Genomic DNA, 115,343 nt, shown 5'->3' on the forward strand with positions numbered 1-115,343 from the left:
TTCATAGAGGCCCGCAGGCAGCAATACCGACTGCAACAAGGCCGGATATAGAGCCGCAGCCCATCCTGTCTGTCTGAACACAAGAAAACTGTTGCAAACGGGACGCGTTCATATAGCGGCGCATGAACTCGGCGGCCTCAAGGGTCATCGTCTTGTAGAGGGTTCGCCCCTTCGCACGGTAGTCCTTCCAGCGGAACGTCACGCCGCGCTCATCGAACGCGAGCAGGCGCTGGCTGGAGATCGCCACGCGGTGTGTATAGCGAGAGAGATACGCGAGTACCGCTTCGGGGCCCGCGAAGGGACGCTTGGCATAGACGACCCATTCGCAGACGCGCAGCGGCGCAAGCCACCGCGCAAAGTCAGCCGGGTCGGCGAGTCCGGCATATTCACCGAAGAACTGCAACCGGCCATACCGGTGTGCCTCCGTCAGCGCTTCGAGGAAGCGTCTGCGGAACAGGCGTGAGAGCACACGCACCGGCAGGAAGAAGCCAGGGCGGCAGGCAATCCACCGCTCGCCATCAGGCGACAGGCCGCCACCGGGAACGATGCCGTGCACGTGGGGATGATGCGTGAGCGCCGAGCCCCAGGTATGCAGCACGAGCGTGGCACCGATCTGCGCACCGAGGTGCCGGGGATCCGCGGCGATCGTGCGCAGTGTCTCGGCGGCGATGTCGAACAGCAGTCCGTAGATGACCTGCTTGTTGTACCAGGCGATGGCGCCGACCGGTGCGGGTAGCGTGAACACGACGTGGAAGTATTCGACGGGCAGCAGGTCGGTCTGGCGTGCCTCGAGCCAGCGGCGTGCGGCACTGCCCTGGCACCGGGGGCAATGGCGGTTGCGGCACGAGTTGTACGCGATCTCGGTGCGCGCGCAGCCGGAACAGCGCAACACGTGTCCCCCCAGCGCCGCGGTGCGGCACTGTTCGATGGCCGACATGACCTTCAGCTGCCCCAGGCTCAGCGACACCGTACGCCGCCATGACGGGCCCTGGGCGCGGAAGATGTCCGCGACCTCCAGCATGGGGTACTGCGCCGCGTCACTCGGAGGACAGACGCTCCAGTGGACTGATGACCTCGCGCAGGAGGTCGGTGGCGACCTGCACGTAAAGCGCGGTGGTCTCGAGCTGCCGGTGGCCCAGCAGCACCTGGATCACGCGGATGTCCACCTTCTGTTCGAGCAGGTGTGTCGCGAAACTGTGACGCAGCGTATGCGGGGTAACGCGCTTGCCGATCTGCGCGGCCTCGGCGGCGGCGTGAACCGCGCGGTTCAGCTGCCGCGCGGTGAGCGGGTCGACGGGATCCATGCCGGGAAACAGCCACCCGCCATCAAGCATGGTGCCCTGGGCACGGGCGACCCGCCACCACAGCCGCAGGCGTTCGAGCAGGACCGGTGAGAGCATCACGTAGCGGTCCTTGCGGCCCTTGCCCTGCTCGATGCGCAGCGTCATGCGCTGGCTGTCAATGTCGCTGACCTTCAGCGCCACCACCTCGCTCGCGCGCAGGCCGGCGCCATAGGCGACTGACAGCGCGGTCTGGTGCTTCAGGTTGCCGGCTGCCGCGATCAGCCGCCGCACCTCTTCGGGGCTGAGGACTACCGGGAGCTTGCGGGGTACACGAACCGGCTGCATCCGCGCCATCAGCTCAGGCTGGCCGAGTGTAACGTCGAAAAAGAACTTCAGCCCGCTGATCGCGGCGTTCAGCGAGACTGGGGATGTGCCGTGATCGACCAGATGCAACTGGTAGTTCCGCAGGTCCTCGACGGTGGCGGTATCGGGTGAACGTCCGAGAAACCTGGCGAACTGGCGTACGGCGCGCAGATAGGCGGTCTGGGTCTTGGGGGCGAACTTGCGCATGCGCAAGTCGTCAACCATGCGCCGGCGCAGGGGGCTGACGCCCGGATCGGAGGTGGTCATGATGGGGCTCCTGCTGGAGAACGAGGCGGATTGCCTCAGTCACCAACATAAGCACCGGCGCCACTGCCCCGTCATTCGCTGCCAGAGGCGGGAACGGAGCCCCATACCGCGCGAGCGGTTTAGTCCGGTCGGCCATAGGAGACGGTCGGAGATCGGAGCGGTGCGTCGGCTGCAGGTTGGTTTGCTGCCGCTCGAGACCGGCGTCGGCGAATGACACTTCTCACGTCAATGAACGAGTCTTCGCGACCCACTGCTGCCACTCGAACTCCGCCCTCCGTAATGGCCGCTTGCCAAGCTATATCGTATCGGTGATTCACATAAGCCTTGCCTCTCCAGTCCAGGTGCGAGGTGGCGCTCGCATGCTCATTACCCCCGAAATCCGTCATGTACTAACTCGACTGAGCGGCAAACGGGCATCCTGACGTGGCGATGGGTGAGGAGAGAGATATGGCCAGAATCGAAGCGAAGTTAGCGAAAATGGGATTGGCGCTACCGCAGCCGCTACAAATGCCGGCGAATGTACGTATCTCGTTGCCATTTGAATGGGTGCGTGTCAGAGGCAAAAAGCATTTGTCTCGGGTCACGTGCCGCTGAACCCGGACGGGACCATTGCGCAACCGGTCGGCAAGTTTGGCGCAGAGGTATCGCCGGACGAAGGCTTACCGAGCACGAGACCGACCCAAGCCAACGGCTTCATTTCCATAACGCGCAGCGAGACTCAGCTTTGCTGCCGAACGCCTGTTCACCAGGAATCGTTTCGATGATCTTGCAGTAGTCCCACGGCTGCTCCGATTCGTCCGGCGTCTTCACCTCCATCAGATACATATTGTGAATCATGCTGCCATCTTCACGGATATATCCTTGCGCATACACGTCGTCGATCTTTTGTTTCTTTAGCTGCGACATGACCGCGGCTGGTTCGGTCGAGCCGACAGTCCGCACTGCCTTCAGATAGGTCATCGTTGCGGAATAGTCGGCGGCCTGCAGGCTCGACGGCATCTTGTTCATTTTCGCGAAATAGCGCTGCGACCACTTGCGTGTTTGTGCATTCTTGTTCCAATACCAACTATCCGTCAGCACGAGATGTTGCGCCGTCGCGAGACCCAGACTGTTGATATCGTTGATGAAGATAAGCAGCGCGGCCAGCGTCATCGTTTTCGTTACGCCGAACTGGTTCGCGGCCTTGATTGCATTGACGGCGTCGCCGCCAGCGTTCGCGAGTCCAAGGACCTGTGCTTTCGATTGTTGTGCCTGAAGAAGGAACGAAGAAAAGTCCGACGCGGAGAGCGGATGATGGACAGATCCCAGCACTTGGCCGCCATTCGCCTTCACGACATCAGAGGCGTTCTTCTCAAGCGCCTTGCCGAACGCATAGTCGGCGGTTAGGAAATACCATGTTTTTCCGCCTCTTTTAAGCACTGATGAAGCGGTTCCCTTTGCAAGGGCCATCGTGTCGTACGCATAGTGGACCGTATAAGGCGTGCATTGCTCATTGGTCAGCGTATCTGCGCCGGCTCCTACGTTGATGTAGGGAATCTTCTTTTCTCCGGCAATCTGATTGGTGGAAAGCGCGGTTGCAGAATTCGTCCCGCCGATAATCACATTGACATTCTCGCGGTCGATCCATTCCCGCGCGACCGATGCTGCTATATCGGCCTTGTTCTGATGGTCCGCATAGAGCACCTTGATCGGCTTGCCGTTGACCTGGCCTCCGAAATCCGCAATGGCCATTCGAATTGCCTCGAGGCCGCCCTGCCCGTCACCTTCGGAATACAGTCCGGAAAAATCCGTGATGAATGCGATGGTCACTGCATCGCCAGTGGCGCGCGCGTCGCTGTACATCACCATTGCGCTGACAGTCGTCGCGACCCCCAGCAGGCGAAGCATAGGTGATCTCATGTACATCGCTACCTCCACGTACTTCCACGTGCCTCTACCTGCGCGCGGTTTCTGCTTCGCGTCCCGCGCCCGCGAAGAAAAGCACCTGAACGAGATTCGAAGCCCGTCGAACCTGCACATCGCGGCTATTTTCGATGCTAGTCCGGACTGCGCAAAATGCCAGGTAAAGATGCGATGTAGTGAATATTCGACCGCTCGCGCAAACATGCGATGAAACGCGGCGACGGCCGCGCCGAATGTGCGGCGGTGATGAGGAAATGGTAGCGTACGCCTGCTTCTGTGCCGGCCGGAAGCTCGCCTCCGACAGCCGACGGCTGCAAGATTGTCCGTCGGACGTGGGCGCCCACGAGTCTGGCAGGGCTGAGTCGTGTGTCGCTCTCACGACGGGCTGAGCGCCTGCACTGAGCATTCAACCTTTGCTGGCGTCTTGTTTGCTGCTGATAGCGGCCGTGCATGTCGCTGTCTGTCTGTGGCGGGTTGGGGTCAGCCACGGCCGGCTGCACCAAATGGCGGTGCGGTGGCGGTCCCTTTGACAGGCTCCTTTTCGATTATTCCGCCGCAGGTTTTGACCCGGCGCCTTCCATTGCGCGCTCGTCGGCAAGGGGACAGGGCTCAACTTCGAGCGCCGACGCCAGCAGGTGGTCGCTGAACTGCTCGCGCAGCTTCAGTTTGTGCAGCTTTCCAACGGCCGTATGCGGCAATTCGGTGACGAAGATAACGTCATCGGGCATCCACCACTTCGCGACCTTGCCCTCGTAGAACGCGAGCAGTTCGTCGCGCGTGACCTCCGCGTCCTTGCGTTTGACGACGACGAGCAGCGGCCGCTGCAGCCACTTCGGATGGGCGCAGGCGATGCAGGCTGCCTCTGCGACGCCCGGATGCGCGATCGCGATGTTCTCGATTTCGATCGAACTGATCCACTCGCCTCCCGACTTGATCACATCCTTGCTGCGGTCGGTGATCCGCATAAAACCGTCCCGGTCGATCGTGGCCACGTCGCCGGTCGGAAACCAGCCGTCGACGAGCGGCGAGTCATCCTTCTGGAAATACCGCTTGATCACCCACGGACCGCGCGTGTGCAGTTCGCCGAACGCGATGCCGTCCCACGGCAGGTCGCGCCCATCGTCGCCGACGATCTTCATGTCCACGCCGTAGATCACGTGCCCCTGCTTTTCGCGCAGCCTGCGCTGCTCTTCCGGCGGCCGCTGTGATTGTTCCCAGTTGAGTTTTGCGAGCGTGCCGAGCGGTGACATCTCGGTCATGCCCCATCCGTGAATGGCTTCGACGCCGTATTCCTCGAAGGTGCGCAGCATCGCCGGCGGGCACGCGGACCCGCCGATCACCGCGCGTTGCAGTGACGACAACCGCACGCCCGCTTCCTTCATGTAGTTGAGCAGGCCAAGCCAGACGGTTGGCACGCCGGCGGAATACGTGACGCGCTCCGCCTGCATCAGCTCGAAAAGGGATTTACCGTCGAGATCTTTGCCCGGAAGGACGAGTTTCGCGCCCGTGAGCGGCGCGGCATGCGGAATGCCCCATGCGTTCGCATGAAACATCGGCACGACAGGCAACGCCGAGTCGTGCGCCGATAGACACATCGCATCCGGCAGCGCACCGGCGTACGCGTGCAGCACCGTTGAGCGATGCGAATACAGCGCGCCCTTTGGATTGCCCGTCGTGCCCGAGGTGTAACAAAGGTACGATGCCTGGCGCTCGTCGAGGAGCGGCCAGTCGAATGCGCCGTCGTGCGGCTTGAGAAACGTCTCATAGCTGATGAGCGGTATGGGCGTCTGCACCGCAGGCAGATGCGCGTCATCGGCAAGCGCGATCCACCTACACACCTTGGGACAGAGAGGCGCAAGGTATTCAATCAGCTGCGAGAACGTCGTATCGAACAGCACGTAGCTGTCATCGGCGTCGTTGATGATCCATGCGATCTGCTCGGGGAAGAGCCGGGGGTTGATGGTATGACACACGGCCCCGAAGCCCGTCGTGCCGTAATAGGCTTCCAGATGGCGGTAACCGTTCCATGCCAGCGTGCCGATCCGTTCGCCCGGCTGCACATCCAGCGCGATAAGCGCCTGCGCCAGTTGCTTCGCGCGCTTTTCGCAGTCGCGATACGTGTAGCGATGTACGTCGCCTTCGATGCGCTTTGACACGATCTCGGTAGTGCCGAAGTGCCGTGACGCATGGGCCAGCAGTGAGGAAACCGTCAGCGGCACGTCCATCATCTGTCCGAGCAGCGGTGTCGTCATAGCCGAGTCTCCCTGCTATTGCCGCGAGCCCGGAATCGCGTAAGAGTGCTAGAAATATCGGACACGGCACCCGCCCGGTAGCCAAGCCTTCCGGTTATTCAACATAGTTGAGGCCTGCGAGTGTTGCAAATAGATAAGATGGATATTGCTAATGTCTCGCGTCTGTAGCACCCGCAATCCGCACGCTGAGACTAGCCATGCGCATGTCAGACGGTAGCCGGCCCAATAGTTGCCGCTCGGGTAGCTTAGAAAGCAGCCATTCGAATGCCTCGTCTACTTCCTGAACGTGCCAGATGCCCTTCACTTGTTCTCTTCCGCATTCCACGTGTGCGCGATCGTGCGCCACTTGCCGTCCGTGCTCCTCGTCATCACCTTTAGCAATACGCCTTTGTATTGCGGCTTCTTGCCATCCTTCCCCTGCACGGCAGTCCAGTCGGCCGTTTCGTACATCACGTTGCCGACCTGGCTCGCGCGCACCACGTCGATCGCGTGATCGTGAACGCCGGCATCGAAGTGGCTCTTGAAGAGCTTTTCTATTTCGTCGCGCCCTTGAACGAACTTGCCGTTAGCCGGCGATACGATCGCCTTTTCGTCGTATAGCGCGGCGAGCCCGTGAGCGTCGCCTTTGTTGAAGTACGATTTCCATGTTGCATTCGCATCCGCGACGAGCTTGTTCTGGGCAAGCGCGGGATGCATAGTGAAGAGCGCTAGCAGCGCAAAAAGTCCGCATGTGCCGAAGTGCTTCAAGGTGTTGTTAATCGCTTGCCTCCAGTAGTGAACGTCGGCGAGCGGCATGAGTGCTCGTTGTGCGGCACTCACGTTCACGCTTAACTCACTTCGGCCTCTCGCAGGTGCGTGGAGTATATGGATGGGCGTGTCGTAATCAATTAACGGAGATCATTGCTAATGCTATTGACCAAACGTTAGCAAACCGGATTGACCCGTAACTGCAATAAGCTACGCCGGTGAACTCGTCACGCTCATAGTGAATGTTTCTGTTTCAGGCGGTCCGCTGACTCACTGCTCACGCGGTCGATTGTGTTACATCGACCGGTTGAATCCGCAGTTACATATTGGCGCAGCCGTCCATTAGTCGACAGCTTCGCTGGCTTTGGTCGTTTGGCGAACCGTTCCGCCTTCCACTGCGCGACCGAAGCACGATACGCGAGGCATCCACCACGTGTCGCCGCATTGCGCGTGAGCTCTCGTGAAACGGTTGTTGGACTGCGTCCGATACCTTCAGCGTTGTCTGGCCGGCGACAAGGGAGCAATCGGGTGGGCAAATATGTGGCCAGAGCACAAGCTGATCAAATGGCGGTGTCCCCTTTCGCACGCTGGTGCCACCACACTCCGTCAAAGCACCGCAACAAGGAGCTGTGGGCGGAGTTCCAGGACCTGTCGGTGACAGCTTTAGAAGGGCGGCGTGAAACTAGAAAGTTCACTTGGCTGGTAGCATGGGACAGCTATCATGCAGTCACAGAGCGCATCCTGGTGCGCTCGAAGATTCACACGCGATGCCGGTGCAGGGGTTCATACAGTTAAGGCCGTCCGCCGAACTTCTGGCGCTCGCGGTTGCTGCCATACTCCTCCCGCGTCGCGGTCCCGCACCTTTCTGGCAGCTGGTTCGACCCTTCCACAGCGGGACCGCGACAAAGCCAAACGGTCTTTCGCGCCCTCCTGCCCGTGATGAGGGCGCTTCATTGGGAACGAGCGCGAACATGAGTTCAACTCTTCAGATCGTAAAGCCGGCCCCGGAAGATTCGGTAGTCGTGGCACGGACGAAAGACCTGGAGGACGAAAACGTCCAGGCGGCTCACCTCGACGGAATTGATCTGGTTGTTATCAGGCACGCCCAAGGCGTCTGCATTTACCAGGGCCGGTGTCCGCACGAGGGTACCCTGTTGTCAGAGGGCGCATTAAAGGACGACGTACTTACTTGCAGGGGGCACGGTTGGCAATTCGCCTGTCCATCGGGACAGAGGCGCGGTATCAGCACTTCAGACCTGAAGCGATTCGAAGCAATTATCGAAAACGGGGAAATAAAGGTTGATCGAAATGAAGTGCTTGCATGGAAGGCGCAACAATCCTCCTGCGCGGCTGCTGTCGAGCAGGCCGCCCGCCCATCACCGGTTCGTAGCGTTAAGCAGCTTCCGGGACCGAAGGGTGTTCCGCTCCTTGGCAACCTTCTGGACTTCAGGACCCGCCAGTTGCATTTGCTGCTCGAGAACTGGTGTAGAGAGTTCGGCAGCATGTACACCTACACGCTAATGGGTCGGAGATTCGTTGCGATTGCAGATCCGGTTCTCGTCAATCAGGTCCTCCACGACCGGCCCGGCACCTATCGCCGCTGGGACGTAATCCAGCGCGTCGCGCATGAAATGGGTGTTGACGGCGTGTTTTCGGCAGAGGGCGATACCTGGAGGAGACAGCGACAACTCGTCGTCAAGGCACTTGACCCGATTCACCTTCGCGCATTCTTTCCATCGCTGCGCATGATGACCTCGCGGCTACTTAGTCGATGGGAGACAGTCGCGCGTAATCGTCAATCCGTAAACATTCGCCAGGAGCTCATGCGCTACACAGTGGACGTGGCGACGAATCTTGCGTTCGGCTATGACATGGACACCCTCCAGAGTGATGGCGAAATCATCCAGCAGCACCTCGCAGTGATGTTTCCAATGATTCAGCGACGGATAATTGCCCCGTTCCCCTATTGGCACTACTTCAAACTGGCACCGGACAGGCAGCTTGACCGGGCTCTGGTGGCCGTGCGGGCTCTGACACAGGTTCTCATCACCCGCAATCGCGCCCGATTGATGCAAGACGCGATCACTGACGCGCCTCCTTCGAACCTCCTTGAGGCGTTGCTCACGGCGCAAGAAGAAGGAGAGGCACCGCTAACCGACGAAGAAGTGATGGCAAACGTTTTCACGATACTGCTGGCCGGCGAGGACACGACCGCCAATACGATCGCCTGGATCGCGTATCTCATGTGCACTCACCCCGAAGTCCAGAACAAAATGCAAGCTGAGGTCGATTCTGTCATCGGGGAGGGCGCAATACTCGAAGACGCGGATGCACTTGATGATCTCGTGTATCTTGACGCGGTAGCCAAAGAGACCATGCGTCTGAAGCCGGTTTCGCCGGTTACCAGTTTCGAGCCGAATTTCGATGTCCAGTTAAATGGCATCGCAATTCCCAAGGGTACGGTGCTGACGCTCTTGACGCGACAGCCCGCGCTGCAACCAGGTAGCGTTTCCCCAATGCGAACATTTGACCCTGACCGTTGGCTCGGCGCGTCCGGGGCGACGAGCAGCCATCAGGTAGGTTTCGTTCCATTCGGCTCAGGACCCCGGTTGTGTCCGGGTCGCAAGCTCGCCCTGATGGAAGTTAAATCGGCGCTCGCAATGATGTGCCGCAATTTCAACATATCCCAGGCAACTGACCGAACCGCCGCTGTGGATGAGATATTTGAGTTCACGATGTTCCCGGAAGGCCTCTTTGTGAGGCTGGAACAACGTCACTGACTGGCCTCAGGCAAACAGCGTTGATCCGGGACAGCGAACTCAACCTCACGACGCCAGATCTTGCAGGTCGGGTCCGCTCCGATCAGTGATTCATTGTCGCGAACTGAACGATCAGTACCCCGCTCGACGTCCCTCACCCCCCGAACGAAATGGAAGGTGAGATTATCCAGGCATCGAAATCGAACCGCACGTCGATCCGGCGAACCTCGGTGCTTCCACTGCTGATTTCAGTCTCGCTTATGTCGCGGTTTCCACGTTCCTGGCTTCTGAGCGCCGGCAGCTCGCCAACAATCAAAAGAAAAGGGGCCGAATTCGGTTGACTTTTATCGGCCATCACCGACCAAGTATCCAGGAGTAGGATGTGATCTGTGAGAAACGGCCGTCTAAGGAAATGAAGGGCGCGGAGCTGTCGGAATGAAAAAAATCGCATTTTTATGGAAGGTGGTCAGGGACGATTTGCGCGTGCTCTTATATGCGCTGCGGCAACCCGACCGTCCAAGATGGCTGATGCCCGCGACCGCTCTGGTGGCTCTGTACGCGGTCGATCCTTTCAATGTTGCTGTTCCATTCGTCGGGATTGTGGACGACGGTGTGCTAGTTCCGCTGGCATTGCATTTGATGGTCCGTTGTCTGCCAATCCAGTTGCGACGGCTACGCCGCCTATGATGAAATCAACATGATGCAGCGTTCACGTCGGCAAGGTGCCTGAACACGAACGGCATGCGGGCCGTGTTTCTCAGCTGCCGGCAAGCCGCTTCCTCAATCGCGACGCCCTGTGTCCACATCTTCACGGCCTTGCCGCTTGCCACTTCCATTAGTTGATAATCGACCAGGCTCATGTCCCTGTCCCTTCGTCAGCTTCGCTCATCGGCACGGGCGTCAGTTCGTGGCGTATGACCTTAGCGTAAGCCGGTTTTTCCGTTTCGACAACCGGTCCATCACGAGCGTCTTTATCAAGCCCCATGTCAATTATCCACCTCAAGCGACCTGTGCCATCGGATCAAACAACTTGTCTTGCCTGCCGAAAACGGATCTACGCTGCCCACTGATCAGCGTTGCCCCTCAGATGCCTCAGGACGTGCACGCCATGCTCGCGGCGTCATCCCAAACCGTTCGACGAACCAGGGGGTGAATGACGCCTGCCTCGAGAACCCCAGCAGTTCCGCCACGCGCCCGATCGAATGGCGGGTGTGCGCCAGGTGCTGCACCACATGGTCATGCCTCACCTCATCGAGCAGGCTTAAGTAGTCGAGCCCCTCCGCCTGGAGCTGCCGCTGCAAGGTACGGCGGCTCTTGTGCAGCGCCTCGGCGACATCCGATACGGATGCCTGCCCGAGCGGCAGGAGGAACGTGAGGACCTTGCGGACTTCCAGCGCGACTGACTCAGGCACCGCGTCGTCGAACGGCTTCACCAGGTTTTCGGCGTAACGCGCCAGTTCTCCGTCGGCCGTGGGATTCGGTAAATCCAGCAATGCCGCCTTACAGAAGATCCCTTTGATCTCGCTGTCGAAGTTGACCGGGCAGCCAAAGAAGCTGACGTGCGGGCCCGTATCTGCGGGGGCCGCGTGCGTAAAGTTCACACTGTGGGGTTCCCACTGTGGACCGAGCAGCGCCGCGCTAATGTGCGCCAGCACCGCGAGGCCCAACTCAGTGGCCTGCCGGGTTTGTCGTGGCGCATCTAAAATCACCTCCGCACGGATCGCGACCATCTCGCCCTCGAATTCGAGGTAGATACCGAGCGCGTCGTTGAGCACATGGCGGTAATGCACCGCGGTAAGCAAGGCATCGCGAAGCGTGCGGCGATTCGCAAGCAAAAGGCCGACCGCGCCGACATCCTGCGCCTGCCGGCCCCCCGCCATCTCCAGGGCGAACGTCGGGCAGCCAGCACGCTCTGCCGAGATTTCGAGGAGCCTGCACCCCGCCGCCGCTGACATCTGATGTTCGGGATGGACGAGCACGTCCGCGTCGAGGCCCACTTCGCGCAAAAGCGCAAGCGGGCTCAGCCCATGCCTGCGGGCGACCTGAAAATAACCGTGCAGCATGGTTGCGCGAATCACTGGTTCCATCGCTGGTCCGTTTTCTCTAGCTGTGCATGCCGGTCTCAATCAGAGTTAGTCAAGAGCGATACTGACTGGGGAAATATTCCAGATCCGCTCGCAATATTCGCCGACCGCGCGATCGGACGAAAATTTTCCCGAGCGCGCCGTGTTGAGGATCGACATCCGCGTCCAACGTCCCAGATCCTGCCAGGCGACGCTTACGCGCTCCTGGCACGCCACATAGCCAGCGTAGTCGGCCAACACCAAAAACGGATCGAAGTTGCGCAGGTTATCCACGAGCGGGCGGAACACCTCCCTGTCGCCGCGCGAAAAGTATCCTGACGAGATCAGATCTAGCGCCTCGCGCAACTCCGCGTTGCCTTCAACATGAACTTCAGGGCGATAGCCCTCGCGCTTGATACGCGTCACCTCTTCAGCGGGGAAGCCGAAAAGGAAGAAGTTTTCCTCGCCGACCTCCTCACGGATCTCGACATTCGCACCATCCAATGTTCCGATCGTGATTGCGCCATTCATCATGAACTTCATGTTACCCGTACCGGATGCTTCCTTGCCGGCCAATGAAATCTGTTCTGACAGATCAGCAGCGGGATAGATGAAACGTGCATTTTTCACGTTGAAGTTCGGAAAGAACACGACCTTGAGCCGCCCGTCCATCGCCGGGTCGTTGTTGACGACTTCGGCCAGACCTGTCATCAGCCGGATCATCAGCTTGGCCATTGTGTAGCTCGGCGCCGCCTTCCCGCCGAAGATGAAGCAACGCGGCACGACGTCCAACTCCCGGTTGCGGCGTAGACGCTGATACAGCGTAATGATGTAAAGCATATTCAGGTGCTGCCGCTTGTATTCATGGATACGCTTCACCTGGATGTCGAACAGCGCGCCGGGATCTACAACGATGCCCGTGACGTGCCGTATACGCTGCGCGAGATCCGCTTTATTGCATCGCCTGACATGACGCCAGCCGTCTTGGAAGGCCGCATCGTCAGCATGTGCCTCGAGTGTGCGAAGTCGCGCCAGGTCGGTGACCCACCCCTCACCCACCGTCTTGTCGAGCAGGTGCGCGAGGCGCGGATTATCGAGCAGCAGGAACCGGCGCGGCGTAACGCCGTTAGTGACGTTGTCGAACCGCTCGGGCCACAGTTCGGCGAAATCGCGCAGCACTGTCTGTTTCAGGAGCGTTGAATGCAGCGTAGCCACACCGTTAATCGCGCGACTGCCGACTGTCGCCAGATGCGCCATGCGGATCTTCTTCTCCCCGGTTTCGTCGATCAACGACATTCGCGCGATACGCGCCTCGTCACCGGGATAATGTTGCCGAACCTCATCGAGAAATCGCCTGTTGATCTCGAAAATGATCTCGAGCGGGCGCGGCAACAGGTTGCGAAAGAGCGGCAAACCCCATGTCTCTAACGCCTCGGGCAGCAGCGTATGATTGGTGTAGGCAAACGTGCGCCAAGTGATGTTCCACGCCTGCTCCCAGGGCAGGCGTCGCTCGTCCACAAGCAGACGCATCAGTTCGGCGACCGCGATCGACGGATGAGTATCGTTCAACTGCACGGTGAACATTTCCGCGAAGCGTTCGACCGGCTCGCGCCTGCGATCGAGCAGACGCAGCATGTCCTGCAGCGAGCACGAAACGAAAAAATATTGCTGTGCAAGACGCAGGCGCTTGCCGGCGTCGGGTTCGTCGTTGGGATAAAGCACCTTGGACAGGGTTTCGGAATTCACCTTTTCCTGCACGGCCTGGTAATAGTCGCCAGCATTGAAGTCGTGCAGGTCGAAGGACTCGACAGCCTCACTTTTCCAAAGCCGCAACGCGTTGCACGTGTTGACCCGGTATCCGAGCATGGGCATATCGCAGGCCACGCCCTTCACCTGGTTCGCCGGTATCCAGCGCACGCGAAAGCCGCCCTGCGCCTCGAACTCATATTCTGTATGGCCGCCGAAAGAGACATAGAAGCTCACGTCGGCGCGCACGAACTCCCATGGATTGCCGCGCTGAAGCCACTTGTCGGTCACTTCCGCCTGCCATCCGTCACAGATCTCCTGTTTGAAGATTCCAAACTCGTATCGAATGCCATATCCGATAGCCGGAATTTCGAGCGTCGCGAGCGAATCCAGATAACAGGCGGCCAGCCGCCCAAGCCCCCCATTGCCGAGCCCGGGTTCTTCCTCGAGCGCCAACAGCGTGTCAAGGTCCTGCCCGAGTGCCTGCATGGCGGCACGCGTGTTGGCTTCGATCCCGAGGTTGACGAGGTTATTGCCGAGTTGCGGTCCAATCAGGAACTCGGCGGATAGATAACAGGCGACCCGTAGTTCCCGTGCGGTGTAGCCCTCGACGGTTGCAGCCCAGCGCCCCAACATGCGGTCACGCACGGTGTGTGCAAGCGCCATATACCAATCATGCGCGGTGGCTAGTGCAGGATGGCGGCCCTGCAGGCAGATGAGGTTCTCGACGACGCCGTGCCGCAGCGCGTCGACATCCAGCCCGCTGCGCGCGTCACCCGCTCTCTCTTTTATGCCGAATCCTTCGTGGGTGCCCATGTTGCTTCTCCCGCGAGTTGTGACCGATTGGCGATGTGCGAATCTGCATTAGCCGCACGGCCACCTCAATGCGCGCCCCGTTCAGCTGATGCAGGGGTCCGATCATGCGGACGACGTTCCGACCTGAAAGCGGTACGGCGGTCGCGAGCGAAAGCACCAGATGCACGGACGAGCCACCTGTGACGATCAGGTCAAGTTCGCCGGTTTGAGTTCCGACCTTCACTTCTGCAGCGGCAACGGGACCCAACCGCCTTTGGCGATCGCCGCAAATCCAGAGGGAAGCTAAGCGCCGTGACGCACTGCGGTACGGCACGACATCCACTCATCCGCATCCACAGTATTCTACGTTCCGGCACGGGGTATCTGCACTCGTGATCGCGAGCGTGGCGTGAGTCGATGCAAAACAAGGGAGGCCTCTCTCCGTCGGCCCGCTGCAAGCAAGTGAAGTCGCTGCGCCGGAAAGCTCCCGCTTTTTGCCTCGGCCGCTCAGCGACAGCAGGTAGTTCTGCCGGCCTTTTCTCAGGCAGTTTGCGGCGAAGCCAGAGTCCAACGCCGGGAGGACGATGACTGTTGTGCTTGCGATGCGGAAACGATGAAAGGCTGCCGCCGTGGCGATATGTTTCGCACTGCAGGCGATCGATGCCGCGCCCGTGCGACCCATCGTCGCCGGAATGGCTCCGTTGAACCCCAGCGGTTCAAGGTCAAGCTCTTCAACAACCGCCTCAATAATCCTGACAGGTTTGTTCTCGGCAACGAAACCGGAGCAGCGAACGCTGCAACTTGCTGTGTGAGACGAGACAACGGCGACCTCGCTGGAGGTTCACTCGGATTCGCCATGGCGCATTGCGACGCAGAACATCACCAGGCCAAAAGACTGCAATACAGCCATGCCAAGAGCCATGTAGAGAGTGCTGCCGAGCAGCATGGGAACCAGTAGGGCCGAGGACAAGAAGTTGCCGAACTGCTGGACGGTGACGTAGCAGCTTGACGCCAGACCGCGTCGCTCCGGAAAGCAATCCAGCGCGAGAATCTGAAGGAAGGGCTGGGTCATCATCATGCCCATACCGAAGACCGGCAGCGCCACCAGTGCCCACGGCATCGGTGAAGCGTGCATCGCGTTGACCCTGATGTTGATCACGCCGGCCAAGACCATCACCAGATGGCCAAGCAGCACGTTCCGCGCTGCATTGCCATCCCCAGCGGCACGGTGAGCGACTGCGGCACCGGCGATCAGGCCCGCCACGATCGGGATGAACAGGTAGCCGAACGATTGCTCTCCAAGGCCAAGATGCTTCACGACGAAGCTCGGCGCGGCGAGGATGTAAAGGTAGATCCCAAGATTGACAGCCGCGTTGGCGAGCGCGAGCGCAACGAAACGCGGCTTCCCGAGCAATGTGCCGTACGCGCGCGCAAGCGATACGGGATGCAGCGGATGCCGACACGCCGCCGGCAAGGTCTCCGGGACGAGAAACCAGCTGATTACGACGAGCAATGCCGAAAGGAACGCGAGGAAGAGAAAAATGCTGCGCCAACCCGTCCACAGCAACAGCCATCCGCCACAAACGGGCGCGATTGCGGGAGCGAGCGCGAAGATCATCGCGACCAGCGCCATGATTTTCTGCGCGTCAATTCCATCGAAAACATCACGCACCATCGCCCGGCCAACGATGACGCCGGCCCCGGCGCTGATGCCCTGCAGTGCACGACCGGCGTAGAGCAGCGGGATGCTCGGGGCAGCCGCGCACATCAGCGATCCAACGGCGAACAGCACATTGCCGGCGAGAATGATCCGGCGGCGACCAATTGCGTCAGAGATGGCTCCATGCCACGGCACCATCAGCGCGAAAGGCAGCAGGTAGGCTGACAACGACTGCTGGATCTGTGCCGGCGTGGCATGCAGCGTCTGAGCCATGATGGAAAATGCCGGCAGATACGTGGCGATCGCGAACTGTCCAAGCATCGACAGTCCAGCCACGAGCACGACGATCGTCGGGGTGCGGAGCCTTTGCGGTTCAACCTCTGTTGCAGTTTGCATGCTCGACATTCACAAACTCCAGTTCGCAGCCGTCGCGGGCCTGGCACCGCCCAGGTCATTGCGGTCCGCCTTGTTCGGCCCGTCGCCTGTGAGGCATGCCTGGATGAATGCGGTATGAAGCCGCTTCCAGTCGGCCACCGTCAGGTGGTGCTCGAAGACATTCAACGCGGCGCCCGCGAGCTTGTCTGCCGCAAGCGCGGGAGCAATGTCCAGCGTCGCGCTCGGCGCCCCCGCTATCTGCGTTTTCCTGATGGACAACTCGCCGTTTTGCGTTCCATTCGGACGGGATCGAAACGTATGCACGCGCGTATCCGTTTGTCGACTTCAATTCGCAACGGCAAGCGCCATGGCACTGGCCAACGCCACTGGCGAATAAACGCCCGACAGCGAGTATCGCGTGTTGAACACGAAATGCGGCACACCGCTCACCTGCGCGTCGCCGTGCGACGTTCGCTGGCCGTTGAGGTCCGCCACATGCTTCGACGCCGCCAGGTTTGCCGTCAGACTCGTGTACTCGAGGCCGCATTCGTGCCCAAGACGCGCGAGGACCTCGGTGTCGCCAATGTTCTCGCCTTCCATGAAGTAGGCGGTGAGAATCCGGTCGATCAATTCCGTGATCTGCACGCCGGTTCCGCGACTCGCCGCATAGGTCACAAGTGCGTGCGCGGCAGCGGTGTTCGGCATCACCTCGATGCGGTCGAATGCGAACTTGATGCCCGCATCATCGCCTGCCCGTTGCACCTGCGCACGCCTCGCCGCAACGGCCTCCGCACTTCCAAGGCGATCGCGATAGAACGCCTGGTACGGCAAACCCTCGACAGGCACGCCGGGTAGCAACTGGTGAGAACGCCACTGCACCGATACGCGCACATCGGGGCGCGAGCTTTCGAAACGCGAAACGGCCACATCCAGATTGCGCTTGCCGATCAGACACCAGGGGCAAACGAAGTCGAAGAACGTTTCGATCTTGAGGACGGATCGCTCGCCCCTTACACTGCAGGCTTGCGCATTCATGTTTTGGTCAGACGACGTCATCGAGGGGTATCCTCGCGATCGGCCCTGGCCAGCAGGCTGGTCCGTGTGAAATACAAAATCATTTCGTATGGTTTCCCAAACTCGTTAGTACCGCGCATCTCTGATAAAGCCGGAGCGGTCCATCTGCATACGCGGTGCTCAGGAAGTCCCGGCTCATCGAATAACTCAGCGGAGCGCGGCGCTCGCATCTCGGCAGAAGCGCGCGTGCCAGGACATGTGATGGTTCGTCGTTGCAAGAACGGGCCACACGAGCGCCGGTGAAAATCCCGCTCGAAACATCGGCGATTCGTTGACACGTACGATACGGCAATCCCGCGATGCGCTTTGATGAACAGGCGCCATGGTTTTAGGTTTTCGCGCCAACCGGCGTTAACCCCGATCGGTATCAAAGGGCTGGCCGTGCTCCTCGTGCCGAAATATGGCGCGAGGGGGCAGTCAAAGGCTCACAACCAGCCGGCGGCAGAGCACCACCATTGCCGGCAAACGTTGCGTATGGCCTGGCCGCTATCCCGTCTGAAGTCGGCAATCATCTTGACGTCCTGGTGCCAGCCCTCCAGCGAATTGCCCTTGATGTCTCGACCGTGCGACTGCCGGTCAAGGGTGGTGTGCGCCAATGCACACGGACACGTTCACCCTCGGACCTGCTACTGCCCTGGCGGGCGGATTGAAACCGTGTTTTTCACGGAACTGACTCCGGCGACTCCCTTGGCAACCTCGCCAGCCCTATCGATCATCGTAGCGTCTGGCACGGTACCCGCGAGCGTGACCGCGCCATTGTTCGCCCGCACATTGATGTTGCTGATATTCAGGTTCTTCGTCCTGGACAGAGCGCGGCGGACCTCCCTGGCGAGCGCTCGATTGGCCTGCTTTGCCGACTTGGCGCTCGATGCCGCCGTGCCGGCGTCGCTTGCCTGTGCGAAGACATTTGCGGTCGCCGCTAGTGCGAGCACACCGGCCGCAGCGACAAGAAGCTTTTTCCCTAGCATAGTTCTCTCCTGTTGACGCCAAATGGGTTGGCGCACAACGGCGGCCAACCGATCAGCGTCCTGACCGACGCTTCCTCTATCGAGGCCAGAATGTCAGTGCGCCGGTTCCATCTCCCGACGCGGCACTCAAAGATTCGTTGCGGCCGAGCGGCTTGCCGCTTGCCGCTTGCCAGCACATCGCACGCGTATCCTGGCGTTACTCACTCTCACCCGGTTGCCGCATTTGATCACCTGCCGGAGCTTCGCCGCACTGGCCAATCTCACGCCTGCTCTCACCGACGAACAGCTGACGCGGACGACCGATCTTCTGCTCAGGATCAGCGATCATTTCGTTCCACTGCGCGATCCAGCCGACCGTACGCGCCATCGCGAAGATACACGTGAACATCGACGTCGGAATGCCCAGCGCGCGCTGCACGATACCCGAGTAGAAGTCGACGTTCGGGTACAGCTTGCGCGACACGAAGTATTCGTCTTCGAGCGCGATCTTTTCGAGTTCCATCGCGAGCTTGAACAGCGGGTCGTCGTGCAGGCCCAACTCTTCGAGCACTTCGTGGCAGGTTTCGCGCATCAGCTTCGCGCGCGGGTCGTAGTTCTTGTACACGCGGTGGCCGAAGCCCATCAGCTTCACGCCCGAGTTCTTGTCCTTCACCTGCTTGATGAACTCGGGAATGTTGTCGACGGAGCCGATTTCTTCCAGCATGTTCAGCGCGGCTTCGTTCGCGCCGCCGTGCGCCGGGCCCCACAGGCATGCGATACCCGCCGCGATACACGCGAACGGATTCGCACCCGACGAACCGGCGAGACGCACGGTCGACGTCGACGCGTTCTGCTCGTGGTCCGCGTGCAGGATCAGGATGCGGTCGAGCGCGCGCACCAGCACGTCGTTGACCACGTACTCTTCGCACGGATTCGAGAACATCATGCGCATGAAGTTTGCGCTGTACGACAGGTCGTTCTTCGGATATACGAACGGCTGGCCGATGCTGTACTTGTACGCCATTGCGACCAGCGTGGGCAGCTTGGCGATCATGCGGATCGCCGACACTTCGCGGTGACGCGGGTTATTGATGTCGAGCGAGTCGTGATAGAACGCTGACAGCGCGCCGACTGCGGCAACCAGAATCGCCATCGGGTGCGCATCGCGACGGAAGCCGCGGAAGAAGAACTGCATCTGCTCGTGCACCATCGTGTGCTTCGTGACGGTGCCGACGAATTCGGTCTTCTGCTTTTCGTTCGGCAGTTCGCCGTTCAGCAGCAGATAGCAGGTTTCGAGGAAGTCGGCGTTCTGCGCGAGGTTGTCGATCGCGTAGCCGCGGTAGAGCAATTCGCCCTTGTCGCCGTCGATGTAGGTGATCGCCGAATTGCACGCCGCCGTCGACATGAAGCCCGGGTCGTACGTGAATTTGCCGGTCTGGCCGTACAGTTTGCGAATGTCGATTACATCCGGGCCAATCGTGCCCTTGTAAATCGGCATTTCGACGCTCGGCGAATTGTCGCTGAACGATAGCGTGGCTTTGATCGTTGACTGCTTCATGTTTGCGAACTCCATAAGAATGCTGAAAAGCCGTCAATTCATGACTGCGTCTACGCCCGGCGGCACCGGGTCGTTCAGGTCGCTGACGAGACGCAAGCGCCGTTCTGGAGGCGACGAGTCGTACTGGAACACACCGCGACCCGCTTTTCGACCGAGCCGTCCAGCACAAACCAGTTCTCTCAGAAGCGGACATGCGCGGTACTTCGGATCGCCGATATCGCTGTGAAGGACATCCATCACCGAAAGACACACGTCGAGCCCGACGAGATCTGCGAGCGCAAGCGGACCGATCGGATGGTTGGCACCGAGTCGCATTCCGGCATCGATCTCGTCCGCGGTCGCGACGCCCTCCGCGAGTACGAAAAAGGCTTCGTTGATCATCGGAACGAGAATTCGATTGACGGCGAAACCCGGCGAATTTTTGACTCGAACCGCAGTCTTGCCGAGGCGTCGCGTAAGCTCGACGACGGATTCGGCGGCGGCTGCGCTGCTTTGCAAACCGCGGATGATCTCGACGAGCTGCATGGTCGGCACGGGATTGAAGAAGTGCATCCCGACGAGCCGTGAGGGATCCTCCAGCGACGCGGCCAGCGTCGTTATCGAAATCGAAGAAGTGTTCGTGGCGATAACAGCCTTGTCGTTGGCCAGCGATTCGATCCGCTTCAGAATGCCGAGCTTGATTTCGACATTCTCCGTGACTGCCTCGATCACCACATCGCTGTTCGCGAGCCGCTCATAGTCGGTCGATGTCTGGATGCGCGCGAGAGCGGCTTCTCGCGCTGCGTGGTCGAGCTTCTCGTTCCTGAACAGCCGCTCCAGGCCCGCTTTGATTGCAGCCAGGCCTTTTTCCAGCGCGACCTCGGTTACGTCGATGAGCACGACATCCAGGCCCGCAACGGCGGCCACCTGCGCGATACCGCTGCCCATCGTCCCCGCACCGATCACGCTTATCGTTTCGATTGACATATTGTTCCCCTGCGATCGACTTGCCTAAGCGCGCCGAAGGTTCTCGAATATCGCGGCAATCCCCTGCCCTCCTCCAATACACATGGTCACGAGCGCATAGCGGCCATTGACCCGTTCGAGCTCGTGGAGGGCTTTCACTGTGATCAGCGCACCTGTGGCGCCGATCGGATGGCCGAGCGAGATGCCCGAACCATTGGGATTAACCTTCTGCGGATCCAGTTCGAGCATCCGCGTCACCGCACATGCCTGTGCCGCGAACGCTTCGTTCGACTCGATCACGTCGATATCCGACGCGCGCAAGCCCGCACGCTTCAACGCAGCGAGCGTCGCGGGCACGGGACCGATGCCCATGTACTGTGGATCCACTCCCGCGTGCGCGTATGAAACGAGGCGCGCGAGCGGCCTGAGACCGCGCTTGCTGGCGGTTTGGGCGTCCATCATCAGAAGCGCTGCTGCCGCGTCGTTGATCCCCGAGGCATTGCCTGCCGTCACGGTCCCGCCTTCTTTCATAAACGCGGGGCGCAAGCCTGCAAGTTCGTCAGGCCCAAGGTCGGCTCGCACGTGCTCGTCAGTATTGAATACCGTGGTTTGCCCTTTCACGGTTTTCTTCAACCCGGCGATCTGATCCGCGAAACGTCCCTCCGCGATGGCCCGCGCCGCGCGCCGATGCGACTCCAGCGCGAGCTCATCCTGCTGCTCGCGGGTGATGCCGTACTTGCGCGCGACATTCTCGGCGGTGATGCCCATGTGAATCGAATGAAACGGGTCGTGCAACGCACCGAGCATCATGTCGACGAGGCGGCTGTCACCCATCCGCGCGCCAAAACGAGCGTCTGTCGCGAGGTAAGGCGCGCGACTCATATTCTCCGCACCACCACCGAGCGTGACATCGGCGTCACCGAGCAGAATCGCCTGCGCAGCGCAAATGACCGCTTCCAGTCCCGAGCCGCACAGACGGTTCACCGTCATCGCCGGCGTCTCCTCGGAGACGCCGGCATCCATGGCCGCGACACGGGCCAGATAGAGATCCCGCGGCTCGGTCGCGACCACGTTGCCGAACACCACACGACCAACGTCCTGGCCTTGTACGCCTGTACGTGCCAGCACCTCGCGGGCGACGAATGCGCCGAGCGCGGTGGGAGGCTGATCCCTAAGACTACCGCCAAACTTACCTATCGCGGTGCGCACACTGCCGACAACCACCACTTCCCTTTGCATGACCGACTCCTGAGATAAGAACTGTTCAGCGCGCGTCAACCACGGTCTCGTCGAGAATGCCGCTGAAGTTCGAGCCGGGCTATCGCGTTGCGATGCACTTCGTCCGGGCCGTCCGCCAGCCGAAGCGTGCGCTGGTTCGCCCACGCATAGGCCAGCGGGAAATCGTCCGATACCCCCGCGGCGCCGTGCAACTGGATCGCCCAGTCCAAGACCTTCAGCGCCACGTTCGGCGCGACGACCTTGATCATCGCGATCTCGGCTCTTGCCGCCTTGTTGCCGACCGTGTCCATCAGCCACGCCGCTTTCAGCGTCAACAGGCGAGCCATTTCGATCTCACAACGCGCTTCGGCGATGCGCTGCTGCGTCACGCCTTGTTCGGCCAGCGGCTTGCCGAAAGCCACTCGGCTGAGACTGCGCTCGCACATCAGTTCGAGCGCACGTTCGGCGGCGCCGATGCTGCGCATGCAGTGGTGAATGCGGCCCGGCCCGAGCCGGCCTTGTGCAATCTCGAAGCCGCGGCCCTCGCCCAGCAGCAGATTCGCCACGGGCACGCGCACATCCTTCAGTTCGACTTCCATATGGCCGTGAGGCGCATCGTCGTATCCGAACACGGGCAGATAGCGCTTGACCGTAATACCGGGCGCATCGGCCGGCACCACGATCATCGACTGTTGCTGATGACGCTCCGCGTCCGGATCGGTCTTGCCCATCACGATGTAGACCTTGCAACGCGGGTCTCCGGCGCCCGACGACCACCACTTGGTCCCGTTGACCACATAGTGATCGCCGTCACGCTCGATGCGGCAGCAGATGTTCGTCGCATCCGACGAAGCGACCGCCGGCTCCGTCATCAGAAACGCGGACCGGATCTCGCCGCGCAACAGCGGTTCCAGCCAGCGGTCCTTCAATGCCTCGCTGGCATAGCGCTCGAACGTTTCCATATTCCCGGTGTCCGGTGCGGAGCAGTTGAACACTTCCGGCGACCAGGGCACACGTCCCATGATTTCGCACAGCGGCGCGTATTCGAGGTTCGAAAGACCTTCCGGCGCGCGTGGCGAGCGCGGCAGGAACAGATTCCAAAGTCCGGCCTTGCGTGCGAGCGGCTTCAGTTCCTCGATAATGCGCGTCGGAATCCACGCGTTGCCGGCTTGCCGATTGGCCTGAATTTCGGCCTGGTACCGGTGCTCGTTCGGATAGATATGAGTCTCGAAGAAATCGAGCAGCTTCGACTGCAGCTCTCTAACCTTCGGTGTGTAATCGAATTGCATCGTGTCTCCTTTCTTTCGCCTGCCGCGTCAAGACCGTGCACCGATCCGGTCGCGACGATGTAGCGGCGACTCCTTTCACTAGATGGTCAGCCCGCCGTCCACGACCAGGCATTCCCCGTTGGTGTAACTCGCGGCGTCGGACACCAGGTACAGCACTGCGCCGGCAAGCTCGCGCGGCTCAGCGTGGCGACGAAGCGGGATCTTTTTCATCCACTCTTCGTAGATCGACGGGGTCTCGAACAGCGCGCTCGCGAACTTTGTCCGTGTCAGGCCGGGGAGCAGCGCATTCACGCGAATCCCGAATGGGCCGCACTCCTTGGCGAACGCCCTCGTCATGTTGACGACCGCCGCCTTGCTGATCGAATAGATGCCCTGCATGTCGCCCGGCTGCAGCGCATTCACCGAAGCGGTGTTGACGATGGCGCCGCCGCCGTGCTCGCGCATCAATCGGCCGGCTTCCACGGACATGAAGAAATAGCCGCGAATGTTCACTTCCACCGTCTTGTCGTATGCCGAGAGATCCGTATCGAGGATGTGCCCGAAATACGGGTTGGCCGCCGCATTGTTCACGAGTATGTCGAGGCGCCCATGGTGCGTGCGAATGTAGTCGAACGTTCTTGCGATGTCCTCCATTCGGCCCACGTGGCAGGCCAGCGCTTCGGCGTTGCCACCCTCGCGGCGGATCTTCTCCGCGACGGCCAGACACTCTTCCAGCTTGCGGCTCGACACGATCACGTGCGCGCCCTGCTCCGCCAGCAACCGGGCGATTTCTTCACCGATGCCTCGGCTGGCCCCCGTGACGAGCGCGATTTTTCCGCTCAGATCGAAAAGTTTGGTGCTCATGCTGCTCCGTACTCCTGTCGATAATTCATGTTCGTTGGGGCGTCACCCTTTTCCGCAGTGCGCTCCTCCGCAGCCTGTCAGCTTTGCTCTTCCAGCGCGCTCACCGCCATCTGCGCCAGCTGCTCCACCATTTCGCCGACTTCACCCGCGTTGGCATGCGATGCATTGCCATCCATCGCACGTTTCTTGACGCCTTGCGCGATGGCGGCAAGGCGGAAGAAGCTGACCGCCAGATAGAACGACCACCCGTAGATGCCGGGTATGCCGCGCAATTCGCAGTAGCGCGCGACGATCGCCTTCTCGTCCGGAATACCCAGAGCAGCCCGGTTCATTCCTTGAAGGCCCGCGACCGGCCCATCCGCGGGAAGTCGCAGACACATGCAGAAGTAAGCGAGGTCGGCAAGCGGATTGCCCAGCGTCGATAGTTCCCAATCGAGCATGGCCTTGATCCGGCACTCCTGCGAATCGAAGATCAGATTGTCGACGCGGAAATCGCCGTGCACGAGCGAGCGCGTTCCGTCGTCGGCGGGGCAATGAAGCGGCAGCCACGCGATCAGCTTCTCCATCGCGTCGATACGGCTCGTCTCCGAGGCCCGGTACTGCCTCGTCCACAGATTGATCTGACGCTCGAAGTAATTGCCGGCGCGGCCATAGTCGGACAGACCGACCGTATCGACGTCCACGTCGTGCAAGGTCGCCATCGCGCGCACGATCGCGTCGTAATACTCGCCTCGCTGGTCACGGGCAATTTCCGGAAACGCGGGATTCCAGAAAATGCGTCCTTCCTCGAAGCTCATCACGTAGAACATCGTGCCGATCACATCGCGATCCGTGCACAGGTGATATGCGCGCGCGACCGGCACGTCCGTTTTCGTCAATGCCTCGAGCACGCGGAATTCGCGATCCACCGCATGCGCCGACTTCAGCAGCGGGCCGCCCGGCTGGCGGCGCAACACATAGTTTCCGCTGGCCGCCTTCAGCAGGAAGGTCGGATTCGACTGACCGCCCGCGAACTTTTGCGCACTGACCGGCCCGTTGAACCCTTCGATCGTCCGCTCGAGATAGGGGCCAAGTGTTCCCACATCTATTTGCATGGCGTCGTTAGTCATCATTTCACCCTGTTCTCAATTAACCAAAAGTCTGGAAGCGGCGCCGGTCTGCGCGATCGAGGTGCGGATCGCTGTTGAAGCTGGCGAGGTGAAACGCATCCCGATTGAAGAAGAACCGGCAAAAGCTGCTGTTGCGGATCTGCAGATTCAGCGCAATCGCGGCGTCGGTCGGCGCCTGCAGCGCCTGTTGCGCGATGGCCGCCATCACGCCGCCCGAGGTCACCACCAGCACCCGCTCAGCCGGGCTCTGCTGGATCGACTGCCTCGCCGCTTCGACGCGATGCTGAAACTCCCGCCATGTCTCCGGAATCGGACCGCGGATCAAATCCTTCGACCATAGTTGCAGCACCCGCTTCAGGCTCCGGTAGAACTCTTGCCGGGAAGCACCGCGCCACGCCTTCAAATCCTGATGTGAGTCATCCAGTCCGTCGAACAGCGCCTGAAAGTTGTACTCGTTCAAGCCGGTATGCTGCTCGACCGGCCCGAACGAACGACCCATGCCGCGACAGATTGCGTCGAGTGTCTGTCTGTGGCGGCGCATGCCGCCCGTCATCACGCGGTCGAAGTTCAGACCGAGCTGCGCGAAGTATTCGCCGAGCCAAACGCCCTGACGCTCGCCGACCTCCGAGAGCACGTCGTAGTCACTCGCGCCAAAGGATGCCTGGCCGTGACGCACGAGATAAAGTTCTGCCATGAGTTTTCCTCGTCCGATCCGTCACGCCGCGGCCTTGACCATGTCCTCGATCACCTTCTTCGCATCGCCAAAGACCATCATGGTCTTGTCCATGTAGAAGAGATCGTTGTCGAGCCCGGCGTAGCCCGCCGCCATCGAGCGCTTGTTGACGATCACCGTGCGCGCCTTGTACGCCTCGATGATCGGCATGCCGGCAATCGGCGACTTTGGATCGTTCTTTGCTGCCGGATTCACCACGTCGTTCGCGCCGAGCACGAGCACCACGTCGACCTGGCCGAATTCGCCATTGATGTCCTCCATCTCATGGACCATGTCGTATGGCACTTCGGCTTCGGCGAGCAGCACGTTCATATGGCCCGGCATGCGGCCCGCCACCGGGTGAATCGCGTACTTCACCTCGATGCCCTTCTCGACCAGCTTGTCGGTCAGTTCCTTCAGCGCATGCTGCGCGCGCGCCACGGCCAGCCCGTAGCCCGGCACGATCACCACCGATTCCGCATTGCCGAGCATGAACGACGCGTCATCGGCCGAACCGGATTTCACCGGACGCTGCTCCGTCGCGCCGCCCGCCGCCGAGCCCGGTTCGGCGCCGAAGCCGCCGAGGATCACGTTGAAGAACGAGCGGTTCATCGCGCGGCACATGATGTACGACAGAATCGCACCGGAAGAGCCCACCAGCGAGCCCGCGATGATCAGCATCGCGTTGTTCAGCGAAAAACCAATTCCCGCCGCCGCCCAGCCCGAATATGAGTTCAGCATCGACACCACGACCGGCATATCCGCGCCTCCGATCGGAATGATGATCAGCACACCCAGCGCAAACGCGATGGCTGTCATGACGATGAACGGCAGCCACGACTGCGTGAGGAAAAACATCACGCCGAAGCCGATCATCGCCAGCGCGAGCACGAGATTGATCAGGTGCTGGCCCGGATAGACGACGGGTGCGCCTTGAAACAGGCGGAATTTGTATTTGCCCGACAGCTTGCCGAACGCAATCACCGAACCCGAGAACGTGATCGCGCCGACGAACGTGCCGATGAACAATTCGATCCGGTTGCCGTAGGGGATGAAGCCCGCATGCGGCGCGTCCTGGACACCAAGTCCGAATGCCGCGGGTTCCGACACCACCGCGTACGCGATGCACACGGCGGCCACGCCGATCAGCGAGTGCATCGCGGCGACGAGCTCCGGCATCTTCGTCATCTCCACCCGCGCGGCGACGAACGCACCGACCGCGCCGCCGATGACTAACGCGGCAAACAGAAGCGCCAGTCCCAACGCAAGGTTGGAGCCCAGCGATGCAGCCTGTTTCGCGATCAGCGCGACGGTCGTCAAAATGGCGATCGTCATTCCAGCCATACCGAATGCATTGCCGGCGCGTGCGCTTTTCGGGTTGGAGAGTCCCTTCAACGCCTGAATGAAGCAGACTGACGCGAGCAGATAAAAGAGCGTGACGACGTTCGCGCTCACGAAATCAAAGGACGTCATACGGCCTCCTTGCCGCCAGTGGCCAGTTTCTTGGGTTCCTTCTTCTTGAACATTTCCAGCATTCGCCGCGTGACGAGAAAGCCGCCGAAAACGTTCACCGCGGCGAGCGCGACGGCAACCGTGCCGAAGAACTTGCCCGCGCCGCCGAGCGTGAGGCCCGCGGCAATCATCGCCCCGACGATCACGATCGCGGAGATCGCATTCGTGACTGCCATCAGCGGCGTATGCAGCGCGGGCGTCACGTTCCAGACGACGTGGTAGCCGACATAAAGCGCCAGCACGAAGATGATCAGGTTGATCACCGTGTGATTGATAACTTCCATTGCGCTCCCCTCATCCGTTGCGCTTGACCACGCCTTCGTGCGTGAGCAGGGTTGCCGCGACGATGTCGTCCGCGAGATCGATATTGAGCGTGCCGTCCTTCGTGACGATCAGCTTCAGGAAGTCGACCAGGTTCCTCGCATAGAGCGAAGACGCATCGGTCGGCACCATCGCCGCCAGGTTCGTGTAGCCGACGATCTTCACGCCGTTCTCCGTGACGACGACCTTGTCGGTCTCGGTCAGCGGACAGTTGCCGCCTCGATGTCCGTCGATGGTTGGCCCGCGTCCCGCGGCAAGATCGACGATGACGGAGCCCGTCTTCATCGCCTGAACCGTTTCGACGGAGATCAAGGTCGGCGCGTCGCGCCCGGGAATCAGCGCCGTCGTGATCACGATGTCGGCCTGTTTCGCCTTTTCGTGCACGAGCGCCGCCTGGCGTTGCAGCCAGCTCGCCGGCATCGGCCGCGCATAGCCGCCAGTACCTGCGGCAGCCTCGCGTTCTTCGTCGGTCTCGTAGGGCACGTTGAGGAACTTCGCGCCGAGCGATTCGATCTGCTCTTTCACCGCGGGACGTACGTCCGACGCTTCAATGACCGCGCCGAGGCGCTTGGCCGTCGCAATCGCCTGAAGTCCCGCGACGCCTGCACCGAGCACCAGCACCCGCGCGGCTTTCACCGTACCCGCGGCGGTCATCAGCATCGGCATGAAGCGCGGATAGTGCTCCGCCGCGACGAGGACCGCCTTGTAGCCCGCGATGTTCGCCTGCGACGACAGCACGTCGAGGCTTTGCGCGCGCGTCGTGCGGGGCGCGGCTTCGAGCGCGAACGCAGTCAGTCCCGCGTCGGCAAGACGGCGGGCGTTGTCGGTATTGAACGGGTCGAGCATGCCCGCCAGCACCGAACCGCGCTTCATCAGCGACAGTTCCGATTCAGTCGGCGATGCGACTTTCAGCACGATTTGCGCGCCGAAGGCCGCCGCCGCATCCCCGATCTGCGCGCCCGCCTTGCGGTAAGCGTCGTCCGTGTAGTGCGCGCATTCACCGGCACCCGACTCGACGGTCACGCTGCGTCCTTGCGACACGAGCATCTTGACCGTCTCAGGCGTTGCCGCGACGAGCGATTTTTGACCCCGCGACTCGGCGGGCACTCCAATCTGCATTTCAGACCTCACCTTGCGCTTACCTGCGCCGATAGTCTCTTTGGTTCACCTGACGATGCGGTCTTCGCGCGCCGGAGCTGCACGCGAGAGGCCGCACGTCTCATCATTCGACGTCCGAAATAAATTGATGTCGAAAGCGCATTCGTTCCACATCGGCTCCTGTCAGACCGGCACTTCGCCCTCGAGCGTGATGCGGTTGAGCACGCGTTCAGCCTCGCCGTAGTCGTGCACCGCGTAGTGCATGGTGCAGCGGTTGTCCCACATGACGACGTCGCCTTCCTGCCACATGTGGCGGTACACGTTGTCCGGCGTGGTCGAGTGTTCGTACAGGAAGTCGAGCAGCGGGCGGCTTTCGGCGACGGTCATCCCTTCGATCTGCTGGGCGGTCTCACGGTGGCCGACGTAGAGAGCCTTGCGGCGCGTCTCCGGATGCGTGCGCACGATCGGGTGGACCGCCTCGGGAATCTTGTCGATTCCTCGCATTCTGGCCAGTCGCAGCCCCGTGAACCGCGCACGCAAACCCTCGAGCATGCGTTGCATGGTCGGAGACAGGCGCTCATACGAAAGGTATTGATTGCACCACATCGTGTCGCCGCCGTGCGGTACCACGACTGCCGACAGGATCGAGATCTTCGGCGGCACCGGCGTATAGATGGAATCGGAGTGCCACGCCTCGGTCGACGCCGTTTCCTTCGGAATCTTGGTTACCTGAATGAGTCCCGGGAAACCCGGCACGCTCGGATCGAGCGGATTGTTTTGCGCAGGCTTGCCCCAGAGTTTGGCGAACTCGACGTGAGCCGACGGCTGCAGCCGCTGGCCGCGAAACACCAGCACACCATAGTCGAGAAACGCGCGATGCAGCACTTCGAAGTTCGTCACGTCGACTGGTTCGTTGAGGTTGATGCCTTCGACGCGCGCGCCCACCGATCCGGTGAGCGGAGTGATCTGGATACCCATGAATATCTCCTGTTCCTCTGCTTGAGGTCTAGTCTGTGGTAAGGACAATCTTGCCGATATGTTGATCGAGCAGCATGTAGGCATGTGCTTCGCCGATCGCATCCATTGCGAAAGTGCGATCGATCGGCAGTCCGATGCGGCCCGCTGCGAGATGGGGCAGCAGGTCGCGCGCGCAAGCCTCGATGCACTGCAGCCGCTCCTCTTCGGTACGAGTGCGGAACGTCACGCCAATCAGCTTCAAACGCTTGAGCCAGAGCTGGCTCAGATCGATCTGAGCGGTGGCCGAGCCGAGTCGGGCGATGTTGACGAGCCGACCCTTGACCGCGAGACTTTGCATGTTCGCCTCGAAGACCGGTCCGCCCACGGTGTCGATGATCAGATCGACCCCTCGCTTGTCGGTGGCGGCCATCACCACATCGAGCTGTGATTGGTGCGATGAGTCGATGCCTACGTCGACGCCGAATTCGGCCAGCCGATCGAGCTTCGCGGCCGAGCGGGATTGGGCCATCACGGGCTTGGCACCCCATACGGACGCGATCTGAATCGCCGCCATCGCAACGCCGCCCGAGGCGCCGTTGATCAGCACCGACTCGCCTGCGCGCAGCTGCCCATTGGTGATCACGGCGTCGTGAGCGGTGATGAACACGTTCGGGAAAGCCGCCGCTTCGATCCAGGAAAGCCCTTCCGGCACCGCCATCAGGGCCCGGGGATCAGAGAGCACGTACTCGGCCTGGCAACCCTTGCCATGACCCATCACGCGGTCGCCCTCGCGCCAGCCGTTGACGCCCTCTCCGACTGCCGCCACTTCGCCGGCAAATTCGACGCCCGTGGTGATCGTATTGCCCGAGCGCAGGTCGCGAGCCTGATTGATCTCGCCACGATTCAGGCCAGCCGCGCGCACTCTGACCAGAACCTGTCCCGCGCCAACGACCGGGACCGGGATGTCTTGCACCTCCACGATGCCGCCCGACGGGGCCGGTATTACACGCACTGCTTTCATCGACGTCGTCTCCTTTGAAGAACTCGTTCTGTCTGGTCTGCTTTGCGACCCGCTAGCGCTTTTTTCCGACGAATATTCGCGCCTCGTTGACGCAGTCGTCGGATTGCTTTCGTTGAGTCAAAGATAGTCGCGCCCCCTTCGAGTGTCAACAACTTATATATAGGACCATGGAAAATACCTATATAGGACTTCGCGAACTCGACCTATTCTGTTTCCACGGATTCGCGCAATTTCAAACGCGATTCGCTGGATCCACCGGTCCTACGCTAGTTCATAGATCTATATAGGAGTTTAACCAATGCCTCGCGCCATCGTGCTTCATGCCACCGACAACGTGGCAACACTGCTGGACCCCGGACAGGAAGGGGAAACCTGCGTCCTGCAGGGAGAAGTAACCGGTCAGGTGACCCTGACGCAGGACGTCCCCTTTGGCCACAAAGTCTGCATCGCACCGACTACGGAAGGCGCCAAGGTACTCAAGTACGGCCAGGTCATCGGTACTGCTCGCCGCGCGCTCCGGGTTGGCGAGCACACCCATGTTCATAACGTCGATTCCACCCGCGCTCGCGGTGATCTGAAAACGAGGTAACTACGTGATGAAAACATTCCTTGGCTATCGACGCGAAAACGGCACCGTTGGCGTGCGCAACTGGGTCGCGGTGATTTCCGTCATGGATAACTGCAACCCCGTTACGCGCACGATCAGTGAGGCGGTCGAAGGCACGATCCCGGTCACGACGCTGTTCGTGCGCGGGCAGTTCGGCGCGGATCTCGATTTCGCCTATGAATCGCTGGCCGGTCTCGGGCGCAACCCGAATATCGCGAGCGTCCTGCTGGTGGGACTGGAAGAATCGTCCACAGAAGAAGTGGCGTCCCGCATCCGCGCCACCGGGAAAGCGGTCGAAACGGTGCATCTGCAGCCGAACGGCACCATCGCCTGCATTGCGGAAGGCACACGCAAGGCGATGCGCCTTTCGATTGCCGCATCGCGCTTGCGCCGCGAGCCGTGTCCTGTTTCCGAACTGGTCGTGGGCGTCGAGTGCGGTGGGTCCGATACGACTTCCGGACTGAGCTGCAACCCGACGATCGGCCGGATGGCCGACCAGATCATCGCCGAGGGCGGCACGGTCATCATTTCGGAGACCTCGGAGTTCATCGGCGCCGAGCATCTGTTCGCTGCACGGGCCATCGACGAAACGGTCAAGGCGGCCTTCGTCACCGCGGTGCGCAACATGGAGCAAGGCGCGATCGACCGGGGCGTCGATATGCGCGAATCGCAGCCCTCGCCCGACAACAAGAAAGGCGGCTTGACCACGGTCGAGGAAAAGGCGCTCGGCGCGATGGCGAAGGCAGGCTCGAGTCCCCTCGTCGGCGTGCTGCGATACGGCGAAGCTCCTCGCCGCAAGGGTCTGCACTTCATGGATGCACCTGCGGCGGCGGTCGAAAACCTCACAGCGCTTGCCGCAGGAGGCTGTCAGCTTACGTTTTTCGGCACCGGCGTCGGCAATCCGATCGGCAACATGGTTGCACCAACGGTGAAGGTGTGCGGAAACATCAATACCGTGAGAACGATGCGCGACAACATCGATTTCGATGCGAGCGGCGTGCTCGAACAGGCCATGAAGATTTCCGATATCGGTGACCGGCTGTACGAATACGCGCTGGACGTCGCGTCTGGCACCTGCCTCGCGAGCGAAGTGCTCGATGTCCGCGAAACAGCGGTCAGCCGTTTCGAACGCAGCCTCTGAAGCAAGATGACAAAACTGTCCATGGTGTCGGATGCCATCATCCGCGATATCGAATCGGGGTCATTGCGCGAGGGTGATCGCCTTCCTTCCGAAGGCGAGCTGGCGGCACGGCACCATGTAAGCGTCGGCACGATCCAGAAGGCGCTCACCCAGCTCTCGCACTCCGGGCTGATCACGCGCGAGCAGGGCCGCGGCACCTTCGTGTCGGGCACGCGCGTGGCTCCCGCGGACGTTCGCTACCTGCGCTTTCGCGGCGCGGACGGCAACGATCTGCCTTGCTATGTCCACGCGCGCTCCGTCAAGCGCACGACACGCAAGGGGCCGTGGTCGGAGTTTCTGGGCGGCGACGGCTTCGTGCGAATCGAGCGCATGATCAACGTCGGAGGGCGGTTCGACCTCTACAGCGAATTCTGGCTGCGAGAGGAAGACTTCGCGGAGCTGGGTGGCCTCGACCGCTCCGCACTCGAGAAAAACCTCCGCGAACTCGTGGGTCAACGGCTTTCGCTGCCCACCTTGCGCGTGGATCAGTGGATCCGGTTTGGCGAACTGCCCGCGGCCGTCGCTCAGGAACTGATGATCGCAACCGGCCAGGCAGGCTTAATCAAGGAATTGCGCGGCTACACGCTGCGCAATCGGCCGCTCTACTACCAGTCCGTCTATGCCGGGCCGTTTCAGGAGCGTCTTGTCATCGAGCGGGAGAACGGGCAATGAGCACGCATTGGTCACCTGACACCATCGGGCAATGGACCGCGCGGATTTTCGAAACGTGCGGCGTACCACGGGATCACGCCGCGGAAGCTGCGTCGATCCTCGTTCGCAGCGAGCTAAGGGGCTACAAGACGCATGGCATGACGCGTCTTTCGTCCTACGTGAACCGGCTGAAGAACAGGGAGTTCAATCCGAAGCCCACGATGTCGCATCGGGCTTTCCCGGGCGGCATCGTGCTGAACGCCGACGGCGCAATGGGACAGATTGCCGGCCCGCACGCCGTGCGCCTTGCGCTCGAAGCGCTGAACACGAGCGCCTCCGTGCTCGTCGTGATGCAGTCGTGCGGCCATCTCGGGGCTCTCGGCATCCACACGCTGCTGGCCGCCGAAGCAGGCGCCTTCAGCGTGATGGGGCAGCACACGCCGCCGGCGCTCGCGCTCGAAGGCTTTCGCGGCCCGGCGATCGGACACAACCCGATCGCCTTTGGCTGCCCTTTGCCAGGACAAGCGCCGATCGTCTTCGACGTGGCCTGCAGCGTGGCGGCGCGCGGCCACATTCTGCTCGCCGCCCGCGAGGGCAAGTCCATTCCCGAAGGCTGGGCGCTCGACTCACAAGGCCGGCCCACCACGGATCCGCAGTGCGCGCTCGAAGGCTCCCTGATGCCGATGAGCGGGCATAAGGGCATGGGCATCGCCATGATGGTGGAGTGTCTGGCGGGCGCCCTCGCCGCTACCGCGGGCTCACTCAGCGCGCCACGCGGCGAGGCGATGCAGGACGCATTCCTCTGGCTCGTGCGTCCCGAATCCTATACGGGACGTGAGGCCTTCGACGAGTACATGCGCCAGTGGACACAGACCTACGTGACAGCAGGTGTTGACGCACGGCTGCCGGGTGCGCGTGGCGATGTGCTCGAGCGCGAAGCCCGCGAACACGGCATGACGCTGCCCGCAGCAATCGCCGACGAACTGGCCGCACTTGGCGAGCAGCTTGGCGTGCGCTTTCCCGCGCAACCGCCCTGCCCCTGACAACATCAATTGACGAGTAAAGCAATGAATGCCCCACTCTCAGAAGCAAACCGTGAGGCCATGCAGGCCGTCACGCTCGACGACAAGTACGCGCTGGATTCCGGGCGTGCCTTCATGAGCGGCGTCCAGGCACTCGTGCGCCTGCCGCTCGTGCAGCGCGCACGCGATGCGCAAGGCGGCCACAATACCGCCGCGTTCATCTCCGGCTACCGGGGCTCACCGCTCGGCACGTATGACCAGGCGCTGTGGCAGGCGAAGAAGCACCTTGCTAACAACCATGTCGTGTTCAAACCTGGCGTCAACGAAGAACTCGGCGTCACGGCGGTTTGGGGTTCGCAGCAGCTCGAGTTCGATCCGGCGAGCAAGAAGTACGATGGCGTGTTCGGCATCTGGTACGGCAAGGGTCCCGGTGTCGACCGCAGCGGCGACGCCCTCAAACACGCGAACCTCGCGGGCACCGCGCCCCTCGGTGGCGTGATCGCGCTGGCCGGGGACGACCACGTCTCGAAGAGCAGCACGCTCGCGCATCAGAGTGACCACACGTTCATCGCTGCCGGACTGCCGGTGTTCTTTCCCGCGAACGTGCAGGACATCCTGGACCTCGGTGTGCATGCCTTCGCGATGAGCCGCTTCAGCGGCTTGTGGGCAGGCATGAAGACCGTGCAGGAAGTGGTCGAGTCCGGCTCATCGGTGCTGACCGCTGTCGACCGGGTGAGCATCCTCCTGCCCGAAGACTTCGCGGTGCCGCAAGACGGCCTGCAGATCCGCTGGCCGGACGCCCCGCTCACGCAGGAAGCCCGGATGATGGAGTACAAGTGGCCGGCCGCGCTCGCCTATATCCGTGCGAACCGGCTCAACCACAATGTCATCGAAGGTCCGCACGATCGCCTCGGCATCATCGCGAGCGGCAAGGCCTACAACGACACGCGCCAGGCGCTAATCGACCTTGGACTCACCGACGCACTGTGCCGCGAGCTCGGCATCCGGCTGCACAAGGTCAGCGTGGTATGGCCGCTCGAACCTCAGGGCGTACGCGAGTTCGCGCGCGGCCTGCGTGAAATCCTCGTGGTCGAGGAAAAGCGCTCGCTGATCGAACAGCAGTTGAAGGACGAGCTTTATCACTGCAACCCGGACACGCGGCCGATCGTGCTCGGCAAGTACGGTCGTGCCGACGGTGAAGACACCGGCGGCGAATGGAGCCACGGCAGGCCGGGCGACGACTGGCTGCTGCGCGCGAAGGCCGATCTCACGCCCGCGATGGTCGCCAGGGCGATCTCTGGGCGTCTGAAGAAGCTCGGCGTGCCAGCGGACGTGGTCGCCCGCATGGACCAGCGCCTCGCGCAGATCGACGCGGCCGAACGTACCGCCGCCGAAGGCGCGAGCGGCGGCGCGGACCGCCTGCCATGGTTCTGCCCCGGCTGCCCGCACAACACCAGCACCCGAGTTCCGGAGGGATCGCTCGCCACCGCCGGGATCGGCTGTCATGGCATGGCGATCTGGATGGACCGCTCGACCACGTCCTGGTCGCAGATGGGCGGCGAAGGCGTGTCCTGGATGGGACAGGCGCCGTTCAGCAAGCGCGCCCACGTGTTCGCCAATCTGGGCGACGGCACGTATAACCACTCAGGCCTGCTCGCCATCCGCCAGTCGGTCAATGCCGGGGTCAACATCACCTACAAGATCCTGTTCAATAGCGCCGTGGCGATGACGGGCGGCCAACCCGTCGACGGTCAGCTCGACGTGCCGGGCATGACCCGCGAGCTTGCCGCCGAGGGCGTGAAGCGCACCGTAGTGGTAACCGATGAGCCCGAGAAGTACGCGGGCGTGACCGATCTCGCGCCCGGCGTCACGGTACGCCATCGTGACGCACTCGATGACGTGCAGCGCGAGCTGCGCGAGCTAGAGGGCGCCACCGCGATCATCTACGACCAGGTCTGCGCCACCAAGAAGCGTCGCGAACGCAAGCGCGGAACGATGCCGGATCCGGAAAAGCGCGTGGTCATCAACGAGCTCGTGTGCGAAGGCTGCGGTGATTGCTCGGTCGAAAGCAACTGCGTCGCCGTTCAACCGCTCGAGACCGAGTTCGGCCGCAAACGCCAGATCAATCAGAACACGTGCAACAAGGACTTCTCCTGCGTGAAGGGTTTCTGCCCGAGCTTCGTCACGGTCGAAGGCGGCCAGCTCAAGAAGCCCGCGGCAGCGCGCAGCGCGAAGCTTTCCGATATGCCGGCCCTGCCCGAGCCGACGCTGCCCGACGCTGCCATCGCGCGGCGCATCCTGGTGGCCGGCGTCGGCGGTACGGGCATCGTCACGATCGGCCAGGTGCTCGGCATGGCCGCACACCTCGAAGGCAAGTACGTGACCACCCAGGATGCGACCGGCATGGCGCAGATGGGCGGCGCCACCTGGAGCCACATCCAGATCGCAAGTGACGACAACACCCTGCACGCGACCCGGGTCGATACCGCTTCGGCCGATCTCGTGCTGGCTTGCGACACGGTGGTGGGCGCGAACAAATTCACCTTGTCCACCATGCATCCGGGGCGCACTTATGTGGTGCTCAATAGCCACGTGACGCCGACCGCGGCTTTCGTGCGCAATCCTGACTGGCAAGCCGGTACCGACCAGTCCATCGCGGCGATCCTGCAAGGCGCAGGCCCCGGCCAAGTGGGCGTTTTCGACGCCGAGCGCATGGCCACACAACTGCTCGGCCAGTCGATCTACTCGAACCTGATGCTGCTGGGCTACGCGTGGCAGAAGGGCCGCGTGCCGCTCACGCGGGCCGCGCTGATGCGTGCGATCGAACTCAATGGCGTGCAGATCGAGAGCAACAAGGCTGCCTTCGAGTGGGGCCGGCATTGCGCCCACAACCTCAACAGGGTGCCGGTGCGCTCCGCTGACTCCCAGGTGATCCAGTTCGCGAAGAAGCCGTCGCTCGCCGAGTTCATCGAAAAGCGATCGGCGTTTCTGGTTGGCTATCAGAGCCAGGCTTATGCCGCTCGTTACGATGCGTTCATCGCAACAGTGCAGGAGGCCGAGTGCCGCTTTGGCAGCGATCGGCTCACCAGAACCGTCGCGCGTTACCTGTTCAAACTGATGGCGTACAAGGACGAGTACGAGGTGGCGCGCCTGCATACCGACGCGGCATTCACGAGCAAGGTCGCGGAGATGTTCGAGGGCGACTACAAGCTCGTGCACCACCTCGCACCGCCGCTCCTGTCGAAGCGCAATGCGAAGGGCGAGCATGTCAAGCGAGCCTTCGGACCTTGGGTTCGTAGCGCGTTCCGCGGCCTGGCAGCGTTCAGGAGCATGCGCGGAACCGCCCTCGACCCGTTCGGATACACCGCCGAGCGTCGCACCGAACGTGCGCTGATCGCGGAATACCGCGCCTGGATCGAGGAACTTTTGCAGACGCTTTCGGAGGACAACCTCGAGCTGGCGCTCGAGATCGCGGCCCTTCCCGAGATCATCCGCGGTTACGGCCACGTCAAAGCCCGCAACCTCGATGCCGCACGGGTTCGCTGGGCAGGCTTGATGCGCCAATGGCGCGATGGCGAACGCGCTCCGCAACGAACGTCTGTGGCGCTCGAACAAAGCGCAAATTGAGTGAAGCAACCTGCCGCGGCCTGATGCGCTCATCAGGCCGCGGCCAGCCGGCACGCGGCTTCGCCGGTCCCGTCAGCCATCACACAGATGCCGGCTGACGCCTGACAAAAATCCTGGAGACACCATGCCTCATCATCGTTCCGTCATCAGCACGTCTTCGCCGTCGATGACTTCAGCCGTCTCATCCAGCAAACCGTTGTCGAAACCGTGGGCTATTGGTGCCATCACGGTTGGCAGCGGTCTCGAACTCTACGACTCGGTCGTCTACAACTTCTTTGCCACGCTGATCGGTCCACAATATTTTCCACTGACCGACCCTCTCGGCCAGTTACTGTTCTCTTTTGCCGCCTTCGGCGTCGGCTATCTGATGCGACCGATTGGCGGATTGGTGATCGGCGCCTACGCCGACCGCGTCGGCCGCAAGCCTGCCGTGGTGCTCACCCTGTGGCTGATGGCGTTGAGCGCCACGATGCTCGTGCTGGCACCAACCTACGCCCAGATCGGTCTGGCCGCGCCGGTCATCATGACGATCGCACGTCTGCTTCAGGGTTTCGCGATTGGCGGCGAGATGGGACCGGCTAGCGCGATGTTGCTCGAATACGCCGACGATAAGTCACGCGGGTTCTATACGAGCTGGCAGCCCTTCAGTCAGGGTCTCGCGGCGATCTTCGCGGCCCTCGTTGCTCTTTCATTGACCAACTTTCTGCCGCAGTCCGCGCTGTCATCGTGGGGTTGGCGCATTTCGTTCGTAATCGGCATTCTGGTGATTCCGCTCAGCGTGATGATCCGCTCCCGTCTGGACGAGACGCTGGTTCCCACCAAGTGGGGCGAAAGCGACGCGATCTCCCACGGCCGCCTGCTGAAGGAGCACCGGCGGGAGCTCGTTGCCAGTGTGCTGCTGATGATTGGACTGGCATCGGCCGTGCATATCGTTGTTTTCTATCTCCCCAATTACGGCGCGATCCAGCTTCACCTTCCGCTTTCGCAATCGATCTGGGCAGGCTTCGTGGGCTCGGTGGCGCTTACCCTGCTCTCACCGTTCGCCGGCTGGCTCAGCGATCGCATCGGGCGCCGCAAGGTCGTGTGGTGGTCACGCGTCGCGATGCTGGCCATGATCTATCCGGCGTTTTATGCGCTCAATAACCTGCATTCTCTGACTTGCCTGCTGATCGTCGCCGGCTTCCTCGCCGTACCGATGGCCATGACCTCCGCCTCGACCCTGGTGCTGGTCAGCGAGGTGCTGCCGCAGCGGCTGCGTGCGACGGGATTGTCGGTCAGCTACTACGTTGCAGTCGTGATCTTTGGGAGCTTCTCGCAATTCTTCTCGACCTTGCTGATCCATTTGACAAAGGATCCCAACGCCCCCGCTTACTATGTGATCGGCTGCGGTTTGATATCGCTCGTCGGTCTCGCGATGGTTCACGAAACGAAGGGACGTCGGCTGGCATAGTTTTCGAAAGGCTGGTGCATGTCTGCTTTAGTGCGCTCCCAACAAGCAGCGGGAGCGCACTGCAAGGCCATCTCTGTCGCTGGAGAACATGAGCCGTGCATTTCCATCAAACGAATGTGACGCCGCACCATACCGCCAGTGGCGAATCTATCCAGGAACCCGCCGCAACCCTACGTGCGTACGATATGCCAACGGCCGGTTGCGGTGTTCAAGTCTCCGTCTGCGATCGCCAGATGCCGTTGGTGTAACCGCAGCCCGCCAGCGCATTGATCAGGCATTACCGGTAAGCCGGTTTGTCTCGCGAGCATGACGACCGTGAGCGACGTGAACGGTGTCAGTTCGGAAAATTCGAGTTGCACGGCGTTTCTGGAGCAACGGTCGGATTACCTGCTAACCAAACGACAGAATGCGGAAACGCCACGGTGCGACGCATAGAATCGCGCAGTACGGCTAGCGGCGGGTGCAATTCACATGCGTGGTCGACGCGCGGAACAGCTGGCCGTCGAACTGGTCGGCCCACCCAAGGAAGAACTCAAACATTTCCGCGGCTATCCCAGCTTTGCTAGCAGCTATCGCAAATCGGCTCGCGAGTCGAGGTCGCTTCGGAGCGAGCGGCCCGTTGTCCTTCCTCACTCTGGCGGCAACAGGATTGGGGGGCGCGCCACATGCGTCTTCCCATACGCTTCCTTTTGCGCTTCATGTGCGAAGATTCACGCTGCTGCGCATCGGCGGCGCCACCGGCCCGATAGCCGACGGACTTTTCCCCGTTGCTGGATCGCATAGCTGGAACTCGTCGACGGCGGCCTGCACGAGTCCGCCGTCTGAATACGATCCGATCTCCTCGTGCCGTGCAACAAATTCAGCAAGAGGTTCGAACGGACTTTCTACCGTTGACTGCTGCATTGGTTCGCTCCGATCAGATCTGGTTTGAGTCTCTCGCTCACAGGCTGCGATGTCGCCGGCTGTTGCTATCGAAAGCTGACGCGGCGCGCTCTAGCGTCAGAAGGTACCCAAGGGCTTGCGCGCGCTGCGGGCGTCCGGCGGAGTCGCGCGGGACGATGCATCCGCGTGTTTCCCTTGAACGGGTGCTACCCCGGGAGATTTGCCCAATCCGGTCAAGGTCGGGGAAGCGGGAAATCTGGTTAGCGTGGGGCAGAAAGAATGCGAGCAGAACGGGTGCCGCGGTTGCACTGTGAGCCGAATGTGATCGGCGGAAGATAAAATTTGAATTCGCGCAAAGGGAAAAACGCCCTTCGAGAACGACTTTCTCTGAGGTACAGCTGCATCAATACGCAGTGCCGGCGTCTGTCGCAGCGATGCGACGCCGATCGTCAATCGCACATCGAAGTGTGGCGGAATGCCCGCGAAGCGCCTAAGAGATGGGCCTGCCTTAGCCCGGTCTCCAGTTTCCAACCCTTGCTTCGCGAGCCACAGTTGAATCAGCTCAGCGATCTGGGTGGGGTTTCGGAAGTGACGCTCTCAATGATGCAATGCGCAAACGCATCGCCGTGCGTTACGACGTAACAGCCCCGATGCGGCCGCTGGAATCCTGGTAACGTCCCGCCTACGATTCCGGTCAACGACGGAAGTCCATCCTGCTTCGACATGCAGATGAAAATGCGACGCCACACCAGACGATGACTCGGTGAATTCCGAACTTGTCCATCAATATGCCGATGGTGGACTACCCACAGCCATGCTGAGCAGCGTAGCCGAGAGGAAAGCGACTTTTCCGTACAGCCCCATCCGCACTCTGCCGCGAGTGGTCGAGCGAAGATGCGAGGTGCCGCGCAAAATGCCCGCAACCCCGCTTATTCCGGTGCCGACCACTGTCGAAACATACCTCTGCGGCCCAAGGAGTCGGATACCCTGCCGAGCCATCCTGTCACCCCTTCGCAATGAGCGTCCATTACATAAATATGTTGCGATTCGACTGCTCTCACATTGCGCGGGGTACGGCTTGCGAAGGTGATCACGCGATACGCGAGCCACGCCGTGCCGCCGATTCGGTTCTCCTTGTTACAGGTCCGCCGGTTCGCACACCCATGCGCTGATCCGCGCGGCGGGTACACTCACGTAGTCCGCCGGACGGCGCCCAAGCCCAGCGCCTCAAAACATGTGGCGAATGCCGATTTCCGCTCCGAACTGATTGGCGCCAGGCGCAGGCGCGGCAGGCACCGTGCTCGCCGCGGAGACTGAATAGATGCCGCCCTTCCCGTTGTTCTTCATGTAGGAGAGCACGCTGTACACCGCAGTGCGTTTGCTGAAGTTGTAGTTGACGCGCACCGTGCCGAGCGTGCCGTCGGCGTCGAACGCAGCGTTGTCGATCCGCGAGATCTGCGCTTCGAAAGTCCAGGCGTGAAAGGGGTAGGTCGCACCAAGATATTCAAGGTCGGTAGTGGCCGATCTCACGTCCCCCTGAATGCGCCGGTGCAGCCAGCCCGCGCCCAGTTGCACGGGCCCGACGAACAGCTTTGCGGCAATCTGGTATCGGCGATCAGTATCGGCCGACTTGGTGAAAGCGATGCCAGGCAAGCCCGGAACTACCGTTACGGGTGCCGCACCGGCTCCGCCGCGCTGTTCGTCGTAGGTAGTCGCGATGCCCCATGCGTTGCCGTCATACTTGAGCATGGCGGACACAGCGCGACAGGCAAGAAAATCATTGCCGCTCTGGCCTGGGCAATTGCCTGCCGGCGACGAATCACGACCGAACGAATAGCTCGCGCCTACGGTCAAGCCGGCGAACGTGCCGAGATACACTACGTCGCTATCGAAACGTGCCGCCAGCAGGTAAGGATCGAACGAAGCCAGACCGCCCATCGCGCCTGCGCCAAGGATGTTCGAATCATACATTCCCCAAGCCGTCATGCTGTACTGGCGCCCGAAGGAGACTTGCCCCCAAGGTCCAGCCAGTCCGGTGTAAGCCTGCCGGCCGAACAACCGACCGCCCTGCTGCAACGACCCATTCGACATCGAAAAACCACTCTCTAACGTGAAAATGGCCCTTAACCCGTTGCCCAGGTCCTCCGTACCTTTGATGCCCCAGCGCGAAGGCGTGTCGCCACCGCCAATCACTGGCATTCGCACAACGGTTCCTCCCGTTGGCGTCGCATGCGTGATGTATTCAATTCCGGTATCGACGATCCCGTACAACGTGACCGAGTTTTGAGCAAACACCGGTACTGATGTCATCGCGCAAGCCGCAAGGGCGGCTATCTCCTTCTTCTTCATTTGATCTCCTTTTCTGTGGAAGGCAATTCACCTTTCACCAATTCACGACTGTTCACCGCGCGCCAAGGCAAGGTGTACGGAAGCGGATCCATACATCGACAATCCTTTCGCACGCGTCCTTAGTACGTCGAAGCGTATGATCCGTATTTATTGATTTTCTTGCGGCTCAACCATGCCCAGCGATAGCTGGGACCGCCGTGTCGATGGCTTTTTTCCATCGAATACGGCCGCGCAATCAGTGCGTCAGCGGATGTTTTCTGCCTTGCGACGAATGACCGACAGCAACTCGAGCGCTCGATCCGCTGCAGCCTTGGCCCCCGGCCGGTTTCCGCGCACGTATGGCGGACGCAAATCCTCGATTTCGGAGAGCGCCTTGACCATCTCTCCGTCGGCGACGCATAGACGTCGGTACTCGTTCACCGTCAGTAGATAAGTGTGGAATACGTCGATGCCTGGACCCGTTGCACCTGTTCCGTGCAGGGCTGCGTTCAGCCAATGCGTGCCTGCGAGCATCGCCCCCTCGATCTTCATTTCGCAGTCGTCGTCGGCGCACTTTTTCAGGGATTGCTCGATGCGCCGTGCAGCTTCGAGATGTTTCTCAATGTCCATGTGCGTCTCCTTGCAGGCGCTCGTTCAAAAGCCGCTGGCACCGCGCAAGCGCTGCGTCGCATTCGGCGACGATGGCTGCCGTCGGTATCAGGCCTTCGCGCACGCACGGATCGCGGTATCGTTCTACGGTCTCCATCAGGTGCATCATCGATTCGATGTCTTCTGGTACCGCAGCCTCGATTACCGGGCGACCTACATGAAGGATGTCGCCGAGCGGTCGGAATTCGGTCGTCAGCGAGCCGTCGGCGTGGGGCACGAGATAAACCCCCGGCTGCGTCGGATGGATGTCGTCGCACGCGGTAATTCCTGCGCAATGGAGCGCGGCATTGACCGCATGGGTACCTGCGGTCATGCCGGCCCAAAACCAAAGTTCGAAGTCGACGAGCGGGTCGAAGCGATTGCGCAGCAACTCCAGTCTCGCGATCTTCTCCAGGTGGGACTTCACATTCATTTGATCAAAACCTCATTCCGCGTGGCCCAACACATTGCGTCCCCATGTCTGCAAGATAAGGCGCGTCGCACACGCGAGTCAACTCTTCTATATAGGAGTTAAGGGAAACTCCTATATAGAACATGTTGGTTAGACAGTATTTCCTCTTGATTTAAGTGGAATTAAGCATTACATTCATGTATAGGATTTGCGCCCGGTTTCCAAGCCTAGGGTTCTTGACGATAAGGTGACCTCGGGGCGCTCTACTCCGGACGACGGTTGACCTGCTTTCCGCGAAGGGCAGACATCACTAACCTTGTCGCACCGAAAGTCTCAGGGGGACAGCCACCCCGAGCGATGCACAGGTTCCGTGCTTCGGCGCAAGCGGTCACCGGCCCTTCGGCAAAGTGATGCGTCCACGCTGCAGCGTGTGGCAATATCAACTCGTTGTGGCAAAGGAACTACATCGGCTAGACCGGCGTCCTGATAAGGCGCGTGAGGAGTTGGATGTTCCACTGGCACGTCCCGCCGTCAGGGAGATCGTTCAGGCTGATTTCAACGCAGTGTTTGGGAAAAAAATGACAAAACTATCCATGGTGTCGGAGTCGATCATCCGGCACATCGAAACCGGGGGCCTTCGCGAGGGCGACCGGCTCCCCTCGGAGGGGGAACTGGCGGCCCAGCATGGCGTGAGCGTAGGCACCGTTCAGAAGGCGCTCATGCAACTCGTGCATTCCGGGCTCATCACGCGCGAACAGGGACGCGGAACATTCGTGTCGGGCGCGCGCGTGGCACCCGCAGACGTTCGCTATCTGCGCTTTCGCGATGCGGACGGCAATGACTTGCCCTCCTATGTTCATCCGCGCTCAGTCAAACGCCTTAAGCGCAAAGGCCCTTGGTCCGACTTCCTGGGAGGCGAAGGGTACGTCCGCATCGATCGTGTCATCAGCGTGGCTGGCCGGTTCGATCTATATACCGAATTCTGGATGCGCGATGAAGATTTCTCGGAACTGGGCGGGCTCGATCGCGCAGCACTTGAACGAAACTTGCGAGAACTCGTCGCCCAGCGTCTGTCATTGCCGACGCAGCACGTTGACCAGTGGATCCGGTTTGACACGCTGCCTGACGTTGTCGCGAAAGAGTTGAAGATTGCAGGCGGCGAGCCAGGGTTCATCATGGAATTGCGCGGATATACGCTGCGTAACCGTCCGCTCTACTTTCAGACAGTTTATTCTGGACCGTTCTCCGACCGGCTGGTTGTTATGCGCGAAAGCGGCCAATGAGCCCGCGCTGTTTTGGTGCGAGTTCGGCTGAACCTACGGTGTTGCCATTGAGCGTCTCGGAAATGAAGCTCGCAATGAAAACGCACGGAGTCGTCGAATGACTGCTTCATGACCGGCAATTTCTGCAGCGCGGCCATAATCTGGTTGGCGGCGCGCCGCCCTTCAGAGATCCGAGTCTAGCCATACGTTTGTGTTCGACCTGTCAGATGGTCGTGTGATCGACAGCTGCTGTCGTGCCAACAGCGCCTGAACCGTGCTTGCCCCCCGACTGCGAGGCAATTGACACGGACGATCGGGTGTTTTATGGAGACCGAATGCAGGAGTCCCTGCATTACTTGCGCAATTAAACGCCGGTTAGAGACGTGCCCCGACAGGACCGAGTCACGGGTCTGACGTCAGCAAAGCATGACCACAGCGGCCATTGGCAAATGTTGCGCCAGCGGCAGCTATGGCCGAAGACCGGCCCCACGTCGCGGTGTCGGCAAGTTCCCGATCCCTTCGCTAAGCGAGGCCGGCGGCCGCGCGGCCGTGGGAGCGGAAGGCTACATGACTGCCATCAGTCCGAGGACCACGGGCGCATTTTGGCCAGCACACACCCACGATCGTGAATAACCGGACGGCCCCAGTCGTCGGTCGCCCACTCCAGGCACAGCAGTCAACCCCATCGCTTTGTAGCGAGAGGTGGCCTACGGGGCCGCGCCCGTAGGACCGCACCTGCATGCCCGGTCAACCCGAGGCATGGCATGCGCCGGCTCCCAGCTTCCCGCCCTTGACCCGCGACCGTAGCCGATAGCGGACACGTATCAAGGGGCGATGGACCGTGTTGCCCGCACCCCTCCCTCGCCTTTTTCCTTGACACACGCCCGCTGTCGGCTCCTCCAGTCGCACTGGCGGGAACCCGGGAGCCAGGCGGTAGCAACTCCAACCCCGAGTTCCACCGGGAAGTGTCCAGCCGCAATAGCAAGACACCTCCCCTCGCCCGGTTCAGGTCCTCAACCTTGACTGTGGAGATTGCCATGCAACTCGCTTCCTCTTTCCATTACGGCTCCCCGATGCTGCGCGCTGAGTCGCCTCTCTCAGACGACCAGATTCGCCGGGTTGCTCCCTCCATCTTCGCGCACGGCAAGCACGAAAGCCGTTCCGAACGCTACACCTACATTCCCACCATCGACGTCCTGCGCGGCCTGCGCAACGAAGGGTTTCAGCCGTTCATGATCTGCCAGACCCGCGTACGCGATCAGGGCAAGCGCGAATTCACCAAACACATGCTGCGGCTTCGCCACGCCGACCAGATCTCCGGCGAGGAAGCCGACGAAATGGTGCTGCTGAACTCGCACGACGGCACCAGCAGTTACCAGATGCTGGCGGGCACATTCCGGTTTGTCTGCCAGAACGGCATGGTCGCGGGCGAGAACATCGCCGACATCCGCGTCCCACACAAAGGCAACGTCATCCAGAACGTGATCAATGGCGCATTCGACGTGCTCGACGGCTTCGACCTGATCCGCGAGCAGAAGGACGGCATGCGCAACGTCGAGCTGAACCGCGACGAGCAGCATGCATTCGCCCGCTCCGCCCTTGCGCTGCGCTACGACCCCACCGACGCCGAGGCACCGCCCCCCGTCACTGAAAGCCAGCTACTGGTGCCCCCGCCGTTTCGAGGATCGCCGCGACGACCTCTGGACCGTATTCAACCGCGTGCAGGAAAACCTCACGAACGGCGGGCTGCACGGACGCTCGCACAGCGGACGCGCCATGTCGACTCGCCCCATCACTGGCATCGACCAGAACGTGAAGCTCAACCGCGCGCGTCCACGTGTTTTTTGTTCCCAAATACCAGCGAGCTAGCTTGAACTGCGCTCGCTGCGCCAACCGACGAGCGTATGCGCCAGCCTGCTGCGTCTTCGCCCGCCGCCTTTTGATCAATGTTATCTAACCGCCGTGAAACAGCGCTGGACGCCGCCGCGATTTCCCAGTCCGCCGCATTTTTCGAGCAAGTGCGAGAGCACTAAATCGTGAACCCTCCTGCAACACGATGAGCTGCGCCAATCTCACGATGGGACTTTCAGATAACTCGTGAAAGGCCCTTTATAAGTCGCGATACCATCAACTGTTCGGCCAACAACCGCAGCTTTCGGAACACTGATCTTGATGCACATTAACTGCTCGGATCGCTTCTGGTCCTGAGCACGCAACTTGTCAAGAAGTAGCTGATCACATCCATTTGGAAGAGCGACCTTAACCTGATTGATGTCGACTGGCTGGGTTTGGGAAAGCCACAAAACATCTCCCACACGGTCTATCACTTTCCCAGTTGCCGCCGTGGCCACCGTCGCATGACGGTCTTTCAGTGCATCCTTGTGTTTCGCCTCTGCGACTGTATCTGAACGTTTTACCAGCAGTTCAAGCATTACAGTTGAACCCAGTCGCTCAAGTATGTTGACATCCCGCAAGCGAAACGGTCGACGCGTGGCGGTTTCCGAAACCCAGCATATTAACCACCATTTTTGGCAACATCAGCGCGTTTCGACCTTGTAGCGGGAGGAACACAATAACCACGGCAAATGTCGCGAGAGCTAGCCATGAGCGCGCCTTCCAGCCTGAAGCTGCAAACGCCGCCCAGTTCAGCATGATTACGAGGCTTCCACCAACGAAAGCCACGTAAACTTGGGTCGCCTCGGTGAAGCATCGATTATCACCAGGAAAATGATCACACCAATCATTGAGACAAAGCAAAACACAGCGGTGGCAATGAGTTTCGCTATGACTAACCTAGCGGTTTCATTTCTGACGAGCAACCTCCGCGTCTCTCCTGCGAGGTTCGCCTCACGACGCTTGCGCGTTGCCAAGCCAAGAGCAATTGTGATTACTGCCGCAGCGATGCCTACCGAAACAGCGGTGGTCAAAACGGCGTCGCCAGAGAGCAGACTTTGACACTGCGCCATCATAAGGGCTACAAACGCGGATGACCTTGGCACAATCTGATGCTGGACAGCGGATCCACCCGGTGTCGCTGGAATGATGACCAAGCCAGCCCAATATGCGATCAAGAGCACTGCGAGAAATGCAACTGCGCCTCCCAGCGCGCCACAGAGGAGATATTTCAACACTCGACGGCCCCTTCGCCAGTCGAGTAGCACTAGTGCAACAGATGACCAGAGCGCTACCTTGTATGCGACGCCAGCGACACCTGGGGTTGTCGGAGCAAACCGCATATCGAAAGGCTTGAATAAAAATCCAGCCCACAGGATGACATCCAGGAGCGTCACGCCAATGATAAATTTTCCCCGGAAGAGATATGTCGCATTCTTATCAAAGTCATCCTTATCGTTCGAATAGAACTCCGTGATCGCTTTTCGAGTCGAGAGCCCGGCAAAGAGCAGATATCCGATGATCGCTAGCGAGAAAAACTTACCAACTAGAAACGACGAGATCAAAGCGCCGGTCATATCCGCTAGTGTGAAGTCCGGAACATCGCCCGCACTTAGATCGTAGACACCCATTAGCGGACCCGGTGTCAAGTGAGCAAACAACACCCTCGACTGCGTGTGCAGCCGATTTCGATTGCACTGACCGAATGCAGTAGCCGAGCGCACCCGTTTCTTCGATTCATGGCTGCGACGGATCGCGCCAGACACCCATCAGGTTCAAGCGATCGGCGTACATCGATTGCCTGTCGCCCTGGTGGCTCTGCCACCCCAGAAGAACGTTGGTGCCGCAACGCGTCCATTGGGTTCGCACAATAGTCGTGATTGCCGGACGTCCGGCACCAATCCAGGGCTGGCTCGCGTTGCAGGCGATCCGCGTTACTGCACATCGGGGACGGCGGCACGGCATCCCATTCAATTGGGTGGCTTTTCGCCAGTCAACGATCAGGGCTTGCCGGTCGCCGTCGTAACGCTTATGTGAAGCAGCGGGTCACATCAAATGGCTTTCGCTCCTTCAGCATGTGGAAGCACGCACGGGCGAGCTTGTGGGCCAGTGCCTTGCGGGCGATCACTGAATTCGTTTTGGCTTTCTTGCACTCGTAGAACTGCCTGGCTTCGGTGCTAAAGTGCATCGCGAAGTTGGCCGCCTCGATGAATGCCCAGCACAGGTATGGATTTCCATTCCTGGTATTGCCCTCGCTTTTTTTCTTGCCGTTGCTCATGCGCTGGCTGTCCACGCACCGCGCATAGGAGGCGAAGTTGCCAGCGCTGGCGAAGCGTTCGATGGTCCCGGTTTCCAGCACGATCACGGTGGCAAGCGTCTGGCCAATGCCAGGTACCGTGGTCAGGAGGGTGTAGTCCGGACGTGGCGCGACCTTTTCGTGAAGACGCTTTTCCACGATGGCGATCTGTGCGGAGAGCGTCGCGATGACCGCGACGTTCGCTCGGACCGCGAGCGCCACGTCGTCTGGGAGATGCAGCTGGTCGACAGTGGTCTGGTCCAGTTGCTTGACCTGATTGCTCGTGATTCGCGTACCGGACTGACGCGCCGTAATGTTCTCAACGGCGAGAATGTGGCTGGTGCGGCTGCGCACCAGTTGCATGCGTTTGCGGGCCAGGTCGCGCACCTCACGGTGCTTCGCCGGCAGAATGGTGCCGGTAGGCAGGATGCCCAGGCGCAGCAGGTGGGCCAGATAGCGCGCGTCGGTCTCGTCACCGCTGTGCTTGAGCCCGTCGTATTTCTTGATCGCGGTGGTGTTGGCCAGATGGACCACGTAGCCGGCCGTCTGCAGGCCGTCTACAAGCCAGTACCAGTTGAACGTGGATTCGACCACGACGCCGGCCAGCCCGGTTCGCCACGGAGCAAGGAACGCCAGGATCCTCGCCAGGTCGTTCGGCAGGCGTTTTTCGGCGACCACGCGGTCCGTTTCGTCGATCACGCTCACCACGCTATTGTTCGAATGCAGGTCAATGCCGCTATAGTTCATGATGACCTCCTTCCGGTTAAAGCTGTTTCGGCAAACTCACTTTAACCTCGTCGCCCGGCAGGGCGGCGGGAGGAGGTCCGCTAGATGATTTTCAAATATAGGCAGGGCACCAACAACGAGGATGGAGGTAGCGAACAATCCCCTGTTCTCTTTAACCAGCTCGAATTTTGTTTTGAAGTCGAGATTTTCAGATTTTATTCGATAGCTTTATATTCAATTGCGTAATTTGATAAACTTTTGGACTACAAATGGTGTTGCAGTTCGAGGGTCAAACAACACTCGATTTCTGCCGGCGGGCCCTGCATGCGCTCTGGCAGGAGCCGGACCGCGCCCTGCGGCGGCGATCTGCGGCAACGATCGAATTGCGATGGGCGTTTTGCGGGAGGCAGAAGAACTCGATATCGCGATTCCTGAGCAGCTTTCGGACACCGGCTCCGACGGTCTCGCGATCGCGCGCGAAGCGCGGCCGCCCCTGACGACGGTGCACGTGGACACGCGCGAGATCGGCACGCTCGCCCGAAGCATCTGCTCCATGCGCTGGACGGGCGAGCGACGCAACATGCGCTCTTCGAAGGAACTCAATTCAAACGATGATCTCGCATGACTCGTCGTCGCCAACGTCGGCACGATCGCCGGTGAGCCGCCTCACATCGAACTCGAGTTCGACGGCCTCACCGTGAGTGGTGGCTTGCGCATAGTACCGGTTCGGTGCGGGAAAGACGCCCGTCTTCACTTCTATCAGGAATGGCCCCTCGTGTTGCATCGCTTCGCTGAGGGCTCCTTCCAACTCGTCAAGGTGCTCGACATTGCGCGCCGCTACACCGAGTGAGGACGCAAAAGCCGTCCAGTCATGACTGGGCAGCCGGGTGAACTGTTCCGAAATCGAACCATTGCCGACCGCGTCGATATGGATTGCGCCATGTGCGGCGTTATTCAAAACGACATAAATCACCTTGACGCGATATCGGGCTGCGGTCTGAATTTCTATTCCATGCATCATCATGCAACCGTCACCGGTCACGACAACGCACGGCCGTTCTGGTGCAGCAAGCTTGACGCCGATTCCAGCGGCAATAGCCCACCCCATCGGCGCGAGAGAGCTCGACGAAAAATAGTTGCCCATTCCCGACGACAGCCAATAGTGAGCCATGAATATTCGATGAGCACCGGAGTCCACGACGACATTGCTGTCCTTCGGCAGCAGCCGGCACAGACGCTTCACCACGTCCCCAGGATAGAGCCGTTGATCGCTATCTGAAACCTGCCCCCCGGCTTGCTCGAATTGATAATCGTACAGGGCAGTCGTGTTGAGGTCGGCCACCCATGCCTTTCTTTTTTCCCGCACCTGCCGGAACCCGGCGCCCGTTTCCACCTTCTTTTCGGCCAGCAAGCGGAAGGACGCGCCAATTCCCGAAAAAATCGTTCCTTGAGCGATGTGGCCAGTAGCGGGCGGATCGAAGCTGTCGTCGAAGACGATCACCTCTTTGCCCGCGAGCAACTTTCTGCTCCAGTTCATGCTGTCGCGTTGATTCAGGTCGCTGCCGAACACGATCAGGGCGTCGAGTTCGTCGGTGTTGATCGCGCGAACCGCCCTGGAGTGGCTGGCGAATCCATAGACGCCGAGCGCGAGGGGGTGCTCCTCAGGAAACGCCCCCTTTCCTGAAAGCGTCGTCGCAACAGGTATATGGAATTTTTCGGCTACCTCGAGAAGTGCCTGTGCCGTTCGCGCATCGTTGCCACGGCTTCCGATTAGAAACGCGACCCTCTTCGACCCGAGCAGGTACTGGTCGCACAAGGCATCCAACGCTGCGCGGTTGGCGGGAACTTCGCGTGCGTTGAATTCGCTTTGGTAGTACGGTGTGCGCGCGGCCTCCTGACTACCCGGAACATCCTGTTGCTGTACATCGACAGGAATGCTGACAAATGATCGCGCCCGACGCATCCAGTTCAGCCCGTCCGTCGCGCGGCGCATTTCGGCCTGAATGTTGCCCTTGTTCTTGAGATCAACGACATCTTCCATCAGGCCCCTCACCACGGCACTTTCGAAGATGCCGCCCTGAGTACCGTCCTGGAACGCGCCTTTGCCTTCCGCGCCCGACGAGACGCCCCCGGCGATATAAAGCACTGGGATCCGGTCTGCCTGGGCGGCTGCCATTCCGGGCACGAAATTCATGGTGCCCGGCCCGGAAATGCCCACACAGACGCCGAATTTCCGGCTCGCCCGCGCATAACCGTCTGCCATGAAAGCGCTGCCTGTTTCATGGGCGCCGACGATCGCGCGGATCGTTGGCGATTCGTCAATGGCCTTGAGCAGCGGGTAGATCAGCTTCCCGGGGACCAGAAAGACATGATCTATTTTTGCTACCTCCAACGACTTCACGACCGTTTTCGATACATTGAGAGACGCGTGCGATCCCATAGTTTTTGTCACGATCCGAACAGAACCCGTTAGTCGAATCTCGCCGTTTCTCATCCGGTCGTCACCTGCAGCAGCTTGCATGGACTAAGTGACGAAGCCTGCGTCAACCGGCATGGAGACGGCAAGACGGCCTTTAGTGCGCTGCACACCGACTGCAGTCGCATCTCGCGTTGCTTCTTCGAACCCGCGTCATCGGCGAGCCCGTGTCTCCATCCATGTCGCTTCCTCCCCGGCGACCTCACGGCTCGCATGCGCCGGTCCAGTCGCCGAAGGCAATGGCTCGAGGGGTTGCCACTCGTGCGCAGCGTTTAGCTCGCTGCGTCAGCCCGCTTCGCCCCTAGTCGTTTTTCCTGCACGTTCGCCCGCGAAAGAACGAACGACTTTCACTGCCTACGCGGTGATAACAGCCGAGGACGCTGAATGTCTCGGCGGCATCCGCTGTGGATCCTTGCGTGGCGTCATCGCTTGCGATGCACTTACCTGCCCGCTGGCGACCTTGAAGAAAGAGACCGCGTCCCGGAGGCTTTCTGCCTGCTGCGCCATGTTCTGTGCTGCGGCCGAAGCTTCTTCCACGAGCGCAGCGTTCTGCTGGGTGACCTGGTCCATCTGGTTAACTGCCTGATTCACCTGCTCGATACCGCTGCTCTGCTCGCTCGATGCCGACGAAATCTCGCCCACGATGTCCGTCACGCGCTTTACCGACGTGACGATCTCCTTGATCGCTCCACCAGCTTCTTCGACGAGCATCGAGCCAGCCTCCACCCGGCCGACCGAGGCGGAGATCAACTCCTTGATTTCCTTTGCAGCGGTAGCGCTGCGCTGCGCGAGCGTGCGGACTTCACCGGCGACCACAGCGAAGCCACGTCCCTGTTCACCAGCGCGAGCCGCCTCGACCGCAGCGTTCAGCGCCAGGATGTTGGTCTGGAAGGCGATGCCCTCGATCGCACCAATAATCTCGGACATCCTGGTCGAACTGGCGGTGATGTCGCGCATGGTCTCGACTACCCGCCCGACAATTTCGCCGCCCCGCTGTGCAACGTTCGAGGCGGTGCCCGCGAGCGTTGCGGCCTGCTTCGCATTGTCCGTGTTGTGACGGACCGTTGCGGTCAGCTCTTCCATGCTCGATGCCGTTTCTTCAAGAGAGGCCGCCTGCTGCTCCGTGCGGCTCGACAGATCCTGATTACCTTGCGCGAGCTGCGCACTTGCTGCGGCCACACCTTCGGCGTTCTCGCGCACGTCCGAGACGACCCGCATCAGGGCATCGCACATTGCCTTCAGCGATGCCATCAGGCTGCTAGTGTCGCCGGGACGCAGATCGATCCTGACATTCAGGTCACCGGCAGCGACGCTTCTGGCGAGCGCCGCGGCCGTCGCCGGTTCAGTTCCCAACTGACGCGTCACGCTACGCATCATCCAGACTCCAATTCCCAGGCCGATCAAAACGGACATCGCCACCAGAACAAACATCAGATTGCGGCTTTCACCGTATACCGCGTCGTTGGCCTCGGCGGTTTTTTGCGCATCGCCCTGTTTGAGAATCACGAGGTTGCCCATCAGGACCAGGGTCCTGAAGCCCTTATGGTGGTACTCGCCCAAAAGGTAATCAGTCAGCCCGTCCCGGTCCTGTGGCCCGGCTGCATTGATCCTGGCTTTGAATTCGTTGAACGCCTGGATGTAGTCCTGCCAGCCCTGGTCGAGTTCGGTGAAGGTGGCCTTGCCCTTCTCCGTGTAGACGAGGGGTTCGGCCTGGTTAAGGTGATCGCGTGCCGACGCGAGGGCTTTTTCAGCCTGACCCATCGAGGTAGTCCGCTGCTCGGGCGTGGGAGCGAGGATGGCATTGCGCAGGTATGTACCGACTCTCAGGACGTCGGCGTTTGCCTGCTGAATGAGGTTGAGCCCGACGAGATCCTGCCGATAGGTTTTGTCTGCGTTTGCACTGATTTGCGACATATTGCGCAGGCCAATTGCACTGACGATGGCACTGATGGTCGAGACCAGCACAAAGGCGGTGATCAGTTTGGCGCCGAGTTTCATATTGCTGAAATTCATAATTCGCTTTCTCAGGACAACAATGGAACCGCAAGTGCGCCCCGAGTTGCGAACAGATGCATCTCATCCCTACTTGCGATTGACGTCTGACAAAGCAGCGCCGGTCTGGACGACCGGGACCCTGCCAGAACCTCACATAAGGGTTAACGGCAGTGCCGCAGCATTCTTCAGATCAATTGTTCAAGCCGAGAATTTCTTTAAGTTTTCTTTCGCGATGAAAGGAAGTCGGCAAAGGAATTCCACCGGGCTTGATCCAAAGAACCGATGGCAGGAGTGCGGCGTCTGACGCAAGGGACAAAGCATCAAGCGCGCGATCGGTCCGGCAATGGGTGACTGTTACGACGATGTTGCGAAGTCACTGACAACGTTGTTCCAACCGGACGCGGCCAGGTAATCGCACTTCTCATTTTCATCAAGCCGTTTAAAGCCATCTTTAAAAATCTAGATTAATAGTGAAATTCAAAATTCCTCATCAATCTATACCTGCCTGCCCGCAAAGCCTTGCCGCGATTGGCTCAACATTCTCCATCACGAATTTCTCCCGGTAAGCGCGGATACCCCCACTCGCGTTGCTCACCTTGAGTTTCATCATCCGTCGCGCTACATTGCCGCTCGCAGAATTCCGCACGGACTCCTGCGCACTCTGTAACTCGTACGTAAGGAAGCTCCGATGGGGCAACAGGCGGAAGGCAACGACGACACTCCCTGCAGCCCGGCCGGCCGCGACGCGTTCGCGCCGGTCGCAAGGGCCGCCGCGTTGCTGGTCGCAGCGCTCGCCACGCTGAGCGCCGTGGACTTCCTGCCCGTAGACCTGCGCTGGTGCGCGCCGCTCGCCAGCGCATGGTGCAACGTGCTCGTCGTCGCGATCGGCGTGCTGCTCGCCGATCGTGCACGCCGCCATCCGCCGCAGGGCTCGGCGGCCGGCCTGCTCAAGAACTGGCTGCGCAGCGCATTCAGCCACAAGCAGGAGGCGCAGCAAGTCGACAATCCGTGGCCGGCGATCTCCGCCGCGATCGACTGGCGGCCGTGGGCCGTCACCGCCGGCGGTGCGTTCTCCGTCGCGCTTGCCGCGCTCGCGTGGCAGCCGCCGTCACCCGCGATGCTGGTTCGCGCAATGGCTGCGCCCGAACCCACGCTCGCGGCCGGTGCGGCCTGCATCGTCCTCGCCTTTCTTACACTGGTCGCCGAACGCCATCATGCGGCGGCCGCCAGCGGTTCGGCGGTATCCGCGTCGCTCACCCGGGTGTTGCGTGTCGCGCTCGTCACCGCGCTCGGGGGTGCGCTGGCCGCCGGATGGTTCGCATTCCGGCACCTCACGGCCGACTGGCTCTTGCAGGCGGTCGCGCTGCTCAATGCAGCCGTCGCCGCCGAACTGGCTCTGCGCGGCGTGCTGTCGTGGTTTGCAGTGCCGTGCGGCGCCGTCGTGCCGACCAGCGCGATCGCCGGGCTGCTGAGCCGGCGCCCGTCGCCGTTCGCGTCGCTCGGCGCCGAACTGCGCCATCGGTACGGCGTCGATCTGCGGCAGAGCTGGGGCTGGCGGAGCTTCGTGCGGCTGCTGCCGGGCGCGCTGGCCGCCACCGTTGCGTGCGCGTGGCTCCTCACCGCCGTCGTCGTGCTGAACCCGGGGCAGCGCGCGGTATATGAACGGTTCGGCGCGCCGGTCGCGGTCTGGCAGCCGGGCCTGCACGTCGGTTTGCCCTGGCCGTTCGGGCGCGCACGCATCGTCGACAACGGCGCGGTGCACCAGGTCGCGATCGCGGGCAGCGCGAATGACGGTAGCGCCGATACGACGTCCGAGCCAGCCGATGGGCCGACGCCCGAACGCCTCGACCGTCTGTGGGATGTGCCGCATCCGTGGGAAACCACCCAGGTAATCGCCGGCGCGAACGGCGACCGCCAGAACTTCCAGATCGTCAACGCCGACGTCCGGGTCGACTACCGGCTCGGGCTGACCGATGCCGACGCGCGCTCGGCGCTCTATCGCACGATCGACCCGGAAAGCACGGTGCGCACGAGCGCCAATCGCGAACTCGTGCACTACCTCGCGTCGCATACGCTCGAATCGCTGCTGGAAACCAATCAGGCCGCGATGGCCGATCAGTTGAAGCGCGCGATCCAGCAGCAGCTCGACCGGCTGCAAAGCGGCGTCGACGTGATCGCGGTCGTGATCGAGAGCGTGCATCCGCCGACCGGTGCGGCCGCCGCTTTCCACGACGTGCAGGCCGCGCAGATTCGCGCGCAGGGCAGCGTCGCGCAGGCACGCGGCTTCGCGGCCGGCTTGCTCGGCAACGCGCAGCAGCAGGGCCTCGAACGGGTCGCGCACGCCGAAGCGCAGGCCGTCGATATGGTGTCGTCGGCGCACGTGCAGCAGATCGATTTCGACGCCGATCTGGTCGCGTACCGGCTCGGCGGCCCCGCGTTTCCGTTCGAGTATTACCTCGACCGGCTGCAACGCGGCCTGCGCAACCCGCGCATGACGATCATCGACGACCGGCTTGCCGACGGCTCGCGGGCGACCGTCGATCTTCGCAATACTCCTGCCGGCGATCTGGCCGGCATCCATTGACATGTCGCGGCGATATCCGCACGGGCGGCGCAACACGGCGGCAGGCCGTGCCGCCGCCCCGCACGCGGACGACGCTGCACCCGGGGCGACATCGTGAGTCTGTTTCATTCGCACGCGCATGATCATGCGCACCACGGCCATGGCCACGACCACCAGCACGTGCATCACGGCGCACCGCAGCCGCCCGGCGCGTTCCGCCTGCGCGTCGCCGTCGCGCTGCTGTGCGTGCTGGTCGCGCTCGCGGTTGCGAGCTTCGTACAGGTGCGCGCCGGCGAGGCATCGGTCGTCACACGCTTCGGGCGGCCCGTGCGCGTGCTGCTCGAACCCGGGCTCGAGTGGCGCCTGCCTGCGCCGATCGATGCGGTGACGCCCGTCGACCTGCGCCTGCACACCACGTCGAGCGGCCTGCAGGACGTCGGCACCCGCGACGGGCTACGCATCATCGTGGAGGCGTACGTCGCGTGGCGCGTGCCAGCCGATGCGCGCGACATCGGGCGCTTCATGCGCGCAGTCGGCAACGAGCCGGACGAAGCGGCGCGGCAGATCCGCTCGCTCGTCGGCTCCGCGCTGCAAACGACGTCCGCCGGATACGATCTGGCGTCGCTCGTGAACACCGATCCGGCCCAGGTGAAGATCGGTGAATTCGAAGATGCACTGCGCCGGCAGATCGACGCGCAGCTTTATGCGGCTTACGGGGTGCGCGTTGCCCAGGTCGGACTCGAACGGCTCACGCTGCCGGCCGCCACGCTTGCCGCGACGGTCGACCGGATGAGCGCCGAACGCGAGACCGTCGCCGCGCAGCGTACCGCGGACGGCAATCGCGAGGCCGCGCAGATCCGCTCGGACGCCGAGCGCGACGCGCGCATCGCGCTGGCCGATGCGAACGTGAAAGCCGCCGGCATCGAAGCGCAGTCGCGCAAGGACGCGGCCGACATCTACGGCAAGAGCTATGCGGGCAACCCGCACCTGTACACGATGCTGCGTTCGCTCGACACGCTGAACGCGGTGGTCGGCACTAATACGAACCTGATCCTGCGCACCGACGCCGCGCCGTTCCGCGTGCTCGTGCAGGGCCCGACCGACGGGTCGGGGCAGGCGCCGCCGGCACCCAAAGCGCACGAGGCCGCGCGATGAGCGAGCCGTCCGCACCGCCGCTCGGGCCGGGCGCGCAGGCCGTGCGCCTGTCGTTCTGGTTCATCGCCGCGCTCGCGGTGCTCGCCGCAGGCACATGGGCCGGCTCAAACATCCGGCGGATTCCGGCGGACAGCCGCGCGGTCGTAATGCGTTTCGGCGCGCTCGTGCGCACCCAGGACGCCGGGCTCGTGATCGCGTGGCCGCAGCCGTTCGAATCGGTCCTGCTCGTGCCGGGCGCCGCGCGCGTGCTCGAGCAGCGGATCCGCTCGCTCGACCGCGATCCGCGGGCGCTCGCGCCATCCGCGCAGGGTGTCGCGCGATTGCCCGACGCGTTGGCTGGTTCAGGCTACGTGCTGACCGGCGACGGCGGCGCGGTCGCGTTGAGCGCGGTGCTCTATTACCGGGTCAGCGATCCGTACGCGTATGTGCTGCAGCAGGACCGTCTCGATGCGGCGCTCGAGCGGATCGTGTCCGCGTCGGCCGTCGAGGTCGCGGCGACCCGCGATCTCGACGCGATCCTGGTCGCACGGCCCGAGCAACTGGCCGCCGACCGGCAGATGGCCGCGCGTCGCGAACGGTTGCGCGGCGATCTCGCCGACGCGATCGCGCGGCACCTGCGCGCACTCGACGCGGCGCACGCGGGGCTCGGCGTCGAAGTTGCGCGCGTCGACGTGCAGCCCGCGTTTCCCGGCGCGGCGGCCGACGCGTTCAACGCGGTGCTGACGTCGCTGCAGGTCGCCGAGCGCACCATCGCCGAAGCACGCACCGCCGCCGAACAGCGGCGCCAGGACGCGCAGCAGGATGCCGACCGGATCGTGCAGGACGCGCAGGCCCACGCGGCCGAACGCGTCGCGACCGCGCAGACCGACACGCTTGAAATCCGGCAACTCGCTGCAACGCTCCGCGAGAAGGGCGATCCGGGGCTGCTGGCACGGCTGTATCGCGATCGCGTGCAGCGGGTGCTGTCGAAAGCCGGGCGCGTGACGACGATCGATCCGCACGACACCTCGAACCTGATCCTGCCAGGAAACGCCCGATGAATTCGCTCGCCGAACCGGCCACGCAGCCGGACGCCGCTCCCGCAGGTACGGCGGCCTACGCGCTGTCCTCCGACGAGCGCCGCACGATCACGGGGCAGATCGCGCTGGCGCTGCTCGCGGGCGGCCTGCTCGTGCTGTCGTTCGCGTGGCGCATGCGGTCGGGGGGCGGAGAAACGCTCGCGCGACTCCTCGCCGCGCTCGCATCGCTGATCGTCGCGGGGCCGGTGTTCGCGAGTGCGTGGCACAGCCTGCGTGCGCCGAGCCTGCACGGCGTGACCGATCGCCTGATCGCGCTCGCGATGCTGGCCGCGTGGGCGATCGGCGACATGACGACGGCCGCGCTGCTGCCGATCGTGATGACGTTCGGCCATGCGCTCGAAGAGCGCAGCGTGCTGGGCTCGCAGAAAGCCATCCGCGCGCTCGGCCGGCTGACGGCCGGCCGTGTGCGCCGCATCGGCGCCGACGGCAGCGTGGTCGAAGTCGCGTACGACGCGTTGCGCGCGGGCGACCGCATTGAAGTGGTGGCCGGCGCCCGCATTCCGGTCGACGGCATCGTGGTGGCAGGCACGTCGAGCGTCGACAACGGGCCGATCACCGGCGAATCCGTGCCGCACGACATCGATGCGGGCAGCGCCGTTTATGGCGGCGCACTGAATCTCGACGGTGTGCTGCGCATCGAAGTCACGCACACCGGCAAGGATTCGACGCTCGGCAAGATCATCGCGCTGATGCAGCATGCGGAGCAGGCGAAACCGCCCGTCACGCAGGTGCTCGAGCGGCATATGGGCGCGTATCTCGCGCTCGTCCTGCTGATCGCGGCGATCGTCTGGTTCACGTCCGCGAATGCATCGGCGATGCTCGCGGTCATCGTGGCCGCGTGCCCGTGCGCGCTGGTGCTCGCCGCGCCGTCCACGGCCATTGCCGGGATCGCGGTCGGCGCGCGGCACGGCATCCTGCTTCGCAATGCCGCGTTCCTCGACAAGATCGCCGACGTCGATTCGCTCGTGATCGACAAGACGGGCACGCTCACCCGCGGGGAATTGCAGGTCCGGCAGGTGTGGCTGCAGCCCGGTGTCGACGCCGCGCAGGCGCGTGCGCTGGCCGCGCGGCTCGGCGAAAGCAGCGCGCATCCGGCGAGCCGCGCGCTCGTCCGTGATGCCGCCGCGTCCGGCCTCACGGGCGCCGCTGTTGCGCCGTTCGAACGCACGCGGGAATTGCGCGGGCTCGGCGTCGTCGCCGACACGCCGGCCGGCACGGCGGTACTCGGCCGGCCCACGCTGCTGGCCGACCATGCCGGTGACTTGCCGCCGGCCCCTGACGGTTTCGACGGGCCGCTCGTCGGACTCGTGCTCGGCGGGCGGCTGCTCGCGTGGTTCGGTTTTGCCGACACACTGCGGCCCGACGCGCGCGAAGCGCTCGCCGAGCTGCGGACGCTGGGCCTCGCGCGGCAGACGCTGCTGACGGGCGACCTCGAGCGCGTCGCTGGCAAAGTCGCGGCCGAGACGGGTATCGAGACGGTGGTCGCACAGGCGCTGCCGCACGACAAGCTCGATTACGTGATGCGCGAGATCGGCGCGGGCCTGCATCCGCTCGTCGTCGGCGACGGGCTGAACGACGTGCTGGCGATCAAGGCCGGCTCGACGAGCATCGCGATGGGCGAGCGCGGCGTCGACATTGCGATCGCGTCGGCCGACATCGTGCTGCTGGGCGACGATCTGCGGCGGATTCCGACCTGCATCCGCCTTGGCCGGCAATGCCGGCGCACGGCGACGACCAATGCGGCGATCGGCCTCGCGTGGACGCTCGCGGTGATCGCGCTCGCCGCGACCGGCATGCTCGGCGCAGTGTGGGCCGCGATCCTGCACAACGTCGGCACGTTCATCGTGATCGCCAACGCGGGCCGTCTGCTGCGGATCGACGACTCCCCTAGCTCGGCGTTCGCTCCTTAGCTTCTGTCCAGGACCGACCTCGTAAGGCAGGCTTAAGACCGCACGACGGTCCGGCAAGCACGCTCTGCTATCGAATACCGGCAGCAACTGGTCGCGATAAAGGCGCTGGTTCACGGTAGCGAGCGCACGGCGCAAGAACGTCTCGACGATATTGACAAGCTGCTTGAGGACCTCGTAGACAGGCCACCGGCAAGTCACGCCGCCAGCGTACGTGAAACGCTCACCGACGATCACCACCGCTATGATCCCGCAACTGGACCCGGCGCACATTTCAGCGGCAATGCGCTTCCTTGAAATGCCCGGTCGGCTGCCGCGTGCCAATGACCGCGTGGTTGAATTCCAGCGCACGCATCCGACTACGGAACGCTGGGGTAACGGACGGCAGGCATCGAGCGACTCCATGAGTCTGGATACGTCACCGTATCTGTTTTATGCGCGGGTCGATCCGCGACGTCGCACCGACTCGGTAGGCATGTACACGCACGTACTGGATCAGCACGGCATTGTCTGTAACCAGCCCATCGTGCTGAACGAACGCCAGGCTGGCGTGGCGATCGAGGGCGTGATCCGTCACAACGAGAACCGTGACGACGGTGGCCTCTGGACGCGATATACGATGAAATCGAACGTCTGAAGGCTGGAATTCGAGCCAGGATCGAACACCCGTTTCGCGTCATCAAAAGGCACTTCGGTTATGCGAAGACCCGCTACCGTGGCTTGATGAAAAATACCCCCCAGATCACCGCATTGTTTGCTTTGAGCAACTTGTGGATGGCGCGCAGAGCCCTGCGAAAATCCTGAAATCGCTTCGGCGTTGCCACCCGTTTCGTCGACACAGCCGTGGAGCGGCGGTAATACGAGGGGAACTTCGCCTCCGAAATTGGATCAATGGTCGGGCTGCGACGAATGCGAAAGATCGTCGCGCCGAAAACGACTTCTGCAGACGTTCCTTAACGCCTGTAAATCGTGGACTTCTAACACGGCACATCTGCACCTATTCGATCTTCTTCAACTCTTCGGCAGCCTCGCCCGGTTGGAGTGGCCTGAACCCTGCCTTCCTCATTTCAGGCGATCCGATGATATCCTGCGCATCCTTGGAAAGCAGGAATTCACAATAGGCCTTGAGCCACGGTTCCAACGGCTTGCCGGGGACGCGATTGATATTGATTCCGATCGCCGAGGCCATCGGGTGCAGCGGACCTTTCACTGTCCCATCCGACAGCGTGCCCTTATCGTCGATCACCATAGGTACAAACTTGATCTTTGGGCCGAGGTCACGAAGCCGTTTCCACGTTAGCACGCCAGTCATGGGAGCCTCGTTGTTCCAATAGTCCATCAGGACCACGCCGAAAGCGTCCTGTGCGACCGAGTCGATCGCGCTTTCTTCGGTAGGCATCCACTCCACGCGATTGGTAAACGGCCGTCCACCAAACTTATCGCGCATCTCATCGATCATCGCGAGAATCGCGTCGGTATCCCGAGCCACATAAGGATGAATCGGTACCGGCCCCCAGTCCCCCTGCACGCCGAGTTGTGACCAATGGGTAATGTCGCCTCCCTTACCTCCCGTGGTAAAGATCGCCGCGGCCTGTTCCAGCGTGATCTGCTTGATCGGATTACTCGCGTTCACCCAGATCCCGGTTGACAGCTTGTTGTGTGGATTGCTGTCGTAGCCAATCTTGAGGTAGGTCGGTTCATAGCCGAACCGCTGCACGAACTGGTCTACTTCCGGGCGACGATTTCCGCGGCCGATAGGTCCGAATGCTGACTTCTCGGACGTTAGCCCTTCCACCGCATCGTGGCCCGATGCAATGACCGCAGAAGCGAACAGTCCGGCCAGTCCGTATCTCGACGTTTGCGCAACCGGTTGCTCGCTATTCGCGTTTGCCACCTTGTCACAATGTCGACGCATGTTGCGCTTTGCCATGCCGAAGCGCGTCCGCGCATTGCGGAGCTAAAACCACCGGATTTATCAACCGCCATCCCCGTCCCTCCGGTTCCTGCGCTTCACGCCAGCGCAACCAACTGCGGCCGGGTTTCCTGCGTGATACGCGGTGCGGCCCGTTACGCTCTCCTTCGCGTATGCCTTGTGCGCCTTCTTCCCGCTCTTTCTTCGCCGGTTTTGCAGGCGTTGCATGGCGACCTCCACTCCCTTCGGCTTTCTTATGTACGAAAGCGACTCGCGGCCGACCGGAGTGTCTGCGCCTGATCCGAAAGCGAAAGTGCTGCAGCCGTGGTCTCTCCAACCAGCGCTGCATTCTGCTGCGTCGTTTCGTCCGGTTGCGCAGCAACGATACGTCGCCTAGTCGAGCTATCGAATCAGCGCTTTGCTGTTGAATATGTGCAAGCGCGAGATCGAAATCGAACCATTCGTTCGACGTACTGATCAGGGCATCGGGTCTGTCTATCAACAATCGCCAATGCGGCCACCACAGGAAATCTTCGTAGCAAATTGAAAATGCGGCGCGTCGGCCAGCGATCTCCAGGTACGACTGCATGATGCTACCGCGACTCGCGCTCACGCTGGCCCAAGGACGCCATAGCCCTGCTGGCACGGGCTGCCGACTATCGAAGCGACCTCGCCCGTAGCCGACTACGACCGCACTGTCGGTGTAGCGAAAGAACGGCCTACGATCTTTCCGCGCGGCAAACGACGAGTGCGACACCGGCAGGTCGGCCCCAAAGATCAGCGTACTTCTCGACGCGGCTAGTTGCTGCAAATAGTCCTGCCACCAGTAGCGCATTGCAGGCCGCCACACACCCGCCAACTCTTCCGGCAGCCCAACCACCTTCGCGCCAGCCTCGAATCGCCGCTGGGCAGCCTGCTTCGTCGCTGCGAAACGTGCGTAGAGCGCTTCGTAGTTCCCTTGATCAAGTCTTCCAAGAGAGTAGGCGCGTCGGATGGCGGCATCAAGATTGGCGCATGACTTCGGCCACCAATCCATGCATCGACCATGTTCGCCCACTCCTGCAACATATGCCTCCGTTGGATCGCGTACTCTGCCTTGTTATAGACCGCCCGGACGCCGCGCTGCTCGTGTGCAAGACATTTCTCAATCCAGTCGGAATTGAAACCCGCTTCGTGCAATAACGTCGAAGCGGTGCGACGCAGATCGTGCACGCCGAAATGCTTTAACGGCAGTCCCGCCTTTGCCTTCTTCACAGTGACGTCGATGACGCGATTCAACGTCGTACTCGACATAGGCTTGTCCAGATCGTACCGTGACGGCAAGAGATAGAGCGAACCTCCCGCACAGGTTTTCAACGCAACAAAGAAGTCAAAGGACTGCTGAGACAGATAGATGTTGTGCGGGCGCCGGGCTTTCATACGGGCGGCCGGCACTGTCCATCGTGCGGCACCGAAATCGACCTCATCCGATACCGCGTTCAATAGCTCACTTTTTCGCACCAGCGTCAAAAGTACGAGACGCAGCGCGAGCCGAATCGTGGGAAGCGTGCTGACGCGCTCGAGTTGTTCGAAGAAATCCGGATTTCCTGCGGAGCGAGCGAGCGTTCGCGTGCAGCAAAAATCGCGATGGACGCCGCACTGACGCCATCGCGATATCAGCCTTGCCGAAGCACGCGAACGGTGCATCGAGGCAAGCAGCAGTTGCGGGAGGCGAAGACCTTCGGTGATTTTGCAGCGAAGTGGCTCGAGGAATACCGGATGGAAGAGAGCACCCGGGCGATGCGCCAGAGCGTCCTGAACCGCGATGTGCTGCCGCACAGTCGATAGATGGCGAATCTAAAAACGAGCAAAAGCCGCGCACAGCGCGGCTTTTGCCGGGTTTTCCGATAGTCGCCGATAGGAGGCGACTAACGTCAAATCATTCCCACTCGATCGTCGCAGGCGGCTTGCCCGAGATGTCATAGACAACCCGGTTGATCCCGCGCACTTCGTTGATGATCCGGTTCGACACATGCCCGAGCAGTTCATGCGGCAGATGCGCCCAATGCGCGGTCATGAAGTCGAGCGTTTGCACCGCGCGCAGCGCGACGACGTACTCGTAGGTGCGGCCATCGCCCATCACGCCGACGCTCTTCACCGGCAGGAACACCGCGAACGCCTGGCTCGTCAGGTCGTACCACGACTTGCCGGTTTCCTTGTCGATCGTGTTGCGCAGCGTCTCGATGAAAATCGCGTCCGCGCGGCGCAGCAGGTCCGCGAAATCGCGCTTCACTTCGCCGAGAATCCGCACGCCCAGACCCGGGCCCGGGAACGGATGGCGATACACCATCGAGTGCGGCAGACCGAGCTTCACGCCAAGCTCGCGCACTTCGTCCTTGAACAGCTCGCGCAGCGGTTCGAGCAGCTTCAGGTTCAGCGTCTCCGGCAGACCACCGACGTTATGGTGGCTCTTGATGGTCTGCGCGGCCTTCTTGCCCTTGCCCGCCGATTCGATCACGTCCGGATAGATCGTGCCTTGCGCCAGCCACTTCGCGTCGGTCAGTTTGCCGGCTTCGGCCTGGAACACTTCGACGAACTCCGCGCCGATGATCTTGCGCTTCGCTTCCGGATCGGTCACGCCGGCGAGCTTGCCGAGGAATGCTTCGCTCGCGTCGACGTGAATCACCTTCACGCCGAGGTGATCGGCGAACAGCGCCATCACCTGCTCGGCTTCGTTCAGACGCAGCAGGCCATGATCGACGAACACGCAGGTCAGCTGATCGCCGATCGCGCGATGCAGCAGCGCCGCCGCCACCGACGAATCCACGCCGCCCGACAACCCCAGAATGACGTGCTCGTTGCCGACCTGCTCGCGAATCTTCGCGACGGCTTCGTCGATGTAGTGGCCCATTTCCCAATCGGCCTTCGCGCCGCAGATCTGCAGCACGAAGCGCTCGAGCATCGCGCGGCCCTGCACCGTGTGGGTGACTTCCGGATGCCATTGCAGGCCGTAGAAGCGGCGCTGTTCGTCGGCCATCGCGGCGATCGGGCAGGATTCCGTCGATGCCATCAGCGCGAAGCCCGGCGGCATTTCCAGCACCTTGTCGCCGTGGCTCATCCACACCTTCAGCATGCCGTGGCCTTCGGACGTGGTGAAGTCGCTGATGCCTTCGAGCAGGCTCGTATGGTTGCGCGCGCGCACTTCGGCGTAGCCGAATTCGCGCAGATGGCCGATGTCGACCTTGCCGCCGAGCTGCTGCGCCATCGCCTGCATGCCGTAGCAGATGCCGAGCACCGGCACGCCGAGTTCGAATACGGCTTGCGGCACGCGCGGCGTGTCTTCCTCGGTGACCGAGCTCGGGCCGCCAGACAGAATCACGCCCTTCGGCGCGAAGTCGCGGATGAACGACGCGTCGACGTCGTATGGATGGATTTCCGAATACACGTTGGCTTCGCGAACGCGACGTGCAATCAGTTGGGTGACTTGCGAACCGAAGTCGAGAATCAGGATCTTGTCATGCATGGCAGCGGACGGAATCAGAAGTGAGCGGATACGGAATGCCGCGCACGAGGCGCGGCGATGAATTCAAAGCGGTCCACGCGGCGACGGTCTCGGCACGGCGCGGACAGCAAACATTACGATGAAGCACAAAGGCGCGACCAACGGCGGAACTTGCCGCCTGCGATGCGCGCGAACGAAACCCGGTAGCTTCGGCAAACGGCCTGGCGCGCGGCGCTTCAGCCATGAAACGGCGGGCGCGGTGCGCCGGGCACGTCGTTGCTGGAGTCGCGCGCGGCGCGTTCGGATTCGCTCAGGCCAGGCTCGCTTGCAGCCGGACCAAGCGGCGCGGCAGTGGCAACGGGAGCCGCGCCAGCCGGATTGACGGGTCGCGTGACCGGCACGACGGGCTCTGGCACCGGCTCCGCCTGATAGATCGGAAAGCCCGCTGAGACACGTGGCTCGCGCTTCTGTACGGCATCCTTTTCGGCTTCTTTCGCGGCACGCTTATCAGCCCGGCTGTCGGCCTTGCTCAAGGAGGAATTGACCACGCCCCCCTTCTCCCGCCGCCGCACCACTCCCGACAGTCGCACGCCGCCAAGCCCGATCACCACCAGCGCGACACCGGCCAGGACCGCCACCATCTGCCCGAAGCCAGTCAGCGACGGCGTATGCAGCCCCAGCAGCCAGACCAGCATCAGCACGCCGATCAGCCAGTGCACATGACCGACGACCTTCGCGACCGTCGAAGTCAGCGCCCCGTCGAACGACGCATGCAGCGCGAGCCACGCGAGCCCGATGAGCGCGACGCCGAACGCCTGGCCGACCAGCATCGGCTCCGTTGGCACCAGTTGCAGCGCGTCGTACAGCGAGGTCCACGGCGTCAGCACGAACAGCAGGCCGAACGCCAGCAGCACCAACGCATCGAGGACCAGTACAACGCGCAGCAGTGGCTTCATGGGCGTTTAGTCCACGTGGTAGTTGGGCGCTTCCTTGGTGATTTGCACGTCATGCACATGCGACTCGCGCAGGCCCGCGCCGGTGATTTGCACGAACTCGGCCTTCTCGTTCATTTCGGCGATGGTGCGGCAACCGCAGTAGCCCATGCTCGCGCGCACGCCGCCGATCAGCTGGAACAGGATCGCGTTGACCGAACCCTTGTACGCGACGCGGCCTTCGATGCCTTCCGGCACCAGCTTGTCGATGTTCGCTGAGTTGTCCTGGAAGTAGCGGTCCGCCGCGCCGTCCTTCATCGCGCCGACCGAGCCCATGCCGCGGTACGACTTGTACTGGCGGCCCTGGAACAGGAATACTTCGCCCGGCGACTCTTCGGTGCCGGCGAACATGCTGCCCATCATGACCGCGCTCGCGCCAGCCGCTAGCGCTTTGCTGACGTCGCCCGAGAAGCGCACGCCGCCGTCGGCGATGACCGGCACGCCGGTGCCGTTCAGCGCTTCGGAAACGTTGGAGATCGCGGTGACCTGCGGAACGCCGACGCCGGCGACGATCCGCGTCGTGCAGATCGAGCCTGGGCCGATACCGACCTTGACGCCGTCCGCGCCGTATTCGACGAGCGCCTTGGCAGCCGCGGCGGTTGCGATGTTGCCGCCGATCACCTCGACGTGCGGGAAGTTCTGCTTGACCCACTTGACGCGCTCGAGCACGCCCTTGCTGTGACCATGCGCGGTATCGACGACGATCACGTCGACACCGGCCTGCACGAGCAGTTCGACGCGCTCTTCGTTGTCCGCGCCGACGCCGACCGCCGCGCCCGCGCGCAGCTTGCCGTGCTCGTCCTTGCACGCGTCCGGATGTTCGGTCTGCTTGGTGATGTCCTTGACGGTCATCAGGCCGCGCAGCTCGAACGAGTCGTTGACGACCAGCACGCGCTCGAGGCGGTGGCTGTGCATCAGCGCCTTCGCTTCGGCGAGCGGCGTGCCTTCCTTGACGGTGACGAGGCGTTCGCGCGGCGTCATGATGTTGCGCACCGGCTCGTCCAGACGCTCTTCAAAGCGCAGGTCGCGGTTCGTCACGATACCGACGAGCTGCGCACCCTCGACGACCGGGAAGCCCGAAATGCCATGCTGGCGCGACAGCGCGATCACGTCGCGCACTTTCATTTGCGGCGGCACGGTGATCGGGTCGCGCACGACGCCCGACTCGAAACGCTTGACCTTGGCGACTTCACGCGCCTGCTCGGCCGGCGTGAGGTTCTTGTGGACGATGCCGACGCCGCCCATTTGCGCCATGGCGATTGCCAGACGTGCTTCGGTGACCGTGTCCATCGCGGCGGACACGAGCGGCATGTTCAGGGAGATGTTGCGGGTCAGCCGGGTCTTGAGGCTGGTGTCGCGCGGCAGAACATCGGAGAAGGCCGGGACGAGGAGCACGTCATCGAACGTGAGTGCTGTTTGGATCAGACGCATGGCAAATCCTATAGGCGCAAAAGCGAATTATACGCGATACCACCCCGGTTTTCACTGCGCGAACAGCAGCTTAGCGAATTTCAGACGACTTTTTTACCGCTCCGGCGCGCGCCGATTTCGCTTCGCTTTTCGCGTCGGGTTCGATCGGGTTTCGTTTGCGCGTTCGCAGGCAAACGCTGGACCCTTGGCCGGCGGCCATCGGCGATCGAGCGACGCGAATGCAGGATCGAACAAGACGGCCCGTCCGCGAAACCGCTATTCTGCCGCCCATTCCAGGTTATCCAGAAGGGGCAGTCGATGCAGCGCGGTGTCATATATGGGGTCATGGCCGGAGCCTTGTGGGGCATGGTGTTTCTCGTGCCGCGGGTGCTGCCCGACTTCTCCCCGCTGCTGCTCGTCGCCGGCCGCTATTCGATGTACGGCGTCGTGTCGCTCGCCGCGGCCCTGCCGATCGCGCGCTCGCTCGCCAAACGGCTGAGCCGCGAGGACCTGATCGCGCTCGTCAAGCTCGCGCTGGCCGGCAACATCGTCTATTACCTGCTGCTGACGGCCGCCGTGCACCTGATCGGGATCGCGCCGGCCTCGCTGATCGTCGGCGTGCTGCCGGTCACGGTCACGTTGATGGGCCGGCGCGATCACGGCGCCGTGCCGCTCGCGCGCCTCGCATGGCCGCTCGCGACCGTGATGGCGGGCATCGTGTGCATCAATATCGACGTGTTTACGGTGGCCGGTGCGGCGCCGGTGAGCATCGCGACGCGCTTGCTCGGCGTCGCCTGCGCGGTGGGCGCGCTCCTTTGCTGGACCTGGTTCGCGGTTGAAAACGCCCGCTACCTGCAGCGTCAGACGCATTTCAGCGGCAACGAGTGGTCGGTGCTGTGGGGCGTCGTGACGGGCGCGCTCGGCGGCGCGTTGTGGCTGGTGGTCGCGGTGCTGCCGGCCGGCGGCCCGCAGGGCCAGCTGGCCGATGCCCGGTGGCACTCGTTCTGGCTGCTCAACCTGGTGCTCGCGATCGGCGCGTCGTGGCTCGGCAACGGTCTGTGGAATGCCGCGGCAAAACGGCTGCCGCTGACGCTGTCCGGCCAGATGATCGTGTTCGAGACGCTATTCGCGCTGCTCTACGCGTTCATTTACGACGAGCGCCTGCCGCGCCCGCTCGAACTCGCGGCGATCCTGCTGCTGGTGGCGGGGGTCTGGTGGTCGGTGCGCCGACATTCGGACGACGATTCGTCGGGTACGGCGCGCATCGAGGGCATGGACGAGAAGGCGCAAACGGCGGCGCCTTGAGGTGATGTGACGTGATGATGTGACACGGGCGGCGGGCGAAAAAATTCACCGCCCCGCCGACTCGCGCCGCCTAGCGCGAATCCTTGTTCCACCAGCGCCGCCCCTCGATCGACCCAGCCTTGCGCGTCTTTTCGACTCGCCGTTGGCGCGACACCTTCGGATCGACCAATAAAGGCCGGTAAATCTCGACGCGATCATGGTCGGCCAGCACCGTATCGAGCGGCTTGAGCTTGCCGAACACGCCCACCTTCTGCGTGTTCAGATCGATCGACGGAAAGCGCTGCAGAATCCCGCTTGCGTCGATCGCCTGCCTCAGCGTCGCGCCCGCGGGCAACTCGACCGCAATCAACGCCTGCTCGCCGGCGAGCGCATAGCAGACCTCAACCGTTAGCCGCGCGCTCATGCCTGACCATAGCGCTGATTGGCGCGCTTTACGAAAGATTCGACGAAGGTATTGGCGATGTGATTGAACACCGGCCCGATGATCTTCTCGAGCAGGATGCTGGTGAACTCGTAGTGCAGCGCGAATTCGATCTTGCACGCATCCGCGCGCAGCGGCGTGAAGCGCCAGAAACCGGTGAACTTGCGAAACGGACCGTCGGCGAATTCCATGTCGATGCGCGTGGGGCGCTCCATCGAGTTGCGCGTGGCGAAATGCTGCTTGATGCCCTTGAAGTTGATATCGATCCGCGCCTCCATGCTGGTGTCGTCCCGGTGACGAATTTCGATGCCGCCGCACCATGGCAGGAAGTTGGGGTAATCGTCGACGTCGGTGACGAGGTCGAACATCTGTTCCGCCGAATGGCGAATCAACACGGTTTTCTGGACATCTGCCATAAATTGAACAGCGCGTGGCAAGGGTGGATGAGCGCGGCGGGCTTTCCTTGTCCCGCTTTGCTAAAATCGTAATTTTAAACGAGTTGGGCACTTTCCATTCATGAGCATCATCGACAACAGAAAAGCCTTCTACGACTATTCGGTCGAGGAACGCTATGAGGCCGGCCTCGTGCTCGAAGGATGGGAGGTCAAGGCCTTGCGCGCAGGGCGCGGCCAGATCAAGGAAGGCTACGTGGTGATCCGCAACGGCGAGTTGTTTCTGATCGGCACGCACATCAGCCCGCTGCCCGAAGCGTCGACGCACATCCATCCCGATCCGGTGCGCACGCGCAAGCTGCTGCTGCATAGCGAGGAAATCAGCAAGCTGATCGGCAAGGTCGAGCAGCGCGGCTACACGCTCGTGCCGCTGAATTTTCACTACAAGAACGGTCGCGTCAAATGCGAGATCGGTCTCGCGAAGGGCAAGAAGATGCACGACAAGCGCGAGACCGAGAAGAAGCGCGACTGGGAGCGCGAGAAGGCGCGTTTGATGCGCTCGCCGACGTAAGCGCGATTCGTTTGCGGCTCACGCAGAAAAATGGCCCGCACATCGATGTGCGGGCCATTTGCTTTTTGTCACGCGCTCATTGCGCGCCGATTGCTCAGTTCGTCAGCGCAGGTCGCTTCGCGGCGGCTCCGCTGCCGCCCTGCCCTTGTTCACGATCGTCAGCGCGGACGCGATCATCGAACTCATGTTCGACATGTCGCCCGGCACGATCAGTGTCGTGCCCTGCTTCGCGAGGTTCGAAAACGCGTTCACGTACTGTTCGGCCACCTTCAGATTGACCGCGTCCATGCCGCCGTTCAGTTGGATCGCCGCGGCGATCTTCTGGATCGCCTGCGCGTTCGCCTCGGCCACCGCCAGAATCGCCGCGGCCTGGCCCTGCGCCTGGTTGATCGCCGCCTGCCGCTCGCCTTCGGACGTCTGGATCGCCGCCTCGCGGCCGCCCGACGCGATATTGATCTGCTCCTGCTTGCGCCCTTCCGAGGCCGCGATCAGCGCGCGCTTCTCGCGCTCGGCGGTGATCTGCGCCTGCATCGCGTGAAGGATTTCCTTCGGCGGCGTCAAATCCTTGATCTCGTAGCGCAGCACTTTTACGCCCCAATTCGAGGCCGCCTCGTCGAGCGCGGAAACGATGCTGTGATTGATGAAATCGCGCTCTTCGAAAGTCCGGTCGAGCTCCAGCTTGCCGATAACCGAGCGCAGCGTGGTCTGCGACAACTGCGTGATCGCGAACACGAAGTTGCTCGATCCGTACGATGCCTTCATCGGATCGGTGACCTGGAAATACAGCACACCGTCGACCTGCAGTTGCGTGTTGTCGCGCGTGATACAGACCTGACTCGGCACTTCAAGCGGAATTTCCTTCAGCACGTGCTTGTACGCGACCCGATCGACGAACGGAAACGCGAAGCTCAGACCCGGCGTCAGCGTCGCGTGATAGCGGCCGAGGCGCTCGAGCACCCACGCATGCTGCTGCGGCACGATCTTGATGGTCTGCGACGCGAGCACGATCACGACGATCAGCAGCACTGCCCCGACGATGGTTGAATCCATATCGCTACCCTCCGCTTCTGCTTCGAATTGTTGTGCACAGGTTGGTCGGCCCTGCGTGTTCAGATGAGGCTCTGGTGCTTCGCTTTGTGAAGGGACATCGGAGCGCGTGTGGCGAACACCGCACCCAACACTCCGGTTCAGATCGTCAGGTCGCGCTCGCGCGCGCCTTCGGCTGCCGGCTCGCGACGACGACCAGACAACTACCGCGCAACTCCCTGATCTCGTAGACCTGTGCGTCTTCGGGCTCGCCCGCGGCCAGCTCGACGTCCCATGCGGCGCCACGATAGGTCGCGCGTGCTTTGCGGCCCTGCCAGGCCGGCACGTTCAACGTCTGCCCGATGTCCAGATTGACATCAGGATTGCGCGACGCCTGCTCGCGCCTGCGACGGGCAAAGCGCGAGCGTCTGAGCGCCACGACGGCCGCAAGCGCGACCAGCGCCGCCACCACGAACTGCAGATCGGGCCCGGCGCCGGCAATGCGCGCAAGCGCGGCCGCGACGAAGCCGAACGCGATCATCAACAGATAGAAGGTGCCGCTCATCAGCTCCAGCACGACAAGCACACCCGCCCCGATCCACCAGAACAGTCCACCAGGCGCCACGTCGACCTCCACAAAGCAAAACACCCCGGATCTACCGGGGTGTTTATAGCACGAAGCGGACGTGCCCTTAACGCGTGCTGAATGCCGCCTGCGCAGCGACATTCGATACCTCGCGAGTTACGCCTTTGCCTTTGCCAGCTGCTGCCATGTATCGATGATCGTGTCGGGGTTCAGCGAGATCGACTTGATGCCTTCGTCAGTCAGCCACTGCGCGAAGTCCGGGTGATCCGAAGGACCCTGACCGCAGATACCGACGTACTTGTCCAGACGCAGACAGGTTTCGATTGCGCGCTTCAACATGAACTTGACCGCCGGATCGCGCTCGTCGAAATCGACGGCGAGCAGTTCCATGCCCGAGTCGCGGTCGAGGCCGAGCGTGAGTTGCGTCAGGTCGTTCGAGCCGATCGAGAAACCGTCGAAGTACTGCAGGAACTCTTCGGCGAGGATCGCGTTCGACGGCACTTCGCACATCATGATCAGGCGCAGGCCCTTCTCGCCGCGCTTCAGGCCGAACTTTGCGAGCAGCCCGACAACGCGCTCCGCCTGCTTCAGCGTACGCACGAACGGCACCATGATCTCGACGTTGTCGAGGCCCATCTCTTCACGCACCTTCTTCAGCGCGACGCATTCCATCTGGAACGCCTCGGCGAAGTCTTCGGCGATATAGCGCGATGCGCCGCGGAAGCCCAGCATCGGGTTTTCCTCGTCCGGCTCGTAGCGCGAACCGCCAATCAGCTTCTTGTACTCGTTCGACTTGAAGTCCGACATACGCACGATGACGGGCTTCGGATAGAACGCCGCCGCGATCGTCGCGATGCCTTCGGTCAGCTTGTCGACGTAAAACGCGCGCGGCGACGCGTGACCGCGAGCGACGCTTTCGACCGCCTTCTTCAGGTCCTGATCGACGTTCGGGTACTCGAGGATCGCCTTCGGGTGCACGCCGATGTTGTTGTTGATGATGAACTCGAGACGCGCGAGACCCACGCCTGCGTTCGGCAGTTGCGAGAAATCGAACGCGAGCTGCGGATTGCCGACGTTCATCATGATCTTCACCGGAATCGGCGGCAATTCGCCGCGCTGCACTTCGGTGACTTCCGTTTCGAGCAGGCCGTCGTAGATCTTGCCTTCGTCGCCTTCCGCGCACGACACGGTGACGAGCGCGCCGTCCTTCAGCACGTCGGTCGCATCGCCGCAGCCGACCACCGCCGGCACGCCCAGCTCACGCGCGATGATCGCCGCGTGGCAGGTGCGGCCACCACGGTTCGTGACGATCGCCGACGCACGCTTCATGACCGGCTCCCAGTTCGGGTCGGTCATGTCGGCGACGAGCACGTCGCCCGGCTGCACGCGGTCCATCTCCGACGGATCGTGGATCACGCGCACCGGACCCGCGCCGATCTTCTGACCGATCGCACGGCCCGTTGCCAGCACGTTCGACTGGCCCTTCAGCTTGAAGCGCTGCTCGGCCTTGCCGCCGCCCTGGCTCTTCACCGTTTCCGGACGCGCCTGCAGGATGAAGATCTTGCCGTCGCGGCCGTCCTTGCCCCACTCGATGTCCATCGGACGCTGGTAGTGCTTTTCGATGATGACCGCGTACTTCGCGAGTTCGATCACGTCTTCGTCGGTGATCGAGAAACGGTTGCGCTGCTCGTGCGCGACGTCGACGGTCTTCACGCGGCCCGGCTCGCCCGGCTTCGTGAACTCCATCTTGATCAGCTTCGAGCCGATCGAGCGGCGGATGATCGGGTACTTGCCCTGCGCGAGCGTGGTCTTGAAGACGTAGAACTCGTCCGGATTCACCGCGCCCTGCACGACGGTTTCGCCGAGGCCATAGCTCGACGTGATGAAGACGGCGTCCTTGAAGCCCGATTCGGTATCCAGCGTGAACATCACGCCGGCGGCGCCGACGTCCGAGCGCACCATGCGCTGCACGCCCGCCGACAACGCGACCTCAGCATGCGTAAAGCCCTTGTGGACGCGATAGGAGATAGCGCGGTCGTTGTACAGCGACGCGAATACGTGCTTCATGCGATCGAGCACGTCGTCGATGCCGACCACGTTCAGATAGCTTTCCTGCTGACCGGCGAACGATGCGTCGGGCAGGTCTTCCGCGGTCGCGGACGAACGCACGGCAAACGACAGCTCTTCGGGCGAGCTCTTTTGCAGCGTGTCGAACCCCGCGCGAATGTCAGCCTCGAGCTGCGGCTGCAGCGGCGCGTCGACGATCCATTGACGGATCTCCTTGCCCGCTTCGGCGAGCGCCTTCACGTCGTCGACGTCGAGCGTCTCGAGACGTTTGGCGATGCGTTCGGTCAGATTGTTGTGCTGCAGGAAGTCACGGAACGCGAGCGCGGTGGTCGCGAAGCCGGTCGGCACGCGCACACCGGCTTCCGCGAGCTGGCTGATCATCTCGCCCAGCGACGCGTTCTTGCCGCCGACGATTTCCACGTCGGTCATCCGCAACTGCTCGAACGGAACTACATACGCCTTGTCCTTTGCGCCGGTAACTGCGTTAGTCATACAAGCCCCTAAGTGTGAAAGAAATTCACGACTGTGCAAGTGGGCTTGAACACGGGCAGCCCATTGGAAGCTCGACCCCGTGTCTTGCACAACCTGTTAGATAAGCAATCGCCGTTAAGGCAGAGATGCGTTGCATGGAGACGCCGGCCGCGAACGTGACCGAGACGGCGCCGGCGAAGAACGCCAATCAACGCAGTTACCGCCCGATCCCTTACGTTCAACGCATATTTACGCCAGATGACGGGAGGTTGAACGACCGTTCGCGGTAATTTAGCGGCCAATCGCCTGCAATTGCTTATCCAACAGGTTGCCGCTATTCTACCGTGCCGACTCCCCAAATGTGGCAGTCGGTCGAGAATTGCGTCTCGAATCGCGCCCCGGCCCAGCCAGCCGGCTTTTGCGAGGCCGGCCGCGCGCCGCTGCGCGGTTTGATCCAAGCGCGTTCCCGCGCCGCGCTTTGCTGGCTCATTTGCCTTTCACGTTCACAGCCCCACTGATGCCGCCCACCGTATTCATCGTCTCAGACGGTACCGGGATCACTGCCGAAACCTTCGCGCATTCGATCCTCTCCCAGTTCGACCAGAAATTCCGCCTGGTCCGCGTGCCATTCGTCGACTCGACCGAGAAGGCCTACGCAACGCTCGAAAAAATCAACGAAGCGGTCGTGCAGGACGGCCGTCGTCCGATCGTGTTCACCACGCTCGTCGATAGCTCGTCGAATCAGATCGTGAAGGATTCGAACGCACTCGTGCTCGACATGTTCCAGACCTTCGTCGAGCCGCTCGAGCAGGAGCTGGAGCTGAAGTCGAGTCACGCGATGGGCCGCGGCCACCAGAACGCGGACACCGAGGAGTACAAGAACCGGATCGAGGCCATCAATTTCTCGCTCGCGCACGACGACGGTCAATCGAACCGCAATCTCGCGGACGCCGACGTGATCCTCGTCGGCGTGTCGCGCAGCGGCAAGACGCCGACGAGCCTTTATCTGGCGATGCAGTACGGCGTGAAAGCGGCGAACTATCCGCTGATTCCAGAAGATTTCGAACGCGGCAAGCTGCCCACGCCGCTACTCGAGCATCGGCAGAAGATGTTCGGGTTGTCGATCGATCCGCAGCGGCTGTCGGAGATCCGCAACGAGCGGCGGCCGGGCAGCAAGTACGCGGCGCTGGAAAACTGCCGCTATGAGATCAACGAAGCGGAAGCGATGATGCGGCGCGAGGGGATCAAGTGGCTGTCGTCGACGCACAAGTCGATCGAGGAGATCGCGACGACGATCCTGCAGGAGATCAAGCTGGATCGGCCGTCGTATTGACCGACCGCCGAGCAGGCGTAGCTTTGCCGGCCAGCGCCCGCGCAACGCCACTGACGTCTACTTTTTACGGCCGCGCTGCTGCCGGCACTGCTCGAACACGCAGACGGCCGCCGCGGCCGCCACGTTCAGCGATTCCATGCCGCCAGGCTGCGGAATCGTCACCCGCAACGACACGGCATCGCGCCACACCTGCGACACGCCCGCCCCTTCGTTGCCGAACACCCACGCAAGCGGTCTGCTCAGGTCGCAGTCGTAAATCGCTTCGGCGCCGTGCGAATCGGTGATGACGATCGGGACCGCGAGACGTTCGATCAGCGCGCTCGCGTCGACATCCTCATGAATCTGCAACAGGAAGTGCGCGCCCATGCCGGAGCGCAGCACCTTCGACGACCACGCGTACGCGGTGCCCGGCGCGCAGAACACGTGTTCGATACTCGCGGCCGCCGCACTGCGCAGAATCGAGCCGACATTGCCCGCGTCCTGCACACCGTCGAGCACCAGACAGTTTTGCTCGACGCGCTCGGGCAGCGGCGCATCCAGCTTCTCGACGAGCAGCAGAATTCCAACGCCATGCACGACGTTCGACAACTGTCCGAATAACGCATCCGGCAGCGTCACGAGCCGATGCTCGTCGATGCGCGAAACGATCGCCTGCGCTTCGTCGTGACGCAGCGCGCCGTCGGTGACGACGCAGAGCTCCGGCTGACCGGCGACGTCGAGATACGCGCTCGCGAGATGGAAGCCCTCGAGCAGCGCGTGGCCGCTGCGGCGCTGTTGATGCGTCGAGCCGGCCAGTGCCTTCAGGCGCTTGTAGAGCGGATTGTCCCGCGAGGTGATGGCTTTCACAGGCAGCGAAGGCGGTGAGAAATGGAAATGGGAGCAGCGACGAATCAGTGGCAAATCAGCGGCGCTCGAGCGCGGACCGCGTTCGAGCCGTGCGGATGCGGTCAGTCACGCGAGGCCGGCGTCGCCGAATGCATCGTCGTCGAGCAGCAGCGCGTCGGCCACGATGACGGCGTCCGCCGATGGCAACGGCACGCCGGTGCCGAACCGCAGATGCGCTTCGCGCACCGGCGCGAACGAGCGCCGATGATGCTCGCACGGCCCATGGTCGCGCAGCGCCGCGAGATGCTGCGGCGTGCCGTAGCCGGCATGCGCGTCGAAGCCATACACGGGATACGCCTCGTGCAGTTCGAGCAGCATGCGGTCGCGCGCGACCTTCGCGAGAATCGACGCCGCCGAAATGCTCTTCACGAGCGCGTCGCCGCCGATCACCGCCTCGCTACGGATGCTGAGCGTCGGGCAACGGTTGCCGTCGACCTTCACGAGCGTCGGCACGACCGACAGGCCCTCGACCGCGCGCTTCATCGCGAGCATGGTGGCGTGCAGGATGTTCAGCGAATCGATTTCCTCGACCGTCGCCGATGCGATGCAATACGCGAGCGCGCGCTCGACGATCTTGCCGTACAGCGCTTCACGCTTGAGTGCGGTGAGCGCCTTCGAATCGTCGAGGCCGCGGATCATCGGTTTGGTGGGATCGAAAATCACCGCCGCCGCGACGACCGGTCCGGCCAGCGGTCCGCGCCCTGCTTCGTCGACGCCGCAGACGATGTCGTCGGCGCTCTCGAAGTTCAGGCCGGCTTGCGCGACCACCCGAACGGCGGCCGCGGTCTTGCGGCGAGGCGAGCGCGGGGGGTTCATGGCCGCCCCGCCCGTTGCTCGACGACGCTCGCCACGACTTCGGCCGCGCGCTGCGCGGTGTTCTGCTTGAGCACGTGGTGCATCTCCGTGAAGATTTCCTTCAGCGTGCGCCGGTTCGCTTCGTCGCGCAACTGTTTCAGCGTCGCCTCGGCAAGCGCCTGCGGCGTCGCGAAGTGCTGCAGGATCTCCGGCACCACGAAACGCCCGGCCAGGATGTTCGGCAGGCCGACGTACGGCAGATAGCCCTGGCGGCGCATGATCTGACCGGTCAGCCAGGGCACCTTGTACGAAATCACCATCGGCTTTTTCAACAGCGCGGCTTCCAGCGTGACGGTGCCGCTCTTCACGAGAATCGCGTCGGCGGCGGTCATCGCGAGTTGCGACTGGCCGTCGATGATGGTCAGCGCGAGGCCCGGGTGCGCATCGACGAGCGGCTGCAGCAGCGCGCGCAACGCGGGCGTCGCCGCCGGCATCACGAAGCGCACGCTGGGCTCCTGGTGCTGCATCATCTCCATCGCCGCGAAGAACGTCGGGCCGATCAGGTCGATCTCGGAGCGCCGGCTGCCAGGCAGCACCGCGATCACCGGCCCGCCTTCCGCCAGACCGAGCGCTCGGCGCGCGCCGCGCGTGTCGGGTTCGAGCGGGATCTGATCGGCCAGCGGATGCCCGACGTACGACGCCGCGACGCCCGCCTTTTCGAGCAGCGCAGTTTCGAACGGAAACACGCACAGCATGTGGTCGACCGCCTTGGCGATCTTCTTGATGCGCCCGCCACGCCACGCCCAGATGGACGGGCAAACGAAGTGCACGGTCGGAATGCCGGCGTCGCGCAGCGCATGCTCGAGCCCGAAGTTGAAGTCGGGCGCGTCGACGCCGACGAACACGGACGGCGGCTCGGCAAGCAGCTGACGCTTGAGCTCGTTGCGGATACCGAGGATTTCGGGGATGTGCCGCAGTGCTTCGACATAGCCGCGCACCGTCAGCTTTTCCATCGGCCAGTGGGCGTCGAAGTCGGTGGCGATCATGCGCGGACCGCCGATGCCGTAGTACTGCGTGGCGGCCGGCAGCCGGCTGGCGAGACCGTCGAGCAGCGACGCGGCGAGCAGGTCGCCGGACGGCTCGCCGGCCACCATCGCGATGCGCGGCGGATTGGGTTGCAACGTCATCGGTTAGCGGATGATGCCGCGCTGCGACGCTTCGACGAACGCGAGCAGCGTCTGCACCGGGGCGTCGCCGTCACCGCCGGCCGAACCGAGTTCCTTCAATTGCACCTTCGCTTCTTCGAGCGACAGGCCGTTCTTGTACAGCACGCGATATGCGGAGCGCAGCACCGAGATCGCGTCAGCCGAGAAACCGCGGCGGCGCAGCCCTTCGACGTTGATGCCGTGCGGCTCGGCCTTGTTGCCCGCGGCGATCACATAGGGCGGCACGTCCTGCACGAGCGCCGACGCCCCGCCGAGCATCGCATGCGCGCCGATGCGCACGAACTGATGCACGCCGGACATGCCGCCGATGATCGCGTGGTCGCCGATCGTCACATGGCCGGCCATTTGCGCGTTGCTCGACAGAATCACGTTGCTGCCGACGTGGCAGTCGTGACCGATGTGCACGTAGGCCATGATCCAGTTGTCGTCGCCGAGCGTGGTGACGCCCGCATCCTGCACCGTGCCGGTGTGGATCGTCGTGAATTCGCGGATCGTGTTGCGGTTGCCGATCACGAGCCTGGTCGGCTCGTCCCGGTACTTCATGTCTTGCGGACGGCCGCCGACCGATGCGTAATGGCCGATGCGGTTGTCTTCGCCGATCGTGGTATAGCCTTCGATCACGCTGTGCGAGCCAACCGTGCTGCGCGCACCGATCGTCACGTGTGCGCCGATCACCGCATAGGGCCCGACTTCGACGGATTCGTCGAGCTGCGCTCCCGCTTCGATGATCGCGGTGGGATGGATCCTGCTCATGCGTCCTCGCTTCTGATTCTGTTGCGTTGTGTGGATGGCCTTGCCGCCGGGGCCGCGCACCTGCCGTGCCACGCCGCGACCTGCCCGGACGCCAGCTTTACGCGTCTTTGTCCGTGTGGCGCACCGCGCACATCAGATCGGCTTCCGCCGCGACGACGCCATCCACTTCGGCGCGCGCCTTGAACTTCCAGATGCCGCGCATGTGACGCTCGAACGTGCAGTTCAGGATCAGCTGATCGCCCGGTTCCACCACGCGCTTGAAGCGCGCGTTGTCGATGCCGACGAACAGGTACAGCGTGTTCGACGGATCGCTCGGCTCTTCCGAGAACGTCAGCAGCGCCGCGGTCTGCGCGAGCGCTTCGAGGATCAGCACGCCTGGCATCACCGGCCGCGTCGGGAAATGTCCCTGGAAATACGGCTCATTGATCGACACGTTCTTCAACGCTTTGATGCTCTTGTGCGGTTCGAGTTCGAGCACCCGGTCGACCAGCAGGAACGGATAACGATGCGGCAGCAGCGTGAGAATCTTATGAATGTCGAGATTGATTTTTTCGGTGCTCATGGTGTTTCTGCTCACGCATTGACTGCGCGATGATGACTGCGGATGCTGGTGCAGGTGGGTTGAAAACGCGCGCGACCGCCGCCTTGATTGACCGGTGGCCGTGCCACCCGGTCACGGCCACCGGCTTTGCTTCATGATGCTCGACCACTATTTTACGCGGTGCCGGTGGGTCGCCGGGATAACTGTCAGATCTTGTTGCCTGCGGGTTGACCTGCGGCGCCGTCAGTGGCACTGCCGGCCTTGTCGGCGGCGGCGCTCTCCAGCGCCTTGATGCGATCGCGAAGCTTGTCGATATTGCGCAGCAGCGCGGCGCTCCTGTTCCAGTCCGCGTGGTTCACGGCCGGGAACGCACTCGTATACATGCCGGGCTTCAGCAGCGATTTCGACACGCCCGACTTCGCGGTGACGATCACGTTATCGGCCAGCGTCACGTGTCCGGCAATGCCGACCGCGCCGCCGATCATGCAGTGACGCCCGATGGTCGTGCTGCCCGCGATGCCCGCACAGCCCGCGATCACCGTGTAGGCGCCGACCTTGCAGTTGTGGCCGATCTGCACGAGGTTGTCGATCTTCACGCACTCCTCGATGATCGTGTCGGCCATCGCGCCGCGGTCGATCGTAGTGTTCGCGCCGATCTCGACGTCGTTCGCGATCGACACGCCGCCGACCTGCGGAATCTTCACCCAGCTGCCGGTGCGCGCGTCGCCCTCGCCGACGAAGTCGGGCGCGAAGCCGAAGCCGTCCGAGCCGATCACCGCGCCCGCGTGCACGATCACGCGCTCGCCGAGCTTGCAGCCGTGGTACACGGTCACGTTCGGATACAGATGCGCGTTCGCGCCGACACGCGTGCCGCGGCCGATCACGACGTTGGCGTCGAGCCGCGCATGCTCGCCGATCACCGCGCCCGCTTCCACGGTGACACCCGGACCGATCACCGCGCTCGCGGCGACCTGCGCGGAAGGGTCGATGGTTGCGCTCGGATGCACGCCGGGAACGGGCTTAGGCGCGGCGAGGTCGATGAAGGTTTGCGCGATGCGCGCAAAGTAAGCGTAGGGATTCGGCGTGACGATGAAGTTTCGACCTTCGCGTGAAGCGAGCTTCGCGAGGTCGCCGGCATTGATCAGCACCGCGCCGGCGCGGGTCGTTTCGACTTGCGACAGATATTTCGGATTGGCGAGGAACGCCAACTGGTCCGGGCCTGCCTGGTCGAGCGGCGCGAGACTGCTCACGCGCTGCGACCCGTTACCGACAACCTCACCGCCGAACCGCTGGACGATGTCCTCGAGCTTAAATGCCATGCCTATCCTGTCTCCAACCTGTTCAATCATTGCGAGGGAGCGCGCCAACGCGCGCGGGGCGACCGTGCGCCGCCCTCGGTTGCCCTTAGTTGCCCGATGCCGCCAGTGCCTTCAGCACCTGATCGGTGATATCGATGCGCGGGCTCACATACACCGCTTCCTGCACGATCAGATCGTAGTGCTGCGTTTCGGCGATCTGCTTGATGACCTTGTTCGCGCGATCGAGCACCGCCGCGAGTTCCTCGTTGCGGCGCTGGTTCAGGTCTTCGCGGAACTCACGCTGCTTGCGCTGGAAGTCCGAGTCGAGCTGCGACAGGTCGCGCTGCTTCTGCGCGCGATCGGTCGCCGACATTGTCGCGCCATTCTTGTCGAGTGCATCGGACATCGACTTGAGCTTTTGCGCCATGTCGGCGAGATCCTTGTCCCGCTTCGCGAATTCGGCCTCGAGCTTCAGCTGCGCGGCTTTCGCCGCAGCCGATTCGCGCAGGATGCGGTCGGAATTCACCGCAGCGATTCTCGCCTCCTGCGCGTGCGCCATGCCGACCCCGAGGGTCATTGCCAGCGCCAATGCGCACGCTACACGTTTCGAAAACATACCGGTTAGCAAAGTCATCCTCTCGATACTGTAGTTTGGCCGGGCTCGCCGCCGGGAGCGCCCGCCGCCGCAGCCGGCCGCCGGGAGCGCCCGCCGCCCAATCAGAACGCGGTCCCGATCTGGAACTGGAACTTCTGATACTGGTCGCCCGTGTGCTTCGTGAGCGGGAAGCCAAGGCTCAACTTGAGCGGGCCGATCGGCGAGATCCACGCGAGACCCACACCATAGCCGTAACGCAGACCGTTCGCGCCAGTCGACGTCGCTGCCGTGCTCGCGTCCGCCCAGACGTTACCAGCGTCCAGGAAGGTGAACACACGCAGCGTCCGGTCATAACCGGTCCCGGGCAGCGGGAACGTCAACTCGATATTGCCCACCAGCAGCTTCGAGCCGCCGATCGGGTCGCCGGTCGTTTTGTCACGCGGACCCAGTGAGCTCGGCTCGTAACCACGCACCGAACCGATACCGCCCGCGTAATAGTTCTTGAAGATAGGATAAGGCTTGCCAGCAAGGCCGTTACCGTAGCCGCCCTGGAAGTTGAAGCCCAGCACAAAGCCGCGCGCAAACGAGTAATAGTACTGCGCGTTGATGTCGGCCTTGTAGTACTGGGTACCGCCGATCGGCGTGCCGTATTCTGCGTTCGCCTGCGTGAAGTAGCCGCGGCTTGGCACGAGCGCGCTGTCGCGCGCATCGCGCGACCAGCCAATCGTAAGCGGCACGTTGTTCGACACCCGGCCGAAGTCATTCACGTATTGCTTATACGAAGCCGGGGTATTTGCATCGACGTCCAGCTGGTTCTGTTCGAAGCCCGCGCCGAAGTACACGGTATCGACTTCGGAGAACGGAATGCCGAACTTCAGGTCGCCGCCCATCGTGACGATCTTGAAGCTCGAATCGGTCGAGTAGTACAGCGGCTGGTACGTACGGTAGTAGACGTCGGTGATCCGCTTGATGCCGTCAACCGTGAAGTACGGATCGACCTGCGTGACCGTCAGCGTACGGTACGTCTTCGCGGTATTGATGTTCACCGCGAGGCTCGTGCCGGAGCCGAACACGTTGTCCTGCGAGATACCCGCCGACAGCACCACCTTGTCCGTCGACGAGAAACCTGCACCGAGCGTAATTGCGCCGGTCGGCTTTTCGGCGACCTTCACGTCGATGTCAACCTGGTCGGGCGTGCCTTCGACCGGCACCGTGGTCACGTCGACGTCGGTGAAGTAGCCGAGACGATTGATGCGGTCCTTCGACAGCGAGAGGCGGTTCGAATCGAACCACGAGCTTTCGAGCTGGCGCATTTCGCGGCGCACCACTTCGTCGCGCGTGCGGGTGTTGCCGACCACGTTGATGCGGCGCACGTACACGCGACGGCTCGGGTCGACCTGCAGGGTCAGGTCCACAGTGTGGTTGTTCTGGTCGATCTGCGGCTGGGCATTGACGGTCGCGAACGCGTAACCGTATTCGCCGAGCTTGTCGACGATCGCCTTCGTGGTGGCCTGCAGCTTTTCGGCCGAGAAGCGGTCGCCCGGCTTGATCTTGATGAGCTTCTTCAGCTCCGCTTCGCGGTCGAGCAGATTGCCGGCGAGGCGGATGTTCGAAATCGTGTACGGCTGGCCTTCATGCAGCGTGATGGTCAGGTACATGTCCTTCTTGTCCGGCGAGATCGACACCTGGGTCGATTCGATGCTGAACTCGAGGAAGCCGCGATTCAGGTAGAACGAGCGAAGGTTCTCGAGGTCGCCGGTGAGCTTGTCTTTCGCGTACAGGTCGTTCTTGGTGTACCACGAGAACCAGTTCGGCGTGGACAACTGCATTTCGTCGCGCAGCGTGCCGGTGCTGAATGTCTTGTTGCCGATGAAGTTGATCTGGCGGATCTTCGCGCTCGGACCTTCGGCCACCGAGAACAGGATGCCGACGCGGTTGCGGTCGATCGGCGTGATCGTCGTGGTGACTTCGGCCGCGTAGAAACCGCGCGTCAGGTACTGGCGCTTCAATTCCTGCTCGGCCTTGTCGACCAGCGCCTTGTCGAAGTAGCGGCCTTGCGACAGCCCGACCGCGCGCAGCGCCTTGATCAGGTTGTCCTTTTCGAACTCGTGGATGCCGGCGAAGTCGATCGTGCCGATGGCCGGGCGCTCCTGCACCTGCACCACCACCACGTTGCCTTCGGTTGCGATCTTGACGTCGTTGAAGAAGCCCGTCGCGTACAGCGCGCGAATCGCTTCAGAAGCCTTGTCGTCGGAAAAGGTATCGCCTTGTTTGATGGGCAGGTACGCGAACACCGTACCCGGTTCGACGCGTTGCAATCCCTCAATGCGAATGTCTTGCACCACGAAGGGCGTCGTTGCATGAGCAACCAGCCCATGCGCGGCGAACGCCGCGGCTATAACCGTCTTTGGACCAAAGCGATGAGGTTTGAACAACGTGCTTCCCCAGTGTGTATAGCTGCATCAGGCCTGGCGGCCGCCCTCGAGAACGCCGCCGGACACTTTAAAAATGGATTAAACGAGCCAGATCGTTGAACAGCGCAATCGCCGACAACGCGACGATGCAGGCAAGACCCGCCCTCTGAAAAACGAGTTGCCAGCGATCAGAGACAACTTTACCGGTCACAGCTTCAACCAAATAATATAACAGATGACCCCCGTCCAATACCGGAATTGGTAGCAGGTTCAGCACGCCAAGGCTAATGCTGACAAGGGCAAGGAACGACAAAAACGCGGAAGGACCCAGACGTGCGCTCTTTCCCGCGTAGTCGGCGATCGTCACCGGACCGGACAGGTTCTTCAGCGATGCCTCGCCGACGATCATCCGGCCAAACATCCGCACCGAGTACACCGCGAGATCCCAGGTGCGGCGCGCGCCGAGGCGCAGGCTGTCGAGCGGGCCGTAGCGCACTTCGATCGACGGCACCTGGGTCGCCAGCTCCGCGCCGATGCGGCCGATCTGCTGCCCGCTCGCCGCATCGCGCTGCAGTTGCGGCACGATCGTGATCTCTTCGAGCGCGCCCGCCGTATGTCCGCCGCGGCCGCCGCGCTCCACCCGCAGCGTGACCGGCACGCCGGCGTGCGATTTTACAAAGGCGATGAAGGCCGCGGCATTATCGGTCGGCGTACCGTTGATCGCGCGCAGTCGGTCGCCCGCGACGAGCCCCGCCTTCTGCGCGGCGCTGCCCGCCTGTACGCCGGCCACCGTCAGCTTGCCGCCACCTGGCTCGAAGCCGAGGCGTGACATCAGATCGTCGTCGACGTCTTTCTCGCCGATGCCGCGCAGGTCCATCGGAAAATCGGAGGTGCCGTGCGCGTCTTTTGCACTGAGCACGATGCGCTGCTGATCGAACGCGGCACCGAGCAGCTTCCAGCGCAGATCCGACCACGAGCGCACTGGCTCGGTCTCGTCGCTATGGCCGGTGCGCACACCGACGATCGTCTCGCCGCCCTCGAAGCCCGCCAGCGCGGCGGGTGTATTCGGCGCGGGCGTGGCGATCACGGCCGCCGGTTCGGTCACGCCAGTCGCGAACACGAGTGCGAACAGCACGATCGCAAGCAGGAAATTCGCGACCGGACCGGCCGCGACGATCGCGAAGCGCCGCCACACCGACTGGCGATTGAACGCATGCGGCAGATCCGCGTCGGCAACCGAGCCGGGGCCGGCCTCGCGCTCGTCGAGCATCTTCACGTAGCCGCCTAGCGGCAGCGCGGCAATCGTCCACTCGGTGCCCGTCTTCTGACTGACCCACTGAACCAGCGGCTTGCCGAAGCCAATCGAAAAACGCAGCACCTTCACGCCGCACAGACGCGCGACGCTGTAGTGCCCGTACTCGTGGACCACCACGAGTACGCCAATCGCAACCGCGAAAGCGAGCAGTTCGATCAGCAGATTCATAAACGCCTCACTGGACGGCGCGTTCCGTGCGACGGACGCCGTCGGGCAGACGCACGATGAATTCGGTAGCAGCACGGCGCGCCGCGGCGTCCGCTTCGATGACGTCGTCGAGCGCGTGCGCGCTGCGGTTCGGTAATGCGTTCAGCACCGAGTCGACCACCTGCGCAATCGCCATGAAGCCGATGCGGCGCGCGAGGAACGCCTCCACCGCGATCTCGTTGGCGGCGTTCAACGCCGCGCTCGCGACACCGCCTGCGGCCAGCGCCTTCATCGCGAGCGCGAGGCACGGGAAGCGCGCGTAGTCGGGTTTTTCGAACGACAGCGACGCAATCTCCGCGAGATCGAGCTGCGCGACGCCGGAATCGACGCGATCCGGAAACGCGAGTGCGTGCGCGATCGGCGTGCGCATGTCGGGGTTGCCGAGCTGCGCGAGCACCGAGCCGTCCGCGTACGACACCAGCGAATGGATCACGCTCTGCGGATGGATCAGCACGTCGATGCGCTCGCCGGGCAGATTGAACAGCCAATGAGCCTCGATCACTTCGAGGCCCTTGTTCATCATCGTCGCCGAGTCGACCGAGATCTTGCGGCCCATCACCCAGTTCGGATGCTTGCAGGCTTCGTCAGGCGTCACGTCGACGAGCGTGGCCGGTTCGCGGGTGCGGAAGGGGCCGCCCGATGCGGTAAGGATGATCTTCGAGACGCCGCCATGCAGCGATGCTTCGCGCGGCAGGCATTGGAAAATCGCGTTGTGTTCGCTGTCGACCGGCAGCAGGACCGCGCCGTTGTCGTGCACCGCGTCCATGAAGATCGCGCCGGACATCACCAGCGCTTCCTTGTTCGCGAGCAGAATGCGTTTGCCGGAGCGCGCCGCGGCGAGGCTGGGCGCGAGACCCGCCGCGCCGACGATCGCCGCGACCACCGTGTCGCAGCCCTCGCTCTTCGCGACGTCAACGAGCGCCTGCGGCCCGTACGTGACCTCGGTCTTGCTGCCCGCATCGCGCAGATTCGCGGCCACCTTCGCGGCCGTGTCGGCGTCGCCGACCACCGCCACTTCGGGCGCGAAGCGCAGGCATTGCTCGACGAGCTTGTCGCCGTTGCGATGCGCGCTCAGCGCGTAAATGGAAAAACGCTCGGGATGGCGCGCGACCACGTCGAGCGTACTGTCTCCAATCGAGCCCGTGGAACCGAGCAATGTCAGACGTTTTTGCATATCTCTTTTCTCTAGCCGAGCAGCAGCATCGCGAGCGGCAGCACCGGCAACAATGCGTCGATGCGATCGAGCACGCCGCCGTGCCCCGGCAACAGGCCGCTCGAGTCTTTGACGCCGGCCTGGCGTTTCATCATCGATTCGAACAGATCACCGACCACGCTGAAAACCACCAGCAGGGTCAGCGCGAGCACCGTGCGTAGCGCGCCCAGTTGCGCCAGCAGCGCAGAGTACAGGGTCGGCTCGAACGCGTGCAAAAAGATCGCCGCCGCCGCGACGATCATGACCAGCAACCAGCCGCCGATCGCGCCCTCCCAGGTTTTACCCGGACTGATGGCGGGTGCCAGCTTGTGCTTGCCAAACGCCTTCCCCGAGAAGTATGCGCCGATATCGGCGAGCCATACCAATAGCAGCAGCGACAGAACGAACGGCACACCGAGCATGCGCGCGGCGACGAGAGCATGCCAGCACGCGATGAAACCGACGATGCCGGCAAGAAACAGAAAGGCGCGCCACGCGCCCTGCGCGAGCACCGGCTTGCGCAGCAGCACGAAAGGACCGCCGATCACCCAGAAAATCGCCGCCGCCTGGAAGAATGGCCGCGCATGCTCCGTGCCAATGCCCAGCCGCGTGCTGGTGACGAGCCCGAGCGCCGCGACGAGCGCGTACAGCACCGGACCCGCGCCGCCGAGCTTCAGCAGGCGCGCCCACTCCCACGCGGCGAACACGACTACGAACGCGATCAGCGCGCCGAACGCGCCGACCGGCGCGAACAGCGTGACAGGCAGGAACACTGCCAGCAGCACGATCGCCGTGATGACACGGGTTTTTAGCATGGAAGCGAATCGACGTTCTGCGATTGCGGCTCGAGCTGAGCACTGGTGCGGCCGAAGCGGCGTTCCCGCTCGGCGTACGAAGCGATGGCATGACCGAGCGCGTCGGCGTCGAAATCCGGCCAGAACGTGTCGGTGAAATAGAACTCCGTGTAGGCGAGCTGCCACAGCAGGAAGTTGCTGACGCGGCGCTCGCCGCCGGTGCGGATGAACAGGTCGGGCTCGGGCGCATAAGCCATCGACAGATGCTCGGCGAACGCGTCCTCGTTGACCTCGACCGGTTTGCCGGCCGCAGCCGCCTGCTCGACGAGCTTGCGGGTGGCCTGCATGATGTCCCAGCGACCGCCGTAGTTCGCGGCGATGGTCAGCGTAAGACGGGTATTGCGCGCGGTCTTGGTTTCCGCGCGCTTGATCAGATCACGGATCTTGTCGTCGAAACGCTCGAGATCGCCGACCACGCGCAAACGGATGCCGTTCGCGTGCAGCTTGCCGATCTCGCGCTCGAGCGCGGTGACGAACAGGCGCATCAGGAACGACACTTCCTCGTTCGGACGGCGCCAGTTCTCCGAACTGAACGCGAACAGCGTCAGATATTCGACGCCACGCCGCGCGCACGCCTCGACGGCCGCCCGCACCGCGTCGACGCCGCGCGTATGGCCCGCCACGCGCGGCAGACGCCGCTGGGTGGCCCAACGGCCGTTGCCATCCATGATGATCGCGATATGTCGCGGCACCGCGGCGACTTCAGGCACGCGCACGGTTGAGCTGGTATAGGTCATGGCCGTCGGGACAGTAATGCCAGTAAAGAAGTGGAAATCAGAAAGACTGAGCCGAACGGCGTCAGACCGTCATGATCTCGGCTTCTTTCGTCGTGACGAGCTTGTCGATTTCGGCGACGAACTTGTCCGTCAGCTTCTGGACGTCGTCGCCGGCACGACGCTCATCGTCTTCCGAAATTTCCTTGTCCTTGACGAGCTTCTTCAGTTGCTCGTTGGCGTCGCGACGCAGGTTGCGCACGGCCACCTTGGCCGTTTCGGCTTCGCTGCGCACGACCTTGGTCAGCTCGCGGCGACGCTCTTCGGTCAGCGCGGGCATCGGAACGCGAATCACGTCGCCGTGCGTGGCCGGGTTCAGACCGAGGTCCGACTCGCGGATCGCCTTTTCGACGACCTGAACCATCTTCTTTTCCCACGGCTGCACGCCGATCGTGCGAGCGTCGATCAGCGTCAGGTTCGCGACCTGCGAAATCGGCACCGGCGAGCCGTAGTAGTCGCACTGGATATGATCAAGCAGGCCCGTGTGCGCACGGCCAGTGCGGATCTTCGACAGGTCGTTTTTGAACGCGTCGATGGAGCGCTGCATCTTCTGTTCAGCGCCCTTCCTGATATCAGCCACAGACATTTTTAAACCTCCGAACCTTCAAAACGGTGCGAGCCGCCCGGCACGCGCGATGCGGCGGCCCGGGCTCGCGTCAAAGCCCATGTAATGTAAACGAAGTTTACACGTGGACGAGGGTGCCCTCGTCCTCACCTAGCACGATGCGCTTCAGCGCACCGGGTTTGACGATCGAAAACACGCGGATCGGCAGCTTCTGGTCGCGGCACAGCGCAAAAGCCGTCGCGTCCATCACCTGCAGATTACGGCCGATTGCCTCGTCGAAGCTGATCGTGGTGTAACGGGTCGCGCTCGAATCCTTCTTCGGGTCGGCCGAATAGACGCCGTCCACCTTGGTTGCCTTCAGCACCACTTCCGCGCCGATTTCCGAGCCGCGCAATGCAGCGGCCGTGTCGGTTGTGAAGAACGGGTTGCCGGTACCGGCCGCGAAAATCACGACCTTACCTTCCTCAAGCTGGCGGATCGCGCGGGGCCGGATATACGGCTCGACGACCTGGTCCATGCGCAGCGCGGACTGCACGCGCGCCTCGATGCCAGCATGGCGCATCGCGTCCTGCAGCGCCAGCGCGTTCATCATCGTGGCGAGCATACCCATGTAGTCGGCAGTCGCGCGGTCCATACCCGCCGCGCCGCCCGCGACGCCGCGAAAGATATTGCCGCCACCGATCACCACGGCCAGCTGCGTTCCGAGACGGACCACTTCGGCCACGTCCGCCACCATTCGTTCGATGGTCGCGCGATTGATGCCGAAGGCATCGTCGCCCATCAGAGCTTCACCGGAGAGTTTGAGCAGGACGCGTTTATAGGCAGTGGGCATAGAGGTATCCAGATCGCGCAGAACAGGGCAACAACAAGGGACTAATGTAGGGGTGAAATACTGATTCGGGCAAGCTCCGCCAAATTGGCGAACCCAAAGGTTCGCCAACGGCGGCCGCGCGGCGAGGGTCAACCCGTGCGCGGCCTTGCGGTGCTGCCGACCGCGGCGAGGTCTTGCCTCGCCGCGGGTCCAAACGGTACGGCTGTGAAACTTAGCTAACGCTTATTGTTGCTTTGCAGCAGCGACCTGAGCGGCCACTTCCGCAGCGAAGTCGTCCTGCTTCTTCTCGATGCCTTCGCCGACCACGAACAGTGCGAACTTCTGCACGCTCGAGCTAGCCGCCTTCAGCATCTGCTCGATCGTCTGCTTGTCGTTCTTAACGAACGTCTGGTTCAGCAGCGACACTTCCTTCAGGTACTTCTGCACGCTGCCATCGACCATCTTGGCGACGATTTCAGCCGGCTTGCCCGATTCGGCAGCCTTCTGTTCAGCGATGCTGCGCTCCTTGGCGATCAGGTCCGCCGGAACGTCGTCCGACGACAGCGAAACCGGCTTCATCGCGGCGATGTGCATTGCCACGTCCTTGCCGACCTGCTCGTCCGCGCCGGTGTACTCGACCAGCACGCCGATGCGCGTGCCGTGCAGGTACGCGGCCAGCTTGTTGGCGGTTTCGAAGCGCTCGAAACGGCGGATCGACATGTTTTCGCCGATCTTGCCGACCAGCGCGAGACGGACTGCGTCGACGGTCGAGCCGTCGAGCGGGAGCGCCGACAGCGCGGCGACGTCAGCCGGGTTTTGCGTCGCGACGAGCTCGGCGACCTTCTTCGAAAACGCGAGGAAGTCGTCGTTCTTCGAGACGAAGTCGGTTTCGCAGTTCAGCTCGACGAGCGAACCAGCGTTGCCGCCGATGAACGATGCGACCACGCCTTCAGCCGTCACGCGCGATGCCGCCTTGCTCGCCTTGTTGCCGAGCTTCACACGCAGCAGCTCTTCAGCGCGCGCCAGATCGCCGTCGGCTTCCGTCAACGCCTTCTTGCATTCCATCATCGGCGCGTCGGTCTTCGCGCGCAGTTCTGCAACCATGCTTGCGGTAATTGCCGCCATCATTTGCTCCTTGAGTTCTGTCTGTCACATGCCGCCCGCACTTCGATGCCGGCGGCAGGAATTCGTTTCAGCGTTTTCGCGTATTTTTGCGAGCGACGCGCGTCACGCCACCTCGAGCACTCTGCCAGATGTCCGTTACAACATCTGTTACAAGCGTCGCGGCTTAAAAAAAGGGGGCCTGTAGAAAGCCCCCTTTTATGTCGGACACTGGGCAGCCTTACGCTTCCGGGTTGACCTCGACGAACTCGTCGCCGTCGCCGCCACGTGCTGCCTGGACCACTTCGTTGACCGCATTGGCACGGCCTTCGAGGATCGCGTCGGCCACACCAGCCGCGTACAGGGCGACGGCCTTGCTGGCGTCGTCGTTACCCGGGATCACGTAGTCCACACCTTCCGGCGAGTGGTTCGTATCGACCACGGCGATGACCGGAATGCCGAGTTTGTTCGCTTCGGTCACGGCAATCTTGTGGTAGCCGACGTCAACCACGAAGATCGCGTCCGGAATGCCGCCCATGTCCTTCACGCCGCCGATCGACTTCTGCAGCTTGGCCATTTCGCGCTCGAACAGCAGCGCTTCCTTCTTGCTCATGCGCTCGGTTTCACCGGCTTCCAGCGCCGCTTCCATGTCCTTCAGGCGCTTGATCGATACCTTCAGCGTCTTGAAGTTGGTCAGCATACCGCCGAGCCAGCGTGCGTTCACGAACGGCATGCCAGCGCGCTGCGCTTCCTGGGCGATCGTGTCGCGCGATTGACGCTTCGTACCGACGAACAGGATCGTGCCGCGGTTCGATGCCAGCTGACGCGCGTACTTCAGCGCGTCGTTGTACATCGGCAGCGTCTTTTCGAGGTTGATGATGTGAATCTTGTTGCGATGACCGAAAATGAAGGGAGCCATCTTCGGGTTCCAGAAGCGGGTCTGGTGACCGAAGTGGACACCTGCTTCCAGCATTTGACGCATCGTAACTGCCATGAAATTCTCCACGAGGGTTGGGTCTTAAGCCGGCTGCCGTATCGGCCGCGCCCGCCTTTGTTTTGGCTGGAACGCGGCGACACCCTGGGTGCGCCGGTTTGCGAATTGGTTGCCTGACACTGCTTTCTCCAGCTCACGACGTCAGCAACCGGATTGCCGCGAGAAGCCAGTTCCGCCCAGTTGCCATGCGCGAATTTGCGAACTCGCGAATAAAAGCGGACTAGGACCGACTTAGCCAAAGAGTATAGCACGCGACGATCGACCGACTCAACCGACCCAACCACCGGCGGATAGCCATGCGCACTGGAGCGCACAGCCGGGCTCCGGATCCCGGCTTGGCGCCCTATGGCCCACCAATTGGCCGATTTTGATCACTTTTAGCCCATTACCGCCTGATCCAGCGCAACGAGCCCGCCCTCACTGCTGTAAAATGGCTCGATTCCGCCACCCGCGGGGGATCGTCAAGGATCGACCGGCATTCCGTGTGCACCAGACGCCCTCCGCCAGGCCACCGCAACACCCAGCAAGCCTTATCCAGCAAGGCTTCCGAGGAAACCATGGCTATCACCATCAAAAACGAAGACGACGTCGCGAAGATGCGCGTCGCCTGTCGGCTCGCGAGCGAAGTGCTCGACTACATCACGCCGTTCGTCAAGGCCGGCGTCACCACTGGCGAGCTCGACCGCCTGTGCCACGAATACATGCTGAAGGACCAGGGCACGATCCCCGCGCCGCTGAATTATCAGCCGCCCGGCTACCCGCCGTACCCGAAGGCCACCTGCATTTCCGTCAACGACGTGATCTGCCACGGCATTCCGGGCGACAAGGCCCTGAAAAACGGCGACGCGCTGAACATCGACATCACGGTCATCAAGGACGGCTACTTCGGCGACACCAGCCGCATGTTCATCGTCGGCGAAGGGTCGATCATGGCGAAGCGCCTCGTGCAGGCTACCTTCGAGTGCATGTGGCTCGGCATCGACCAGGTGCGCCCCGGCGCGCATCTCGGCGACATCGGCTATGCGATCCAGAAGCACGCCGAAGGCCTCGGCTACAGCGTGGTGCGCGAATATTGCGGCCACGGCATCGGCACCGTGTTCCATGAAGATCCGCAGATCCTGCACTATGGCCGCCCCGGCACCGGCCTCGAATTGCAGGCCGGCATGATTTTCACGATCGAGCCGATGATCAACGCCGGCCGCCGCGATATCCGCACGATGCCCGACCAGTGGACCGTCAAGACCAAGGACCGCAGCCTGTCCGCGCAGTGGGAGCATACCGTGCTCGTCACGGAGACCGGCTACGACGTGCTGACCGTGTCGGCCGGTACGCCCGCGCGTCCGCCCGTGGTCGCGGCTACCGCCTGACCGATTCCGACCTCACCTTCCGTCTGCCAATGAGTAGCGTCCCAGCCGTCGCCCCCTCCCATGCCTCGTCGCTCAAGGCGGATTACAAAGTGGCCAAAGCCCAGTTGCTGGAACGCTTTCGAACGGCCACCAACGTCGACGCGTTGATGGCCGCGCTCGCGCGCGCCACGGACCATTCGCTGCGCGCCGCCTGGGACACCTGCGAACTGCCCGACGATCTCGCACTCGTCGCGGTCGGCGGCTACGGGCGCGGCGAACTCGCGCCGCACTCCGACATCGACATTTTGGTGCTGTTGCCCGACACGCGGCTCGAGCATCTGGAGGCGCGCATCGAGCGCTTCATCAGCCTCGCGTGGGATCTCGGGCTGGAACTCGGCAGCAGCGTGCGCAGCGTGTCGCAATGCCTCGAGGAAGCCGCCAACGACGTCACGGTGCGTACCTCGCTGCTGGAAGCCCGTCGCATCACCGGCAGCACCGCGCTGTTCGACGATTTCGCCCAACGCTACCGTGCAGCGCTCGACCCGAAGGCGTTCTTCCAGGCGAAGGTGCTCGAAATGCGCCAGCGTCACGCGAAGTTTCAGGACACGCCGTACGCGCTCGAGCCGAACATCAAGGAAAGCCCGGGCGGGCTGCGCGACCTGCAGCTGATCCTGTGGATAACGCAGGCGGCGGGGTTCGGCAGCAGTTGGCGCGAGCTCGAAGCGCGCGGACTGATCACCGAGCGCGAGGCGCGCGAGCTGCGCCGCAACGAGAGCTTCCTGAAGGCGCTGCGCGCGCGGCTGCATGTGATCGCCGGGCGCCGTCAGGACATCCTGGTGTTCGACCTGCAAACGCCGGTCGCCGAAAGCTTCGGCTTCAAGCCGACCGCAACCAAGCGCGCGAGCGAGCAACTGATGCGCCGCTACTACTGGGCCGCGAAAGCGGTCACGCAGCTCGCGACGATCCTGATCCAGAACATCGAGGCGCAGCTGTTTCCGAATACGAGCGGCATCACGCGCGTGCTGTCGGATCGCTTCGTCGAAAAGCAGGGCATGCTCGAAATCACGTCCGACGACGTGTTCCAGCGCGAGCCGAACGCGATCCTCGAAGCGTTCCTGCTTTACGAGCGCACCCCAGGCGTGAAGGGTCTGTCGGCGCGCACGCTGCGCGCGATTTACAACGCTCGTGACGTGATGGACCAGCATTGGCGGCGCGACCCGGAGAACCGCCGGCTTTTCATGGAAATCCTGAAACAGCCGGCCGGCATCACGCATGCGTTCCGGCTGATGAACCAGACCAGCGTGCTCGGGCGTTATCTGCTGAATTTCCGGCGCATCGTCGGGCAGATGCAGCACGACCTGTATCACGTGTACACCGTCGATCAGCACATCCTGATGGTGCTGCGCAATCTGCGCCGCTTCGCGATCGCCGAGCATGCGCACGAATACCCGTTCTGCAGCCAATTGATTGCCAACTTCGACCGGCCGTGGGTGCTGTACGTGGCCGCGCTGTTTCATGACATCGCCAAGGGGCGCGGCGGCGATCATTCCACGCTGGGCATGGCCGACGCGCGGCGCTTCTGCCGGCAGCACGGCATCGAAGGCGAGGATGGCGAGCTGGTCGTGTGGCTCGTGCAGCAGCATCTGACGATGAGCCAGGTCGCGCAGAAGCAGGACACCAGCGACCCCGAAGTGATCAAGCGCTTCGCCGAACTGGTCGGCACCGAGCGGCGTCTGACCGCGCTCTATCTGCTGACCGTCGCCGACATCCGCGGTACCAGCCCGAAGGTCTGGAACACGTGGAAAGGCAAACTGCTCGAAGACCTCTACCGCACCAGCCTCGCCGTGCTGGGCGGCGCTCAACCGGACGAGCATTCGGAACTGAAGTCGCGCAAGGAAGAAGCGCTCGCGCTGCTGCGTCTGGAAACCGTGCCGGAAGGCGCGCAACGGGCGCTGTGGGACAAGCTCGACGTCGGCTACTTCCTGCGGCACGACGCGGCGGACATCGCGTGGCAGACCCGCGTGCTGTACCGCCACGTCGAAACGCCGACGCCGCTCGTGCGCGCGCGGCCGTCGCCGATCGGCGAGGCGCTGCAGGTGCTCGTCTACGTGAAGGACCAGCCCGATCTGTTCGCGGGCATCTGCGCGTATTTCGACCGCAACGGCCTGTCGGTGCTCGATGCGCGCGTCAGCACGACGCGCCACGGCTACGCGCTCGACAACTTCCTCGTCACGCACACCGAAGAGGACGTGCACTATCGCGACATCGCCAATCTGGTCGAGCAGGAACTGACTGCACGTCTCGCGGGCCACGGCACCTTGCTGCCGGGACCGTCGAAGGGCCGGCTGTCGCGGCTGTCGCGCACCTTCCCGATTACGCCGCGTGTCGACCTGCGGGCCGATGAGCGCGGCCAATACTACATCCTGTCCGTGTCGGCGAACGACCGGCCGGGCCTTCTTTATTCGATCGCGCGCGTGCTGGCAGAGCACCGGGTCGGCGTCGCCTCGGCGCGGATCAATACGCTCGGCGAACGCGTCGAGGACGTGTTCCTGCTCGAAGGACACAGCCTGTCGGACAATCGCCTGCAAATCCAGGTCGAAACCGAACTGCTGCGCGCGATCGCAGTGTGAGATTTCATGCGAAACAAGTTAACAGCGAAGCATCCGCGGCCGGCGTCGTCCGAACGCTCCCCTGTCCGCCCCGGCAGCGCGTCGGCGCGTAAGCCGACCCGTCCAGCGCGGCCGAAGCCTTTCGAGGCCGAGGGTGGCGCGAAGCGGCCGGTCGGCGCGAAGCCGGCGGGCGCCGGTGCCCGCGCGCCGCGTGCCGAAGGGTCGGGTCCGCGCGAACGGGGTGCGGCTGCCGCGGGCGCACCGCGCCGCTTTGAAGGTGCGGCTGAGCGTGGCGAACGCGGAGAACGCGCACCGCGTCGTTTTGAGGGCAGCACTGAGCGTGGCGAACGCGCCCCCCGCCGCGAATTCGGCGAGCGGACTGAACGCGCGCCGCGTCGCTTCGAAGGCGGCACTGAGCGCGGCGAACGCGCGCCCCGTCGCGAATTCGGCGAGCGGACTGAACGCGCGCCGCGTCGCTTCGAAGGCGGCACTGAGCGCGGCGAACGTGCTCCACGGCGCGAATTCGGCGAGCGGACTGAACGCGCGCCGCGTCGCTTCGAAGGCGGCACTGAGCGTGGCGAACGTGCTCCACGGCGCGAATTCGGCGAGCGGAGTGAACGCGCGCCGCGACGTTTCGAGGGCAATGCGGAGCGCGGCGAGCGCTCACCGCGCCGCGACGACGGCGAACGCCGTCCGTTCAGCGGTCCACGCGCAGGCGCAGGCAGACCGTCGGAAGGCAGCGGGCGTGACGACCGCCCGGTGCGCCGGGAGCGCGATGCCGCTGAGCGTCCGCGCTTCGGTAGCGATCGCGGTGAGCCGCAGCGTCGCGGTGGTGATCGAGGCGAGCGCAGCGACCGCGCCCCGCGCCGCTTCGAAGGCGAGCGTGGCGAGCGCAGCTTCGGGAAACCCGCAAAAGGCGGCTACGGCGAGCGCACCGAGCGTCCGGCGCGCGCCACGCGTGAGGACCGCGGCGACCGCGCCGCACGCGGCGGTGAACGTACCGAGCGTCGCGAGCGCCCTGCGCGCAGCTTCGACGACACACTGCCAGCCGCGAACCGCCGCTTCGGCGACGACCGGCCAGCCCGGGCCGCCAAGCCGCAAGCCGCGGCATCGGCAACGGCCCAACCCGTCGACACCATCATCGACACCCCGCACCCGCCCCGCCGCGATCGCGAAGACGCGCCGGGCATGCTGCGTCTGTCGAAGCTGATGTCCAAGCTCGGCCTGTGCTCCCGCCGCGAGGCCGACGAGTGGATCGAGAAAGGCTGGGTCATGGTCGACGGCGAGCGCGTCGACACGCTCGGCACCAAGGTGTTCCCGGATCAGCGCATCGACATCGATCCAGCCGCCGAAGCCTTTCAGTCGAGCCAGGTGACCGTGATCGTCCACAAGCCGGTCGGCCTCGTATCGGGACAGGCGGAGGACGGCTATCAGCCGGCCATCACGCTCGTCACGCCGGAAAATCGCTGGGAAGGCGACCATTCGGGCATCCGCTTCTCGGTGTCGCATCTGCGCCAGCTCGCGCCGGCCGGACGTCTCGACATCGATTCGACGGGCCTGCTGGTGCTGACGCAGGACGGCCGCATCGCGAAGCAACTGATCGGCGGTCACTCGGACGTGGACAAGGAGTATCTGGTGCGCGTCGCCTACGGCGATCACACGGTCGACGTCGAAAGCCACTTCCCGGCCGAAAAACTCGCGCTGCTGCGCCACGGCCTGTCGCTCGACGACGTCGCGCTGAAGCCCGCGCAAGTCAGCTGGCAAAACGGCGAGCAGCTGCGTTTCGTGCTGCGCGAAGGCAAGAAGCGTCAGATTCGCCGCATGTGCGAACTGGTCGGTCTCGAAGTGGTGGGCCTGAAGCGCGTGCGCATGGGCAACGTGATGCTCGGCGCGCTGCCGCCGGGTCAGTGGCGCTATCTGTCGGAAGACGAGTCGTTCTGAAGTCCGTCCAATGCGCCTCGTTGCTCAGAGCGGGCGCATCGGCATAACAAAAAACCCACGCACTTAGGCGTGGGTTTTTTGTTGGCGGCAGCCATGTCAGTCGTCGCTATTCGGATCGAGATCGGGGAACAGGACCTCGGTAAAGCCGAACTTCGAGAAATCGGTAATCCGCATCGGATACAGCTTGCCGATCAGATGATCGCATTCGTGCTGCACGACCCGTGCATGAAAGCCCTCGGCGACCCGGTCGATCGGATTGCCGAACTGATCGAAGCCGTGATAGCGGATCATCGAAAACCGGCTCACCACGCCGCGCAATCCCGGCACCGACAGGCAGCCTTCCCAGCTCTCTTCCATGTCCTGCGACACCGGCGTAATGGTCGGATTGATCAGCACCGTCTCCGGCACCGGAGGCGCGTCCGGATAGCGCTCGTTCGAACCGAAGCCGAAAATCACCACCTGCAGATCGACGCCGATCTGCGGTGCCGCAAGACCCGCGCCATTCGCCGCGTGCATGGTCTCGAACATGTCTTCCACGAGCCGGTGCAGCTCGGGCGTGTCGAAGTGATCGACCGGCTCGGCGATTCGCAGCAGGCGCGGGTCGCCCATCTTCAGAATGTCGTGAATCATCAGTGCCCCTCCAGGAGCTTGCGCATACCATCTTCGTCGAGTACGGGGATGCCGAGTTCCTCGGCCTTCGCGAGTTTGCTGCCCGCGTCGGCGCCCGCCACCACGTAACTGGTTTTCTTCGAAACCGACCCGGCCACCTTCGCGCCGGCCCCTTCGAGCATTTCCTTCGCATCTTCGCGCGACAGGTTCGGCAGCGTACCGGTCAGCACGACCGTCTGGCCGGCCAGCACGCCCTGCGGCGCCTTCGGCGCGGGCGGCCCCTCGGGCCACGTGACTCTGCCCGGCGCGCGCAGCTGCTCGATCACCGTGCGGTTGTGGTCCTCGGCGAAGAACTGGTGGATCGATTCGGCGACGACCGGTCCCACATCGTTGACTTCGAGCAGCGCTTCCAGCGACGCATCCATGATCGGATCGAGCGAGCCGAAGTGCTTCGCAAGATCCTTCGCGGTCGATTCGCCGACATGGCGAATCCCCAGCGCGTAGATAAAGCGCGCGAGCGTCGTGTGCTTGGCTTTTTCGAGCGAGTCGAGCAGGTTCTGCGCCGATTTATCGGCGAAGCGGTCGAGCTCCGCGAGCGTCGCGAAGCCGAGATTGAACAGATCGGCCGGCGTGCGGACCAGGTTCTGCTCGACCAGCTGATCGATGATCTTCTCGCCGAGGCCGTCGATATCGAGCGCGCGGCGCTGCGCGAAGTGCCACAGTGCCTGCTTGCGCTGCGCCGGACAGAAGAGCCCGCCCGTGCAGCGGGCAATCGCCTCGTCCGGCAGCCGCTCGATCGCCGAGCCGCACACCGGGCACTGCGTCGGCATCACGAACTCGCGAGCGTCGGCCGGACGACGCTCGAGCAGCGCGCTGACCACCTCCGGAATCACGTCGCCGGCGCGCCGCACGATTACCGTGTCGCCGATGCGGATGTCCTTGCGGCGCACCTCGTCTTCGTTGTGCAAGGTCGCGTTCGTGACCGTCGCGCCGCCGACGAACACCGGCTCCAGCCGCGCGACCGGCGTGATCGCGCCGGTGCGGCCGACCTGCACGTCGATCGCCACGAGCTTCGTCAGCGCTTCCTGCGCGGGGAATTTGTGCGCGAGCGCGAAGCGCGGCGCGCGCGACACGAAGCCGAGCCGGTCCTGCTCGTCGCGCCGGTTGACCTTGTAGACGACGCCGTCGATGTCGTACGGTAGCCTGTCGCGCTTCTCGCCGACCGCGTGGAAGAAGCCGAGCAGGCCTTCGGCGCCCTGCACGACCGCGCGCTCGCCATTGACCGGCAAGCCCAATTCCTTGTACCAGTCGAGCAGTTCGCTATGCGTGGCCGGCATCTCGATGCCGTCGAGCACACCGATCCCATAGGCGAAAAACGACAGCGGCCGCTGCGCGGTGATCTTCGAATCGAGCTGGCGCAAGCTGCCCGCCGCCGCGTTGCGCGGATTTGCGAATTCGCGCTGTTCGGCGGCGCGCTGACGTTCGTTCAGCCGCTCGAAATCGCGCTTGAACATCAGCACTTCGCCGCGCACGTCGAGCACGTGCGGCACGCGCTTGCCCTTCAGCTTCAGCGGAATCGACCGGATCGTGCGGACGTTTTCGGTGACGTTCTCGCCAGTCGTGCCGTCGCCGCGCGTGGACGCCTGCACGAACACGCCGTCGACGTAGCGCAGCGAGATCGCGAGACCGTCGAATTTCAGCTCGGCCGCGTAATCGACGGGGACCGGCGGCTCGACCGCGTTGTTGCCGAGCGCGTCGCCGATGCGCTTGTCGAACGCGACGATGTCTTCGTCGGCGAAACCGTTGTTCAGCGACAGCATCGGCTGATCGTGCACGACCGGCTCGAAACCGCTCGCGGCCTCACCGCCGACACGCTGCGTCGGCGAATCGGGCACGATCAGATCCGGATGCTCGGTCTCGATGCGCTCCAGCTCCTTGAACAGCTTGTCGTACTCGGCATCCGGCAGATCCGGCTGATCGAGCACGTAGTACGCGTAGTTCGCGCGTTCGAGTTCCGCGCGCAACCACGCGGCCCGTTCGGCCGGAGCGCTGGTTGCGGAAGAAGGGACGGAGGATCGGGCCATGCTGTCGGAAGCTTCTAGAGATGAAAGTCGGACATCGGATTATCGCAGGAAGCGTGCCCCTTTACATCGGTGAATACCGCGCAAGCCGTGCTGCAATACAAGCCGGAAACGACGACGGCCGCACATCGTGCGGCCGTCGTCAAAACGCGTAGAACGCTGAAATGGACTTACTGGCTGAACAGGCGCCGCGTGGCCGGCGAACCCGCCGGAATGCCCGCCTGTTCGAGCTTCGCGTACAGCGTCATCAACTGTTTTTCGATCGCGAGCAGCGCGCTTTCGGGCAACGGCCGGCGGCCGTCGTCGACCACGCGTCCGCCGATACGCTCGGCCAGCGACTTCGCGTAATCGCACATCAGACGGAACGGCAGAATGTCTTCGTCGGCGACCGGCACGTCGAGCACCAGCGTGATCATCTCGCCGCCTTTATACGTGAGGTCGTCGCGCAGGAAGTTGGTGTCGCCGAACTGCAGCATGAATACCGGGTTTTGCCGCGAGTCGAGCTTGACGAAGCGCGTGCCGTCACGCGACAGCAGCAGACCGTCCTGCGACGCGACCGCCTGCACGTAGTTGGCCGACCACGGTGCGCCGTCCGACAGCACGTTGATCGACAGCTGCGCGTCGCACTGGGCGGCAAAGCCATCGAGCTCGCGCGCCATCGCGACGGTTTCGAGCATGTCGGGGAATTCCGGCGCGGCGTCGAGCGCGTCGGCGAACTGCTGCACGCCGGTCACGAACTCGGAAAATTCGAGCTCGTTGAGCGCGCCGCTGCGGTTCGCGAGCTGCGCGGCCGCGCGCAGTTCTTCGTAACGCGTGCCGTTCTGCAGCAGCTCCCATGCGCCGCCGCCTTCGGGCTTGCCTTCGATATGCACGGGCTTGCTGCCCGCGCGACGCAAGCGCTGCGCGAGCGGCAGCACCTTGTCGCCGGCCACGGGTCCGTTCAGCCGGATCGGCACGATACAGTCGATGCGCCGGTCGACGATGGCCGGTGGCGCCGACGAGATCGTCGTGGCGGCCGGCAGGATCGGTTCGACCCGCTCGTGCTCGGCGGGCGCCGGCTGGGCCGCGGGCGCTTCGGCCGCGGGTCGCTCCACGTCGGCGTCCGAAGCCGCCGCATGCTCGCCTTCGCCGGCGGTATCGGAATCCGCCAACGGATAACCGTTCGGCGACGTCATCTCGGCCTGGATATCAGCCGGCGTATCGAGCGGCGCCGCGCCCGCGCCGAACGTCGGCTCGACGCGCGCGGCGCTCGGGTGCGCGGTCGCCTCGGCGCTCACGCTGGGCTCGCGCCGCGTGGTCGGCCGGGCCGGCTCGATGAACGGGCTCTGCTCCTCATGCTCGTCCCGCGCGAGGCTCTCGGCGGTGTCGGCCGGCATCGGCCGCGGCATCTTGCGACGCACCTTCGCGCCCTGCCACGCGTTGTACACGACCACGCCCCCCACCACCACGGCACCCGCGCCGATCAAACCGAGTGTCAACTCGTCCATGCATGCTCCATCAGCAATTCTTCCATCCACGCGGGCGTGTCGTCCGCTCCACGTACCGCGCGGCTCTCCTCGAGGCCGCTGCGCTGGATGCGGATGCCCGCGAAGGCGTTAACTCAAACGATATTCTGGGCGAAACCCGCCGCCGTTTCCATGTCGACCGCAACGATCCGCGAGACGCCCTGCTCCTGCATCGTCACGCCGATCAGCTGCTGCGCCATCTCCATCGCGATCTTGTTGTGCGAGATGAACAGGAACTGGGTTTTGTCCGACATCGCCCGGACCAGATTCGCGAAGCGTTCGGTGTTGGCGTCGTCGAGTGGCGCGTCCACCTCGTCGAGCAGACAGAATGGCGCCGGATTCAGCTGGAACATCGCGAACACGAGCGCGGTCGCGGTCAGCGCTTTCTCGCCGCCCGACAGCAGGTGAATCGTCGAATTCTTCTTGCCCGGCGGCTGCGCCATCACCTGCACGCCGGCGTCGAGGATTTCGTCGCCGGTCATGATCAGTTTCGCCTGGCCGCCACCGAAGAGACGCGGGAACAGTTCGCCGAAATGACGGTTCACTTCATCGAACGTGCTTTGCAGCAGCGTGCGCGTTTCGGCGTCGATCTTGCGGATCGCGTCTTCGAGCGTTTCGATCGCGCTCGTCAGGTCGGCCGACTGCGAATCGAGGAAGCTCTTGCGCTCGGTCGCGGCCTTCAGCTCGTCGAGCGCGGCCATGTTGACCGGCCCGAGAGCGATGATCGCGTTGTTGATGCGCGTGACTTCCCCCTGCAGGTACGACGGCTTCATGTCCGGCGTCAGCTTCGCTTGCAGCTCGGCTTCATCGACCCCGGCCGCGGTCAATTGCTCGACGAACTGCTCGCCGTTGATGCGCGCGGCCTGCTCCTTCAACTGCAATTCGTTGATGCGGTCGCGCAGCGGCTGCAGCGCGCGCTCGGCGGTGAGGCGCGTTTCGTCGGCCGAGCGCAGCTTCGCGGTCAGGTCGTCGAGCTCGACGCGCGCGGCGCGCAGCGCCTCTTCCTTGACGGCGCGGATATCGAGCGCGTCCTGCAGACCGGTGTGCGCGGTCTGTTCGTTGATCGTTTCGAGCTCGGCGCGCGCGTCTTCGAGCGAGCCCGCGACGCGCTCGCTCTGCTCGTGCGCGACCTGGATGCTGCGCTTCAATTCGTCGATGCGGTTTGCCATGTTGCGCGCGGCAAAGCGCGCGTCGGTGGCGGCGCGGTCGAGGTCGCGTGCTTCGCCGCGGGCGGTCGTCAGTTCTTCGTCGAGTGCTTCGAAGGCGAGCTGATGGTCTTCGAAGCGCGCCTGCAGTTCGGCAAGCTCGCCGTCGTGACGCTCGAAGTTCGCTTCCGATTCCGCGCGCAGCGCACGCTGCTCGTCGACCTGGGCGGCGATCTCTTCGAGTTCCTCGCGAATCTGTGTGCTGCGCTGTGTGTAGCGCTCGTGCGCCTGGGCGAGCTTCAGCACGTCCATCTGCAACGCGTGGACCCGCTGCGTCGCGCGTTCGGCTTGCTGACGCATTTCGGCGAGCGCCTGCGCGGCTTGCGTGTGCGCGGCTTCGGCGCGGATCGCGGCGGCCTTCGCCTCGTCGGCGAGCAGCGCCTGCGCACGCACCTGGCGGCCGAGATCTTCGATTTCCTGCTGACGGGCGAGCATGCCGGCCTGTTCGGAATCGGCCGCGTACAGTTGCACGCCGACGCGCGTGACCACGTGCCCCGCCTTCACCACGAATGCGCCGCCCTCGGGCAGCTGCGCGCGCATCGAAAGCGCCTGCTGCAGATCGTCGGCGACGAACGCAAGGCCGAGCCAGTCGGTCAGCACCGCGCGGATACCCGCGTCCTCGATGCGCACGAGCGACAAAAGCGAGCGCAGCGCGCCGGCGGACGGGGCCGGCTGACCGGCCGCGGGCGGTGCGTAGAACGCGAGCTTGGCGGGGGGCGCGTCGGTCGCGAACGCCTTGACCCAGTCGAGATTCGACACTTCGAGCGCGGCGAGGCGCTCGCGCAGCACCGCTTCGAGCGCGGCTTCCCAACCGGCCTCGACATGCAGCTTTTTCCACAGACGCGGCAGGCTGCCGAGCTCGTGCTTGTCGAGCCACGGCTGGATCTTGCCCTCGGTCTGCACGTTTTCCTGCAACTGCTTCAGCGCGGCGAGGCGCGCGTCGAGCTGATGGATCTGCGCGCTTTCGGCCTGCACGCGCTCCTGCGCGGCGCGGCGTTCGCCGTCGAGCCGCGGCAGCGCTTCCTGCGCATCGGCGAGGCGCGCCTGTGCGTCGTGAAGGATTTCCTCGTGCTCGGCGAGCTGCATGCGCAACTCCTCGAGCTGCGCTTCGTCGGGCGCGTCGAGGCCGCCCTCTTCCGATTTCAGCCGCTCCTGGCGCTGCTGCAGTTGCTGCAATTGCTGATCGGCATTGCGCTGATGCGCGGCTTCAAGCTTCAGCGCCTGCTCGGTCTGCGCGATGCCGGCGCGCTCGGTGTTCAGCTCCGCCTGCGCGTCGCGCCAGCGCGCTTCGAGCGCGGGCAGCGCGTCGTGCTTAGCGGCGGCGTTCTCTTCGGCCAGCACGGCTTTTTCTTCGGCGACGGCCAGTTGCTCTTCGGCGTCGGCGATATCGTCCTGCGCCTTGTCAGCCTGCGATTGCCACTGTTCGCGCTGCGCGGTCAGCGCGGCGATCTGCGCCTGCACGCGGTTGCGAGATTCGACGATGAAGCGGATCTCGGCTTCCAGCCGGCTCACTTCCGCGTTCGCCTCGTACAGCGCGCCCTGCGCGCCCTGCATCGCGTCGCTCGCCGAGTAATGCGCGACGCGCAGCGTTTCGAGTTCCGCCTCGACTTCGCGCAGCTTCGCGGTTTGCGCCTCGAGGTCGATCTGCGCCTGTTCGATCGCGCGTTGCTGACGCTGCTGCTCGCCAGCCGCTTCGTTCTTGCGCAATAGCCACAGCAGACGCTGCTTTTCCTCGCCATCGCTTTGCAGCTCGCGATAACGCGTCGCGACGACCGCCTGCCCCTCCAGCTTCTCGAGATTCGTGCCGAGCTCGCGGATGATGTCCTCGACGCGCGTCAGGTTCTCGCGCGTGTCGTGCAGACGGTTCTCGGTCTCGCGGCGGCGTTCCTTGTACTTCGACACGCCGGCGGCTTCTTCGAGGAACACGCGCAGCTCTTCGGGCTTCGCCTCGATCAGCCGCGCGATCATGCCCTGCCCGATGATCGCGTACGCACGCGGACCCAGGCCGGTGCCGAGGAAGATGTCCTGGATGTCGCGGCGGCGCGCCGGCAGATTGTTGATGTAGTAGCTCGAGGTGCCGTCGCGCGTCAGCACGCGCTTCACGGCGATCTCCGCATACTGGCCCCACTGGCCGGCGGCGCGGCCGTCCGCGTTGTCGAACACGAGTTCGACGCTCGCGCGGCTGCCGGGCTTGCGGGCGGTCGAGCCGTTGAAGATCACGTCCTGCATCGACTCGCCGCGCAATTCAGAGGCGCGCGATTCGCCGAGCACCCAGCGCACGGCGTCGATGATGTTGGATTTGCCGCACCCGTTCGGACCGACCACGCCAACCAGCTGGCCTGGGACCTGGAAATGCGTGGGATCGACGAAGGATTTGAAGCCAGCGAGTTTGATCGAGGTGAGCCGCACGGCGATTTCGCTGTTTGAAAAGAGAGTGTGATAGGTGGCTCGCGAGGTTGCGCCAGTCGTTCACCGCCGAGGCGGGACGGCCCCACGCAACCTCGCGAGCCTTCGCAATTTGTTGCCGGCTGCGTGCGCCCATGCACATCGGAGGCACAGGTGCGCATGCGCCGGCTAATGAGGGGGAATCATACCATCGCGCGTGGACGATTCTTACCGCCCTTTCGGTGGTCGTCGCTATCGCCGTCACGGCCGTGTTCGTTACCGCGTTGCTCACCGCACGGGCCACCGCGTCCATCGTCGCCGCTCGGCCCGTCCGTGTCGCCGATGGCCGGATCGGGGGGCGCCGTCCTCGTCCGATGCACCCAGCTCGACAACGCCGATGCGAGCACGATGCACGCGCCGCCGGCCCATTCGCGCGGCCCCGGTACTTCGCCGGCGAACAGCCACGCCGACAGCGCCGTCACGACCAGCTCGAACAGCATGATGATCGAAGCGCGATTGGCCGGCACGCGCGAGAGCCCGTACTGCACCAGCATATTGTTCGACGCGAGCAGCAGACCGAGACCGAGCACCAGCAGCGCCGCGGTATCCAGATGCGCGCCGGTGGGCGGCGCGGGCATCGGCTCGATGAGCGACGCGAGCGCGCCGAACAGCGCCGCACCGCCGAAGACCACCGCGGTGCGCATTTCGGGCTTCATGTCCGGCAGCACGCGGCTCGTCTTCAGGATCAGCACATTGCTCATCGCGAAGCCCATGCCGCCGGCGAGCCCGGCCCATTCGGCGGGATTGCCGGGCACCGGAATGCCGAGCCGCGGCGACCACAGCATCGTCATCGCGCCCGCGAGCGACAGCGCGGCCAGCGCCGCGCCCGACCACGTGAGCCTCTCATGCAGGATGAAATGCGCGAACAGCGCGGTCCACGCGGGCGTCAGATAGAACAGCAGCAGCACGCGCATCACCTGACCGTGGATCGCGCCCCACACGAAGCCGAGATTCGTGACGCCGGCGGCCAGCGCGAGCGCCGGCAGCAGCCAGTGCCATCGCACGGTCTTCAGCGCGCGATGCCGCACGAGCAGCACGAACAGGCAGCCGGTGCCGCTCGTCAGCGCGCTCGCTGCGGTGCCGGTCACGCCGAGCGCGGCGAGCACGCGCAGCGGGTACCAGACCATCCCCCAGACCGACGCGCCCAGCATGATCGCGAGCGTCGGCCAGCCGTTGCGAAGCCAGTTGGTCATGCGGCCGGACTCCGACGGGCGCCGTGGGTGGGTCGGATGAGGGTCCAGCCGGCCGTGTGCTGCTCTGCTGCGTACATTGCTGCTCCTGCAAATTCTTTTACGCGAACCGTAGGGGATTCGCGCCGTTCCCGCCGCGGCGCGCCGGTGCGCCGCCTCGCGGATTGCTGCCGCGCCGCGCGGCAACCTCCCGCTTGGCCCGCGGGCTTGCCACGCTATAATCGTCCGTTCGCCGCCGCTGGTGGCCGGCTCGCCGCCGGCCAGTCCATCGCGCGCAGGGACGCCGATTCATGTTTGATGCACCGACGCCCGCCGGCGCGCGTGCCCGGTCGTCCCGACTTTCATCCGCGTCCATTCCGATCAGGCCAACTCGTCCGTGAATCCGCTACTCGACTCCCTTCAGCCCTATCCGTTCGAAAAGCTGCGCCTGCTTTTCAAGGACGTCACGCCGCCGGCCGGCCTCGCGCATATCAGCTTCGGCATAGGCGAGCCGAAACATCCGACGCCGCCGCTGATCCGCGACGCCGTCATCGCTTCGCTCGGCGGCCTCGCTGCCTATCCGGCCACGCTTGGCTCGGCGCCGCTGCGTGAATCGATCGCGAAGTGGGTCACGCAACGCTACAACCTGCCGCCGCTCGATCCGCTGACCGAGGTGCTGCCGGTGTCCGGTTCGCGCGAGGCGCTGTTCGCGCTCGCGCAGACGGTGCTGAACCCGCGCCGGGATGCCGACGGAGAGCCTGCGATCGTACTCTGTCCGAACCCGTTCTACCAAATCTACGAAGGCGCGGCGCTGCTCGGCGGCGCCCAGCCGTACTTCGTCAACAGCGACCCGGCGCGCAACTTCGCGTGCGACTACTCGGCGGTACCCGCCGAAGTCTGGGCGCGCACGCAACTGCTGTACGTCTGCTCGCCGGGCAACCCGACCGGCGCCGTGCTCACGCTCGACGACTGGCGCGAACTGTTCGCGCTGTCGGACCGCTACGGCTTCGTGATCGCGTCGGACGAGTGCTACTCGGAAATCTATTTCGATGAGTCGAAGCCGCCGCTCGGCGGTCTCGAAGCGGCCCACCAGCTCGGCCGCGGCTTCGAGCGCCTCGTGATGCTGTCGAGCCTGTCGAAGCGCTCGAACGTGCCGGGTATGCGCTCGGGCTTCGTCGCCGGCGACGCGTCGATTCTGACGTCGTTCCTGCTGTATCGCACGTACCACGGCGCGGCGCTCTCCACCGTGTACCAGAGCGCGAGCGTGGTCGCGTGGAGCGACGAGACGCACGTGCGCGAGAACCGCGCGAAGTACCTGCAGAAGTTCACCACCGTCACGCCGATGCTCGCCGACGTGCTCGACGTGCGCCTGCCCGACGCCGCGTTCTACCTGTGGGCCAATGTCGAGCGCACCGGCCTCACGGACACCGAGTTCGCCCAGCGCCTCTACGCCGACTATAATGTGACGGTTCTGCCGGGCTCGTTCCTCGCGCGCACCGCGCACGGCGTGAACCCCGGCCGCAATTTCGTGCGCCTCGCGCTCGTCGCCGACGTCGACGAATGCACGGCAGGCGCGCAGCGGATCGTCGAATTCTGCCGGTCTCTCGCTGCGGCTTGAGCCGCACCCGAGCCGCACCGCATCCCCGTCTCCAGACTTCAACCCTTCAGAAAATCACGCATATGTCGCAACAACTTCAGAGCATCATCGATACCGCCTGGGACAACCGCGCCGAGCTGTCGCCGAAAGCCGCGCCGGCCGAAGTGCGCGAAGCCGTCGCCCACGCGATCGAGCAACTCGATAAGGGCGCGCTGCGCGTCGCCGAAAAGAAGGACGGCGACTGGGTCGTCAACCAGTGGCTGAAGAAGGCCGTGCTGCTGTCGTTCCGTCTGGAAGACAACGCGCCGATGCCGGCCGGCGGCTACAGCCAGTTCTACGACAAGGTGCCGTCGAAGTTCGCCAACTACACCGCTGAAGACTTCGCCGCCGGCGGCTTCCGCGTGGTGCCGCCCGCGATCGCGCGCCGCGGCTCGTTCATCGCGAAGAATGTCGTGCTGATGCCGTCGTACACCAACATCGGCGCGTACGTCGACGAAGGCACGATGGTCGACACGTGGGCCACCGTCGGCTCGTGCGCGCAGATCGGCAAGAACGTGCACCTGTCGGGCGGCGTCGGCATCGGCGGCGTGCTGGAGCCGCTGCAGGCGAACCCCGTCATCATCGAAGACAACTGCTTCATCGGCGCGCGCTCGGAAGTCGTCGAAGGCGTGATCGTCGAGGAAAACTCGGTGATCTCGATGGGCGTGTACCTCGGCCAGAGCACCAAGATTTACGACCGCGAAACCGGCGAAGTCACGTACGGCCGCATTCCGGCGGGCTCGGTCGTGGTAGCGGGCAACCTGCCGTCGAAGGACGGCACGCACAGCCTGTACTGCGCGGTCATCGTCAAGAAGGTCGACGCGAAAACGCGCGCGAAGGTCGGCCTGAACGAGTTGCTGCGAGGCGACTGATGGCGCGCGGCACCAAAACCGTCGTCTACGGCATTCCGAACTGCGACACCGTGAAGAAGGCACGTGTGTGGCTCGAAGAGCACGGCGTCGAGTTCGAGTTTCACGACTTCAAGAAGGCCGGCGTGACCGAGCCGCTCGTGCAGGACTGGCTCAAGGACGTCAAGCTCGACGCGCTGCTGAACCGCCGCGGCACGACGTGGCGCGCGCTGTCCGACGACATGAAGGCGGCCGCTGAAACGCAGCCGGGCGCGATCGCACTGATGATCCACAAGCCGTCGGTGATCAAGCGGCCCGTGCTGGTCGTGAACGGGCGCGTGAAGTCGCTCGGTTTTTCCGCCGACGAGTACGCGGCGCTGTTTGCCTGAGCGCCAGACTCAGGCACAAGGCAGTAAGACGCGCGGCCTCGCGTCGCGTCGTTCAAAGGCTGTTGCCGGCTGCGGTGGCTCACCGCGAGCCGGCATTTTTTCATTTCAAAGTGGCTTGTACTGAATCCATGTCCGGCACCCTCGCCCTTACCGAACAACTGATCGCGCGCGCGTCCGTGACGCCTGACGACCAGCATTGCCAGCGTCTGTTGATCGAGCGCCTGGCCGCGCTCGGCTTCGAACACGAGACGATCGAATCCAACGGCGTGACCAACCTGTGGGCCGTCAAGCGCGGCGTCGACGGCACCGCGGGCAAGCTGCTCGCGTTCGCCGGTCACACCGACGTGGTGCCGACCGGCCCGCTCGAACAATGGCACTCGGCGCCGTTCGAGCCGACCCAGCGCGACGGCAAGCTGTACGGCCGCGGCGCGGCGGACATGAAGGCATCGATCGCCGGCTTCGTCGTCGCGAGCGAGGAGTTCGTCGCGGCCAACCCTCGGCACCGCGGCTCGATCGCGTTCCTGATCACGAGCGACGAGGAAGGTCCCGCCACCGACGGCACCGTCAAGGTCGTCGAAGCATTGCAGGAGCGCGGTGAGCGCATGGACTACTGCATCGTGGGCGAGCCGACGTCGAGCGAGCGGTTCGGCGACATGGTCAAGAACGGCCGGCGCGGGTCGATGTCGGGCAAGCTGATCGTCAAGGGCGTGCAAGGCCATATCGCTTATCCGCATCTGGCGAAGAATCCGGTGCACCTGCTCGCGCCCGCGCTCGCCGAACTCGTCGCCGAGCGCTGGGACGAAGGCAACGAATATTTCCCGCCGACCACCTGGCAGGTGTCGAACCTCCACAGCGGCGCCGGCGCGACCAACGTGATCCCCGGCCATGCTGACGTGATGTTCAACTTCCGCTTCTCGACCGCGAGCACCGTCGAAGGCCTGCAAAAACGCGTGCATGCGATTCTCGACAAACACGGCCTCGAATACGAACTGCATTGGACCGTGAGCGGCCTGCCGTTTCTCACCGCGCGGGGCGAGCTGTCGAGCGCGCTCGCGCAGGCGATCAAGGACGAGACCGGCGTGGACACCGAGCTGTCGACCACCGGCGGCACGTCGGACGGCCGCTTCATCGCGCGCATCTGCAAGCAGGTGATCGAGTTCGGTCCGCTTAACGCGAGCATCCACAAGATCGACGAACATATCGAAGTCGCCCATATCGAGCCGCTGAAGAACGTGTATCGTCGCGTGCTCGAACAACTGATCGCATAACCAGGAACCTTGCGATGACGCTTCCTTTTTGCACCGTCCGCGACCTGCTGCGTTATGCAGTGTCGCGTTTTAGCGAGGCCAAGCTGTCTTTCGGCCACGGCTCGGCCAATGCCTACGACGAAGCCGCCTATCTGATCCTGCACACGCTGCACCTGCCGCTCGACCTGCTCGAGCCGTTTCTCGATGCGCGCCTGACCACGGCCGAAATCGAGGCGGTGCTGAACGTGATCGAGCGACGCGCGGCCGAACGTGTGCCGGCCGCGTACATCACGCAGGAAGCGTGGATGCACGGCTATCACTTTTACGTCGACGAGCGCGTGATCGTGCCGCGCTCGTTCATCGGCGAGCTGCTGCAGGACGGCCTGCAGCCGTACGTCGAGGACCCCGAGCAGGTCGGCGCGGTGCTCGAGCTGTGCACCGGCTCCGGTTGTCTCGCGATCCTCGCCGCCCACGCGTTCCCGAACGCCGACGTCGACGCGGTCGATCTGTCCGCGCCCGCGCTCGAAGTCGCGACGCGCAACGTGCTCGACTACCACCTCGACGACCGCATCGCGCTGTTCGAAGGCGATCTGTACGCGCCGCTCGCCGAGCGCCGCTACGACGTGATCATCAGCAACCCGCCGTACGTAAACGCGAAGTCGATGCAGGAGTTGCCGGCCGAATACAAGCACGAGCCGGAGATGGCACTCGCGGGTGGCGCGGACGGCATGGACATCGTGCGCCGGATCATTGCCGACGCGCGCAACTGGCTGACCGAAGACGGCGTGCTCGTCATCGAGATCGGCAATGAACGCGAGCACGTCGAGGCGGCGTTCGGCGGTCTGGACCTCGTGTGGCTGTCCACCAGCGCCGGCGACGACAACGTGTTCCTGATTCAGGCCAGCGACTTGCCGGTCTGAGTGCGGCGTGCTGTCCGTTTGATCGCGCGACGCGCGCGGCGCCGCTTGCAGCGGATTTCGCAAGTGACGCGCGCGCCGCGCGCCGCAGCACACACGGTTTATTCGTACGAGTTTTTGCGCTATTTTTTAGCGCGGGTTTTTAGCCCGTTTTTGGCGCTTTCCAAGGCGCCGCAGCCGCAGTCTGAATTCGTTGCCCGACGCGTTCGCCGCAGACCACGAAGCGAGCCTGTGCCCGCCTCCGTTTCCTGAATCACGGCGCTTCGCCAACTGTTCGCGAGCTTATGACATTCGACCTGCTTCACGTCGGCCCGCTGGTTCTCCTTGCCCACATTCTCGGCATCATCGCGGCTGCTCACGCGATCCTCCATACCCGCACCTCGCAAGGGGCGATCGCGTGGGCCGTGTCGCTCGTCGCAATGCCTTATCTGACGCTTGTGCCCTACCTGTTCCTTGGCCGCAGCAAGTTCGCCGGCTACGCGGACGCGCGCCGCGTCGAGAACGAGCTGCTGCGCACACGCGCGCATCCGCAGTTGTGGGACACGCACGCGTCGTCGGCCGGGGTGCCGACGCAGCAGCTCGGCTCGCGGCTCGTGCAGTCGCTGACCCGCCTTGGCGGCATGCCATTCCTGCCCGGCAATACCGTGCGCACACTGATCAACGGCACGGCGACTTTCGAGGCGATCTTCGACGCGATCCAGAACGCGCGCCGCTATGTAATCGTGCAGTTCTTCATCGTGCGCGCCGACGCGCTCGGCGACATGCTGAAAGACGCGCTGATCGCGAAAGCGCAACAAGGCGTGCGCGTGTACTTTCTGTATGACAGCATCGGCAGCTTCGATCTGCCGCACCGCTACGTCGCGGCACTGCGCGCGGCCGGCATCGAGATGCAGCCGTTCGCGACGAACCGCCGCTTCGTCAACCGTCTGCAACTGAACTTCCGCAATCACCGCAAGATCGTGGCGGTCGACGGCGAGCGCGCGTTTATTGGCGGTCACAACGTAGGCGTCGAATATCTGGGCGCGAAGCCGCCGCTGTCGCCGTGGCGCGATACGCACATCGAGGTGCGCGGCCCGGCGGTCGCCAGCATCCAGTTCGTTTTTATCGAGGACTGGTACTGGGCCACGCAGCAGTTGCCCGAGTTCGACCTGCCGGCCGCCGAATCAGCCGTCCCATCCGTCGAACAGCACGACGCCCACGACACCATCGAACGCCCCGCTAACAACATGCACTGCATCGTGCTGCCGAGCGGCCCGGCCGACAAACAGGAGACCTGCTCGCTGTTTTTCGTCGAAGCGATCAACGCGGCGCGCGAGCGGATCTGGATCACGACGCCCTACCTCGTGCCCGACGAGGCGGTGTTCGCCGCGCTGCGGCTCGCGGCGCTGCGGGGCGTCGACGTGCGCATCCTGATTCCGAGCCGGCGCGATCACCGCGTGGTGTTCGCGGCGTCGAAGCTATACGCATACGACTCGCTACGCGCGGGCATTCGCATCTTCCGCTATCAGCCGGGTTTCCTGCACCAGAAGGTCGTACTGATCGACAGCAACGCGGCCGCGATCGGCAGCGCCAACCTCGACAACCGCTCGTTCCGTCTGAACTTCGAGATCATGGTGCTGACCGTCGACCGCGGCTTCGCGCTCGAAGTCGAAACGATGCTGCTCGACGACTTCGCCGAGTCGCGCGAAATCGACCGCGACGAGTACCGCAAGTCGAACGCGCTGCGACGCATGCTGATGCACGTCGCGCGGCTCTTTTCGCCGATCCTGTAAAAGCGCTCCTGTTACAGCAGCGCTTCGATATCCTCGGTGATCGCCTCGGGCTTCGTCAGCGGCGCATAGCGCTTGACCACGTTGCCGTCGCGGCCAATCAGAAACTTCGTGAAATTCCACTTGATCGCTTCGAGGCCGAGCAGCCCCGGTGCTTCGATCGTCAGGTAACGGAATAGCGGGTGCGCATTCGGGCCGTTCACGTCGATCTTGTCGAACATCGGGAACGTCACGCCGTAGTTCTTCTCGCAGAAGCTGCCGATCTGCGCGGCGTCGCCCGGCTCCTGCTTGCCGAACTGATTGCACGGAAAGCCGAGCACCGCGAGCCCGCGCGCCGCATAGGCGTCGTACAGCTTCTGCAAGCCT

88 protein-coding genes and 9 pseudogenes (1 of these 97 running past the window's edge) are annotated in these 115,343 nt (G+C 63.1%); 30 read left to right on the forward strand and 67 right to left on the reverse strand.

The genetic code is table 11. The annotated features are described in order from the left end of the window. Positions 1–109: 109 nt before the first annotated feature. The 6 genes and pseudogenes from AB3X96_RS30410 to AB3X96_RS30435 form a co-directional block, all read right to left on the reverse strand. Positions 110–1,021: pseudogene (locus tag AB3X96_RS30410) on the reverse strand (IS91 family transposase); the annotation flags it as partial. Between the two features lie 16 nt (positions 1,022–1,037). Next, the gene (locus AB3X96_RS30415) at positions 1,038–1,913 is read right to left on the reverse strand and encodes a tyrosine-type recombinase/integrase (RefSeq protein WP_368592620.1); all 876 of its coding nucleotides are present in this window, start codon (positions 1,911–1,913) and stop codon (positions 1,038–1,040) included. Between the two features lie 693 nt (positions 1,914–2,606). Continuing rightward, positions 2,607–3,761, reverse strand: a complete 1,155-nt coding sequence (locus AB3X96_RS30420; protein ID WP_368592707.1) for an ABC transporter substrate-binding protein — start codon at positions 3,759–3,761, stop codon at positions 2,607–2,609. Between the two features lie 599 nt (positions 3,762–4,360). Next, a complete protein-coding gene (locus tag AB3X96_RS30425; RefSeq protein ID WP_368592621.1) occupies positions 4,361–6,067 on the reverse strand; it encodes a 3-(methylthio)propionyl-CoA ligase in 1,707 nt (568 codons plus the stop codon). 300 nt (positions 6,068–6,367) lie between these two features. Beyond that, entirely contained in the window at positions 6,368–6,862 is a 495-nt protein-coding gene (locus AB3X96_RS30430; protein ID WP_368592622.1) for an SgcJ/EcaC family oxidoreductase, read from the reverse strand. Positions 6,863–7,134: 272 nt separating this feature from the next. Continuing rightward, a pseudogene (locus AB3X96_RS30435) lies at positions 7,135–7,302 on the reverse strand (IS30 family transposase); the annotation flags it as partial. Between the two features lie 483 nt (positions 7,303–7,785). Here AB3X96_RS30435 and AB3X96_RS30440 point away from each other — a divergent pair. Then, positions 7,786–9,594, forward strand: coding sequence for a cytochrome P450 (locus AB3X96_RS30440; RefSeq protein WP_368592623.1), 1,809 nt, complete (start codon positions 7,786–7,788; stop codon positions 9,592–9,594). A 414-nt stretch (positions 9,595–10,008) separates the two neighbouring features. Continuing rightward, positions 10,009–10,260 carry a hypothetical protein gene (locus AB3X96_RS30445; protein WP_176106392.1) on the forward strand — a complete coding sequence of 84 codons (252 nt, stop codon included), beginning with the start codon at positions 10,009–10,011 and terminating at the stop codon, positions 10,258–10,260. Positions 10,261–10,289: 29 nt separating this feature from the next. Here AB3X96_RS30445 and AB3X96_RS30450 read toward each other — a convergent pair. From AB3X96_RS30450 to AB3X96_RS30540, 19 genes and pseudogenes are all read right to left on the reverse strand, one after another. Further along, a pseudogene (locus tag AB3X96_RS30450) lies at positions 10,290–10,433 on the reverse strand (RtcB family protein); the annotation flags it as partial. 210 nt (positions 10,434–10,643) lie between these two features. Next, the gene (locus AB3X96_RS30455; RefSeq protein ID WP_368592624.1) at positions 10,644–11,660 is read right to left on the reverse strand and encodes an AraC family transcriptional regulator; all 1,017 of its coding nucleotides are present in this window, start codon (positions 11,658–11,660) and stop codon (positions 10,644–10,646) included. A 45-nt stretch (positions 11,661–11,705) separates the two neighbouring features. Then, positions 11,706–14,198 carry a glycogen/starch/alpha-glucan phosphorylase gene (locus AB3X96_RS30460; RefSeq protein WP_368592625.1) on the reverse strand — a complete coding sequence of 831 codons (2,493 nt, stop codon included), beginning with the start codon at positions 14,196–14,198 and terminating at the stop codon, positions 11,706–11,708. An 820-nt stretch (positions 14,199–15,018) separates the two neighbouring features. Beyond that, a complete protein-coding gene (locus AB3X96_RS30465) occupies positions 15,019–16,242 on the reverse strand; it encodes a multidrug effflux MFS transporter (RefSeq protein ID WP_368592626.1) in 1,224 nt (407 codons plus the stop codon). Continuing rightward, positions 16,243–16,536, reverse strand: coding sequence for a hypothetical protein (locus AB3X96_RS30470; protein WP_368592627.1), 294 nt, complete (start codon positions 16,534–16,536; stop codon positions 16,243–16,245). Positions 16,537–16,557: 21 nt separating this feature from the next. Then, entirely contained in the window at positions 16,558–17,268 is a 711-nt protein-coding gene (locus AB3X96_RS30475) for a DsbA family oxidoreductase (protein ID WP_368592628.1), read from the reverse strand. A 644-nt stretch (positions 17,269–17,912) separates the two neighbouring features. Continuing rightward, positions 17,913–18,254, reverse strand: coding sequence for a BON domain-containing protein (locus AB3X96_RS30480; protein ID WP_368581514.1), 342 nt, complete (start codon positions 18,252–18,254; stop codon positions 17,913–17,915). A gap of 196 nt (positions 18,255–18,450) precedes the next feature. Beyond that, complete coding sequence (gltA, locus tag AB3X96_RS30485) at positions 18,451–19,791, reverse strand: citrate synthase (protein ID WP_368592629.1); 1,341 nt, start codon at positions 19,789–19,791, stop codon at positions 18,451–18,453. Positions 19,792–19,911: 120 nt separating this feature from the next. Then, positions 19,912–20,757, reverse strand: a pseudogene (locus tag AB3X96_RS30490) (3-hydroxybutyryl-CoA dehydrogenase); the annotation flags it as partial. A gap of 24 nt (positions 20,758–20,781) precedes the next feature. Then, the gene (locus tag AB3X96_RS30495; protein ID WP_368592630.1) at positions 20,782–21,975 is read right to left on the reverse strand and encodes an acetyl-CoA C-acyltransferase family protein; all 1,194 of its coding nucleotides are present in this window, start codon (positions 21,973–21,975) and stop codon (positions 20,782–20,784) included. A gap of 35 nt (positions 21,976–22,010) precedes the next feature. Further along, positions 22,011–23,243 (reverse strand): acyl-CoA dehydrogenase family protein, encoded by a 1,233-nt coding sequence (locus AB3X96_RS30500; protein WP_368592631.1) that lies wholly within the window; start codon positions 23,241–23,243, stop codon positions 22,011–22,013. Positions 23,244–23,321: 78 nt separating this feature from the next. Then, positions 23,322–24,086, reverse strand: coding sequence for an SDR family oxidoreductase (locus AB3X96_RS30505; RefSeq protein WP_368592632.1), 765 nt, complete (start codon positions 24,084–24,086; stop codon positions 23,322–23,324). A 77-nt stretch (positions 24,087–24,163) separates the two neighbouring features. Next, positions 24,164–25,195 (reverse strand): phosphotransferase, encoded by a 1,032-nt coding sequence (locus AB3X96_RS30510; RefSeq protein ID WP_368592633.1) that lies wholly within the window; start codon positions 25,193–25,195, stop codon positions 24,164–24,166. A 19-nt stretch (positions 25,196–25,214) separates the two neighbouring features. Then, complete coding sequence (locus AB3X96_RS30515; protein WP_368592634.1) at positions 25,215–25,889, reverse strand: histidine phosphatase family protein; 675 nt, start codon at positions 25,887–25,889, stop codon at positions 25,215–25,217. A 21-nt stretch (positions 25,890–25,910) separates the two neighbouring features. Further along, positions 25,911–27,362 carry an NAD(P)(+) transhydrogenase (Re/Si-specific) subunit beta gene (locus AB3X96_RS30520; protein WP_368592708.1) on the reverse strand — a complete coding sequence of 484 codons (1,452 nt, stop codon included), beginning with the start codon at positions 27,360–27,362 and terminating at the stop codon, positions 25,911–25,913. A 14-nt stretch (positions 27,363–27,376) separates the two neighbouring features. Continuing rightward, positions 27,377–27,703 carry an NAD(P) transhydrogenase subunit alpha gene (locus AB3X96_RS30525; protein ID WP_368592635.1) on the reverse strand — a complete coding sequence of 109 codons (327 nt, stop codon included), beginning with the start codon at positions 27,701–27,703 and terminating at the stop codon, positions 27,377–27,379. A 10-nt stretch (positions 27,704–27,713) separates the two neighbouring features. Next, entirely contained in the window at positions 27,714–28,859 is a 1,146-nt protein-coding gene (locus AB3X96_RS30530) for a Re/Si-specific NAD(P)(+) transhydrogenase subunit alpha (RefSeq protein WP_368592636.1), read from the reverse strand. Positions 28,860–29,021: 162 nt separating this feature from the next. Beyond that, positions 29,022–29,816, reverse strand: a complete 795-nt coding sequence (locus AB3X96_RS30535) for a TauD/TfdA dioxygenase family protein (RefSeq protein ID WP_368581505.1) — start codon at positions 29,814–29,816, stop codon at positions 29,022–29,024. Between the two features lie 28 nt (positions 29,817–29,844). After that, positions 29,845–30,816: a zinc-binding dehydrogenase gene (locus AB3X96_RS30540; RefSeq protein WP_368592637.1), complete on the reverse strand. Its 972-nt coding sequence runs from the start codon at positions 30,814–30,816 to the stop codon at positions 29,845–29,847. A gap of 298 nt (positions 30,817–31,114) precedes the next feature. Here AB3X96_RS30540 and AB3X96_RS30545 point away from each other — a divergent pair, with 298 nt between their 5' ends. The 6 genes from AB3X96_RS30545 (at position 31,115) to AB3X96_RS30570 (ending at position 39,353) form a co-directional block, all read left to right on the forward strand. Further along, on the forward strand, positions 31,115–31,405 hold the full coding sequence (locus AB3X96_RS30545) for a UxaA family hydrolase (RefSeq protein ID WP_368592638.1): 291 nt from the start codon (positions 31,115–31,117) through the stop codon (positions 31,403–31,405). A gap of 4 nt (positions 31,406–31,409) precedes the next feature. Continuing rightward, positions 31,410–32,564: a UxaA family hydrolase gene (locus AB3X96_RS30550; protein WP_368592639.1), complete on the forward strand. Its 1,155-nt coding sequence runs from the start codon at positions 31,410–31,412 to the stop codon at positions 32,562–32,564. 6 nt (positions 32,565–32,570) lie between these two features. Beyond that, entirely contained in the window at positions 32,571–33,275 is a 705-nt protein-coding gene (locus AB3X96_RS30555; protein WP_368592640.1) for a GntR family transcriptional regulator, read from the forward strand. Next, positions 33,272–34,297 (forward strand): Ldh family oxidoreductase, encoded by a 1,026-nt coding sequence (locus tag AB3X96_RS30560; RefSeq protein WP_368592641.1) that lies wholly within the window; start codon positions 33,272–33,274, stop codon positions 34,295–34,297. Before AB3X96_RS30555 ends, AB3X96_RS30560 begins: the two co-directional genes overlap by 4 nt. Positions 34,298–34,321: 24 nt before the next feature. Then, on the forward strand, positions 34,322–37,903 hold the full coding sequence (locus tag AB3X96_RS30565; protein ID WP_368592642.1) for an indolepyruvate ferredoxin oxidoreductase family protein: 3,582 nt from the start codon (positions 34,322–34,324) through the stop codon (positions 37,901–37,903). A 166-nt stretch (positions 37,904–38,069) separates the two neighbouring features. Next, positions 38,070–39,353, forward strand: a complete 1,284-nt coding sequence (locus AB3X96_RS30570) for an MFS transporter (RefSeq protein WP_368592709.1) — start codon at positions 38,070–38,072, stop codon at positions 39,351–39,353. A gap of 696 nt (positions 39,354–40,049) precedes the next feature. Here AB3X96_RS30570 and AB3X96_RS30575 read toward each other — a convergent pair. From AB3X96_RS30575 to AB3X96_RS30590, 4 genes are all read right to left on the reverse strand, one after another. Further along, entirely contained in the window at positions 40,050–40,256 is a 207-nt protein-coding gene (locus AB3X96_RS30575) for a hypothetical protein (RefSeq protein WP_368592643.1), read from the reverse strand. A gap of 1,206 nt (positions 40,257–41,462) precedes the next feature. After that, complete coding sequence (locus AB3X96_RS30580; protein WP_368592644.1) at positions 41,463–42,584, reverse strand: porin; 1,122 nt, start codon at positions 42,582–42,584, stop codon at positions 41,463–41,465. Between the two features lie 243 nt (positions 42,585–42,827). Next, entirely contained in the window at positions 42,828–43,193 is a 366-nt protein-coding gene (locus AB3X96_RS30585; RefSeq protein WP_368592645.1) for a hypothetical protein, read from the reverse strand. Further along, entirely contained in the window at positions 43,183–43,644 is a 462-nt protein-coding gene (locus tag AB3X96_RS30590; RefSeq protein WP_368592646.1) for a hypothetical protein, read from the reverse strand. The genes AB3X96_RS30585 and AB3X96_RS30590 overlap by 11 nt, the downstream gene beginning before the upstream one ends. 557 nt (positions 43,645–44,201) lie before the next feature. On the opposite strand from AB3X96_RS30590, the gene AB3X96_RS30595 reads away from it, so the two are divergent. Beyond that, positions 44,202–44,906, forward strand: coding sequence for a GntR family transcriptional regulator (locus AB3X96_RS30595; RefSeq protein WP_368592710.1), 705 nt, complete (start codon positions 44,202–44,204; stop codon positions 44,904–44,906). A 1,016-nt stretch (positions 44,907–45,922) separates the two neighbouring features. Continuing rightward, positions 45,923–46,754 (forward strand): annotated as a pseudogene (locus tag AB3X96_RS30600) (DUF932 domain-containing protein). Positions 46,755–46,957: 203 nt separating this feature from the next. Here the strand turns inward: AB3X96_RS30600 and AB3X96_RS30605 are convergent. The 3 genes from AB3X96_RS30605 to AB3X96_RS30615 form a co-directional block, all read right to left on the reverse strand. After that, positions 46,958–47,317 (reverse strand): hypothetical protein, encoded by a 360-nt coding sequence (locus AB3X96_RS30605; protein ID WP_368592647.1) that lies wholly within the window; start codon positions 47,315–47,317, stop codon positions 46,958–46,960. Positions 47,318–47,539: 222 nt separating this feature from the next. Further along, positions 47,540–48,409: a hypothetical protein gene (locus AB3X96_RS30610; protein ID WP_368592648.1), complete on the reverse strand. Its 870-nt coding sequence runs from the start codon at positions 48,407–48,409 to the stop codon at positions 47,540–47,542. A gap of 398 nt (positions 48,410–48,807) precedes the next feature. Further along, a complete protein-coding gene (locus tag AB3X96_RS30615; RefSeq protein WP_368592649.1) occupies positions 48,808–49,821 on the reverse strand; it encodes an IS110 family transposase in 1,014 nt (337 codons plus the stop codon). Positions 49,822–50,081: 260 nt separating this feature from the next. Between AB3X96_RS30615 and AB3X96_RS30620 the strand changes: the two are divergent. Next, positions 50,082–50,415 (forward strand): annotated as a pseudogene (locus tag AB3X96_RS30620) (substrate-binding domain-containing protein); the annotation flags it as partial. On the opposite strand, the gene AB3X96_RS30625 reads toward AB3X96_RS30620, so the two are convergent. Continuing rightward, positions 50,405–52,294: a thiamine pyrophosphate-binding protein gene (locus AB3X96_RS30625; protein WP_368592711.1), complete on the reverse strand. Its 1,890-nt coding sequence runs from the start codon at positions 52,292–52,294 to the stop codon at positions 50,405–50,407. The pseudogene AB3X96_RS30620 and the gene AB3X96_RS30625 overlap by 11 nt on opposite strands. Before the next feature lie 336 nt (positions 52,295–52,630). Continuing rightward, positions 52,631–54,289, reverse strand: a complete 1,659-nt coding sequence (locus AB3X96_RS30630; RefSeq protein ID WP_368592650.1) for a methyl-accepting chemotaxis protein — start codon at positions 54,287–54,289, stop codon at positions 52,631–52,633. Between the two features lie 670 nt (positions 54,290–54,959). On the opposite strand from AB3X96_RS30630, the gene hflK (AB3X96_RS30635) reads away from it, so the two are divergent. The 6 genes and pseudogenes from hflK (AB3X96_RS30635) to AB3X96_RS30660 all read left to right on the forward strand — a co-directional run. Next, on the forward strand, positions 54,960–56,855 hold the full coding sequence (gene hflK / locus AB3X96_RS30635) for a protease modulator HflK (protein ID WP_368592651.1): 1,896 nt from the start codon (positions 54,960–54,962) through the stop codon (positions 56,853–56,855). Positions 56,856–56,948: 93 nt separating this feature from the next. After that, entirely contained in the window at positions 56,949–57,989 is a 1,041-nt protein-coding gene (hflC, locus tag AB3X96_RS30640) for a protease modulator HflC (protein ID WP_368592652.1), read from the forward strand. Then, positions 57,986–59,029 carry a protease modulator HflK gene (gene hflK / locus AB3X96_RS30645; RefSeq protein ID WP_368592653.1) on the forward strand — a complete coding sequence of 348 codons (1,044 nt, stop codon included), beginning with the start codon at positions 57,986–57,988 and terminating at the stop codon, positions 59,027–59,029. Before hflC ends, hflK (AB3X96_RS30645) begins: the two co-directional genes overlap by 4 nt. Beyond that, positions 59,026–60,978, forward strand: coding sequence for a heavy metal translocating P-type ATPase (locus tag AB3X96_RS30650; protein WP_368592654.1), 1,953 nt, complete (start codon positions 59,026–59,028; stop codon positions 60,976–60,978). The genes hflK (AB3X96_RS30645) and AB3X96_RS30650 overlap by 4 nt, the downstream gene beginning before the upstream one ends. 238 nt (positions 60,979–61,216) lie before the next feature. Further along, a pseudogene (locus AB3X96_RS30655) lies at positions 61,217–61,567 on the forward strand (Tn3 family transposase); the annotation flags it as partial. Positions 61,568–61,596: 29 nt separating this feature from the next. After that, positions 61,597–61,779, forward strand: a pseudogene (locus tag AB3X96_RS30660) (transposase); the annotation flags it as partial. Positions 61,780–61,972: 193 nt separating this feature from the next. Here AB3X96_RS30660 and AB3X96_RS30665 read toward each other — a convergent pair. The 3 genes and pseudogenes from AB3X96_RS30665 to AB3X96_RS30675 form a co-directional block, all read right to left on the reverse strand. Further along, complete coding sequence (locus AB3X96_RS30665) at positions 61,973–62,905, reverse strand: PstS family phosphate ABC transporter substrate-binding protein (RefSeq protein ID WP_368592655.1); 933 nt, start codon at positions 62,903–62,905, stop codon at positions 61,973–61,975. Then, positions 62,874–63,722 carry a hypothetical protein gene (locus AB3X96_RS30670; protein WP_368592656.1) on the reverse strand — a complete coding sequence of 283 codons (849 nt, stop codon included), beginning with the start codon at positions 63,720–63,722 and terminating at the stop codon, positions 62,874–62,876. Before AB3X96_RS30670 ends, AB3X96_RS30665 begins: the two co-directional genes overlap by 32 nt. A gap of 155 nt (positions 63,723–63,877) precedes the next feature. Then, positions 63,878–64,530: pseudogene (locus tag AB3X96_RS30675) on the reverse strand (tyrosine-type recombinase/integrase); the annotation flags it as partial. On the opposite strand from AB3X96_RS30675, the gene AB3X96_RS30680 reads away from it, so the two are divergent. Then, positions 64,514–64,714: a hypothetical protein gene (locus AB3X96_RS30680; RefSeq protein ID WP_368592657.1), complete on the forward strand. Its 201-nt coding sequence runs from the start codon at positions 64,514–64,516 to the stop codon at positions 64,712–64,714. The pseudogene AB3X96_RS30675 and the gene AB3X96_RS30680 overlap by 17 nt on opposite strands. A gap of 91 nt (positions 64,715–64,805) precedes the next feature. On the opposite strand, the gene guaA is transcribed toward AB3X96_RS30680, so the two are convergent. The 3 genes from guaA to guaB all read right to left on the reverse strand — a co-directional run bounded on the left by guaA (position 64,806) and on the right by guaB (position 68,791). After that, positions 64,806–66,389, reverse strand: coding sequence for a glutamine-hydrolyzing GMP synthase (gene guaA, locus AB3X96_RS30685; RefSeq protein WP_013089680.1), 1,584 nt, complete (start codon positions 66,387–66,389; stop codon positions 64,806–64,808). A 215-nt stretch (positions 66,390–66,604) separates the two neighbouring features. Then, positions 66,605–67,324, reverse strand: coding sequence for a hypothetical protein (locus AB3X96_RS30690; protein ID WP_368592658.1), 720 nt, complete (start codon positions 67,322–67,324; stop codon positions 66,605–66,607). A 6-nt stretch (positions 67,325–67,330) separates the two neighbouring features. Then, on the reverse strand, positions 67,331–68,791 hold the full coding sequence (guaB, locus tag AB3X96_RS30695; RefSeq protein WP_368592659.1) for an IMP dehydrogenase: 1,461 nt from the start codon (positions 68,789–68,791) through the stop codon (positions 67,331–67,333). Between the two features lie 297 nt (positions 68,792–69,088). Between guaB and AB3X96_RS30700 the strand changes: the two genes are divergently transcribed. Next, on the forward strand, positions 69,089–70,075 hold the full coding sequence (locus AB3X96_RS30700; RefSeq protein WP_368592660.1) for a DMT family transporter: 987 nt from the start codon (positions 69,089–69,091) through the stop codon (positions 70,073–70,075). Positions 70,076–70,145: 70 nt separating this feature from the next. Here AB3X96_RS30700 and AB3X96_RS30705 read toward each other — a convergent pair whose 3' ends face one another. Together AB3X96_RS30705 and AB3X96_RS30710 are read right to left on the reverse strand one after the other, a co-directional pair. Further along, on the reverse strand, positions 70,146–70,478 hold the full coding sequence (locus AB3X96_RS30705; RefSeq protein WP_368592661.1) for an RnfH family protein: 333 nt from the start codon (positions 70,476–70,478) through the stop codon (positions 70,146–70,148). Further along, positions 70,475–70,912 (reverse strand): type II toxin-antitoxin system RatA family toxin, encoded by a 438-nt coding sequence (locus tag AB3X96_RS30710; RefSeq protein WP_013089685.1) that lies wholly within the window; start codon positions 70,910–70,912, stop codon positions 70,475–70,477. Before AB3X96_RS30710 ends, AB3X96_RS30705 begins: the two co-directional genes overlap by 4 nt. 100 nt (positions 70,913–71,012) lie before the next feature. On the opposite strand from AB3X96_RS30710, the gene smpB reads away from it, so the two are divergent. After that, on the forward strand, positions 71,013–71,459 hold the full coding sequence (smpB, locus tag AB3X96_RS30715; RefSeq protein ID WP_013089686.1) for an SsrA-binding protein SmpB: 447 nt from the start codon (positions 71,013–71,015) through the stop codon (positions 71,457–71,459). 102 nt (positions 71,460–71,561) lie between these two features. Here the strand turns inward: smpB and AB3X96_RS30720 are convergent, their stop codons facing one another. From AB3X96_RS30720 to ppsA, 3 genes are all read right to left on the reverse strand, one after another. Continuing rightward, on the reverse strand, positions 71,562–72,509 hold the full coding sequence (locus AB3X96_RS30720) for an SPFH domain-containing protein (protein WP_176108302.1): 948 nt from the start codon (positions 72,507–72,509) through the stop codon (positions 71,562–71,564). Between the two features lie 145 nt (positions 72,510–72,654). Then, positions 72,655–73,110 carry an NfeD family protein gene (locus AB3X96_RS30725; RefSeq protein WP_176124981.1) on the reverse strand — a complete coding sequence of 152 codons (456 nt, stop codon included), beginning with the start codon at positions 73,108–73,110 and terminating at the stop codon, positions 72,655–72,657. 117 nt (positions 73,111–73,227) lie between these two features. Beyond that, positions 73,228–75,630: a phosphoenolpyruvate synthase gene (gene ppsA / locus AB3X96_RS30730; RefSeq protein ID WP_176108300.1), complete on the reverse strand. Its 2,403-nt coding sequence runs from the start codon at positions 75,628–75,630 to the stop codon at positions 73,228–73,230. A 496-nt stretch (positions 75,631–76,126) separates the two neighbouring features. Between ppsA and AB3X96_RS30735 the strand changes: the two genes are divergently transcribed. After that, positions 76,127–76,942: a pyruvate, water dikinase regulatory protein gene (locus tag AB3X96_RS30735; RefSeq protein ID WP_013089690.1), complete on the forward strand. Its 816-nt coding sequence runs from the start codon at positions 76,127–76,129 to the stop codon at positions 76,940–76,942. 57 nt (positions 76,943–76,999) lie between these two features. Here AB3X96_RS30735 and AB3X96_RS30740 read toward each other — a convergent pair whose 3' ends face one another. The 16 genes from AB3X96_RS30740 to rpsB all read right to left on the reverse strand — a co-directional run bounded on the left by AB3X96_RS30740 (position 77,000) and on the right by rpsB (position 93,261). Beyond that, positions 77,000–77,788: an RNA methyltransferase gene (locus AB3X96_RS30740; protein ID WP_176124979.1), complete on the reverse strand. Its 789-nt coding sequence runs from the start codon at positions 77,786–77,788 to the stop codon at positions 77,000–77,002. 105 nt (positions 77,789–77,893) lie between these two features. Further along, positions 77,894–78,643 carry a ribonuclease HII gene (rnhB, locus tag AB3X96_RS30745; RefSeq protein WP_368592662.1) on the reverse strand — a complete coding sequence of 250 codons (750 nt, stop codon included), beginning with the start codon at positions 78,641–78,643 and terminating at the stop codon, positions 77,894–77,896. Further along, positions 78,640–79,809: a lipid-A-disaccharide synthase gene (lpxB, locus tag AB3X96_RS30750; RefSeq protein WP_368592663.1), complete on the reverse strand. Its 1,170-nt coding sequence runs from the start codon at positions 79,807–79,809 to the stop codon at positions 78,640–78,642. Before lpxB ends, rnhB begins: the two co-directional genes overlap by 4 nt. Before the next feature lie 3 nt (positions 79,810–79,812). Beyond that, positions 79,813–80,601 carry an acyl-ACP--UDP-N-acetylglucosamine O-acyltransferase gene (gene lpxA / locus AB3X96_RS30755; RefSeq protein WP_176108295.1) on the reverse strand — a complete coding sequence of 263 codons (789 nt, stop codon included), beginning with the start codon at positions 80,599–80,601 and terminating at the stop codon, positions 79,813–79,815. A 97-nt stretch (positions 80,602–80,698) separates the two neighbouring features. Further along, positions 80,699–81,163, reverse strand: coding sequence for a 3-hydroxyacyl-ACP dehydratase FabZ (gene fabZ, locus AB3X96_RS30760; protein ID WP_176108294.1), 465 nt, complete (start codon positions 81,161–81,163; stop codon positions 80,699–80,701). Positions 81,164–81,348: 185 nt separating this feature from the next. After that, positions 81,349–82,461 (reverse strand): UDP-3-O-(3-hydroxymyristoyl)glucosamine N-acyltransferase, encoded by a 1,113-nt coding sequence (gene lpxD / locus AB3X96_RS30765; RefSeq protein ID WP_368592664.1) that lies wholly within the window; start codon positions 82,459–82,461, stop codon positions 81,349–81,351. Positions 82,462–82,546: 85 nt separating this feature from the next. Further along, positions 82,547–83,068: an OmpH family outer membrane protein gene (locus tag AB3X96_RS30770; RefSeq protein ID WP_026225318.1), complete on the reverse strand. Its 522-nt coding sequence runs from the start codon at positions 83,066–83,068 to the stop codon at positions 82,547–82,549. Between the two features lie 89 nt (positions 83,069–83,157). Continuing rightward, the gene (gene bamA / locus AB3X96_RS30775; RefSeq protein WP_176108292.1) at positions 83,158–85,470 is read right to left on the reverse strand and encodes an outer membrane protein assembly factor BamA; all 2,313 of its coding nucleotides are present in this window, start codon (positions 85,468–85,470) and stop codon (positions 83,158–83,160) included. A gap of 67 nt (positions 85,471–85,537) precedes the next feature. After that, positions 85,538–86,932, reverse strand: a complete 1,395-nt coding sequence (rseP, locus tag AB3X96_RS30780; protein WP_368592665.1) for an RIP metalloprotease RseP — start codon at positions 86,930–86,932, stop codon at positions 85,538–85,540. Between the two features lie 7 nt (positions 86,933–86,939). After that, positions 86,940–88,145: a 1-deoxy-D-xylulose-5-phosphate reductoisomerase gene (locus tag AB3X96_RS30785; RefSeq protein ID WP_368592666.1), complete on the reverse strand. Its 1,206-nt coding sequence runs from the start codon at positions 88,143–88,145 to the stop codon at positions 86,940–86,942. Positions 88,146–88,156: 11 nt separating this feature from the next. Beyond that, entirely contained in the window at positions 88,157–88,978 is an 822-nt protein-coding gene (locus AB3X96_RS30790; protein WP_176124972.1) for a phosphatidate cytidylyltransferase, read from the reverse strand. Beyond that, positions 88,972–89,754, reverse strand: coding sequence for a polyprenyl diphosphate synthase (gene uppS / locus AB3X96_RS30795; protein WP_176108288.1), 783 nt, complete (start codon positions 89,752–89,754; stop codon positions 88,972–88,974). Before uppS ends, AB3X96_RS30790 begins: the two co-directional genes overlap by 7 nt. A 61-nt stretch (positions 89,755–89,815) precedes the next feature. Then, complete coding sequence (gene frr / locus AB3X96_RS30800) at positions 89,816–90,376, reverse strand: ribosome recycling factor (protein ID WP_013089702.1); 561 nt, start codon at positions 90,374–90,376, stop codon at positions 89,816–89,818. 97 nt (positions 90,377–90,473) lie between these two features. Continuing rightward, complete coding sequence (gene pyrH, locus AB3X96_RS30805) at positions 90,474–91,187, reverse strand: UMP kinase (protein ID WP_013089703.1); 714 nt, start codon at positions 91,185–91,187, stop codon at positions 90,474–90,476. Between the two features lie 222 nt (positions 91,188–91,409). Beyond that, complete coding sequence (tsf, locus tag AB3X96_RS30810) at positions 91,410–92,291, reverse strand: translation elongation factor Ts (protein WP_176108287.1); 882 nt, start codon at positions 92,289–92,291, stop codon at positions 91,410–91,412. A gap of 217 nt (positions 92,292–92,508) precedes the next feature. Beyond that, positions 92,509–93,261, reverse strand: coding sequence for a 30S ribosomal protein S2 (gene rpsB, locus AB3X96_RS30815; protein ID WP_013089705.1), 753 nt, complete (start codon positions 93,259–93,261; stop codon positions 92,509–92,511). A 482-nt stretch (positions 93,262–93,743) separates the two neighbouring features. Between rpsB and map the strand changes: the two genes are divergently transcribed. The 3 genes from map to AB3X96_RS30830 are packed head-to-tail and all read left to right on the forward strand — an operon-like array spanning position 93,744 to position 99,157. Next, a complete protein-coding gene (gene map / locus AB3X96_RS30820) occupies positions 93,744–94,628 on the forward strand; it encodes a type I methionyl aminopeptidase (RefSeq protein WP_368592667.1) in 885 nt (294 codons plus the stop codon). A gap of 29 nt (positions 94,629–94,657) precedes the next feature. Continuing rightward, positions 94,658–97,237, forward strand: a complete 2,580-nt coding sequence (locus AB3X96_RS30825) for a [protein-PII] uridylyltransferase (protein WP_368592668.1) — start codon at positions 94,658–94,660, stop codon at positions 97,235–97,237. Positions 97,238–97,243: 6 nt separating this feature from the next. Continuing rightward, positions 97,244–99,157 carry a pseudouridine synthase gene (locus AB3X96_RS30830; RefSeq protein ID WP_368592669.1) on the forward strand — a complete coding sequence of 638 codons (1,914 nt, stop codon included), beginning with the start codon at positions 97,244–97,246 and terminating at the stop codon, positions 99,155–99,157. Positions 99,158–99,253: 96 nt separating this feature from the next. On the opposite strand, the gene def is transcribed toward AB3X96_RS30830, so the two are convergent. From def to AB3X96_RS30855, 5 genes are all read right to left on the reverse strand, one after another. After that, complete coding sequence (gene def, locus AB3X96_RS30835) at positions 99,254–99,787, reverse strand: peptide deformylase (protein ID WP_176108283.1); 534 nt, start codon at positions 99,785–99,787, stop codon at positions 99,254–99,256. After that, a complete protein-coding gene (ligA, locus tag AB3X96_RS30840; protein WP_368592670.1) occupies positions 99,787–101,850 on the reverse strand; it encodes an NAD-dependent DNA ligase LigA in 2,064 nt (687 codons plus the stop codon). The genes def and ligA overlap by 1 nt, the downstream gene beginning before the upstream one ends. Positions 101,851–102,017: 167 nt before the next feature. Continuing rightward, positions 102,018–103,334 (reverse strand): cell division protein ZipA C-terminal FtsZ-binding domain-containing protein, encoded by a 1,317-nt coding sequence (locus AB3X96_RS30845; RefSeq protein WP_368592671.1) that lies wholly within the window; start codon positions 103,332–103,334, stop codon positions 102,018–102,020. Between the two features lie 113 nt (positions 103,335–103,447). Then, a complete protein-coding gene (gene smc / locus AB3X96_RS30850) occupies positions 103,448–106,966 on the reverse strand; it encodes a chromosome segregation protein SMC (RefSeq protein WP_368592672.1) in 3,519 nt (1,172 codons plus the stop codon). Positions 106,967–107,145: 179 nt separating this feature from the next. Next, positions 107,146–108,195 carry a DMT family transporter gene (locus AB3X96_RS30855; RefSeq protein WP_368592673.1) on the reverse strand — a complete coding sequence of 350 codons (1,050 nt, stop codon included), beginning with the start codon at positions 108,193–108,195 and terminating at the stop codon, positions 107,146–107,148. A 373-nt stretch (positions 108,196–108,568) separates the two neighbouring features. On the opposite strand from AB3X96_RS30855, the gene dapC reads away from it, so the two are divergent. The 6 genes from dapC to cls all read left to right on the forward strand — a co-directional run bounded on the left by dapC (position 108,569) and on the right by cls (position 114,980). Continuing rightward, on the forward strand, positions 108,569–109,789 hold the full coding sequence (gene dapC, locus AB3X96_RS30860) for a succinyldiaminopimelate transaminase (protein ID WP_368592674.1): 1,221 nt from the start codon (positions 108,569–108,571) through the stop codon (positions 109,787–109,789). 62 nt (positions 109,790–109,851) lie between these two features. Then, positions 109,852–110,679 (forward strand): 2,3,4,5-tetrahydropyridine-2,6-dicarboxylate N-succinyltransferase, encoded by an 828-nt coding sequence (gene dapD, locus AB3X96_RS30865; RefSeq protein WP_008923562.1) that lies wholly within the window; start codon positions 109,852–109,854, stop codon positions 110,677–110,679. Further along, complete coding sequence (locus AB3X96_RS30870; RefSeq protein WP_018435509.1) at positions 110,679–111,044, forward strand: ArsC family reductase; 366 nt, start codon at positions 110,679–110,681, stop codon at positions 111,042–111,044. The genes dapD and AB3X96_RS30870 overlap by 1 nt, the downstream gene beginning before the upstream one ends. Positions 111,045–111,172: 128 nt before the next feature. Then, complete coding sequence (gene dapE, locus AB3X96_RS30875) at positions 111,173–112,312, forward strand: succinyl-diaminopimelate desuccinylase (protein ID WP_368592675.1); 1,140 nt, start codon at positions 111,173–111,175, stop codon at positions 112,310–112,312. 14 nt (positions 112,313–112,326) lie between these two features. Further along, entirely contained in the window at positions 112,327–113,211 is an 885-nt protein-coding gene (prmB, locus tag AB3X96_RS30880) for a 50S ribosomal protein L3 N(5)-glutamine methyltransferase (RefSeq protein ID WP_368592676.1), read from the forward strand. Between the two features lie 281 nt (positions 113,212–113,492). Continuing rightward, entirely contained in the window at positions 113,493–114,980 is a 1,488-nt protein-coding gene (gene cls / locus AB3X96_RS30885; RefSeq protein WP_368592677.1) for a cardiolipin synthase, read from the forward strand. Between the two features lie 11 nt (positions 114,981–114,991). Here cls and AB3X96_RS30890 read toward each other — a convergent pair whose 3' ends face one another. Then, positions 114,992–115,343: the 3' portion of a glutathione peroxidase gene (locus AB3X96_RS30890; protein ID WP_013089718.1), read on the reverse strand. 128 nt of this gene lie beyond the right edge of the window; the window shows 352 of its 480 coding nt (coding positions 129–480); its start codon lies off the right edge, out of view — the gene reads right to left on this strand; it ends in the stop codon at positions 114,992–114,994.

The sequence above is a fragment of the Paraburkholderia sp. BR13439 genome, from assembly GCF_040948805.1.
GTDB classification, from domain to species: domain Bacteria; phylum Pseudomonadota; class Gammaproteobacteria; order Burkholderiales; family Burkholderiaceae; genus Paraburkholderia; species Paraburkholderia youngii.

Excerpts from the sequence above, each read along its gene's own strand:
- AB3X96_RS30650 (WP_368592654.1), top strand. The coding sequence starts at position 59,026 with ATGAATTCGCTCGCCGAACCGGCCACGCAGCCGGACGCCGCTCCCGCA.
- rseP (WP_368592665.1), bottom strand. The coding sequence starts at position 86,932 with ATGAATCTGCTGATCGAACTGCTCGCTTTCGCGGTTGCGATTGGCGTA.
- AB3X96_RS30785 (WP_368592666.1), bottom strand. The coding sequence starts at position 88,145 with ATGCAAAAACGTCTGACATTGCTCGGTTCCACGGGCTCGATTGGAGAC.
- AB3X96_RS30670 (WP_368592656.1), bottom strand. The coding sequence starts at position 63,722 with ATGCGCTACTGGTGGCAGGACTATTTGCAGCAACTAGCCGCGTCGAGA.
- ligA (WP_368592670.1), bottom strand. The coding sequence starts at position 101,850 with ATGGCCCGATCCTCCGTCCCTTCTTCCGCAACCAGCGCTCCGGCCGAA.
- AB3X96_RS30870 (WP_018435509.1), top strand. The coding sequence starts at position 110,679 with ATGGCGCGCGGCACCAAAACCGTCGTCTACGGCATTCCGAACTGCGAC.
- AB3X96_RS30495 (WP_368592630.1), bottom strand. The coding sequence starts at position 21,975 with ATGCAAAGGGAAGTGGTGGTTGTCGGCAGTGTGCGCACCGCGATAGGT.
- AB3X96_RS30480 (WP_368581514.1), bottom strand. The coding sequence starts at position 18,254 with ATGCTAGGGAAAAAGCTTCTTGTCGCTGCGGCCGGTGTGCTCGCACTA.
- AB3X96_RS30440 (WP_368592623.1), top strand. The coding sequence starts at position 7,786 with ATGAGTTCAACTCTTCAGATCGTAAAGCCGGCCCCGGAAGATTCGGTA.
- frr (WP_013089702.1), bottom strand. The coding sequence starts at position 90,376 with ATGTCTGTGGCTGATATCAGGAAGGGCGCTGAACAGAAGATGCAGCGC.
- AB3X96_RS30535 (WP_368581505.1), bottom strand. The coding sequence starts at position 29,816 with ATGGGTATCCAGATCACTCCGCTCACCGGATCGGTGGGCGCGCGCGTC.
- rpsB (WP_013089705.1), bottom strand. The coding sequence starts at position 93,261 with ATGGCAGTTACGATGCGTCAAATGCTGGAAGCAGGTGTCCACTTCGGT.
- AB3X96_RS30545 (WP_368592638.1), top strand. The coding sequence starts at position 31,115 with ATGCCTCGCGCCATCGTGCTTCATGCCACCGACAACGTGGCAACACTG.
- AB3X96_RS30705 (WP_368592661.1), bottom strand. The coding sequence starts at position 70,478 with ATGAGCGCGCGGCTAACGGTTGAGGTCTGCTATGCGCTCGCCGGCGAG.
- hflK (WP_368592651.1), top strand. The coding sequence starts at position 54,960 with ATGGGGCAACAGGCGGAAGGCAACGACGACACTCCCTGCAGCCCGGCC.
- def (WP_176108283.1), bottom strand. The coding sequence starts at position 99,787 with ATGATTCACGACATTCTGAAGATGGGCGACCCGCGCCTGCTGCGAATC.
- pyrH (WP_013089703.1), bottom strand. The coding sequence starts at position 91,187 with ATGCCCACTGCCTATAAACGCGTCCTGCTCAAACTCTCCGGTGAAGCT.
- AB3X96_RS30605 (WP_368592647.1), bottom strand. The coding sequence starts at position 47,317 with ATGCTTGAACTGCTGGTAAAACGTTCAGATACAGTCGCAGAGGCGAAA.
- ppsA (WP_176108300.1), bottom strand. The coding sequence starts at position 75,630 with ATGACTAACGCAGTTACCGGCGCAAAGGACAAGGCGTATGTAGTTCCG.
- AB3X96_RS30420 (WP_368592707.1), bottom strand. The coding sequence starts at position 3,761 with ATGGTGATGTACAGCGACGCGCGCGCCACTGGCGATGCAGTGACCATC.
- AB3X96_RS30700 (WP_368592660.1), top strand. The coding sequence starts at position 69,089 with ATGCAGCGCGGTGTCATATATGGGGTCATGGCCGGAGCCTTGTGGGGC.
- AB3X96_RS30625 (WP_368592711.1), bottom strand. The coding sequence starts at position 52,294 with ATGAGAAACGGCGAGATTCGACTAACGGGTTCTGTTCGGATCGTGACA.
- uppS (WP_176108288.1), bottom strand. The coding sequence starts at position 89,754 with ATGACCTATACCAGCTCAACCGTGCGCGTGCCTGAAGTCGCCGCGGTG.
- tsf (WP_176108287.1), bottom strand. The coding sequence starts at position 92,291 with ATGGCGGCAATTACCGCAAGCATGGTTGCAGAACTGCGCGCGAAGACC.
- cls (WP_368592677.1), top strand. The coding sequence starts at position 113,493 with ATGACATTCGACCTGCTTCACGTCGGCCCGCTGGTTCTCCTTGCCCAC.
- AB3X96_RS30530 (WP_368592636.1), bottom strand. The coding sequence starts at position 28,859 with ATGCAGATTGGAGTGCCCGCCGAGTCGCGGGGTCAAAAATCGCTCGTC.
- AB3X96_RS30595 (WP_368592710.1), top strand. The coding sequence starts at position 44,202 with ATGACAAAACTATCCATGGTGTCGGAGTCGATCATCCGGCACATCGAA.
- AB3X96_RS30455 (WP_368592624.1), bottom strand. The coding sequence starts at position 11,660 with ATGGAACCAGTGATTCGCGCAACCATGCTGCACGGTTATTTTCAGGTC.
- AB3X96_RS30500 (WP_368592631.1), bottom strand. The coding sequence starts at position 23,243 with ATGCAATTCGATTACACACCGAAGGTTAGAGAGCTGCAGTCGAAGCTG.
- AB3X96_RS30515 (WP_368592634.1), bottom strand. The coding sequence starts at position 25,889 with ATGGCAGAACTTTATCTCGTGCGTCACGGCCAGGCATCCTTTGGCGCG.
- AB3X96_RS30585 (WP_368592645.1), bottom strand. The coding sequence starts at position 43,193 with ATGGACATTGAGAAACATCTCGAAGCTGCACGGCGCATCGAGCAATCC.
- AB3X96_RS30460 (WP_368592625.1), bottom strand. The coding sequence starts at position 14,198 with ATGGGCACCCACGAAGGATTCGGCATAAAAGAGAGAGCGGGTGACGCG.
- AB3X96_RS30540 (WP_368592637.1), bottom strand. The coding sequence starts at position 30,816 with ATGAAAGCAGTGCGTGTAATACCGGCCCCGTCGGGCGGCATCGTGGAG.
- gltA (WP_368592629.1), bottom strand. The coding sequence starts at position 19,791 with ATGAAGCAGTCAACGATCAAAGCCACGCTATCGTTCAGCGACAATTCG.
- AB3X96_RS30855 (WP_368592673.1), bottom strand. The coding sequence starts at position 108,195 with ATGACCAACTGGCTTCGCAACGGCTGGCCGACGCTCGCGATCATGCTG.
- hflK (WP_368592653.1), top strand. The coding sequence starts at position 57,986 with ATGAGCGAGCCGTCCGCACCGCCGCTCGGGCCGGGCGCGCAGGCCGTG.
- AB3X96_RS30665 (WP_368592655.1), bottom strand. The coding sequence starts at position 62,905 with ATGGCAAAGCGCAACATGCGTCGACATTGTGACAAGGTGGCAAACGCG.
- AB3X96_RS30430 (WP_368592622.1), bottom strand. The coding sequence starts at position 6,862 with ATGCCGCTCGCCGACGTTCACTACTGGAGGCAAGCGATTAACAACACC.
- AB3X96_RS30575 (WP_368592643.1), bottom strand. The coding sequence starts at position 40,256 with ATGCAGCAGTCAACGGTAGAAAGTCCGTTCGAACCTCTTGCTGAATTT.
- AB3X96_RS30690 (WP_368592658.1), bottom strand. The coding sequence starts at position 67,324 with ATGAAGCCACTGCTGCGCGTTGTACTGGTCCTCGATGCGTTGGTGCTG.
- AB3X96_RS30425 (WP_368592621.1), bottom strand. The coding sequence starts at position 6,067 with ATGACGACACCGCTGCTCGGACAGATGATGGACGTGCCGCTGACGGTT.
- AB3X96_RS30525 (WP_368592635.1), bottom strand. The coding sequence starts at position 27,703 with ATGGAAGTTATCAATCACACGGTGATCAACCTGATCATCTTCGTGCTG.
- AB3X96_RS30580 (WP_368592644.1), bottom strand. The coding sequence starts at position 42,584 with ATGAAGAAGAAGGAGATAGCCGCCCTTGCGGCTTGCGCGATGACATCA.
- rnhB (WP_368592662.1), bottom strand. The coding sequence starts at position 78,643 with ATGAACCCCCCGCGCTCGCCTCGCCGCAAGACCGCGGCCGCCGTTCGG.
- AB3X96_RS30445 (WP_176106392.1), top strand. The coding sequence starts at position 10,009 with ATGAAAAAAATCGCATTTTTATGGAAGGTGGTCAGGGACGATTTGCGC.
- AB3X96_RS30735 (WP_013089690.1), top strand. The coding sequence starts at position 76,127 with ATGCCGCCCACCGTATTCATCGTCTCAGACGGTACCGGGATCACTGCC.
- AB3X96_RS30475 (WP_368592628.1), bottom strand. The coding sequence starts at position 17,268 with ATGACGTCGTCTGACCAAAACATGAATGCGCAAGCCTGCAGTGTAAGG.
- lpxA (WP_176108295.1), bottom strand. The coding sequence starts at position 80,601 with ATGAGCAGGATCCATCCCACCGCGATCATCGAAGCGGGAGCGCAGCTC.
- AB3X96_RS30565 (WP_368592642.1), top strand. The coding sequence starts at position 34,322 with ATGAATGCCCCACTCTCAGAAGCAAACCGTGAGGCCATGCAGGCCGTC.
- AB3X96_RS30570 (WP_368592709.1), top strand. The coding sequence starts at position 38,070 with ATGACTTCAGCCGTCTCATCCAGCAAACCGTTGTCGAAACCGTGGGCT.
- AB3X96_RS30790 (WP_176124972.1), bottom strand. The coding sequence starts at position 88,978 with ATGCTAAAAACCCGTGTCATCACGGCGATCGTGCTGCTGGCAGTGTTC.
- dapE (WP_368592675.1), top strand. The coding sequence starts at position 111,173 with ATGTCCGGCACCCTCGCCCTTACCGAACAACTGATCGCGCGCGCGTCC.
- AB3X96_RS30415 (WP_368592620.1), bottom strand. The coding sequence starts at position 1,913 with ATGACCACCTCCGATCCGGGCGTCAGCCCCCTGCGCCGGCGCATGGTT.
- smpB (WP_013089686.1), top strand. The coding sequence starts at position 71,013 with ATGAGCATCATCGACAACAGAAAAGCCTTCTACGACTATTCGGTCGAG.
- dapD (WP_008923562.1), top strand. The coding sequence starts at position 109,852 with ATGTCGCAACAACTTCAGAGCATCATCGATACCGCCTGGGACAACCGC.
- AB3X96_RS30680 (WP_368592657.1), top strand. The coding sequence starts at position 64,514 with ATGGACGCCGCACTGACGCCATCGCGATATCAGCCTTGCCGAAGCACG.
- AB3X96_RS30630 (WP_368592650.1), bottom strand. The coding sequence starts at position 54,289 with ATGAATTTCAGCAATATGAAACTCGGCGCCAAACTGATCACCGCCTTT.
- AB3X96_RS30830 (WP_368592669.1), top strand. The coding sequence starts at position 97,244 with ATGCGAAACAAGTTAACAGCGAAGCATCCGCGGCCGGCGTCGTCCGAA.
- AB3X96_RS30845 (WP_368592671.1), bottom strand. The coding sequence starts at position 103,334 with ATGGACGAGTTGACACTCGGTTTGATCGGCGCGGGTGCCGTGGTGGTG.
- AB3X96_RS30505 (WP_368592632.1), bottom strand. The coding sequence starts at position 24,086 with ATGAGCACCAAACTTTTCGATCTGAGCGGAAAAATCGCGCTCGTCACG.
- fabZ (WP_176108294.1), bottom strand. The coding sequence starts at position 81,163 with ATGAGCACCGAAAAAATCAATCTCGACATTCATAAGATTCTCACGCTG.
- AB3X96_RS30825 (WP_368592668.1), top strand. The coding sequence starts at position 94,658 with ATGAGTAGCGTCCCAGCCGTCGCCCCCTCCCATGCCTCGTCGCTCAAG.
- AB3X96_RS30560 (WP_368592641.1), top strand. The coding sequence starts at position 33,272 with ATGAGCACGCATTGGTCACCTGACACCATCGGGCAATGGACCGCGCGG.
- prmB (WP_368592676.1), top strand. The coding sequence starts at position 112,327 with ATGACGCTTCCTTTTTGCACCGTCCGCGACCTGCTGCGTTATGCAGTG.
- AB3X96_RS30610 (WP_368592648.1), bottom strand. The coding sequence starts at position 48,409 with ATGGGTGTCTACGATCTAAGTGCGGGCGATGTTCCGGACTTCACACTA.
- AB3X96_RS30590 (WP_368592646.1), bottom strand. The coding sequence starts at position 43,644 with ATGAATGTGAAGTCCCACCTGGAGAAGATCGCGAGACTGGAGTTGCTG.
- guaA (WP_013089680.1), bottom strand. The coding sequence starts at position 66,389 with ATGCATGACAAGATCCTGATTCTCGACTTCGGTTCGCAAGTCACCCAA.
- AB3X96_RS30465 (WP_368592626.1), bottom strand. The coding sequence starts at position 16,242 with ATGTCGAGCATGCAAACTGCAACAGAGGTTGAACCGCAAAGGCTCCGC.
- AB3X96_RS30510 (WP_368592633.1), bottom strand. The coding sequence starts at position 25,195 with ATGACTAACGACGCCATGCAAATAGATGTGGGAACACTTGGCCCCTAT.
- AB3X96_RS30720 (WP_176108302.1), bottom strand. The coding sequence starts at position 72,509 with ATGGATTCAACCATCGTCGGGGCAGTGCTGCTGATCGTCGTGATCGTG.
- AB3X96_RS30555 (WP_368592640.1), top strand. The coding sequence starts at position 32,571 with ATGACAAAACTGTCCATGGTGTCGGATGCCATCATCCGCGATATCGAA.
- guaB (WP_368592659.1), bottom strand. The coding sequence starts at position 68,791 with ATGCGTCTGATCCAAACAGCACTCACGTTCGATGACGTGCTCCTCGTC.
- lpxB (WP_368592663.1), bottom strand. The coding sequence starts at position 79,809 with ATGACGTTGCAACCCAATCCGCCGCGCATCGCGATGGTGGCCGGCGAG.
- AB3X96_RS30710 (WP_013089685.1), bottom strand. The coding sequence starts at position 70,912 with ATGGCAGATGTCCAGAAAACCGTGTTGATTCGCCATTCGGCGGAACAG.
- AB3X96_RS30615 (WP_368592649.1), bottom strand. The coding sequence starts at position 49,821 with ATGAACTATAGCGGCATTGACCTGCATTCGAACAATAGCGTGGTGAGC.
- lpxD (WP_368592664.1), bottom strand. The coding sequence starts at position 82,461 with ATGGCATTTAAGCTCGAGGACATCGTCCAGCGGTTCGGCGGTGAGGTT.